Here is a 113348-nt window from a genome sequence, read left to right as displayed (position 1 = left end):
GCCAGGTTCTTCGACGCCGCAAGCTGCCAGACTTCGCCCTCGGCGATCACGGAAGAGGCTTCCGACAGCACCTTCAGCGCGCCGAGCGAACCGACATCCACCATCATGCGGAACGCCTGACCCAGCAGGAAGTCGCCCACGAGCACGCTGGCCTGGTTGCCCCAAAGCATGCGCGCGCTCTTCTTGCCGCGCCTCATGTCGCTCTCGTCCACGACGTCGTCATGCAGAAGCGTCGCGGTGTGCATGAACTCGACCGAAGCCGCGAGCATGATGTGGCCGGTGCCTTCGTAGCCGCACATCTTGGCGGCACCGATGGTGAGCATCGGGCGCAGCCGTTTTCCGCCGGAATTGATGAGATGGCGAGCGAGTTCCGGGATCAGCGCAACGTCGGAACGGGCTTGCGACAGGATGATGTTGTTGACCTCGGCCATCTCGTCATGGACAAGCCGCAGAAGAGGTTCGAGCGCTGCCGACGGATCGCTGCGCTCCTGAACTTGAGCCGCCAAGTTCATGATTTCCTCCAGATGTGCTGCTTGGGCATGATAACGGACTGGGCGAACCTCGTCAGGATCCCAGAAAAACACCGCTTTGATAAGTTAGCCACGTGGCTTAATGTCCCTGGATGCCTGTCCTGTCCGAAAAGGCTTGCTCGATGAAAGAGTTGCTGCGCACTACGGATATTGTGCTTCTCAGTTATGTCAACTCTTTGTTAGGCGACGCGGGGTTTTCGGTTCTCATCGCAGACGTTCACGTCAGTTCTGTAGAGGGGTCCATCGGCGCTTTTCCCCGGCGCGTTCTCGTCGCCGCCGAAGACTGGGAGGAAAGCGCGAAGCTCCTCACGGATGCCGGCCTTGGCGATCAGATCGCTGGGCGGGCTGTCTCCGGCGGCGTCTTGCCGACGTAATATCGCAAAAACCCCATGACGAGTCCGGTCACTTTCACGTGTGATGCTTTCCTTGATGGGCGCGTAACCGTTCGGCAACCGAAGCCGGGCTTCAGGTCAGGCCTCGATGCCGTGTTTCTGGCGGCAGCATGCCGGGCGCAGGCAGGCGAGCGGGTGCTCGAAGCGGGGTGTGGAGCGGGCGCGGCTTCCTTGTGCCTCCTTGCGCGTGTGCCCGGCGTGAGCATAACCGGCGTGGAGATCGACGCCGGGTTAGCGGCGCTCGCGCGGCAGAACGCGACCGACAACGGCTTCGGCGCGCAATTCGATATCGTCAACGCCGATCTCACGCTTTCCTGGGCCGAGCTTGACGCAGCGGGCCTCCTCCGTGAAGCCTACGACCACGTCATCGCCAATCCGCCGTTCTTCGAGCATGGCCGCACCCGCCCATCCAAAGACGCGCGAAACGGTCGCGCCCGCGCCATGGCGACAGGCGCTTTCGAGGACTGGGCACGCTTTCTGGCCGCCGTCGCCCGTCCGTCCGCCACCGCGACAGTGATCCATACGGCAGAGGCTTTGCCGCAGATCCTCGCCGCGTTCGATCGAAGGTTCGGGGCCCTGAGCATCCTTCCACTGCATCCGAAGCACGGCGCACCGGCAATCCGCGTCATCGTCAGCGGCATAAAGGGAAGCCGCGCGCCAGCCTCGATCCTGCCGGGCTTCGTTCTTCACGAAGCCGACGGCAAGCCGACCGTGGCAGCCGCCGCGATCCTGCGTCACGGTCAATCACTCCACCCGTGAGCCACTCCGGCCCATGAGCGAGAGCGCATCCGGCGCGCGCGCTTTGCCACAGGTGCCCGGTGCAACCCTGCGGCGAATGGCTTGTTAACCTCGTTCCCATACACACATGTGTGATAAATTTACGAAGCCGCGTTTCTCCGGCGAGCGACGAGGTAAACGTGATGCGGGTTTCCATGGACGTCGACAGCGAACACTCTTCGACCACACGCCCTAATACCTCGATGTGGGGCAACATCTTTCCGGGCAGCCTTTTTTCCGGCGGACGGACGACCATTCCCGTTGTGCGCCTGAGCGGGACCATCGGGGCGGCATCGCCGTTGCGGCAGGGATTGACGCTATCGGGCTGCGCCACCGCGCTCGACCGCGCTTTCGCCGCCAAAGGTCCGGCGGTCGTCCTTCAGATCAATTCGCCCGGCGGCTCGCCCGTGCAGTCGCGCCTGATCTACGACCGGATCGTCGCGCTCAAGGAGGAGCACGACAAGAAGGTCTATGCCTTTTGCGAAGATGTGGCGGCGTCGGGCGGCTATATGATCGCCTGCGCGGCGGATGAAATCTACGCGGACGGCTCGTCGATCGTCGGCTCCATCGGCGTGATCTCGGCCGGTTTCGGCTTCGTTCACCTTATCCACAAGCTCGGCATCGACCGGCGCGTGTATACGTCCGGCGAAAACAAGATGCAGCTCGATCCGTTCCGGCCAGAAAAGCCGGAGGAAATTGCGCGGCTTAAGCGTCTTCAGGCTGTTGTCCACGAAGATTTCATCGCGCTCGTGAAGGAGAGCCGGGGCGACCGCATCGCCAATTCCGGCGGCAACTTATTCACAGGCGAGTTCTGGGCGGGAAGGCAGGCCCTTGAACTTGGCCTGATCGATGGCATCATTGATCTCAGGGCAAAGATGCGCGCCGAGTATGGAGATAAAGTGCGGCTTAAGCTTATCTCCACTGAGCGCGGTTTCTTCAGGCGGAAAGCGGGAGTGGGCGTCTCGGTTTCCGGCACAGGGGTTGGTATCAGCTTCGCACAAGGCTTTGCTGATGATCTGATCTCTGCTCTCGAAGAGCGTGCGATCTGGGCGCGCTTCGGGCTGTAGTCGGCTTGGCCGACGCGTTCATGTAAATTGTCGGGGTTGTCAGTGATGTCACAGGTTTTCGCTGTTGCGTTGGGAGCGTTCATGCTCGTTTTTGCCCTGCGCTGGCTCAGGCGCGAGGCTGACCGGGTCGAGGCGGCAATCCGCCGGACCGACCGTCGTATCCGGCGCGCGACGCGTCCGGTCATAACCACTCCCCTGATGTTCGACGCGACGGCAGGAGTTTATCGCCCCGTCGACTGAGGCCGCCGAAAAAGCGCTCACCACCCTTTATGCGAACGCTGGCGCAAGCTTGGCGGAAGGGTTAGCTTGGGGCCTTTCGTCTTCGGCTTCGCGATGGTGTCATGACAAAGAGAGACGCGCGAGACGCGGCAGCCATGCCGGTCTCGGTGCGAAATGCGCAAGATAGCGACATGGCGGCCGTTCAGGCCATCTATGCGCATCATGTGCTGAACGGCTTGGCGAGTTTCGAGGAAATGGCGCCGTCCGTCGGCGAAATGGCGACGCGTCGGAAAAGCGTGCTCGCATCCGGCTTGCCGTATCTCGTCGCGGAACGCGGCGGCGCGGTCGTTGGCTATGCCTATGCCGGACTCTACCGGCTACGCTCGGCCTATCGCCATACGGTCGAGGATTCGGTTTATGTCGCCGACGGCCTGCAAGGCTGCGGCATCGGCAGTTCGCTTCTCGGCGAGTTGCTCGCCCGGTGCGAAGCCGGGCCATGGCGACAGATGGTGGCGGTCATCGGCGACAGCGGCAATGCCGGTTCCATCGCGCTGCATCAGCGCATGGGCTTTCGTCCGGCGGGCGTTCTTGTATCCGCCGGATTCAAGTTTGGCCGATGGGTGGATAGCGTTCTCATGCAGCGCCCGCTCGGCGAAGGGGATCGCACGCTTCCGGAAGGCAACCGCGAAACATCGCCTTAAGCGCCGCTTTTGTCGATTGAGAGCGGCGCTCGCGCGCCGAAGACTGGGAGGAAAGCGCGAAGCTCCTCACGGATGCCGGCCTTGTCGAACAGATCGTGTCGGTTGAAGGGGCGCAAGCGGGGTAGCAGCTTCGGGTGACGTCGCTCGGCTCCGGGTGCCTTCCCTGCAAGCGATGAGCCGGAGGGGAGCGCCCGTCACGCAAGCCTTCCGCCTTTAACCGTACCGCCGGGCCGCCCGCACATCTCTCGGCGAGTGACCGCCGATGATGACTCCCGCCGTCGGCCGCTGTAGGATTTCGCCGCAATCGGAAAGCCGGACATGCACGGAAAATCCATCCTCCTCATCATCGGCGGCGGCATCGCGGCCTATAAATGCCTCGACTTCATCCGTCGGGCCAGAGAACGCGGCGCGAAGGTTCGCTGCGTGCTGACGCGCGCAGCGCAGGAGTTCGTGACGCCGCTTTCGGTGGCGGTGCTGTCCGAGGAGCCCGCGTTCACCGAGCTTTTCGACCTCAAGAACGAGACGGAGATCGGCCATATTCGCCTTTCGCGCGAGGCCGACCTCATCATCGTCGCCCCCGCCACGGCCAACCTCCTGGCGAAGATGGCGCACGGCATCGCGGACGACCTCGCCAGCACCGTCATCCTCGCGGGCGACAAGCCCGTTCTCGCCGCGCCCGCCATGAACTGGCGCATGTGGACGCACCCGGCCACGCGCCGCAATCTCGCGCAACTTGCCGCCGACGGCGTCCGTTTCGTCGGTCCGAACGAAGGCAGCATGGCGTGCGGCGAGTGGGGTGTGGGCCGCATGGCGGAGGTGGACGAGATTATCAGCGCGGCAAACGCCATGTTTGAGGATAAGGCGCCTCGCCCCTCCCATCAGAATGGCAGAAAGCTTTGCGGCAAGAGTGCCGTCGATAAAGCCGCGGAGAAAGGGGATATCTCCAGCAGCGATGAACTGGCGGGGCGGCACGTGCTCGTCACCGCGGGGCCGACCTACGAGCCGCTCGACCCTGTCCGCTTCATCGGCAACCGTTCGAGCGGAAAGCAGGGCTACGCCATCGCCGCCGCCGCCGCACGTCTCGGCGCGCGCGTGACGCTCGTGGCCGGCCCGACCGCGCTGCCCGATCCCGGGGGCGTCGCGACGGTTCATGTCGAAACCGCGCGCGAAATGTTCGACGCGGTCGAGGCCGCGCTTCCGGCGGACATTGCCATATTCGCCGCCGCCGTTGCCGACTGGCGCGCTGCCGCAGTCGAGCCGGAGAAAATCAAGAAAGGCGAAGACGGCCCTCCCCAGCTTCGTCTCGTCGAGAATCCCGACATCCTCAGGACCGTTGCCTCGCGCGGGACAGGTCGCCCGTCGCTTGTCATCGGGTTCGCAGCCGAAACCGGCAACGCGCTCGCGCTCGGCTCAAAGAAACGCGCGAGCAAGGGGGCCGACTGGATTGTCGCCAACGATGTCTCGCCAGAGCGTGGCGTCTTCGGCGGCGATCACAACGAAGTGCATGTGATCCGCAACGAAGGCGTGGAAAGCTGGCCTGCCCTGTCCAAGGAGGACGTGGCACAACGGCTCATGCGCGCGGCGGCGGAACATCTCAGCGCGGTGCGCCGCGCCACCTCCCGACAAGAAGGAAGTTCATGAGCGAGGTCGTCGTCCGATATAATGTGCTGCCCCATGGCGAGGGATTGAACCCGCCCGCTTATGCGAGCGAGCACGCCGCCGGGCTCGATCTGGCGGCAGCGCTGGAGCCTGGGCACGCTCGGTTCCTGGCTCCGGGGGAGCGCGCGCTGATCCCGACCGGCATCGCTCTGGAGCTGCCGCATGGATATGAGGGGCAGGTTCGCCCTCGCTCCGGGCTGGCGCTCAACCACGGACTGACGGTCCTGAACGCGCCCGGCACGATCGATTCGGATTATCGCGGCGAGGTACAAGTTTTATTGATCAACCTCGGCAGCGAGCCCTACGCCATCGAACGAGGCTTCAGAATAGCGCAACTCGTGATAGCCCCGGTGACGCGGGCGAGACTGGAAATTGCTGACAAACTTCCCGCGACAAAGCGAAACACCGGTGGCTTCGGCTCCACAGGTCAATTGTAAACATGGCGTTTTCATTGGGCGGCATAGGTGCCATGCGCCTATGTTTCGCGCTCTTCGCACTTGCACAATGACGGCGCCTGCTACAATTGTACGCCAAAGGAGCCGAAACATTTGGCTCGCAACCATCCAGAAGGAGGTTCCCAATGCCTGAATCTCACCTCTGGGGAGGAACGATCAGAAAGATGTGGTTGTCGGAAGCCGACAAATTCCGCGATCACCTCTTGAGACTTGACCGTGACAGTCGCCGGATGCGCTTCGGCATGGCTGTGAGCGACGCCTTCATCATCGACTATGCTTCGCGGCTGGGAGAGATGAAGTGTCTCGTCTACGGTTTCTTTGTCGAAGGGGAAATGCGCGCCGCAGCGGAAATGCGGCAGATCGGCGATGCGTGGTCGGCGGATGCCGAAGGCGCGTTTTCGGTGGAGCACGACTATCAGAACAGGGGCGTCGGAACCGAGTTGCTGGGCCGCATCATCCGCGCGGCGCGGAACCGGGGCATTCAGCGCCTCTACATGAACTGTCTCGCCGAGAACCACAAGATGCAGCGCATCTGCCGCAAGTATGAGGCGGAACTGCTGTTCGATCATGGCGAAGTCGTCGGGCGCGTGTTGCCCGCGCTACCGACTTACATCTCGCTCTGGGAGGAGGCCGTTGACGACACGAGCGGCTTCGTGATGGCGATGATCGACCTGCCGGTTCATTCCGAACCGGTGGCGTGAAACGACGGGGCCGCTCAACGAAGCGGCCCTATTCGCATCATGGGGGCGACCGCGCTTTCGCCTTCGCGACCTAACATTCCCGGTCCGCTCCCTTCATGGCCGGAGATGCGATGCCTCCCTGCTCGATGCGCTGAATGGTTCGAACGCTGACGCCGCTTGTCTCCGCCAATTGTTCCTGAGACCATGCCATCCTCAGGCATGTGAATTTTACTCGTTTCCCGTTCGAAATCGTCGCCGTGATCTCTCCTTGCGCAGAAGGAAACCCCGTTTCGTTTGCGACAACCGGGGTTCAGGCGCCACGCCGCGTTTCATGCAAGCGGATTATTGCCCGCGCAACGCGGCTCGGCTAAAGCTCGTGAAGTAAAGGCAAAGGAGAGCGCCCATGGACTTTGGCAGCCTGCTCGAATCCCTGTCCCGGCCCGTCGACATCTACTGCGAGCGGACAGGCGCCTCCTTTGACGCGGAGCCGCTCAACGCGATCTCCAATTTCGCTTTTCTGATTGCCGCATGGGCCGCCTGGAAGCTCAGGTCGCAGAGACTGGACGATGCGCACAGTGCCGCGATCAAGGCGCTCTGCATCCTGATCGGCGTCGTGGGTGTCGGCAGCTTCGTCTTTCACACCATCGCGACCAAGTGGGCGGAGTGGGTCGATGTCATCCCGATCCTCGTCTTCATGATCTTCTATTGCTGGATGATACTGACGGTGTTCTTCCAGTGGTCGGCATGGCTCAAGGCCGCCGCTTGCGTCCTTCTCTTCGCCACCACCTTCTATCTTGAGGCGGAGGAATTCGCTCCTGTTCTGTGGGGCGGAGCGATGTACCTGCCGTCGCTCTTCTTCATGCTGGCGGCGGGGGCGGGAATCTGGCTGCGAAATGCGGCGGCGGGGCAGGCGTTCTACGCCGCGGCCGCTGTGTTTGCCGTGTCATTCACCGCGCGAACGCTCGACATGCCGCTCTGCAACGACATCCCGGTCGGCGTTCACTACTTCTGGCATCTGTTCAATGCGACCGTGCTTTATCTGCTCGTGAGAACGTTGATCCTGCATGCGCCGGCCTCGAACGCCGCGCCCGGCGCCGGTCTGGGCTCCGCCGGCTGGTCCCGAGCGGCCTCCGCATCGACGGAAAACGGACTCGGCTTTCCTCTGTTTCCTCAAAATTGACGTTTTGCAGTCCGATCTTCAAAAGATGAGACCATCACCAAGTATTCAACGAGGTTGTTCGTGAAAAAGTCTTCATGTTTCGTGGTTGCATGTCTTTTTTCACTTGGCCTTGTGGCCGGATCGGCTGCGGCGCAGACGACGACTCCCAATCCCTTCGGAGGCACGGCACAGACGGGCACGCCTGCGCAAACCGCTCCTGCGCCCAAGAAGGCAAAGGCGCCCGCCGCTCTCGGCACCGGCCAGTTCGCGAGCGAGGCCGAAGCCAAGGCGAGCTGCCCCGGTGACACCGTCGTGTGGGCCAACCTCTCGTCGAAGGTCTATCACTACGCGACCGCCAAAACCTACGGGAAGACAAAGCGGGGCGCTTACATCTGCGAGAAAAGCACCGCCGCAGCCGGCTTCCGCGCCGCGAAGAAAGAACAGCGCCCTTGAGTGATGCGCGCGCTTCGCGGGCCTGATACCGTCAGATCTTGCGTGCGACCACGAGTTCAAGCGTTGTCCACGCCAGCGTCTGAAGCGTTCGCGGCTTGTCGACCTTGAGCCCGGCGGCATCGAGCGCTTTCGCGTATTCGGCGCAATGCTCGACATCCGCGATGGCAGCAATACCGCGTGGCCTCAGAACCCGCGCGATTTCGCGGCATGCCGCAGCCCGCGCCGCTTCGGTGTCGAGCGTATGCAGGAACAGGAGCGAAAGCACCACATCGAAGGAGTTGTCGACAAAGCCGATATCGCGCGGGTCGTCATTGCGTAATTCCACGCGGTCGGCAAAGCCCGCCAGTTCGAGATTGCGCTGTGCATCTTCGATCGTCGCAAAGGCCTGCTCGCTTTCCCACGCATCGATGCCGACAACCATCCCGGTTTTCAGGCGCTTGGCCGCGCCGATGGCCAGCAGACCACGTCCGGTGCCGAGGTCGAGCACGGTTTCGTTTCCGTGCCAACGAATGAGGTTCAGCATGCGATCGCGTACGACGAATTTGCCCCTGAGCGACCAGGCGAGCATGAGCGCACAAGCGCCGAGGCTGAGACAGCCGAGCGCGAGGAGCGTCGGGCCGAGAAGGGGGACCGGCGCCCCCGCGTCCTTGTGAGACGGCAGCAGATACCCCGCCGCGAGGGCGGCGATACCCGCGAGGAAAAGCCGCGCAAGTGCCTTTGGCTTGTCGATCCCATAGTCCGGCTTGAGCGGCCGCCGTGTCCGCAGAGCTTGCTTCATTGAGGTTTAATCTAACTCGGCAATGGTGCAGTTGCGACGGCTTCGTGGGGAGCCATGGCCGGGGCTCAATTAATTGTGTGAGGCAATTCGTCTCTTAACCAAACGCTCCCCGCAGCCCTTATTTGCGTCGGCTGTTAACGGTTACGCGGCGACGCGCGATAGCGGTTTTCCGGGGTTGCGTGAGATTTGCCGGATGGGCCAGACAGATTTCGAGGGGGCAGACTCTGATGGACGGCACTGATGGGAACCAGCGACACGCAGGCCCGGAGGCCAGAAGCCCCGCATCGCTCCCCCCCGCCAAGGCCGACAACCTCGTTCTTGGGGTAGAGCGTTCCGGGCTGATCGCACTGCGCACGCCCATCCTTTCGGCTGTTCTCGTCGCCCTTCTTTCCATCATTGCCGCTTTCGGCGTGGCCCGGCTTCAGGTGGACGACTCGCTCAGTTCGCTTTTCCGCTCCGACACGCCGGAGTTCCGCCAGTTCGAGGATCTGACGAAGCGCTTTCCCTCGCATGAGTTCGACGTCCTGATGGTGGTCGAGGGCGAGCGCCTCCTTCATCGGGACAGCATCGATCAGCTGCGCGACCTCGTGACCGACGTCCAGCTCATCGAGGGCACGCGAGGCATTCTGTCCCTGTTCTCGGCGCGCGAAGCTCCCGAGGCTGGCAAACTTCCCGGCCCCCTGTTCCCGGCGGACCTCCCCGACGGCCAGGAATACGACGCGCTCATCAAGCGTGTGCTCGCCAACGACATCATCAAGGGCAAGTTCCTGTCCGACGACGGCAAGCTTGCGCTTATTGTCATCGCCATCGATCCTGCCGTCGCAAATGGAGACCGCATCGCCGATGTGGTGCGGCAGATCCGCGAAACCGCCGCGCTGGATCTCGAAGGCTCCGGCCTCAAGGCCGAATTGTCGGGCGTGCCGGTAATGCGCCTCGAAATCCGCACCGCCGTCGAGCGCGACCAACTCCTCTATAACGGCATCGGCTTTCTCGCCGGATGCCTGATCGCGATCATCTTTTTCCGGCGCCTGTCGTTCATGGTCATCGCCGCCGCGCCGCCTCTGCTGGCGATCCTGTTCGCGCAAGGCGCGCTCGGCTGGATGGGCTTCACGCTCAACACGTTCCTGAACGTGATGACGCCGCTCATCATGGTGATCTCGTTCTCGGACAGCATGCAGCTCACCTTCGCCGCGCGCGACAGGCTCATCCGTGGCGACAACAAATATCAGGCGTTCAGGAACGCGATCCTGATCGTCGGCCCCGCCTGCGTGCTGACACACGCGACGGCGGCCTTCTCTTTCGTGGCGCTCCTGTTCTCAAGCTCCGACATGATCCGCCATTTCGGCGAAGGCGGCATCATCGCCACGGTGATCGCGCTCTTCACCGTCATCACCGTGCTGCCGCTGCTCGGCGTGCTGCTCGTGCGCAAGGAGACCACCTTCGCGGCCAGCATGAAAGGAGCCGATACCGCCGTCGACGCGCTGCGCGCCTTCTGCGGATGGATCGCGCATCGTGTCGTGGCCCGGCCGGGGCTTTACAGCGCCATCGCCCTCCTCGCCGTTGCGGGCCTGGCCTCGATCTATGTCGGTCTTGAAACCCGCTATCGGCTCGCCGACCAGGTTCCCGACAAGCGGCAGGCCGTCGCCGCGAGCCAGCGCCTCGACGCGAAGCTCACCGGCTCGAACCCGATCAACGTCCTGATCGAGCTTCCCAAAGGCGTCTCGGCTTACGATCCGCAGGCGCTCAAGGTGCTCGCCGACGTGCATGCCGCCGTGGAGCATCAGAAGGGCGTCGGCAACGTCTGGTCCGTGGAGACGCTGCGCCGCTGGATCGCGGAGAAGCTCGGCCGCTCCGACATCGAGACTTTGCAGCGCTATATCGGCTATCTGCCGCCCCATCTCGTGCAGCGCTTCCTGGCGAAAGAGGGCGATGCGGTCGTCGTGTCGGGCTACATCCCGGACGAAGACGCCAACGAGCTTTTGCCGCTCGTGAACCAGCTCGACGCGACGCTGAACACTGTTCGCGAGGCCAACCCCGGCTATACGGTTGCCGTCACCGGCCTTTCCGCCGTCGCCGCCCGCAACAGCGCGCTGATGATCCAGCGGCTGAATATGGCGCTCACCATCGAAATCGTGTTCGTCGCCGCCTTCATCGGCCTCGCCTTCCGCTCCTTCGTGGTGATGCTGTCGGCGATCCTGCCTGCGATCATTCCCATTCTCGCCTCGGGCGTGTTGCTGTGGCTCGTCGGAAGCGGACTGCAATTCGCAAGCGTCGTCGCGCTGACCGTGTCCTTCGGCCTCGGCCTGTCGGCGACAATCCATTTTCTGAACAGGCTAAGGCGGGAGGACAGGCCCGGTCAGCCGCCCGAGCTTGCCGTGGAGCGCGCGACTGTGCTTGTCGGTCCGGCGCTCATCCTGACGACTGTGGTGCTTGCCTGCGGGCTGGCCGTAACGGTGTTTTCGGACCTGCCATCGCTCAGGCTGTTCGGATGGCTTTCGGCCTTCGCGATGATCGCGGCACTGGTGGCAGATCTCTTCGTCCTGCGGCCAATCATTATGTTTCTCTTGCGCCTGACGCGTCGAAATGGGCTCGGGGTCGAAACGGAGGCGGAACCAGCCCAATAGAGCGCCGTTGTCGTGGAACCCTTTGTTTAGAGACGCGACCTTATGACGGACTCACAATCAGGAGGCGTACCGTGAAACCAATCCATGTAATGCGTGCCGGTTATGGCGCCGCCGTGGCGGCTGCCCTTGTCTTCTCGCTCAGCGCTTCGGCGGAACCCCGCGCCGAAGGATCTTCCATCGCCGGCTCTTGGAGCGGCGGCGGTACCGTCGTCATCGGCGGACAGCCGGAACGGGCTCGCTGCCGCGCGAACTACTCCGGTGGCGGTAGCTCCGTCGTCATGACGGGCACGTGCGCGACCGCATCGGGCAACGTCTCTCAGAGCGCGCGGCTGAAACGCGTCGGCGCCAACACCTATGTCGGCAGCTTCCACAACCCGCAATATGGCGTCACCGGCAGCATGCGCGTGACTGTGAACGGCCGGACTCAGAACGTGCAACTCAGCACATCGGCTGGTTCCGCTTCGCTGACGCTTCGCCACTAATGGAGCGAATTTGACATTTGAGACGCCCGCTCAAATGTCCAAATCCTAAAGCTCCGATTCTGGAAGACCTCGGCAAGCCGCTTGCTTCGCCGGGGTGTCCCGCGATCAGACGCCGATATTCTCCAGAAGCAGATCCTTCGCGGCGTTGATCTGCGAGGCCAGATAATTCGAGCCGCCCTGATCCGGGTGGAAGCGCTTCATGAGATTTCGATGCGCTGTAAGCACATCGTCGCGTCTGGCCCCCGGCTTCAACCCGAGAATGAGATAGGCTTCATCAAGCGTCATCGCCCGCGACGGCCCCGCGTTCGCGCCGCTGCCGCGCGCCCCCGCGGTCCAATCCGGAGAGACGCGATCGAGCCACGCCTCGAAAAGCTTCGCTCCCTGCGCATCGTTGGCGCGAAGTTCCGCGAGGACCTCCCCGCGCTCGGCTTCCGAAAGATCGTCGAGCGCCTTGCCCTCGAACCGCCCCTTGAGCAAGCGGCCAGAAATCGCCCCTGTCTGATGATCGAGCGTCATGTCGAGCCATGGCGTGCGCACGCCCGATGCGCCCGCGCCCCTGCCGATCTTGCCCTTGCCGGGAAACCACCCGGTTCGCTGCATGAAAGACCAGACCGCCATCCCGGCGAGCATTCCAACGCCGATGTTGCGCGTGAGTACGAAACCCGCCACGAAGGCCGCGAGCACCACGCTGCCCTTGCGCAAATAAACCGCGAGCTTGCCCATGTCCGCGCGCGCCAGATAGCCGAGCAGGTAAAGGCCCGCTCCCAAACCGACCAACAGGAGAAAGAGCTGTAAAATAGCTGCGCCCCCGGCTTCTCAGCGCTTATCGTCTCGACATCTGTTCAAGCAGCACCGTAGGTGCGGCGCGGCCTTTTGCATAGTCTGCAAGTGCGCGCCGTCCACCGGCGGCGTAATGGGCGACGGCTTCGAGCAGTTCGCGAAGCTCGGCGGCCGAGCCCGGACCGAAACGGCAGGTCGCGCCGTTCGTCAGACGCGCAATTTCGCGGAATGCTGCCTGTGTGATCCTGTCGTCGCCTTCCTGAAAGAGGAACGCGGGCACAGACAGCAGGCCGAGCTTTCCGGCAAGATCGGCCAGTTCGTCGACATTTTCCTCCATGGCGTCGCCGACATACACGAGCGCGCTGACTTTACCCGTCCGAGCTTCGGCGAGCGCATGGTTCAGAACCTTGCGGATTTGCGTGTAGCCGCCCCGGCACGAAACTGCGGTCATGAGCCGGGCAAGCGCCCCCGCATCGCTTACCCAGCGGCTCGCCTTGCATTCGTCCGTGCCTCTGAAAAAGACAAGCTTCACATCGAGGCCGCCCACCGCTTTCACTGCGTCGAACATGTCGGCCTGCACCTTGAGCGCCATGTCCCATGTCGGCCGGCGGCTCATGGTGGCGTCCATCGCGAAGATCAGCCGCCCATGCCCGGAGGAGGGAGACGGCGTCGAGCGCATGCGATCGAGAAAGGCGTCGATTTCCGACCGGCCGCTCGGTTCTTCTGCGAGCGGCGTTTGCTCCTTTCCTGATGGCGGTTTTGTCAGTTTTGCCATGGCGTTCCCGAGCTGATCGAAAGATCTTGATATGGGCTGCCTCTTGCCATCCGGAAATGCCTTCCAGGACCGCGTTTTTCCAAACTGCGCCTGCAATGTCCTGCTTCGCATGAGATTTTCGCGGATCATCGGATGCCGACAGGGTGTTATGCATGCCGAGCGGGCCTGAATCTCGGATTTGTTTACATTTTCCGTTTCATGTTGTGCTTTCCAGATCCGTGGCGTCCGCCTATTGTTGCGACGAAAAAGTGATCTCCTGCATTCGGCGCAAACCGAAGCCGGGTTCCGATGATCGTGCCGGTAGATTTTCGGCGCGGGGCGCGCCTGATGGCGCATTCGCCTGGAAGGCCGTGGTGGGGACCATGAACGACCATTCCGAAGCGACCGTGGAATTGCCGCGGACCACTTATCTCGATCACACGCTGCGACGCGCGCGAAGCGCGGCGGAGCAGCGCTCGCATCGCTATGTCACGCTCGAACATCTGCTTTTCACGCTTCTCGACGACCCGGACGCGTCGCGGCTCCTCACGGTAATCGGTGCGGATGTGGCGCTCATTCGCGCCGCCGTCACCGACACGGTGAACAACCGAATGAGTTCGCTCGCGGTGCCGGATGGACGCCCGCCGAATTTCAGCTACAAGTTCGACACGCTGTTCATTGCGGCGTCTCAGGACGCGGCGCGGACGGGACGCCATGAAATCGACGGTGCGCTCGCCCTTTTGGCGATAGCGCGGGAACCGGAAAGCAACGCGTCGGCGATCCTTGCGGCGAACGGCTTCAACCCATCGGCCGCGCTTCACGCCATCGCGTCGTCCCGCTCCCCGCACCGGCCGCAGGAGACCGCTCCCCCGCCCCTGCCTTCCCAGCCCTCGACGCACCAGGAGCCAAACAAGCCGACTTCAGTCGCTCCGCCCCCTCAAAAGACGAGCGCGCCCGCTCCCGACGACGCTCAAGACGGCATGGACGACATGTTGGCCAGTGTTCGCGACATCCTCGAAGCCGAACAGCGGAAGGAAGCGGCAAGCTCTACTCCGCCGGCCTTCCCGGCGCTCTCAGCGCCGGCACCTGCAGCACCGGCGACGGCTGTGCCCAAGCCGCCGTCTCTCGGTCCCGCGCTCCCCGCGCAGACGCCGCCTCCCTTGCCGCAAAGCGGATACGCGCCGCACGACGACGCCCCGCGCCTTGAGCCGGGCTTCGGCCTCTCCGGCGATGGATATCCCGCCCTTCCGCCCCAGCCCGTGCCTCAGCTCAGGACGGAGCCGCATCAACAGCCCTTGCCCAACGAAACGGCTCGGCCCAACGAAACGGCCTGGTCCTTCCCGGCACCCGAAATCTCGCGCGCGGCGGAAATTCCCGGCGGCGCGGGCGGTCCGGAAGGCCCGCGACTGGGACTTGAGCGCCGCCCTGCGGAGAGGGCAGACTTCGCTAACCCCGTGCCTCCATCCCTCGCTCTCGAACCGCCGGCAACGCCGCTGCCTTTTGACGCGCCGCCTTCCCCGCGCTTTTCACCCGTTGCCACTGAGCCAGCCCGCCCGCCTGTCGAAGCGAAGGGCGACAAGAAGGGGAAGCGGCGCACTCGAAACGCCGACCAGGCCACCGGGCTTCTCGCCAGAATTCTGCAGCCCATCCCACGCATAACGCGCATCGCGGTGCCGGAAACGGTGGAACTGCTCCTGTCCAGGAAAGAGGCGTGGGCCTTGTTCGCGCGCGCGCGCCCTCAGGGCGCGGCGAGCGTCGATGCGTCCCCTCACGCGCCGGTGCGGGCCATAACCGTGCGCCTCACCGCGCCGGAAGGAGGCTTTTTCATCGAAGGGCAATCGCCGGAAACGCAATGGCTTCTGGACCGGCCCGCCTTTATGGGGGAGGAGCCTTTCGGCAGTTGGGTCTGGCTTGTGGTGCCGAACGACAAGGGGCCGTTCTCGCTCGTTGTCACTCTTCACGCGCGCGACATCGATGCGAATGGAGCGGCTTCCGACCTGCATCTTCCCGATCAGGTGGTGAAGGTTCAGGTGCGCGGCAATTTCTGGCGCGGCTTTGTCAGTTTCCTGCGAACCCTTTTTCTTCTGTCGGCGGGCGGAGGTCTGGGAGCTGCGGCTTATTACGGATTGAAAATGATGGGCAAGGTGCCATAAGCAAGATTAGAATTCTTCCCGACACAGGCGAGGCAGTAGCGGTTTCGCCGCATCCGGAAAAAAAAGGTTCGAGGCTCAATCGGTAACCGGGGCGCGGCGTTTTGCCTAAGCGTCTTCACGCCACTTGCAAGCCCGGTTCTTTTGAGTATCGTGCGGCCCGCGCAGCAGACAGGCGGTTTTGATGGCGAAAATTGGAGTACCGCATTTCCATAACGACATCGGAGTCGAAAAAATCCATATCGGCGTGAAAGAGTTCCAGTGTGTGGGCGCCAGACCGCCCGTCGACCATCCTCATGTTTACCTCGATATGGGCGCGGACGATCAGATCGTATGCCCCTACTGCTCGACCCTCTTCATCTATGATGCGAATTTGCGGCCCGACCAAACGGACCCACCCTATTGCCTTTTCGAGCCACAGGAGGCTGACGCGCGATGACGAACAGCGCACAAAAAGAAAAAATCGCGATTGCCGGGGCAGGTATCGCCGGTTTGAGCGCGGCCATCGCTCTCAGGCTCGCCGGTCATCCGGTCGACATCTTCGAGGCGGAGCCGAAGCTTCAACCCTTCGGAGCCGGTATTCAGATCGGCCCGAACGCCACGCGCATCCTCGAAAGCTGGAATGTCGCGCTTCTCGGCACGGCGTTCGAGCCGGAAAATATCGAGATCCACAGCGCCCGCACGGGTTCGCTGCTCAACACCGTTCCGCTGCGCGAAGCATCCCGTTCGCGCTATGGCGCTCCTTACGTGACATTGCTGCGGAAGGATCTGCAGAACGCGCTCCTTTCACGCGCACGTGATCTTGGCGCCGTTCCGAAATATTCCTCGCCAGTAACAGGCGCCGAACTGACCAAGGACGGTTTCCAGGTCACCGCCGGCGGTCGTCCCTATACGCTCGACGCGCTCATCGGCGCGGATGGAATCGGCTCGTCAGTGCGCAAATTCGCATGGGGTACGAAGCAGCCCGTCTCCGCGAACGCCGTTGCCTGGCGCGCGATCCTGCCGATCACGGCAGTGCCCGAGGCGGCCCGAAAGAATATCGGCGTCTGGATGGCCACGGGTGGTCATTTCGTTCATTACCCGGTTTCGGGCGGCTCGTCGCTCAACGGCGTGCTCGTCCTTGATGACGACTACCGCAACGACGGCGAACCGGACCGCAACGACCCGCTGCCTTATCTTCTGCACAGGCTCGAAGGCTGGGCGCCGCAGATTCGCGAAGCCGTGTCTTCAACCAAAGCCTGGCTGCCCTGGCAGTTGCGGAGCCTGGAGAAGTGGGAAGGCGGTCATGGCCGTGTTCAGTGTATCGGCGATGCATGGCATGCGATGCGCCCCTATCTCGCCTCCGGCGGCGTGATGGCAATCGAGGATGGAGCGGCGCTCGCATCCGCTCTGTCGCGCAAGGGCTCCATCGAAGAGAAACTCGCCCGGTTCCGCGAGAAGCGCGCGGCGCGCGTCTGGCAGGTGGCGGAGAGATCGGCACTTATCGGCCGGATCTATCATGTTTCGCAGCCGTTCGACGCAATCCGCGACCTGGCCATCAAGAAATCGTCGCCCGCCAAATTGCTCGAGCGGAACGATTGGCTCTACAACACGCGGGTCTAGCCTTCTGCGCAAAAAAAATCGGGGATCGCCTTCTCCGGCGGTCCCCGATCTGTTCTGAGGGAGCTTTCCTGCCTGCTGTTACGTCAGGGTTTGCTCCATCGATCCGAAACGTGAGGGCGTCACGTGTTCGGCATGTCCGAGGCTCACCAATCTTTCCTTGCCTTTGCGGCTGGTGAGCCAGCGGGTGGCGTCTTCCTCCGTGTGAAAGCAATAGGGCAGCACGTGCACACGACCGAACGCGGCGGGAACCACCAGTTCGAAAGTGCCGTCGTCAGCTTCTCTGAGATAAGGTTTCGGGGCCATCGTAGCTACCGCTTGACATTTGCCTGAACCGATCAGGCCATGATCCTGTAAACGAAAGGCAAACAACGCGAACCCGCCGATGTTCCCGCCTGCGTCACCGAGGAATGCCGCTTTTTTGCGCCCTTGGCAGCACTGCCGCTAAATTCGGCATTTGCTCTCGGCTTGATTTGCTCCTGGTTTGTCGCCTGAGCGGTGCGGCAGACGCTTCCGCTTGCATAGGTTGCCGCGTTGGAGGTTAACAGGGGATTGCCGCCGCGTTGCATTGCCTTCGACCCTACCGGAGGCCGGAGCATGGCGCCCGTCATACGCCGAATTCGCTTTTCGTTTCCCGCCGTCCCGGCTATCGATGTTTGCGTTCGCGACGAACCGGATCGAGCTTCCAAGCTTGATCGCGGGCTAAACCACGGCGCGCTCATCGCGCAAGCAAGAGCGAGTGCAAGCTACCATGGAACGCTTTTTCGGCGGCAGCCCCGCAACCGTCATACTGAAGCTTGCAATCGCTTCGCTCATCATCGGCCTGACGTTGTCGTTCTTCGGCCTCGATCCGGCGAATATCTATGAGGCCATGCTGCGTCTTGGCGACTGGATTTCGTCCCTCGGCCTCGACACGCTGAAACAGGTCGCGCGATATATTGCGCTCGGCGCGGTCATCGTGGTGCCGGTCTGGCTTCTCGTGCGCGTATTGAGCCTTTTCGGCTCGGACCGCCGCAGCAAATAGGGACACGCCTTGACGGCATCGGGCGCACCCGCCATGGCGCCGAGCAATCGAGGCGTGCGCTCACGGCCGCCATCCCGGCGCGCGGCATGAAACGGATCTTTGCCAACATTCCGCCGCGCCGTAACCGAAAGGGGCGGTTCGTCTTTTCGGGGCTCGGCGCGACAGCTTTGAGCGTTTCAAACGGTGCCTTGGCATAGCCAAACGCCGCGACAAGGCTCCCGCCAGCTTCCTTGCCGCCGTAAAGCTCGTCGCGACACCGCCTTTGGTGCAAGCCTTGGAGATCATGGCTTGGAGCGTCTGAACGGCCCCTGCGGTCTCGGATGATCTGCACTGCCATCAACGTTCTCGTGGCGGTTGACCGGCTAATAAGGCAACGCCCAGGCCAAGGCGCCCGCGCCGATCGCGCCGAGCATGAGCGTCGTGGCCGCGATCTGCCGTGTCCGCGACCCCGCGTAAAGGCCGCAGATGCGCCACGCAAGCGCCACGGACCAGAGCGCTGCGGCGGCCATGACCGTATTCTCCACCGTCGGCATGAAAGTGAGGCGAATGCCATCGGCCTTGAGGATCGACGTCGTCGTGGCCAACAGGCCCAGAAACACGATGCTGCCGGCTATGGGAATCAGCGCCTGCGCCAGGTGATGCGTCCGTTGCCGCCAGACCGCGCCCAATGTCGCCCCACCCAGAGGCCGCGCGAGAAGCCGCCCCGCCGACGCGAGAAAGACCATGATCGCCCCGCCGAACACGAGAGCGACAAATGTGAGGTAGGTAAGCAGCATCGCGCCATCGAGCGGCGACATCACATCGTTGAGGTCAGGGTAGTTCGTCAGCACCCACCAAGGAACATGTCCGGTGATCGGCCACATGACGCCCTTGTCGACGAGCCATTCGGCGGCCGCCTGCTTGCCCGCGATGTAATAGGGGCTCGAAGCCCAATGGAACGCGCCGGCTGCGACGCCGAGCAGGCCGAACACGATAAGCCAGGTTTCCCAAGGCTTCGTCTGAGACCCCGCGACATGGACGATTTCGGAGCCGGGAGTCCGGCGCGACAGGGCGACTGCATCGCGGAACCCGGCGCAACGCCCGCACATGTGGCACGTACTTGCTCCCTGCATCGTGCGGATCGGCACTATGGGCGCGCAATTGAGCCGGGCGACCGGCTTGGTGGAATCGTCCCATGCGGCGCGGTCCACGCGGTAATGCAGCGGAGAGAGCTTCGACAGAAGGCCGAACACGCCGTGCACCGGGCAGAGATATTTGCACCAGATGCGCTTGTTGCGGCCGTACATGTAGCCGATCCAGATAGCGGCAACCGTCGAGCCGCCAAGGATGAGAAGCGCGGGCTTGGGATATTGGTAGACGCTCAGCATCTGGCCGTAGACGGTCGTCAGCACGAAGGCCACGAACGGCCACATCTTCCATTTGACCCAGGCAGGGGCCGAGCGGCCGCGTCCATGTCGGCTCGCGGTTTCCGACAGCGCGCCTTCCGGGCACATGACGCCGCACCAGAGGCGCCCGACCATGACCATGCTGACGAGCACGAAGGGCCACCAGATGCCCCAGAACACGAACTGCGCGAAGAGGGTCAGGTTCGTCCAGATATGCGCCGTACGCGCTGGTGGCGGCAGGAAGGCGGGTACGACAACAAGAAGGGCGTAGATCCCGACGATGATCCACTGAACCGCCATCACGGCGCGCTGGTTGCGCGCGAGCCATTCCCCGGCCGCCGCGATCCAGCGGTCGACGCGCGCCGCCCTTGGAACCTCGTCGACCTGTCGAGGATCGGCTGCGGAAAGATGCGTGTCGCAACAGGGCGAATGGCCCGGTCCGTGTTCAATGGGTGTTCGGTTCAGCATGTCTGCAGACGACGTCACTTCGATCATTGTTCTCGCAGCGACCATACCACAAGGAAGGGCGCGATGATTGCAGGATGCTCCCAATCCGCAAACATCGCGCCAGAGCCTCTGCTACACCTCGCATGCCGTCGCGGCGCGGTATTCACTTGGCGACGAGCACCGTCGGCGGAGCGTCGGGCTGAAACTCATCGAAGAACTTATATTCGCCGGGATCGAGACGCCGAATGATCATCCGGCCGGTGCCTCCCGCGGGGACGACTTCCTCCTTGCGGAGTTCGTAGCTCTCGAACTCGGCCGGGACGGTGCCCGTGTTCTTGATGACGATCTTGAAACGCGTGTTCGCCGGAACTTCAAGGCGCGGCGGCGTGATGACCCCGTCCTTCATCTCGATTTCGAATACGGGCTCGTCCGCGAGAGCGAGCTGCGGCGCAACAGCAAGACAAAGCGCCGCTAAAGCGGCTTTGGTCCGATATTTCATGAGATGGCTTCCCTCCGTGCCTCGCGGAAGCGCCGAGAAATCGGTCCGTGTCCGGCGCATTGCTCGACGCGGACCGACTCCCGCTGGCGATCAGCGTGTGAACCGCCTTATATTAATAGGCACCCTTCTTGCCGGTGCCTGCGAAGGTGAATTCGTACTCCACCGAGAATGGAGCGAACCAGGGCGCGACGCCAGTTTCCTTGTCGACATGGCGACCGAAATGCGAGTGCTTGTCTGAGCTGGGCGGGGCAACATCGAGCTTGAGCTTGTACTTGCCGGGGCCCGCGAGCTTGACGTTATCGCCGTAATGAGGGCCGTCGTTCGCCACCATCGGCATCATGTCGCCGGAGATGACCTTCTTGCTGTCGAGGTTCGTGAGTTCGTACTTGACGTTGAGCGCGGGCACCCAGTCGCCTTCGGCATAGCCGTTCTCATTGCCTTTTGCAGCCTTGATATCGGCTTCAAGGTGAACGTCGGAATCCTTCGCATCCCGCATCATGCCGGGCGGGTCCATCTCGATGGGCTGAAGGTAAACGGCGGCGACTTCCAGACCGCCCTTCTCTTGCGCTTCGCCGATGGGATACTCTTTTGCAAAGCTTTGCGAAGTCATGATGCAGGCGGACAGCGCCACCGCGCCGGTCAATCTGATGAACATCTTCTTTTATACCCCGATCATTTGCTTCCGTTGTGTTTCTGTGCGGAAGCTTCGTTTCATCCGGCAACTTTTTGCTTGCAGCGAACAGGTAATGCAGCGCTTTTTTCTTAACGCCGGGAATGCCTCGAAATCAATAGTTATCTTCTTTAATTATAACAGTTCCAGATTGATGATTTTGGGTGTGAATACGTTTGTTACTCGGACCGCAGAGTAATATGGAGTAAAATACGGATGCGAACATGTCTCGTCCGCCGCAATTCGGCAGACGAGACTATTTTCGTCATGGGTGAAACATAGGTAAACGTCGAACGGCTTCGTTTATGGGCGCTAACTCTAGTAGGCGCCCTTCTTGCCGGTCCCGGCGTAAGTGAATTCATAATCGAGCGAGAAGGGCTTGAACCAATCGGGCACGCCGTTTTCCTTGTCCACATGGCGAGCGATGCGCTGCTTCTTGTTGTCGCTGGGAGGGGAGACGGTCAGCGTCAGCTTGTATTTGCCCGCACCACCGGCGCCGGGGAGCTTTATGTTGTTGCAGTAGGCGAAGCCGTCAGTTGCGATGTCCGGGACGAGATCGCCCTTGACCGTTTGCTTGTCGTCGAGGCGGGTCAATTCATACTGCACGACGAGTCCGGGAAACCAGAGCCCCTCCTCGATGCCCCAGGCATTACCCTTGGCGGCGGTGATATCCGCCTCGACATGGAAGTCGGACTCTTTCGGGTCGCGCATGAGTTCCGGAGCGTCGATCTCGATCGGCTGAAGGTAAACGGCCCCGACACGCAGGCCGCTTTTTTCTTGAGCTTCGCCAATCGGAATTTCCTTGGCCGAAGCTGCCGAAATAATAAGGCACGCAGAGAGCGCGGCGATGCCCGCGATTCTGTAATTCATCCAAGCTTCTCCTTGAATTATTCTAGTTCGTTCAGCAAGAAAACTCGCATCCGGCTGGCGCGTGGTCGCTATATCGAAAGTAAACCGTGGCGCGCTGGCATGGTTACTGCGTGATTATCGTAAGCGCAACGCCTATCTTTTCGATTTAGACCGGTTCTAAGGACGTGTTTTTGAGCAACGCTTGCAATCGAGAATGCTTCTAAACTGTAATATTGCTAGTCTAGCCGATTGACCCGCATCCGAAGCATCGATATCTGAATCTTTATAGTGCGGCGATTTTTGGCTGCATAGCTCCCGCCATTCTTTTTCATAGGCATCAGATGGTGCGATGATCGTTGGCGGGAGGGCGGTTGCGATCGGCAACCGCGAGTAGAACTGTTGAAGAAGGGGCCGGGCTAGGCTTCGAATTGGGCGAAGGTGACCTTTGGGGGGCACATACATGACAATGAAGATGATGGGCACGGCGTGCAGCGCCGCTGCAATCTTTGCGCTTGGCTTTGGCGCGACCGCCGCGCTGGCGGACGAGAAGGACGGCCTACCAGAGGCGTCCATCGCAACCAGCCTGAACGGCGGCCCCGATGCCGGCGCTCGCGCAGCGCTCGCAGAAAAAGGCATCACCTACGGCATCAACTACATCGGCGAGACATTTTCCAGCTCGGGCGGCGCGAAGGACGGTTCGACCTATCAGGGACGCCTCGAACTCCTCGTCGACGCAGACCTCGAAAAGCTTTGGGGCCTCAAGGGGCTGACCTTCCATGCCAATGGCTACCAGCTCCATGGGCGCGGTCTCGGCGGCCATCTCGGCGAGCCGATCATGGCGATCAGTTCCATCGAAGCCGATCCGAGCACGTATCTCTTCGAACTCTACCTCGAACAGAAGTTCGGCGAGCGCGTTTCGATCCGCGCCGGTCAGCTCGCGGTCGACAGCGAGTTCTTCACCAGCGAAACCGGCGGCAACTTCATCAACTCGACTTTCGGCTGGGCCGGCATCTGGGCGGCGGACGTCGGATATGCCAACGCCTATCCGCTGGCCACGCCGGGTGCACGCGTCAAGGTCGACCTCACCGACAATCTGACCTTCCTCGCGGCGATCTACAACGGCAGCCCGACTAATCCCGCCGGCGACACCAACGAGAATGGTACGGCGTTCCGCACGAACGACGATCCGTTCCTGATCCAGGAACTGCAATACAAGTACAATCAGCCCGCCAAGGCGGAAGGCGGCCTGAAGGACGGCGGTTACAAGGGCTACAAGGACTTCGCTCCTGCTCCGTCCGGCATAACGAGCCTGCCCGGCACGATCAAGCTCGGTTCGTGGCAGCACACCGAGGACAAGAGCTTCTTTGAGGTTTACAAGACGGGTCTGTTCGACTCGAACTACGGCTTCTACGCCTCGATCGACCAGCAGATCTACGCGCTGCCTGACGACCCGAAGAAGGGCATCAATGTGTTTGCCCGCGTCGCCGGCACGCCCTCGGATCGTAACGCGGTGGACTTCTACTTCGACGGCGGCGTTGTCTTCTCCGGCTTCATCCCGAGCCGTCCGGACGACAGCTTCGGGGCTGGCTTCGCCTATGCGAGCGTCTCTGACGACGCGATCAAGTATAGCGAAGATTTTGCGAATTCGAAGTACGAGTCTGTCGTCGAACTTTTCTACAAGGCGCAGATCGTGCCCGGCCTGACCATCCAGCCTGACCTCCAGTACATGTGGAACGTCGGTGGCATTGAAAAAGGCGGCGATGACGCGATCTACGGCGGCGTGCGCGTCTCCGTCGCTTACTAAAACCCAGGCGCATACGTTCGGTTCGGTGACGGCATGTCTTGAACCCCGTATGCGCCCAAGACTGCCAGTAACGCATTGGTTCCCATGCAGCTTTGACGTTTGCATCCGATTTCGCCGCCGCCAGCGCGCGGGATCGGATGCAAATTTTCCTGCACTTGTGTCCTCAACTCGGTTAGAACTTTCTTCTAATTGCCGCACCCAAAATGGCAAGCGCCGAGAATGGATTTGCTGCGCGGGCTTTCCGCGCAGCTTTCCTCCGTTGAGGATACTGGAAAGCCATGACGACTTACGGAAAAGGTACGCTCTGTATTCAGGCGGGGTATGCGCCGAAGGTGGGCGAGCCCCGCATCGCTCCTATCGTGCAGAGCACGACCTACAAATATGACGACATCGCGCAGGTGAACCGCGTGATGACGCTTCAGGAGTTCGGATACAAATACAGCCGCACCGGCAATCCGACCGTGACCGCCTTCGAGGAGAAGGTGCGCATTCTTGAAGGTGGCGCCGCCGCCGTCGCGACGGCATCAGGTCAGGCCGCAAACGTGCTTGCCCTGACCAATATCCTGAAGGAAGGCGATCACGCGGTTTCGTCGACGGCGCTTTATGGCGGCTCGTTCTCGCTTTTCAACAATACGCTGAAGAAATACGGCATCGAGACTTCGTTCTTCGAGCCGGAGCAATCCGAGGAAGAAATCGCGGCGCTGTTTCGCCCGAACACCAAGGTTCTGTTCGGCGAAACCATCGGCAATCCCGGCCTGAACATCCTCGATTTCGACAAGCTCGCAAGCCTCGCGCGTCGCTTCGACGTGCCTTTCATCGTGGACAACACCCTCGCCACGCCTGTGCTCTGTAATCCGTTCCTGCATGGGGCGAACATCGTCACGCACTCCGCCAGCAAGTATATCGACGGTCACGCGACCAGCATCGGCGGCATCGTGATCGACGGCGGCAATTACGACTGGACGAACGGCAAGTTCCCCGACATCACAGAGCCGGACCCGACTTATTACGGCGCGCGGTATATCGAGAAGTTCCCGAAATCGCCGTATCTCGCGAAGGCCCGCGCACAGTTCCTGCGAGACTTCGGCGCGTGCCTTGGTCCGCAAAACGCATTCCTGTTCTCGCTCGGGCTCGAGACGCTGCACCTTCGCATGCGCGCGCACAGCGAGAACGCGCTGGCGCTTGCGACGTTCCTCAAAGATCATCCGCGCGTGACGTTCGTCGATTATCCCGGCTTGAATCCGGTCGGACGTGAGCGCATCGCAAAATACTTCCTGAAAGACGCCGGCAGCGGCGTGCTCACCTTCGGCCTTTCCGGCGGCATCGAAGCCATCGACCGCTTCGTCAAAAAGCTGAAGGTGGCGGCGCTCGTCGTGCATGTCGGCGACGCGCGCACCTCCGTGCTGCATCCGGCTTCAAGCACACACGCCCAACTCACGGAAGAACAGCAACGCGCGTCCGGCATCACGCCCGACATGATCCGCGTGTCCGTCGGCATCGAAGACACGAAAGATATCGTCGAGGATTTTGAACAGGCGCTTCAGTAGCGGCCGCAGCGGAGAGTTTCCATGCCCCTGACATCCGAAACCGACGTGCGCGCCGGTCATCCGACGATTGAGGTCGACGCCGCGCGCTATCTCGACCTGGCGGGCAAGCCCGAACGCGTCGCCAGCCGGCTTGCCATCACCTATACCGACCGCAGCTTCGTGCCGCTGCCCGACGAGCTTGCCGCCGACTGGGTGGCAAGCGTCGCCGTGCCCGCTTTCAAGCTGATCCGCCAGCGCCAGGGTGTGCAGGTGGCGTTCGCTTCCATCGGCACGGGCGTTGGTCTCGACGCGCTCGCCGCTATCGAAACGCTCGGCGCGACGCGGATCGGCATCACCGACGTGCATGAGGAAGTGGTGTCGTCGGCCCTGACCAACATCACCCGCAATCTGCGCGATCCGTTCGGCGTCGCGTTCGACGCGGGCGCGGGCGATCTGCTGTCGCCGCTTCGTCCGGTGTCGCCGCGCTACGATCTCATTTACGAGAACCTGCCGAACATTCAGATCGACGACGCCGAGCGCATCGCGGCGGAGCGCACGAGTTCCGGCCATTTCTCGCCGCGAGCGGAGCCGGTGCCGGACATTCTGCAGAAGAACTTCCTCGCGCTCCATTATCTGGCCTTGCAACAGGCGCCGGACTTCCTGAAGCCGGGGGGAGCCGTGCTCTCGATGCTCGGCGGGCGCGTGCCGTTGTCGCTGTTTCAGGAGATGGCGACGCTCGCGGGCCTCAAGTCCGAAATCTACACCTATGGCTGGAAGATTCAGGCGATGCCGGAGGAGATCATTCGCGGGCATGCAGAGCGCCAGCGCGATGGCTATGGACCGTTCCACTTCTACCTTGCGGCACGCCTCGCCGAGGCGTTCGACGGCGTCGGTCTTGAGAGTTCCGGCGCTCGGGCGCTCGAAATCGAAGACAGCATCGCCTCCGATCGGCTCGCGCCTGCCGACGCTTACGAGGCATGGAAGCGCGGCGAGGCGATCGGGCACACCTTCGCGGCGCTGCGCTCGTGGGTCGGATGACGCCATGACCGACGCCGTTGCACCAAAGACGCTCCAGAGCGTCCTCGCCGCCATCGAGCTGTTGCGCTCGCATTATGCGCGGCTTCGCCAGACCCATGGTGGCGAGGTTGCGGACGAGCTTTCTACCGTTCTTGCGCTTCTCGACGAGGTGGACTTTGCAAGGCCCGACCTCGACCATCTGAAGCCGAGCGGCCACGGCGTGACGCGCTCGCTCTCCGGCAACCTCGCCTCGCGGAACGGGACGGTCGCGGATGTGCTGGCGGCGTTCCGCCCGCTGTTCCCCGCCCTTCCGTGGCGCTACAGTTACGAGCCGCGCGCCGATCTGCCCGGGCTCGAAAACAGCATGGCGTGGGCTGAACTTGTCGGGCCAATCGCGCCGTTCGGAAGCAGAAACGTGTGCCTCGGCATCACTGCCATCGGGCCGCGCGTCCGTTATCCGGAACACCGCCACCCGGCCGTCGAAACCTATTACGTGCTGAGCGGCACGGCGCGATGGACGGCGGCGGGCGTGACGCAGGAGCGCGTGCCCGGCTCCTTCATCGTTCATCCGTCCAACATCGTGCATGTGATGGAAACCGCCGACGAGCCGCTCATTGCCGCTTACACGTGGAGCGGCGACGTGGAAACGCTCTCCACCTTCGCCGACGCCTGACGGCCTCTGCGTGCCGCATCCGCGCAGGCCAGCCAAAAAAATGGCCGGGGACATCCCGGCCACTTGCCTGCATTTCGGTGGTGGGGCGACTGCGCGTCAGCCGTGCGCCTTCTCGAACAGTTCCTCGACGTATTCCCAGTTGATGAGGTTGTCGACGAACGCTTCGAGATATTTCGGCCGCGCGTTGCGATAGTCGATGTAGTAGGAGTGCTCCCACACATCCACGCCCAGCAGCGGCACGCCGCCATGGACGAGCGGATTTTCGCCGTTCGGCGTCTTCGTGACTTCGAGCTTGCCGTCCTTGAGGGTCAGCCATGCCCAGCCGGAACCGAACTGTGTCTTGCCCGCCTCGATGAACGCCTCGCGGAACTTGTCGTAGCCGCCGAGATCGCTGTCGATCTTCGCGGCGAGCTTGCCGGGCAGCGACTTGCCGCCGCCGTTCGGCTTCAGCCATTTCCAGAAATGCAGGTGGTTATAGTGCTGGCCGGCGTTATTGAACAGCGGCTGATTCTTGCCATAGGCCGCCTTGACGATGTCCTCAAGGCTCTTGTCTTCGAGGCCCGAACCCTTGAGCAGGGTGTTGCCGGTGTCGACGTAAGCCTGATGATGCTTGTCGTGGTGGAATTGCAGCGTCTCCGCCGACATGTAGGGCTGCAAGGCGTCGTAGGCGTAGGGGAGGGGAGGAAGTTCGAATGCCACGGGCATCTCCTTTTTCTAACCAGCTTTTGATCTTGCTCAAAAACTAGGTTCGCAAGAGAAGGTTCACAAGCGCCAGCGGACGAGCTTCAGGTAAAAAGAAAGAGAGGTATGCAGCCCCTGAACTGCATACCTCCCGGAGTGGGCCGAGGAAAGGTTCGTGATGGTTAACCGTCAGGGATCGGATGACCATGACATTGCTCTTTTCCACCTGAACGGCGCATGAATGCCTCGTTCAGTAAACGACCTGTTAGCCATGGTCGAGGGCGCGGACGATCCGGTGCCGGGCGCGTGCGGAGAGACGGCGTCTGGCAGCGTTTGCATGCCGCGCGCTGGTCGCCGCAATCGCCGGTCCGCGCCCTGTGGCACGATCGGCCAGCGGGCGCACGCGTGAGTATTCTAATAGCAGACCGGCTGGCTGTAACAGCGTTGCTCGGGCGCGGGGCAGATCATGTCGCCGAACCGGTTCTGGAAGCAAGGCGGCACGAACTCCCGGCAGGTAACGGGACCGGGACGGCAGGCGGGACCGTAATAGCCGTAATACCACGGCGGCGGCGGTGGGCCCGCCGTCGCGATGCCCATGCCGATGATGCCGGCGGCGAGGCCGGTTGCAAAGGCGGCACCCGGTCCCGGCCCGCGTTCCCAGGCGGAGACTGGCGTCACGGCAGAAATGGCGAGCAGGCCCGAAACAAGAAGAGCCGCAAACCCCACTCTCGGGTCACGAATTGCTCTTGGCCAATGGCTCATATCGATCGGTCCCAAACAGCGTTTCGCAAAGCATAATCCGGGAAACGCTTCCATGCATTTTCGCGCGATTTCCGAAGGCCGTTTCTGCGATGCCCGGAAAATGCTCTCGCTTCGCGCGCATCATCAAACATACATCACCCGCGGCAGCCTCGAAGCCGACGCGCAGGTGGGATCATGCTACCGAGCGAAGCTTGAGCGAGCCTTGCTTGTGGCGGGTCTTCGGGGCGTCGTTCAGATCAGCGCAAGCTCTGCAAGCGCGGCGCGCATCTCGGGCGGCATCGCGCCTTCTTCGGCGGTAGATCCCGCGATCAGATCGCGCGGAGCTTCGTTGGCGGGAAGATAGCGCCAGCCTTGAAACGCGCGACGCGGCAGCGGTTCCGTCGGCACCAGTTGCGGGCCGAGTTCCAGACCACAGCGCATGATGCCGTCCGCGCCCCGCATCTCGTGAAGAGCGACGATGCGCTGACGGACGCGGACAAAGCCCCCCATCACCCAATAGAGCGATGAACCATCGCCGAAACCTTCGCGGCGCGGCGTTTGCCGTGTCGTATGGATGAGCGCGTGACCCGCAGCAAGGCGCTGCTTCTGCCAGTCGGCGAGCGCTTCAATGCTGTCGCAGCCGACGCAGAGTTTCAGGATGTGGACGGTTGGCGCGGATGGAGCGGACATGCGCGGCTCGATGCCATGCAATCGCGGCGCGCGCAAGCCGCGCGCTCGGCAAAAAGAACGCCGCCGCGATTATCTCGCGGCGGCGCGGGGAGGGTGGATGCGGGGAAGCTTACGCAAGCCCCTCGAACAGCGCCGTCGACAGATAGCGCTCGGCGAAGCTCGGCACGATGATGACGATATTCTTGCCCGCATTTTCAGGCCGCGCGCCAACCTCGATCGCCGCCGCAATGGCCGCGCCCGAGGAAATGCCGACCGGGATGCCTTCGAGCCGCGCCACATGACGCGCCGTTTCCAGCGCTGTCTGGCTGTTGACCTTCACGACCTCGTCGATCACCTCACGATCGAGCACGCCCGGCACGAAGCCCGGCCCGATGCCCTGGATCTTGTGCGGGCCCGGGTTGCCACCCGAAAGCACCGGCGATTCCTCCGGTTCGACGGCGATAACCTTGAGGCTCGGCTTACGCGGTTTCAACACCTGACCGACGCCCGTGATGGTGCCGCCCGTGCCCACGCCCGAAATGATGATGTCGACCTTGTGTTCGGTGTCGTTCCAGATTTCCTCGGCAGTCGTCCGGCGATGGATTTCCGGGTTGGCCGGGTTCTCGAACTGCTGCGGGATGACCGCGCCCGGATATTCGGCGAGAAGTTCGTTGGCTTTCGCGACCGCCCCCTTCATGCCCTGCGCGCCAGGCGTGAGGACGAGTTCCGCGCCGAGCAGGGCCACGATCTTGCGGCGCTCGATGGACATCGTTTCCGGCATGACGAGAATGAGCTTGTAGCCGCGCGCGGCGGCGACGAAGGCGAGCGCGATGCCGGTGTTGCCGGAGGTCGGCTCGATCAGGGTGCTCTTGCCCGGCTCGATCTTGCCCTGCTTCTCAAGCGAGTCGATGAGCGACACGCCGATGCGGTCTTTCACGCTGGAAATGGGATTGAAGAATTCGAGCTTCGCAAGGAGGTTCGCCTTGACGCCCTTTTCCTTGGCCAGCTTGTCGAGGCGGACGATGGGCGTGTCGCCGATGGTCTCGGTGATGGAGTTGTAGACGCGCCCCCGTCCTGGTGCGTGATTTTTCTCAGCCATGACACTCTCCCGGTTTCGATTTGACGCCGCCATGCGCGCGCGCCGGACTCCGACAAGACATACAAACCATAACGCTCAACCGCGCGCATTCGCCTGGTGCCGAGTCTTACGCATTCGTGAACGCTCAAGCGAATACTTACGCCTCCGACGGATTTTCGCCAGATGAACATGGCTGCACTGATGAAAAAGGAATTACCCCTGTGCAGAGCAGGCGGATTCCCACAATTTTTGTTGTAGATAGACCGAATAAGGAAATGCGAGTTGCGCGGGCGGCACACTTTTTAGAAAGTGGTGCTCCAGCATCTCGCAAGCTGCCGCTTCGGGGGAAACGGCCGCGATGCGGTGAACGCCGCGCGGCCCTTTCGCGCCAATGTCGTCAATTGCCCCGTGGCCAGCGACACAACGCATGCGGAGCACAAATCATTGCCGCGCGAGGATCGTGTCCACGGCCAGCTTCGCGCCGCTCGCGCCGTAGTTGACGCCGCGCGTTTCCCCTGACAACCGCGCATTGCAGTAGCTGGAAGCCACATCCGGCTCGCCGTGGCGCAGCAGGAGGGCCGCTTGCAGGGCCAGCGCCATGCGCTCGGCGACGTGGCGCGCGTCTGCCTCCGCCACGCCGCCGCCGAGCAGCCGATGCAGCGCATCGAAGGCCGCGTCGTAGGCCGCGTGACGGCCTCGCGCCGCGGCAAGCTCGGCCAGCAGGGCGTCGAACGCAACCGGCTCCTTCTGAAGCGTCCGCAGAATGTCGAGTGCGATGACGTTGCCCGACCCCTCCCAGATCGCGTTCACCGGCGCCTCGCGATAGTAACGCGCCGTGGCCGCCTCCTCGATATAGCCGCCGCCGCCGAGACACTCCATGCACTCGGCCACGAAGGGCGCGGAGCGCTTGGCGATGTAGAACTTGCCGAGGGCCACGCCAAGCCGCGCAAAGCCGCGTTCCTCCGGCGTGGTGCCGTCATAGGCGCGGGCGATTCGCATGGTGAACAATGCGGCGGCCTCGTAGTCGAGCGCGAGGTCCGCGAGTACGGCGCGCATCACGGGCTGATCGATCAGCGTCTTCTGAAATGCCCGCCTGTGGCGCACATGATGCGCGGCTTCGGCGAGCGCGCGCCGCATGATGCCGAGCGATCCCGCCGTTGTGTCGAGCCGCGTATGGTGCACCATGTCCATGATGGTGGCGACGCCGCGCCCATCCTCGCCGATCATCCAGGCGAATGTATCCTTGTATTCGAATTCGGCCGACGCGTTCGACCTGTTGCCGAGCTTCTCCTTCAGCCGCATCAGGTTCATGGGATTTCGCGCGCCGTCCGGCTTGATGCGTGGAGCGAGAAAGCAGGATAGGCCGCGATCCGTCCAGGCGAGCGTCAGGAACGCGTCGGACATCGGCGCGGAGCAGAACCATTTGTGCCCGGTCAGCAGATATTCGCCGCCGGGGCCACCCGCGCCCATGGGCACCGCGCGCGTGCTGTTCGAGCGCACATCCGAGCCGCCCTGCTTCTCGGTCATGAACATGCCGATGGTGACGCCGCGCTTCTCGGCGATGGGGCGCAGCGGCGCATCGTAGAGGCCGTCGACGATCTTCGGCAGCCAATCCGCCGCCACGTCCGGCTGTTTCCGAAGGGCGGCCACGCTGGCATATGTCATGCTCATGGGGCACATCGTGCCCGCCTCCGCCTGGCTTCCGATGGCAAGAGCCGCCGCGTGGGCGACATGCGCGCCGGGCCGCTTCTCGCGCCAGCCGATGGAATGGATGCGGTGCTCCATCGCGAGCGCCATGCATCGGTGATAGGCGGGATGGAATCGCACTTCGTCGATGCGGCCCCCGAACCGGTTGAAGGTGCGAAGCTCCGGTGGAAAGCGGTTCGCATCCTCTCCGGCCTGCAAAGCCTCGTCGGTCCCCGCCGCCGCGCCGAGCGCCGATAGCGGCCCGTCCACCCACTCGCCGCCTTGAAGCCGCACGGCTTCCTTCAGCGCGATATCCGTCTCGTAGAGGTTCACGCCCCCGAAGGGCGGCGGCATATTCGTGACCTCGTGCGTTTCAAGCCGGGTTCGCGGTTCGTAATCGGCCATGCGTTCCTCCGCTGACATTTTTATCAGATTGAACGCCAGAGGTTGCTTTTCGGCAAGCAGCGCGTGCGCGCGGATACAGACTGCGACATTTAGGATTGCGTTAACCCTTTTGCGCCCCTAAGACGGAACGGTCGGCCTAACCCGTCCGGAGCGCTACCATGAGACGCTTCTTCACCTGGGAATATCTAGCCGTCTTCATTCCGGCTCTGGCGCTGGCGGTGGGCGCCGTGTGGTTCACGTTGCGCTACGTCAAGCCCGCGCCGCCCGACTCGTTCGTGCTGGCGGCCGCAAGCAAGGGCAGCCCGTATAACGAACTCGCGCTCCGTCTCAAGCAGGAAATCGAGAAGAAGGGCGTCAAGCTCGAACTGCGCGAGACGCAGGGGTCTCTCGAAAATCTGCGGCTGCTCAACGATGGGGCAAGCGACGTTCAGGCCGGCATCGTGCAGGGCGGCCTCACGAACCACATCGAATCGCCGACACTTTTCTCCATGGGGCGGCTTATCACCGAACCCGTGTGGATCTTCTATCGCGGCGAGGCCACGCTTACGCACATCACCGACCTCAAGGGCAAGCGCATCCTGACCGGCCCCAAAGGCAGCGGCACGGAGGTTCTCGCGAAGCGGCTACTCGACGCGAACGGCGTTACACCCGAGAATTCGACGCTGATCGCCTCGCAGCTTCCGGACTATGTCGAAACCTTTGCGAAAGGCGACGCGGATGCAGGCTTTCTGGTACTCGGCCCCGAAGCGAGGACGGTGGAACGCCTGCTGCATCAGGACGGCACCAGGCTGATGAGCATGGCGCAGGCGGATGCGCTCATCCAGCGCTACCCTTACCTGACGCAGGTCACGATGCGCAGGGGCGTCATCGATTTCGCGCAGAACATTCCGCCGGTCGACACCGTGCTCGTCTCGACGAAGGCGATGCTGCTCGTGAGCGACGATCTGCATCCGGCGCTGCTCGCGATCCTCGCTCAAGCCGTGCTGAAGGTGCAGAGCCAGCCCACGCTCAAGCCGTCGGGCGAGTCGAAGCTGTTCGCGCTCGGGCCGGAAAGCCTCACCGACGATCCCGAATTCCCGATGATCGACGACGCCACGCGCGTCTACAAGAACGGCCCGACCTTCTTCCAGCGCATCCTGCCGTTCTGGCTCGCCACGCTTATCGACCGCGCGGCGATCCTGATCCTGCCGATGATCGGCGTGGTGATCCCGCTCGCCCGCATCGTGCCGCTTCTCTACAACTGGCGGATGAGGCAGCGCATCTTGCACTGGTATCGCGAGTTGAAGCGGATCGAGAAGAACCTCACGCACAAGAAGGCGTCCGCGGAATTCATCTCCCAGAAGGAACGCGACCTCGACCGCGTCGAAGAGGCGGTGTGGCGTATTTCGGTGCCCACCCACCTTTCGGCGGACCTTTACACGCTGCGCGACAATGTGGAGTTCGTCCGCCGCCGCATCGTGTCTCTGCGCGAAGGAGCGTCAAGGGGCTTGCCGGGGGCGCCCGCCGTGGCGAACGAGGCGGCGCATTCCTCCGCGGAGCCCGCACTTGAAGCCGGGGCGTAAATGCGTTCCTTTTCCCTGACAGAGGGACGTTTGTTGTAAATATTATGTAAATGAATTGCATTCGCCTTCGTCGGAATAGCTTGCATTTTAACGCATGAGAATTTGCTGGAGCTTGAAATGAAATACATCAAAGCTGCTATAGTTGCATTGCTTCTTGTTGTTGTGGCCGCTGAAGCATCCGTCAGAATTGCTGGCTTGGCTGACGTGCCGATCAGGAGCGCAAATCCGACCACCGGATATATTCCATTGGCGAACCAGAGTGGACGGTTTTTGTTGAATGACTGGACGATCAACAATCTATCGATGATAAGCCGGAAAACTTATCCCGGAGAAAGAGAGGCCATCATCGTTGCCGGAGACAGTGTCGTCTTTGGCGGTAATCCCTTGGCTCAGTCCGAGCGTGTGGGCGAGAGACTGGACGCTGTCTCACCTTTCGATGTTTTTGCTATCGCGGACGGGAGCTGGAGTTTTAAAAACGAGTTGGCCTATTTCATTGCAGCGAAAAAATTCATAGGAAGTCCGAAGAAAATCATCTTCGTCTTGAACAGTGCTGATTTTGACGCTCCCTCCTCCTGGAGGTGCAATAGCACGCATCCAACATCCTCACCCGTTTCGCATTTATATTTTGCTGTCAGAAAATACGCACTTCCGGATTGTGAAGCATCGACACCGAGGGAGCTGGTCGTCAAAGACCCCGATCTCGTCGAGGAGGTTAACAAGTTCCTTGATGATTACAAAGATACCGATGTTTCGATCGTCTTGTATCCGACTACCGATGAGTTCAAGTCGGGGGAGTCGTTTCGAGAGAAACTGACTGGTTCAGAAGAGAGATTCTCCAGAAAAATAAAGATTGTAGACCTTGTCGAGATCTACAAGGGCGACGCGTCCGCGTGGAATCTTCGCTTTTACAAAGACGAAATTCACCCGAATGCCGAGGGTGCGGCCGCGCTGGCAAACTTCATCCAAAGGTACGCGTTCTGATTGTCGCATGAATTAAGCCGTGCGGTCCTGATGTAAAATTGCGGGCCGTATGCATTGAAGTATCAGAGCGCGCTTTTTTGCTTGTCGCGCGTCAATCGTAAAACCTGAATCGGCCTGCGTCAGAGCGGACCAGCCAAGATTCACCGCGTCGTGCCGCGTCCGATTGGCCGCACGACGTTGCAAGGCGCATCGCTTTGCTCCGCGAGGAGTCAAACGGCATATGCCGGAATCAAAGCGCTACCCGATCAGGTTGAAAAACATGTCGGATAGCGGTCTGTCTCTTGGTAACGGGCCTCTTGCCCGATCGGATTCGATGCAATCCGACCAGAACGCGTTCTCTACGCCTCGCGCCACGTTCCGTCGGGCTGCTGGCACGCCTTGCCGACCATCGTTTCGGGGCGTCCGTCGATATAGATCGTCTGCTCGAATTCGCGGCACTGATAGTTCTGGTAGGTGTAGGCCCGGCGCGGCGTCACGTAGCCGTAACGGCCGTTGTTCGGGTTGCGCCATTCGGTGCGCTGGCCGCTGTTGAAAGCGGCATACTGCGCTTCGTAGGCGCGGCGGCGGTCCTCGTCGTCCATCGACTTGCCGATGCGATTGCCGATGAAGCCGCCGATCAGCGCGCCGCCGACCGTCGCCGCAACGCGCCCGCCGCCATGGCCGAACTGATTGCCGATGAGCGCGCCCGTGCCCGCGCCGAGAAGCGTGCCCGTATCTTCCTTGGTGGCGCACCCCGTCGACACGACTGCCAGCGCGAGCGAAGCGAATAAAAGTGTGAGTTTCTTCATTGTCCCCTGCGAAGCAGCCCGAATCGCTGCCCCTCCCAGCCGTTAACCTTTTGGAAGGGTTTACGGGGCAATCGGGCATTTTTGCGTCCATTACGCCGCCGGCAGCATCAGGCACGCGCGAAGGCCCCCCCCCGCAGCTTCTTCGAGGCTGAGCGACCCACGATAGAGGTGAGACAGATCCGCGACGATGGAAAGGCCGAGCCCCGAGCCGGGAACGCTTTCGTCGAGCCGCTGTCCGCGCTTGACGGCACTCTGCCGGAAGGACTCCGGCAAACCCGGCCCATCGTCTTCGATGATCAGGCGGAAGGTACGTTCGCCACGCGCGACCGCTGGCTGCTCGACCCTCACCACGACGCTCGATCGCGCCCATTTGCAGGCGTTATCCATGAGATTGCCCGCCATCTCGTCGAAATCCTGCTTCTCGCCGAAGAAGCGGACGCCGCCGGGGCATTCCACTTCGAGCGTCAGTGAGCGCGCTTCGTAGATTTTCTTGAGCGCGCGGGAAATCGCGGTCAATTCCGCGCCGACGTCCGTGACGCCCACGGCAGGGCGGATCTGCGCCGCGATGCGCGCGCGGTCGAGGTAATGCGAAATCTGCTGGCGCATGATCGTGGCCTGCCGCGAAACCTTGCCCGCAAACTCGCCCTCCTGCGAATCGGCCTCGTTCATGATCACGCTGAGCGGCGTCTTGAGCGCATGCGCGAGGTTGCCCACATGCGTCCGCGCGCGCTCCACGACGTTCTGGTTTGCCTCGATGAGCGCGTTCAGCTCCTCCTGAAGGGGCTGGATTTCAGCCGGTGGTGTGCCCGTCAGCTTCGTTTCCTCGCCCGCGCGGATGGCGGCAAGCTGCCGCCCCATGTCCTGCAAGGGGCTGAGCCCGAACCGCACCTGAAAGAACGTTGCCAGCAGCAATCCGCCGCCGAGAAGCGCAAGCGTCAGAACGATGATGTTTGTGAGATAGCGCGCCTCCGTATCGATGTCTGCGGTATCGAACGCCACGGAGATCGAGAAAATACGGCTCTCGTTCTCCTGCCCGAAATCGATATCCCGCTCCAGCACGCGAAGAAGCTGCCCCTCCGGGCCCTCGGCGTAAGTCTGGCGCAGCTGCCGCTCGTCGGGCTTGATTCCGAGTTCACTCGGCGTCTTGTACGTTTCGCCGACGAGCGAGGCCGATTTGAACATCGGCTCGCTGTTGGGATCCTGCGGGCGGATTTGCCAATATGCGCCCGACAGCGGTTTGGAAAACAGCGGCTCCCCGTCATCGTCGGGGCGGCGGATGTCGTGCGTGCCCTGCGGCGCCGTCCGCGCGATGATGTTTTCGAGATATTGGTTGAGGCGCGCGTCGAAGCTGGCTTCGAGGATGTTGTCGCACAGCGAGATCAGGATCGCGGCGGTGATCGCAAGGATGGTCACGATCCAGGCCGCAGACGAAATCAGAAGGCGCAGTGCGAGCGAATTGCCCTTCATGAGCCTTTTTTCGCGCCCCCTTCGGGATCGGCGGCGGCCGAGAGGCAATAGCCAAGCCCGCGCACCGTGTGGATGACGTCGGCGGGAATCTTGCGGCGCAGCCTGCCGATGAAGACCTCGATGGTGTTCGAGTCGCGCTCGAAATCCTGCTGGTAAAGGTGGTCGACGAGTTCGGTCCGTGAGACGACGCGCGCCTGATGATGCATCAGATAGGAAAGAAGCCGGAATTCGAGACCGGTCAGCTTTACCGCGGTTCCCCTGTAGGTTACGCGCGCGGTGCGAGTGTCGAGCCGCAACTCGCCGCAGTCGAGTTCGGCCTTGGCGACGCCGGCACTCCGGCGCAGCAGGGCGCGGATGCGGGCAATCACCTCCTCCATCTGGAACGGCTTGGCGACATAATCATCCGCGCCCGCGTTGATGCCGGCGACCTTCTCGCTCCACCGGTCGCGCGCGGTAAGGATGAGCACAGGCGTCTTGACGTTCGCCTTGCGCCAGCGTTCGAGGACGGAAAGCCCGTCGAGCTTTGGAAGGCCCAGATCGAGGATGATTGCGTCGTAAGGCTCCGTCTCGCCGAGCCAGGCGCCTTCCTCGCCATCGAAGGCCGCGTCGGCCGCATAGCCTGCTTCCGTCATCGCCGCGACGAGCTGGCGGCTCAAATCCACATCGTCTTCGAGCACGAGAATACGCATCCGTTACCCAGCGGTCCGATCCAGACACTTTTTTATGTCGAATGCCGTCGTCAACGGCCCAGAAGCACCCTTCGCCGCCATGCTTTTCAGCGCGCGGCAAGCTTCACGATCACCACCTTGCCGGACTCGTTGAGGATCGTCGCCTGAAAATAGGGTTCCGAGGCCGAGGCGCAAAGCGACAGTTTCAGAATTTTCGCGTTTCTGAGGCGATCCTTCAACTCGTCCTGGATCTGCTGGTAAGTTTTGTAATTTCCTCTGGTCCAGCTTGCGGAGCACGTGGCTTCGCTCGCCGAAGCGGAAAGATGTCCGCCGGCTGCGGTCGAAATCACGAGGGCAGCGAGCATGTATTTCATGTGCGGTTCGAGGCCAGAGATAGACTCCTGATGCTGAACACACGATGAACCGATGATCCTTGCTGGAGATCAGGCGGGAGTTTAGCATTTATTTTCGCAACATAAAGGCTCAAGCAGCGGGCGGCCGGCGAGGTGCAAAGCCACGCGAAAGTTCTCCACGCCGGTGGCTTCTTCCAGCACCGTAAGCGCGAAAAGAGCGCGGACCGCGCCCAGTCCGGGAAAAGCGACGCGCCACTCAAGCACCAGAGAGGAAGCCCGCACTTCCTTCAGGCTTTTCAATACGGCTTCGTTCGCGATGGCACATTCGCCCGAGATACGCGTGGCGACGGCATGAAGGAGAACAACTTGCCGTTCCTCCAGCTTGCGCTCCCGAAGCAGATCCTTCACGGCCGAGGTCAAGACAAGCTTCGGCTGCAGCAGGTGCCCGACCGGCACGAAAACGCCGGTTCCGCCAAAATCTGCTTCCAGAGAAATGTAGCCGCCTTGCGCAAATGTCATGCCGTAATCTCGCGCGAACCGCGCGGCCACTCCGCGACTGTCCGCCATTTTTTCCGATTTTAATAAAAACTTCAGTTCGGAAGGAACGCAATGCCTTTGACCGCCGGACAGCCAGAGCACCGTCGGCCAAGGCTTCGAAGGAGGCACCCTTCGAAGCGCCCGCAACCGTGCTATCGTTTTGAAGCCATTTTAGGGCTTGTCGAAAGAATGCGGCAGGCAGGCGTGCCGGCGGGGGATCAGGGCTTGAGCCAGCCGACGATATGAGCGGGGTAGCGCTCGACGCGCACCTTTTTTTCGCTGATGGCGGAGCCTCTTATCGCAATCCCCGCCTCGAATACGGTGTCTCGTGTGCCTGATACAAGAGGGTGCCACCAGCCGAGGTCCTTTCCCTCCGAGGCAAGGCGGTAGGCGCAGGTTTCGGGAAGCCAGGCGATTCGGCGTACATCTTCGGGCGTCAGCTTGACGCAATCGTGAACATGATCCTGCCGCGCGGGATAGTTCGAGCACTGGCAGGTTCCGAGGTCGAGGAGCTTGCAGGCGAGGCGCGTGACGGCGATCTGGCCCGTGTCTTCGTCTTCGAGCTTGATCAGGCAGCACTGGCCGCAACCGTCGCAGAGTGACTCCCACTCCTCGGTCGACATATCTTCAAGCGTCTTCGTCTTCCAGAAGGGCGCTTCGTCCCCAGCCTTGTCCGATTTAGTGGCCGTACCGGCAATTGAGCCTTGCCATTTTAACTGTTTTGCAGACTCGTTTCTTGGCATAGTACCGGCCGGATGGAAGACAACGGGAAGCTGTGAAGACACGTGCGGGACTGGATTACCAAACCGAACAGGCGCAGCCGGACAATCAACTGGCTTGCGCTCGATTCCTGGATCGATTCCTCGCTCTACGGCCTGTATGCGAGATTTAAAGACTCGTGGGCAAACTACAACAATTTCTTCCAGCGCTTCCGTGTGACGGGCTCGCGGCGCATGGCGACGGAGTTCGTTTCGGAGGCGATGACGCTTGGCACGGCGGGCCTCGCCGTAGTGCTCATGTTCGAGCTGCCAGCGATCGAACTCACGAAAAACCCCAATTGGCGCACAGGCAGCGAATTTTCCGTCACCTTTCTCGACCGCTACGGCAACGAGATCGGCAAGCGCGGCATCCAGTTTTCCGATGCCGTACCGCTTGAGGAAATTCCCGACGTCCTCGTCAAGGCGACGATGGCGACGGAAGACCGCCGTTTCTTCGATCATTTCGGCATCGACATCATCGGCACGGGACGCGCACTCGTGCAGAACGCGCGTTCCGACACCGTCGTGCAAGGTGGCAGTTCGCTGACGCAGCAGCTTGCGAAAAACCTGTTCCTATCGTCGGAGCGGTCCATTCAGCGCAAGATCCGCGAGGTGTATCTCGCTCTGTGGCTGGAAGCGCACCTGACGAAGAAGGAAATCCTGAAGCTTTATCTCGACCGCGCCTATCTTGGCGGCGGCACCTTCGGTGTGGAGGCGGCGTCACAGTTCTACTTCGGCAAGTCTGTGCGCGACATCAACCTCGCGGAAGCTGCGGTGCTCGCGGGCCTGTTCAAGGCGCCGACGAAATACGCGCCGCATTCGAACCCGGTCGATTCGCGCGCGCGCACCAATCAGGTGCTGTCGAACCTCGTCGATGCGGGCTTCATGACCGAGGGACAGGTTCACGCCGCGCGCCTCAATGCCGCGAAGATCGTCGACCGGCAGGAAGTGTACGTCCCGAACTATTTCCTCGACTGGGCCTTCGAGGAAGTGCAGCGCCTCATGCGAGGCAAGGGCGAATACGTTTTGACTGCGCGCACCACGGTTGACGTGCCGCTCCAGAAGCTTGCCGAGCAGGTGATCGACAACGCCTTCGAGCGCGAGGCGAAATATGCGCGCGCGACGCAGGCCTCGCTCGTCTCCATGGACACCGACGGCGCCGTGCGGGTGATCGTCGGCGGCCGGGATTATGGCGACAGCCAGTTCAACCGCGCCACGAGGGGACAGCGGCAGCCCGGTTCGTCCTTCAAGCCGTATGTCTATCTGACAGCCATCGAATCCGGCATCCGGCCCAACAAGGTTTACCCGGACGTTGCGCCGACATGCGGAAACTGGTCTCCGTCGAACTACGGCGGCGGCGTGAGCGGCCGCGCCATGACGCTTTACGAGGCGATGGCGAAGTCGATCAACACCATCGCCGTGCGGCTTTCGCTCGATGTCGGTCGCGACAAGCTGCTTGAGAACGTACACAAGATCGGCCTGACGTCGGTGCGAAAGACCTGCTCCATGGCGCTGGGAGACTCCGGCGTCGCGCCGATCGATCACACCGCGGGCTTCGCCGTTTTCGCAAGCGGCGGCAAGGCGATTCGGCCCTACGGCATCGTGGAACTGCGCAACACGAAGGACGAGGTCGTTTATTCCCGCGAGCGGGACGAACCCGCCCCGGCGCAGATCTTCAAGCGCGAGGATATCGAAACGCTGAACACCATGCTGGAAAAGGTGGTGACCGAAGGCTCGGGCGCCGCCGCGCGGCTCGATTTCACCACGGCGGTCGGCAAGACGGGCACGAGTTCCGGCCCGCGCGACGTCTGGTTCGTGGGCTTCACCGGCCAGTATGTGACGGGCGTCTGGTTCGGCAATGACGATTTCAGTGAAATGGCGGCGGGCACCACGGGCGGTCATCTCTCAGCGCCTGTCTGGCATCAATACATGGCTGCGGCGCATTCAAGCATGGATATTCCGCAGATACCGGGCCTCCCGCTGCATCCGCGGCAGGTCGAGGAACGGCAGCGGCTTTCGGAAATCAGACGCGACGAACCGGGCTTCGGCGGTGGCGCCGACGCGTCGAAGCGCATGCCCGCCAAGACGCGAAAGATGCTCTCCTCGCTGTCGAAGCTTCTGAAGGAAGCGCCAAAACTGCAGGTTGCCGACCCGCAGAAGGACGCCACTCTGGACAACCCCCCCGTGAGGACGCAATAACAGTCGCATCGCCGCCTTCCGCACCGTCCGGTTAAGCTGCCCCGTCAGGTTTAGCACCCATGCCTTTCCTAACCCGGTTCTTGCTGTTTGCGAGCATCGCCCTGATCCTCGGGTTGGGCACGACGTGGCGCGCCGTAAGCGGCGGCTTCTTCGCCACGACCGTGAGGCACGGCCCCTGGACATTCTGGCTTCGGGAAGGCACGGCCGAGGCGGACCCTTACACCATCGCCCATTCGGCGCGGGAAGGCTCGCTCCCGATCACGTCCGCGAGCGCGATGAGCTTCACGGCCACGCGAGACAGCGCGGGATCGCGGCTCACAGGCGATTGCACCTACGAAGTGAAGGGCTATGCGATCCCCGCGCTCTGGTGGAATATCGCCGCGTTCCGCAAGAATGGGGAAACCATGCCGAACAAGACCGGCCGGTCCAGCTTTTCGAGCGCGAACATCCTCGCAGCCCCGGACGGCGCATTCACCGTGCGCCTCTCGCCCGACGTCCAGCCCGGCAACTGGCTTCCTTCGGAGCGGGGAGAGCGGGTGGCGCTGCGCCTGACTATCCTCCGCCCCCTCGCTCCCGATGCGCTGCTGAGCGCGGCCAGGCGTGTGCTGCCCACGATCTCGCTTGTGGAGTGCTCCTGATGGCGGGGGGCTGGTGATGGGAAATTGGCCCTGGGTGCTGGGCGGGATCGTTGCCGGCGGCATCATCCATATTCTCGCGGTGTTCGGCATATCCTCCTTCGCCGAAGGGGACGCCTGGTCGAGACTTGCCGCCACGATGCCGCATAACGCCATCGTCGTGCCGGACGGCAAGTCCGCCCCGACGCTTCCTTTCTCGTCGCCGGACGTCGTGACGGCCTATTGCCTCTACGATCTGGCCGACCGCAATGTGATCGTCCGCGCGCCTCTGTCCGAACCGGCCTGGACGCTGGCCGTCTCGACGCGCTCGGGCGAAAATTTCTATCTCGTCGCGGGCGCCGATTCGAAAAGACCGGAAGTTCGCCTGCTGCTGATCAGGCGGGATCGCCTTTCGGATGAGGCAAGCACGGAAAAAACTTCGGAAGGCGACGATCAGAACATCGTCGTCGCGCCAGCGGAGACCGGGATCGTCGCGATCCGGGCGCCGATTCGCGGCGAAAGCTTTCGAGCCCAGACCATCCGCGCACTGCAACAGGCGCGCTGCGAATTGCAGCCCGTCGAGCCGCTGGTCGCGTCGGTAGCAACGCCGCCCGAGGAGCCGCCTGCTCAGCAGCCGCAGGCCCGTCCCAAGCGACGCGGGAACCGCTAGTGGTCCGATTCCGACATTTGCATCCGTTTGCAGCACGCTTGCGAGCAAATGTCGTAATCGAAAGGACCACTAGCAACATCATGATTTGAGTGGAGCGAATTTGACATTTGAGCGAGGGCTTGCAGCCACCGGAACTCAAATGTCAAATTCGCTCCACCAGGGTTCATCGGCTCTCGGAAAAGCCGCCCTTGACTGGCGTCTCGACAATCGCGCACCGGCTTCGGCGAAGCGGAACGAAATCGCGCAAACAGGCTTCCCCCAAACGAAAATCGAACAGACAGGCCCCCGTAAAGTTTTGTAGGGTATCCAGAAACGAACCCTTTGGGAGAGCCAATGCTTATCGCGCTTCTGGCCGACATCCACGCGAACCGGCAGGCGTTTGCGGCGTGCCTCGATGATGCGAAGGCGCGGGGCGCTGAACGCCATGTGTTGCTTGGCGATTTCGTGGGCTACGGTGCCGATCCCGTCTGGTGCGTCGACAAGGCGATGGAACTTGTCGCGGGCGGCGCGATTGCCGTTCTTGGCAATCACGATGCCGCGATCACCGAACCCTCGCCGCGGATGAACCCGGAGGCGCAGGCCGCCATCGACTGGACGCGGGGTAAGCTTGGGCAGGTGGAACGCCGCTGGCTCGCGGAACTGCCGATGGAGCGATCCGACGAGGGTCGCCTTTACGTCCACGCCGATGCGAGCCAACCGTCGAAGTGGATTTACGTTCTCACCGTCGAAGAAGCCGCGCGCAGCCTCCGCTCCACCCAGGCGCCGATCACGTTCTGCGGTCATACGCACAAGCCCGCGATCTTCTCCACCACGGCGGCGGCGAAGATGACGGCGTTCAGCCCGGTGACGGAAGTGGCCGTGCCGCTCCACGGCCTTCGCCGATGGCTTTGCGTGCTGGGCAGCGTCGGCCAGCCGCGCGACGGCAATCCGCGCGCCTGCTACGGCCTGTTCGATACTGAAAAGAAGGAAATCGTCTACATCCGCGTGCCCTACGACATCGAGGCCGCCGCCGCTGCGATCCGCGCCGCACGCCTGCCCGATTTCTTCGCCGAACGTCTCTTCATCGGTCGGTGACGCGCCATGGCTAAGCCGACGCTTCAACGCGGAGACGTGCTCGATGGCTTCGTGCTCGAAGAGCTGATCCACAAGGGCGGCATGGCACGCCTGTGGAGCGTCACGAAGCCCGGCATCGACGTGCCGATGCTGATGAAGGTGCCGGTGCTCGGCGAGGGACAAGACCCTGCGGCGATCGTCTCCTTCGAGATGGAGCAGATGATCATGCCGCGCCTGTCCGGCCCGCATGTGCCGCGCTTCATCGCAGCGGGGGATTTCTCGCTGCACCCGTTCATCGTGATGGAGCGGCTGCCGGGCAAATCGCTCCTGCCCCGCCTCTCCGAACTGCCGCTGCCCTATGAAGAAGTCGCTGACATCGGGTGGAAGATCGCAACCGCGCTCGACGATCTGCATCGCCAGCACGTCATCCATCTCGACATCAAGCCGAGCAACATCCTCTTCCGCGAGTCGGGCGAGGCGGTGCTGCTCGATTTCGGCCTGTCGCATCACCAGCAATTGCCGGATTTGATGCAGGAGGAATTCCGCCTTCCATACGGCACCGCGCCCTATATGGCGCCGGAGCAGCTTCTCGGCGTTCGGACCGACCCGCGCAGCGACCAGTTCGCGCTTGGCGTGCTCCTCTATTTCTTCTCGACGGGCGTGCGCCCCTTCGGCGAGAGCGAGCGCCTCAGCACCATGAAGAAGCGCCTGTGGCGCGATCCGAAGCCGCCGCGCGCCCTGCGCAAGGATTATCCGCTTTGGTTGCAGGAAATCGTGCTTCGCTGCCTCGAAGTGGAACCGGCATGGCGCTATCCGACCGCCGCGCAACTCGCTTTCGAACTCTCGCATTACGACCAGATCCGGCTGACCGCGCGCGCGGAGCGGACGGCCACGGATTCGTTTCTGACGCGCGTAAAGCGGCGGTTCAACCCGCCGGAGCGCAAGGCCGCGCCGCAACCGGTTTACAAGCGGCTGGCCGCCGCGCCCATCGTCGCCGTGGCGGTCGACCTGTCGGAAGCCTCGAAGGAAACGAACGAGGCCGTTCGCGAAGCTGCCGAGAGGGCGCTCGCGCAGCTTCCATCGGCGCGGCTCGCGTGCCTGAACGTGCTGAAGACGAGCTACATCGCCACCCGCGACACCACGCTCGACGAAGAGGGCCACAACAAGCACGTTAACCGTCTCGTGCAGTTGCAGGACTGGGCGCAGCCGCTGAAGCTGAAGGAAGGGCAGATCACCTTTCACGTGCTGGAAGCGACCGACCCCGCTTCCGCCATTCTCCATTACGCCGAACAGAACAAGGTGGATCAGATCCTTCTCGGCGCGCGGCGGAATTCGCTTCGGCGCTCGCTGCTCGGGAGCGTGTCCGCGAAGGTAGCGTCCGAAGCGGGCTGCACCGTGACCGTCGTTCGCCTGCGCCGCGAGGATGTCGGGGCGGAGCCGGAGCCAGCGGATGCCGCGTCGGGCGGCGAGGTCGGCGAGAGCCTGGCCGCGCATTGAGGCGCGTTGGTAAGGGCAGTCCTTTTTTGCGATCCGATGCAATGCACCTGATCGTATCGAGCGAGCGTGAGAGTGGCCTCAGCGAAGAACGCGGCGGACCGTTTTCCTCGATCCGAACCGGTTCGACCATTGCATGGGTGACAAACACGCTCTTCGGATTGACAAGCGCGCCAACATGGGCGAAGGGGGCCCCTGACTGGCGCTGTGGCGGCGGGGGATATCATGAGTCGGGTTGTAAGACGGTGGGCAGCCGCCGTGCTGGCGATATTTGGGCTCGCGATGGCTGGCGCGGTCCAGGCGGATGACGGCTACACCGCCGCCGACATGCTGGCGGACTGCAAGCCGATCCTTCGGCTTGCGAAACCGGGCGTCAATCCAGACGAACTCGAACTTGAAGACACCTTCGCGACGGGGAATTGCTGGGGCGCGTTCCTTACCGTTCAGCAACTCCTCATAACGCGGCTGGAAACGGACCACGATCCGCTTCTGCGCGTGTGCGTGCCCGAGGGTGTATCGCTCCTGCACCTCATTCAGATTTTCGACCGCTACGCCCGCTTGCATCCGGATCGTCAGACTGAACCTTTCACCACGGTCGCGATGGCGGCGCTGCGTTCCGGCTTTCCTTGCGACGGAAAGTAGGCGCCTGCCGACGGCTGAAACGGCCTGCCCCACACGCGCCTCTCGGTCGGTATTTGCGGGGCGCCGCCGATAGGAATGACCGCAAGGCCGCGTCTCCAGGGCGTCTCCGCTTTTGACTAAGCCTAAGGCGCGCTCGCGTCCTATCGGAAAACCCTGCACACTTTTCAGGACGCGGCCTATTTAAGCGGGCGGAGCCTGCGGAGCTTTTTTCCGCTGCGCTTCCCCGCATGGCGCCGGGCCGCAGCATATTGATGCGCTCGCGCCGCCGCCCTTTTCTGCCTCATCACGCGTCGCTGCTTCTCAAGCCACGCCTGCTGCTGCCGGAAGCGCCGCTTCTTGCGGGCGAGATTCCTCCCCTGCTTGTGCTTCAGGCGCGCGGCGAAGCTTCTGCCTTCCTCGGCGGCATCGTTGTTGTCCGACGTGAGCCTTTGATGGCGAACCAAGATGACGTAACCGTCGAATTGGAAGGGATGAGGTGCGCCCGCATCCGCGAGGTCCTCTGCCGCGCCATTCGCGAAAGCTGTCGCCGAGGTCGCCGCCGCGGGCGGCACGGCAGACGCCCCCTGCGCCGCGAAGCCAAATATCGTCGCCGCCGCGATCACGATGGCGAACCGGCTCGCCAGGCTTTCGTTGGTACGCATAGCGTTCTCCTTGGCAGCCAACAGGGCGATGAGATTCTGGCCGTAACAAGACAGCTATTCCGCGTGTCGCCGCGCGCCCCCTTGCGGATTGCGCGTTTTCGGAGTTGACAGAAAAGCCCGGTGCATTCATCGCCTTTTCTGGAAAGCTGCGGCTTCACACACTTTTTGCGCGAGCGTGCGACATTTTCCGCGCGAGCATCTCACCTCCAGGCTCCCGGTCGGGCGGAGCGAACGAAGCATGGCAAGAACGGGCGTCGCTTCGAGTCCGAAGCCGACGGCCTCAACCACGGAAGCGAGGCGCGCGATGACGATGCCCCAATTCGCCGGCAACCGCCGTATCGCCAATATTTCCGCTACCGTCGCCCAAGCGTGGCCGAACCGCTATGATGTGGTTGTGTTTCTCGCCCTTGGCGCCGTGCTTGTCGCGATGGCGCACGGCGCGAAGACCATGCAGCAGCCGCTGACGGGGCTTGAGGCAAACCCCGTCTCGCTCGATCCCGCGAACCTGCCGCAATATGCGCTGCTGACGACGCTTCGCATGTTCGCGGCGCTCGGCTTCTCGCTCCTGTTCACTTTCATCGTCGCTCCCCTTGCCGCCAAGAGCCGCAAGGCCGAGCGCGTCATCATCCCCGCGCTCGACATCCTGCAATCGGTGCCGGTGCTGGGCTTCCTCACCTTCACCGTGATCTTCTTCCTGAACCTGTTTCCGGGCAGCCAGCTCGGCGCGGAACTCGCAGCCATCTTCGCGATCTTCACGAGTCAGGCGTGGAACATGACGTTCTCGTTCTACCAGTCGCTCAAGACCGTTCCGCGCGATCTGGAGGAAGTGACCGCGCAATTCCGCCTCACGCCGTGGCAGCGCTTCTGGAAGCTTGAAGTTCCGTTCGCGACGCCCGGCCTCGTCTGGAACATGATGATGTCCATGTCCGGCGGCTGGTTCTTCGTCGTGGCATCGGAAGCCATCTCGGTCGGCGACACCACCATCACGCTGCCGGGCATCGGGTCCTATATCGCGCTCGCCATCGAGCACAAGGACATCGGGGCGGTGGCGTGGGCTGTCGGCGCGATGGCGGTTGTCATCCTGTTGTACGATCAGCTTCTTTTCCGTCCCATCGTGGCCTGGTCGGACAAGTTCCGCGTCGAACTCGTCGCGTCGCAGAACCCGCCGGAATCCTGGGTGCTGAACCTGCTGCGCCGGACGCGCCTGATTCAAGCCGTGAACGGCCTTCTGGGCAAGATCGCGAGCCTGTTCGGTGGCGGGGTGAGCACATTGTCGCGCCACGCTCCGGAGCCCCGGATCGGGAAGACGGCGGCCCGGGCGCTCGACATCCTGTTCAACATCGCGCTGGCTGCGGTCGTCGTGTGGGCGGCGTGGTCGATCTACAGCTATGTGCGCGCGACGCTCGGCTGGTCCGACGTCGTTCAGGCGGTGACGGATGGCTGCATCACCTTTGTGCGTGTGATGGTGCTGATTGCCATCGCGAGCCTCATCTGGGTGCCGGTCGGCGTCTATATCGGCTTGCGGCCGAAGCTCGCCGAGCGCATCCAGCCGCTGGCGCAATTTCTCGCGGCCTTCCCGGCGAATGTGTTGTTCCCCTTCGTGGTGATGGGTATCGTTGCCTGGAAGCTCGATCCCAACATCTGGCTTTCGCCGCTCATCATCCTCGGCACGCAGTGGTACATCCTGTTCAACGTCGTCGCAGGCGCGAGCGTTTTTCCGCGCGATCTCGGCGAGGCATCGGAGCTGTATCGCCTGAGAGGCTGGCTCTGGTGGCGCAAGGTAATGCTCCCGGCCATTCTGCCGTACTATGTCACGGGCGCGCTCACTGCATCGGGCGGTTCGTGGAACGCGAGCATCGTGGCCGAGGCCGTGAGCTGGGGCGATACCAGGGTGGAGGCGCGGGGCCTTGGCGCCTATATCGCGGACGCGACTGCCGCCGGCGATTTTCACCGCGTCGTGCTGGGTGTCGGCGTGATGTCGGTGTTCGTCGTCACGCTCAACCGCGTCTTGTGGCGGCGTCTGTACGCTTATGCCGACCGCCGCCTACGCATCTGAAATCGATTGCGATTCTATTTTCGACGACGATCTTCGCGGGAGCGTTCGGCTCCAGGGATCGCGGGCTAGAAACAGGAGAGGGTCATGGGAGTCGTCACGCCGCGCAGCAACGGCCGCACGCCGCTCGTCGCTGTGAAAGAAGTCCGCCATTTTTACAAGCGCGGCACGAGCAGCAACCTCGTCGTGCTGGATGATGTAAGCCTCTCGCTTTACAACGGCGAGATCGTCGCACTGCTGGGCCGTTCCGGGTCCGGCAAATCGACACTGCTTCGCATCATCTCCGGGCTGCTTCAGCCGAGCGATGGCGAGGTTGTGGTCGAAAGCCAGCGCGTGGACGGCCCCGCCGATGGCCTTGCCATGGTCTTCCAGAGCTTCGCGCTGTTTCCATGGCTCACCGTGCAGGAAAACGTGGAAATCGGCCTCGAAGCACAGGGCGTCAGGGCGGAGGAGCGCAGGAAGCGCGCGCTGGCCGCGATCGACCTGATCGGCCTCGACGGCTTCGAGAACGCCTATCCGAAAGAGCTTTCCGGCGGCATGCGCCAGCGCGTCGGCCTTGCGCGCGCGCTTGTCGTCGATCCCAAGGTGCTGTTGATGGACGAGCCGTTCTCCGCGCTCGACGTGCTGACGGCGGAAACGCTCCGCACCGACTTGCTCGACCTCTGGATGGAAGGGCGCATGCCGATCCAGTCGATCCTGCTCGTCACGCACAACATCGAGGAAGCCGTGCTGATGAGCGACCGCATCCTTGTGTTCTCGTCGAACCCGGGTCGCGTCATCGCCGAAATCAAGGTGAACCTGCCGCAGCCGCGAAACCGCGTCGATCCGGCCTTCCGCGCCATGGTGGACGACATCTACGCGCGCATGACCGCGAAGCCCACGGCCGCGCCCGCGCGTGGCGAGGGCGTGTTCCCCGGCACCGGCATCAACATGAGCCTGCCGGACGTATCCACGAACACGCTGGCGGGCCTGCTCGAAACGCTGGCCGAGCCGCCGTTCGATGGCCGCGCTGACCTGCCGCCGCTGGCCGAACGCGCGCAAATGGAGGTGGACGAGCTTTTCCCCGCCGCCGAAACGCTGCAACTCCTGCGCTTCGCCGAACTCGCGGAAGGCGACCTCAAGATCAGCGACGCGGGTCGCCGCTTCGTCGATGCGGGCGTCGACGAACGCAAGGCGCAGTTCGCGCAGCATCTTCTCGCCTATGTCCCGCTCGTGGCCCATATCCGTCGCATCCTCGAAGAGCGATCGAGCCGCCGCGCCTCGATCATCCGTTTTCAGGACGAACTTGAAGACAACATGCCGGAGGACGATGCCGAACGCACGCTTCACACCGTCATCAACTGGGCGCGTTACGCGGAAGTGCTTGCCTATGACGGTGAGACGGGGATGATCAGCCTGGACAATTCGGCTTAAGGGCGGCTCGCATGATCGCACTCGAAGCGCGAGGCATCGAAAAGAAGTTCGGCGCCGTTCAGGTGCTGAAGGGTGTTTCGCTCGCCGCCGAAAAGGGCGAGGTGATTTCGATCATCGGCTCGTCCGGCTCCGGCAAGAGCACGTTTCTTCGCTGCCTCAATTTGCTGGAGACGCCGGACGCGGGCGAAATCGTCGCGGGCGGCGAGCATGTGCGCATCGAGCCTGGCAGGAAGCCCGACGCGCGGCAGGTGGAGCGGCTCCGCCGCCGCGTCGCGATGGTGTTCCAGGGCTTCAACCTCTGGCATCACATGACCGTGCTCGGCAACGTGATCGAAGCGCCTGTGCATGTGCATGGCCGCCCGCGCGCCGAGGCCGTGGAGGAAGCGCACGCGCTCTTGAAGAAGGTGGGCCTCGGGCATCGCGCCGACGCCTATCCGGCGGAATTGTCCGGCGGACAGCAGCAGCGCGCCGCCATCGCCCGCGCGCTCGCCGTCCATCCCGACGTGATCCTGTTCGACGAACCGACATCCGCACTCGATCCCGAACTCGTGGGCGAGGTGCTCGCCGTGATCCGGCGGCTTGCGGACGAGGGCCGCACGCTCGTCATCGTGACCCATGAAATGGCGTTCGCCCGCGACGTGTCGTCTCGAACGCTGTTTCTCGCGGATGGCCGCATCGAAGAAGAAGGCCCGTCGGTACACCTGTTTGCCGCGCCGCGAAGCCCGCGCCTCGTTCAATTTCTCGAAGCTTTCCGGGCAGGCGGCTTTACGCGTGAAACTCCGCTGCCTACGTTAGAAGACAAAGAACCCTAACCGTCCGGCGAACCCATGGTCAAAGCTCGCTTCATGCGCTTTCTTGCGCTTGCCTGTCTCGCCTGCCTTGTTCCGCTTTCCGTTTCGGCTCAAACGAAAATCCGCATCGCGACCGAAGGTACGAACCCGCCTTTCAGCAGCATCGATGCGAGTGGAGAAGTGGCGGGCTTCGACGTGGATATCGCGCGAGCGCTGTGCGCGAAGATGCAGGCCGACTGCGAGATTGCTGCTCAGGATTGGGATGGCATCGTTCCGGCGCTGCTTGCGAAAAAATACGACGCCATCGTCGCATCGCTCAACATCACCGAAGACCGCAAGAATGTGGTGGCCTTCACCAAGCCCTATTACCGCTCGCCGAGTGTTTTCGTCGTGCGCAAGGGCTTCGACGCGAAAGACGTGTCGCCGAAAGCGCTGATCGGCAAGCCCGTCGGCGTGCAGACGGCAACGAACCATTCCGCCTTCCTGGAAGACAAATATCATCGCTCCATCGTGCGGCTCTACAACACCGTGGCCGATGCTTATCGCGACCTTTCAGCCGGGCGTGTGGATTACGTGCTGTTCGACAAGCTGGCCGTTTATGACTGGCTGAAGTCGCCCGAAGGTCAGTGCTGCGAAATTGCGCCGACGGAACTGTCAGACGAGGCTTATTTCGGCTCCGGCATGGGGATCGCGCTGCGGAAGGGCGACGTCGCGCTGTTGAAGCGATTCGACGACGCCATCGACGGCATCGTGAAAGACGGCACCTACGCGAAGATCAACGCGAAATATTTCCCGTTCCCGGTGTTCTGACCAACGGCGAGTGGCCTGCGCGCGCGACCGGAAACCGGTTTGCGTCCGTGAATTTGCGTCGATAGAAGCGCGGGATGGGCCTGCGTCGATCGGGTCCGATTTGAGGCAGGCCGATGGTCTGCGGCCTCCTATTTACGGTATGACACTGCTGAGCGATTTCGCGTTTTCCGAGGAGAAGCGATAACGCTCCTACGCACCGTCCTTCTGGGCTTCGGGCGCAGGTCCGCGCTGGGCTGATCCCTGCTGCTGCGCGCCATTTTCAGCCGTGGAACGACGGGCAAGTTCTTGCGCCGCGCGCTTGGCGGCTGCTTCGAGCTGGGACTGAGCCGGGGCGGCGTGCGATTCCGCCTTCTGCGGCGCTGCCTGTGGGGCAACCGCCTGCGTCAGCGCCGCGCGTTGCCTCTCGCTTCTGGCCGGTGAAGGCGCCGTGGCGGGGCGTTCCCCTTGTGCTGGCGATGGCCAGGCCGGGGCCGCACCCGCCGGGGCAGCGGTCGGCGCCGTGGCCGGGATGTTTTGCGGCGCTTCACGCTGTTGCGCAGCAGGCGCGGATTGTGCCCGCGCCGGAGGCTTTGGCCCGACAGGTTCGGACGCCGCATCCTGCGGCTCAGGCATCGCCTTCGGCTCAAGGTTCGGACGGATGATCGCAAGAACCGGGCTGCCCGCTTCGGCGTAGCGTTCCACGGCGCGCCGTATCTGCTCCACGACGACTTCCATGTGATGGCCGCTCGCGTGGATCATCCAGTCCGGCGACTGCGCGATGGCGACGTGGCCTTTCCAGAAGATCAGGTCGCCGCGCTGGATGGCGTCGAGATTGGCAGGGTCCAGCGCCTCGCCTGCATTCGCCATTTGCATGTCGGTGTCGCGAAGCGAGGGCACGCCCGCCGCCTGCAACGAAACCTGCACGAGGCCAGAACAGTCGATCCCGAGCGATGTCTTGCCGCCCCAAAGATAGGGCACGCCGACCATGCGCTCAGCCACCCGGACGAAGTCTCGCGCGCGCTCGCGGATGCCAACCAGATGATCGGCGAATATGAAGCCGCCGCGCGACAGTTCAAGGAAGCGGCCATCCGCGCGGCTGATGGGCAGCACCGTCGCCGAAAAGCTGAGCTTCGTGATGGGCGGACGCTTCATGTCCGGCACGGGATAGAGATAGGTGAGGCGCGCGCTTACGCGGTGCGTGTTGTCCTCGACCAGCGAGGACAGCGCGTCGAGCGGCATGTAGCCGACATAGCCGTCTTCCTGAAGCTGCACCCAGCCGAAGCCGTCACGAACCTCATAAAGCGTGACGAGTTCGCCAGACAACGCCTCGGTAGCCTGTTCGGCATCGAATTTGGGCGCGACGCGGACAGGCGCGGACGGCGCGGCGACCTGGCGCACTTCGCCCTGAACATAGCGTTGCGCGCGCACGCGGTCTTGCAGCGAAGCGGCGGCGAGATCTTCCCGGTAGGCGTTAAGGCGAGGATCGAGCTGTGTCATGCGCCTCTCCCATATTCGTTGCGGATCACCTCGAACATGGCACGTGCGCCTTGCGGCTCACCACCCATGGGCTTGCCGGGCAGTGCGCGCGGCGTCCAGCCGAAAATATCGAGATGCACATAACGTTTCGCGTTCTTCACGAAGCGCTTCAGGAACAGCGCCGCCGTGATCGATCCGGCGAACGGGCTGTTTGAAATGTGGTTCACATCGGCGACCTTGCTCTTGAGGTCGCGGTCGTATGGCATCCAGAACGGCAGCCGCCACAACGGATCGCCGACATGCGCGCCCGCCTTGTAGATGCTGTGCGCGAGAGCACTGTCGTCCGTATAGAACGGCGGCAGATCGGGGCCGAGCGCCACGCGCGCCGCGCCGGTCAGCGTGGCCATGTCGACGATCAGATCCGGGCCGTCCTCGTCGGCGTAGGACAGCGCGTCGGCCAGAACGAGGCGGCCTTCCGCGTCCGTGTTGCCAATCTCGACTGTAAGCCCCGCGCGGCTCCTGATGATGTCGCCCGGCCGGAACGCGTTGCCGGAGATGTTGTTGTCGGCGGTTGGCACGAGGATCCGAAGCCGCACCGGCAGCCTGGCGGCCATGATCATCGCGCCCAGCGCGATTACGCTCGCCGCGCCGCCCATGTCCTTTTTCATCAGCGCCATCGCGGACGACGGCTTGATGTCGAGACCGCCGGTATCGAAGCAGATGCCCTTGCCGACCAGCGTCACCTTGGGATGTTTCGTGTTGCCCCAATGAAGTTCGGCTAGGCAGGGCTCGCGCGTGGAGGCGCGTCCCACCGATTGCAGAAGCGGGAAGTTCTTTTCGAGGAACGCAGCGCCGCGAAGGATCTTCACATCGGCCTTGAAGGTGCGCGCCATGCCCGCAAAAGCCTCGGCGAGGTCGGACGGACCGAGATCGTTGGCGGGAATATTGATGAGTTCGCGCGCGAACCACACGGCCTGCGCGCGAGCGATCACAGCCGCGCGGTCGACGCCCTCGGGCAGCACGAGTGCACGGATGGGCTTCGGGTCGCGGGTGAAGTAGCGTCGGAACTCGTACGCACCGAGAAGCCACGCAAGGACGGCGTCCTCGGGCGCGCCGGGAAAGTCGGAAAGTTCGTACGTGCCCTCGGGCAAGGCGGCGGGCAGCGCGCCGAGCGCGAGCGCGGATGCGGGGGAGGGCTTCTCGTCTCCAAGCGCGAAGAGAACCTCGGCAATTCCGTTTTCGCCCGGCAGAAGCGCATGCGTGCCGGTTTTCGCCTTCCATCCGATGGCTTCGAGCCAGGCGGCCTGTGAGGGCGTGACGAAGCGGGCGAAATCGTCTCTAAGCTCGGCGCCGGGAAAAGCCCGGATTCTGATGGCGCCCTTGCCATGGGGCGCAAGAAGCTCGGAAATGTCGTCGTGAATGGTTTCGTAGGAAATCGTCATGCCTTGAACCTATAGGGGATCGGCGGCAGAAATGCACCCCTATAACGTGCAGAATGCTTGAGCGCGATCCGGACGCGAAAACGGCGGAGAAGGATAATTTCGGTGCAAAAAAGCCGCTAAATTGAGGCGAGCCACTCCGGCATCACGGCAAGGCCGCCCGCCGCGATGGCCGCGCCATAGGGGATCGCCGTTGCACGGTCGCGTGTGTGAGCGTCGGAGCGAAGAACGTCGCTCGCGAAATCGGCCGCGATGTAAACCAGCGCCAGTGCCCCTCCGGCGAGTGCCGTTCCGGCGAGAAACGGAAGCAGCAGATCCGGGCCGATCCAGAGGGATGCCACGGCAAGAAGCTTCGCGTCGCCCCCGCCGAGAAGGGAGGACGCGAAAAGTCCATAGGCGCAAACGAGAACCAGAAGCGCGCATCCTGCGTGCGAGACGACCCGCGCGGCATCGAGACCGGCGAGCAGCGCGAAAACGGCAAAGCATCCGGCCAGCAACAGCACCAGCCTGTTCGGTATCACGCGCGTCAGGAGATCGACGGCGGCGGCCCACACAAGCATCACGGGAAGGGCCGCCGCGACCGTCGACGTCAGGGACGATTCCATCGGCACTCACCTGAACGGCGGTTATTGCATCGTGTTGAACGAGCGCAGCATTTCGCGCACCCGCTCGAACATGATCTTCACCTCGTCGTTCATCTGGCCCGCGAGCGTGATCAGCGCCACGCAAAAACCGGCGGCGATCAGGCCAAGTTCGATGGCGGCCGCGCCCTGTTCGTCCATCCAGAATTCTTCAAGCTTCGCACGCATTACACACCTCCGACGATACGGACATCGCCTCCATGGAAGCGGCGTCTCCACGCACGTTAGGGGTACAAGATTTAACACGCATTTAATTCGATTTTTCGGCTCGCGGGTAACGCTCTGAATGGTTATCGCGAGGTTTAACAGGCCGTATTCCTGGACGCAGCGAAGCCCGCAACGCGCGAGCGAAACAGGCGCTTTCAGATCAGCGGCAGGGCGTGGACGGCAGGAATTCGATCGCGGACAACTCGCCGCTGAGCGCGAACGCTCCGTAGTCGAGCGTCAATTTCCGGCTGACACCGTTCGCATAGATGCGGAAAGAGACCTCGTATGTCGGCAGACCGTCTTTCTTGGCGTTCGGCTCATAATAACTGACGACAACCGGCCAGGACTGGATGCTGTCCAGATTTTCCGCGTTCTTGACCGCAGGCAATTGAGAATTGGCGGCCAGTTGCAGCGGCGCGCCGATCACGGTCGTGGTCTCGTAAATTTTCGTGCCCTTGTCGGAACCGTCGAAAAAGTCGGCCTGAAGGCGCGTTTCTCCGGCCTTTGCCGCTTTCAGGATGGCGATGGAATGCTGCGTCGGAAAATAGATGTTTCCAGGCAGCGTGAACGAACCCTTCTTCGGCTTGTAGAGCGTCACCGTCACGGCATCGCGAGCGCCCTGTGGCGAGCGGACTGCGAGCCCGGACGTTGCGTCGGCGGGCTTCGTGCTCTTGTTCATGTACTGCGATGTGTTGAAGCGGAAACGACGGCCTTCCCCGTCCTCGACGCTCTCGGATCGCGTATCGGTGGTGCTCTGTTTGCCCTCGCGGTCGTATATTTCCGTCACCAGCCGCGTGTTGAGCGTGTAGCCCTGGCACGCCGAGCCGGTGAAGTCGTAGACCAGTTCGCCGCGAATGTCGCTGATGTTGGAGCCTGCGCCGGTTCTTTCGAGAACGAGTTCGTACACGGCCCGGTGAGGAGCGAGTTCGATGGCATCGGCCGGCTTCTCCTGTGCCTGCGTGGGGCCGCAGGACACCGCGACACAGGCGGATATTCCGAACCATGCCGCTGCGGGCAACGTGAAAGACGTCATGAACGAACCATCGGGCGATGTTTTCTCAAGTGCAGTCATAAGGGATATCGAGGACAATAACAGCCGTTATAGGGCAGCGTCCTTGCCCATCGGTTACGGGCTTACAAGCGGAAACGTGACGGCAATCGCCCAGGCGAAGGCGAGCGCATTGGCGAGCCCCGCGACGAGCGGATCGTTCGTGCGCCGGTTCACCCATCCGCTGAACAGCCCATAGATGACGAAGAACACGAAAATGATCGGGATGATGAGGATCAGGAAGAACAGCTTCCCGAAATTGAGCGCGACGGCGAGCGCGAGCGAAGCGAGAAACAGCGCTTTGGTCGCCGGGTATCCGCCGGTCGCTGCGCCGTTTCCGCGCGTCAGCCATTCGTCCGCGAGAAAGAACAGGATCGTACCGCCAAGCACCGCGAACAGAAGCGGCAGGCGTTCCGGGATCGGGAAGAACGAGAGCACGTAGCGGTCGAGCGGCAGCCCGAAGGCTAGGATGCTGTAGGCTGCGACGAGCATCGCCGCGACCACGAACGCCACGTTGACCGGCGGCCTCGCCATGCCCTTGCCGCGCGTCGCGATCCAGAGCGCCGCGAGCGTGATGATCCCGTAGCATGCGAAGTGCATCGCGATGTAGTCGCCGAGCACGACCGGCAGAAATCCCGTCGGCATTTTCCAGAGGATGAGCGGCGTCAGCAGCGCCGGCGCTAGGGCGACCGGCCAGAAACGCCGCCATGAAAGCCCCGCGCCGAGCGGCGCCTGCGACACACGCGGCAGAAGCGAGGCAAGCGGCCACGCCAGTAACGTGACGCCGAAGAACAGCAGCGCTATGGCCGTGCCGCGATCCTCGACCGGTGCGTTTCCGCTTAGCCCGAATGCGCGGTTCAGCCAATCGAGTGCCGCTTCCATGCTCGCCGCGCTGTAAAGCACGCCGATATGCTCCGCGCCGGGGGACAGCGTGAAGCGGCGCGCGGTGCCGTCCGCGAAACTTCCGTAGATCACGCCGGGTTCGGCCGCGCCGCCCGACACCATGCCGACCACGCGGCGCGCCTCGTCATGCAGCATGCCGAATTCCGCCGCGCCGTCTATGGCGGCGAGGTTCTTCGGGCTCGTCTGCGTGACCACGGGCGAGAACATCGACACCGCGACCACCGCCGCCACCTCGGGATGCGCCTGCGCGAATCGCACTACGATATCGCTCGACATGGAATGGCCGAGCACGGCGATGCGCCCGTCGCTCTCGGGCAGCGCTTTCGCGAGTGCCGCCACCTCGCCGAGTTGCGCCAGAAGCCTTGGCGTCGGCCCTTCCTCGACCTTCGTGATGTCGCCCCGCATCGGCTCCGGGTTCCGGCCGTGGCCGAGGCTGTCATAGGTGACGGCGATATAGCCGTTGCGCGCGAGCGTGATCGCAAAGGGCTGCATGAGCTGCTGCGATCCGGCGAAGCCGTGCGCGATCAGCACCACCGGGCCTTTCGCGGTCGTCTCCGCCCGGAACACCGTCACCGGCGTATCGCCCGCCTGCATCCGAGTCACGGCGAGACCGTGCGTCGCGCCTTCGAGCCGCCAGAGGCCGAACGCGATGCAAGCGAGCGCGATTGCGGCGGCGATGATGCGGAAGGGTGTCATGAAAGAACCGGGTGCTTGAGGACGGGGTGAGAATAGCGCAACCTAAGCCGATTGCCGACCTCCCTCAACAGCGGCTACGACTGTCAGGCCGCCAATCGACCCAAGCTCTTATTGGCGGATTTTTCGGAAGATAACCTGATCCTCGTGAAAGGCCAGAACAGATAGGTAGTTCTTGTGGACCTTCAGGAACGCGTCTATCGCCTCATAGGGCCCCGGATCATTGGGCTTCAGTTTCAAATCTCGTCTCAGCTTGTCGGTCAAAGCATAGCGGCTGCAAATGATTATGCCGTCCAGCTTTACGAGGTTCCAGACGCCGACGAGATCGGCCAACATGGATACGCCTTTCCCGGACCCGTCTATGAAGGCCAGATCGAAGGTGTTCAGGGGCAATTCCCTGAGTTTCTGGCTGGACGGCCCCACAAGAACCTGAAAACGGTCCGCTTGCCCCGACAAATCGACGTTCGATGAAAATCGCTGTTGAATTCCTTCTTCCTCGAAGGCGTCGATGACTGTTATTTTTGAAGTCGGGTGCGTCAGGATGTTTTCCAGCACCCACAATGCGGAGCGTCCTTCAAAAGTGCCTATCTCGAGATACTGAAGTCCCGGTTTTCCCTTCACTTCATTGAGGAGGCGCGTCCAGGACGGGATCCGGCTATCGAACCAGTTCGTGGAGAAGGCATATGGCTTCGTCGACCATCTTGCCGCCCCTCCCGGCGTGTTCGCGACCGAGAAACCCAGTGGTATACTTATAAACAACGCGCAAATCAGAAGCCGACGCAGAAACATATATTCGCTTTCCCTCTCGAAGACCTGCCCGCCAGTTCGCGCGGTGCTGTCGGCGCTCCCTGATGTAAGGCGGTCACCGGCCAACCAAAGCCAAATCCCATAGCCGATGTCCAGCCCCCCTACGGCGATAGTTGCTCCCTGCGATGCAAGAACGCCTCACAGTGCTGCGACGCAGCAAAGACGCCCTTGACGGGCGGGCGCGAATACCACAGTTACCGCTTATGACGCTGCCGACGAATCATCCCCTGCGCATTGTCCTCAACGACGAGGTGCACGCCCGCACGCCCGAGGCGCTGAACGCCCCGTGCCGCATTTCCTACCTCGCCTTCAAGACCGACGAAGCCACGCGCGGAGACATCGGCCGCAAGGTTCAGGAGCTTGCCGAGCGCTTCGGGCGGCCGGTGCCCGACGACAAGGCGACCCACTACAGCGAAAACTTCGGTTCGTTTCGCTTTACTTATGAGCGCCACTCCGAATTCTCGCGTTTCATGGTTTTCACGGAAGGTCCGAACGGCGAGCTTTTCGGCCATCCGGCCATCAAGGCGCTTCCCGACGACTGGGTGGCGGGTTTGCCCGGCTCGCTGATCGTCGCCGCGAACGTCGAACTCGTGCGCGGCGCGGATTCGCTGCCCGATCCCGATGAAATCTCGGCGCGCTATTTCGGCGGGAACGTGCTTGTCGGCGCGACCGTGGCGAGCGGCGCGGGCCGAGCCTACACGGATTTTCGCATTCACGACGACGGCTTCACCCGCTTTCTGATGCAGGACATCTCGCTGACGCCCCGGCAGGCGGGGCGCCTCGCGCAGCGCCTTCTGGAAATCGACAGTTACCGCATGATGGCGCTTCTGGCTTTCCCGCTCGCGCGCGATCTTTCGCCGTTCCTGTCGACATGCGAGGGGGAACTGGCCCGGATCACGGCGGCGCTCGTCAAGCCCGGCGATATCAACGAGCCGGAGCTTCTGGAACGTCTGACGACGCTCCAGGCCGAGATCGAAAATCGCCGCTCCACCAGCGCCTACCGTTTCGCGGCTGCTGCCGCCTATTACGACATCGTGAAGCATCGCATCGCCGAACTGCGCGAGGGCCGCATCGAGGGTCTTCAGATGTTCCAGGAGTTCACCGAGCGCCGCCTCGAACCGGCGATGAGCACTTGCGCCGCCGCAACCGCGCGCCAGGAATCGCTCTCGACGCGCGTGGCGCAGGCGACGCAGCTTCTCTCCACCAAGGTGGACGTAACCCTCGAACAGCAAAATCAGGCCGTGCTCGCCTCGATGGACCGCCGTGCGCAGCTTCAGCTTCGCTTGCAGGAAACGGTCGAAGGGCTGTCGGTCGCGGCCATCACCTATTACATCGTGGGGCTGGTCGGTTATGCCGCCAAGGGCCTGAAGACGGCGGAACTGATCGCCTTCAACCCCGAGATCATCATGGGGGCAAGCATCCCGATCGTGGCCGCGCTCGTCTTCTGGGGCACGAGCCGCGTGAAGGCGCATCTGGCGAAGTAGGAGCGTCGGCGGTTGTGTTGTCGCAAGCCGGCGCTTGGACATCGCTCGGACGCCTCGGGCGTCATGACTATGCCTCCTCGCCGGCGCAAGCTGACCGCATGAAAGACGCGCGTTTCCTTTTCCCCACCTACACCAGGGCCGAACAGATCGCCGACGCCGGTGTGCACGCGGCGGGCGTGACCTTTGCCGCGCTCGCGAGCGGCTGGCTCCTCGTGGAGGCGGCAGGGACGGTGCCGGATTCGCACCTTGCCGCCCTGATCGTCTATTGTCTCGGCCTCATCGCCATGTTCGGGGCATCGGCGGCCTACAATCTCACACCGGAACGGCGTGCGAAGGAGTTTCTGCGACGCGCCGATCACGCCGCGATCTTCGTCATGATCGCCGGCAGCTACACGCCTTTCGCGGTCGTGGTCGGCGGCGGAGCGGGCGCGGGCATGCTGGCCGCCGTTTGGGCTATCGCGGCTCTCGGCGTCTTCGTGAAGCTGCGCTTTCCGCGCCGGTTCGACAAGCTGTCTGTCGCGCTCTATCTCGCGCAAGGCTGGATCGTGCTCGTGGCGTTGCGCCCGCTTGTGCGCACGCTCCCCGATGACGCGCTGACGCTCCTCATCGCGGGCGGCGTGGTCTACACTGCGGGCGTTCCGTTCCATCTCATGGAATGGATGCGCTTCCACAATGTGATCTGGCACGTGTTCGTGCTCGCGGGCGCGGCCACGCAGTTCTTCGCGATCCGCGCGGCGGTGCTTACCAACTAAAAAGGCCGGGGAATGCCCGGCCCTTGCATCGTTCCATGCCGCGCGGCTCAAGCCCAGGGGCGCGAAAGCTGCGACGTGGTTTCGTAAAGCTCGATCTTGTCGGCCTTCTGCATTGTGAGGCCGATGTCGTCGAGGCCCTCGATCAGGCACTTCTTGCGGAACGGATCGATGTCGAAGCGCACCACGCCGCCATCCGGGCCGCGAATTTCCTGCGCTTCAAGGTCCACCGTCAGCGTGGCGTTCGATCCGCGCTCGGCGTCGTCCATCAACTTCGCGAGGTCTTCCGGGCTGACCTTGATCGGCAGGATGCCGTTCTTGAAGCAGTTGTTGTAGAAGATGTCGGCGAACGAGGTCGAGATCACGCAGCGAATGCCGAAATCGAGCAGCGCCCACGGCGCGTGCTCGCGGCTCGAACCGCAGCCGAAATTGTCGCCCGCGACGAGGATCTTCGACGCGCGATAGGCGGGCTTGTTCAGCACGAAATCCGCGTTCTCGTTGCCCGCCTCATCATAGCGCATTTCGTAGAACAGCGACTTGCCGAGACCCGTGCGCTTGATCGTCTTCAGGAACTGCTTCGGGATGATCATGTCGGTGTCGATGTTGATCAGCGGAAGCGGAGCGGCGACGCTCGTCAGCGTGGTGAATTTTTCCATGGGAATTTTCCTTTTCCTGTTCTTTTAGCGCGCGCGGCGAAAGGATCAAGCGGGTTGGCGAGCGGATGCGCCCGACCATACGCGCGGGCGCCTTTGCGTCCATGGGGCGGCCTGCTCCAGTTCGCGTCCGAGGCGAAGCAGAAGGCCGTCATCGCCCACACGTCCCGCAACCTGAATGCCGATTGGAAGGCTGTCCGGCGTCTCGCACAGCGGCAGCGAAATCGCGGGCTGGCCAGACATGTTGAACGGCGCGGCGAAAGCGGCAAATGCGAAACTCTTGCGGGCGACCGCTCGAACGATGGTTCGCATGCGCTGCGGCGAGCCTGCCGCGTCTGCGATCTTCGCCGCCGTCTTCTCGGGAAACGGCGCGCCCGCCTCGCTGATGTGGAGCGGCGGCGTGGCGAGCACGGGGGAGAGCAACACATCGTAGTGCGCGAAAAAGTCGATCAGCTTCGCGCTTTCCGCGCGTAGGACCGCCTGCGCCTCGGTGCGCTGCGCCATGAGGTGGCCGCCGATGGTCGCGAGCGTCCAGGTGCCGAACTCGACATCATCCCTTGTGGCGGCGCGGCCAAGTACGGCGGCCGGAAACTTGTCGAGCATGACCCGCGCGCCAGCCGCCCATTCGATCAGGAAGGCGGAGGCGAAAGCGTCGTAATCGAGCGCCGGTTCCGCGTCGTCGACATGGTGGCCGAGCGAGGCGAGGAGGCGCGCGGCCTCGTCCAGCGCGTCCTTAACGACCGGCGAAACGGCACCCGCCAGCATCGCGGAACGCACCACCGCGACGCGAAGGCGCGGCGGCGGCGCATCGAGGCCTGCGAGGAAGTTTGCATCTCGCCCACTGGTGGCATCGAGCGCGGCGGCGCTGTCGCGCACGGTGCGGCTCACCACATGGTCGACGATGTAATCCGGCGTGAACGGCTCGACAGGGTTCAGCCCGCGCGACGTCTTGAGGCCGACAAGCCCGCAGCAACTCGCCGGGATGCGGATCGAGCCGCCGCCGTCCGACGCATGCGCCACGGGCACCACGCCCGACGCCACGGCTGCCGCCGCGCCACCCGACGAGCCGCCCGGCGTGCGCTCGGTATCCCACGGGTTGCGGCAGGGGCCGAACAGCGCCGGTTCCGTCACCGGCACGAGGCCGAATTCCGGCACGTTCGTCTTGCCGAAGGCGATGAGGCCCGCCGTCTTGAAACGCTTGACGATCTCGCCGTCATAGGTGGGCACGTAATTCGCGAAAAGCTTCGAGCCGCAGGTGAGTGGCGCGCCGCCGAGCGGCGGCCCGAGGTCTTTGACAAGGAACGGCACGCCCGCAAGCGGCGCATCCGGCGGCATGGCGTCGGCCTCGCGCGCGGCTTCCGCATCGCGGCGATACACGATGGCGTTCAGCGCCGGGTTCACGGCGTCCGCGCGCGCCTGTGCCTCGGCGAGAAGCTCGCCCGCCGAAACCTCGCGCCGCCGCACAAGCTCCGCGAGGCCCACCGCGTCGTAAGCGTCGTAATCCGCGAAGCCGCTCATCCCGCCAGCCCTTTCATTCATTGCACGCGCCGAGGGCTTAGCCGATTTCACGCCTCTTCGCCAATTTTCGGCTGCGGGCTGTCGCGATTGGCCCCTGCTCGTTCAGGCGGCGCGCAATCGCCGTTCGTCCGCCAGGCCCGGCTTTGTCGCGGCGGCAATGACATAGGTTCTGCATACCGTCGCGAAGTATCGCGCGATGGAGCGGCTCACCACCCCTGCCACGACCGATTGCCCGAAGGACATATGCCGCTTTCGCCGTTCCTCCGCCGGCCAGCGAGAGAGGTGGCGGCGGAAGCCGCCGAGACATGCATGCGTTGCATCCTTCACCTCGATATTCACAAACCCGGCTTTCTCCATTCGCCGCCGATATTCATCGAGGTCGCGCATGAAATTTTCGGGCGGCACCTGCCCGAAATTGCCGATGGGCTTCATGAATCCGCGAAACAGCATGTCGGTCATGACGAGCGTTCCGCCGGGTTTCAGCACGCGCGCGGCCTCTCGCAGAAAAGACTGGCGCGTGCTGAAGTGGAAAGCTGCCTCGACGCACATGACAGCATCGAAACTCTCTGCGGGGAAGTCGAGATGCGCCGCGTCCATTTTGATGAACGTGCAGCCCGGGGCGCGTTCGCGCGCCGAGGCGAGTTGCGCGTCCGAGATGTTGATGGCCGTGACGTTGCGCGGCTCATAGGTTCGGCAGAGCCTCTGCGTGGTGGCGCCGGGCCCGCAGGCGACGTCCAGAATCCGGCCACTCGCTTGCCCGATCAACGACACGAGTTCGTCGATCAGCGCTTCGCTTGCCTCGCGCTGCGAGGAAGGCTCCCCGTCCCACAGGCCGAAATTGTAGAATCCGCTGTTGTCGAAATACTGGCGATAGCCCGGGCTCGCCAGCGCCTTGTCGTAGGTGCGGATCATGCGTTCGCGCGAAGCCATATGGTTCTCCGTCGGAGCTTCATTCGTCGAGGGAACCCGCGGGGCGGATTTTCGGGTCCGTGGCGCATGTCGGACGACCATGCCCCGCATCCGGCTAAAGTCGAAGCGCCGCGTCTTATTTCCACATGGGATTGCCGAGGCAAAGGTTGTTACGTTTGCGCCGGGTCAACGAAAAATTTCACAAGAGGTCCCCGTGCCCAGAATTAAATTCCACAGCGGCGAAAGCATTCCGCTAGAGATGCATAAGGTCCGCATCGTCCAGAAGCTCAATCTCCTGCCGGTCGAGGACCGGCTCAAGGCGATCGACGAGGCGGGCAACAACACGTTCCTGTTGCAGAACTGCGATGTCTTCATGGACATGCTGACCGACAGCGGCGTGAACGCCATGAGCGACCAGCAACTCGCCGCCATGATGGTCGCGGACGACAGCTACGCGGGCAGCGCCACCTACACGCGTCTCGAAGCGAAGCTCCGCGAACTTTTCGGCATGCACTACATCCTGCCCGCACATCAGGGCCGCGCTTGCGAGAATATCCTCGCCCAGACCTTCGTGAAGCCCGGCGCCATTGTGCCGATGAACTATCATTTCACGACCACGAAGGCGCACATCGTGCTGAACGGCGGCGTGGTGGAAGAGCTTGTCACGAAGGCGGGGCTCGAGGTAACGAGCGATCTCCCGTTCAAGGGCGACATCGACACGGGCGCGCTCGAAGCCCTCGTCAAGAAGGAAGGCGCGGACAAGATCGCCTTCGTGCGCATGGAAGCGGGCACCAACCTCATCGGCGGCCAGCCGATTTCGCTCGCGAATCTCGCGGACGTCCGCCGTGTGTGCGACAAGTACGGCCTGATCCTCGTGCTCGACGCGAGCCTGCTCGCGGACAACCTCTACTTCCTGAAGGAGCGCGAGGACGCCTGCAAGGATCTCTCGATCCGCGAAATCACCCGCCGCGTCGCCGACCTCTGCGACATCATCTACTTCTCCGCCCGCAAGCTCGGCTGCGTACGCGGCGGCGGCATCTGCATCCGCGACGAGGGCCTTTACAAGCGCATGCGGGGGCTCGTGCCGCTTTATGAAGGCTTCCTCACCTATGGCGGCATGTCGGTCCGCGAGATCGAGGCCCTGACCGTCGGTCTCGAAGAGACGATGGACGAGGACATGATCAACCAGGGTCCGCAGTTCATCGCCTATATGGTGGGCGAACTCGTGAAGCGCGGCGTGCCTGTGATCACGCCGGCCGGCGGTCTCGGCTGTCACATCGATGCGATGCGCTTCCTCGATCACGTTCCGCAGGCGGAGTATCGCGCTGGCGCGCTCGCGTCGGCCTGTTACATCGCGTCGGGCGTGCGTGGCATGGAACGCGGCACCCTGTCCGAGCAGCGCAACCCGGATGGCAGCGAAGTCTTCTCGAACATGGAACTGCTGCGCCTCGCCCTGCCGCGCCGCGTGTTCACGCGGTCGCAGATCGACTACGCCATCGACCGCATCGACTGGCTCTATCAGAACCGCAAGCTGATCGGCGGGCTTGTCTTCGTCGAAGAGCCGGAGATCCTGCGCTTCTTCTACGGGCGGCTGAAGCCGGTATCCGACTGGCAGCAAAAGCTCGTCGCCAAGTTCCGCGCGGATTTCGGCGAGAGCCTCTAACCGGATCATGGGAGAGGGCGGACGGCGACGCTCCCGCCCTCTCCAAGCCGCCTCCGCTTCGCCCATTTCCGCCGTCCCTCGCGCCTGCTAGACTTGCAAAAAAAGCGGGAGGAATGGATGCGGCTACAGAACAAGATTGCCATCGTGACCGGCGCGGCGTCGGGTTTCGGCGCGGAAATCGCCCGCGTGTTCGCCCGAGAAGGCGCGAAGGTCGCCGTGCTCGACATCAATGCCGAGGGGGCGCGGGCGGTTGCGCGCGAGATCGGCGGTTCCGCCATCGCGATCACGGCCGACGTCACCAGGCGCGCCGACATCGACGCCGCTGTTGCCGCAACGCTCGACGCCTTCGGCGGCCTCGACATCGTCGTGAACAACGCGGGCTGGAGCCACAAGAACCGGCCTATGCTGGAGGTATCGGAAGACGAATTCGACCGCGTCTACGCGATCAACGTGAAGTCGATCTATCACATGGCGTTCGCCGCCGTGCCGGTGCTGGAGAAGCGCGGCGGCGGGGTGATCCTCAACATCGGCTCCACGGCGGGCATCCGGCCGCGCCCCGGCCTCACCTGGTACAATGGCTCGAAAGGCGCGGTGAACCTGCTGTCGCGCTCGATGGCGGTGGAGCTTGCGCCGAAGAGGATTCGTGTCAATTGCATCGCGCCGGTGATGGGCGTGACGGGGTTGCTCGAACAGTTCATGGGCCTGCCCGATACGCCGGACAATCGCGCGAAATTCACAGCGACGGTGCCGCTCGGTCGGCTGTCCGAGCCCGCCGACATTGCGAACGCCGCGCTTTATCTCGCCTCCGACGAAGCCGCCTTCGTAACGGGCGTCGTCCTGGAGGTGGACGGCGGCCGCACGATATGACGCGGAAGGTGATCGCGTGAGCCGGTCACGGCAGCCGCGCGTGGCATTCAAGCAAGGAGAGATCCCGTTTTCGTCCGTTCTCCGGTTGCATTTCGCGGCCGGAGCCCTTCAGACGGCGCTTGCTCTCGAATTCTTTGTGCTGTACGGGTTCAGATCTGTCGGGGCGTAGCGCAGCCTGGTAGCGCATCTGGTTTGGGACCAGAGGGTCGGGAGTTCGAATCTCTCCGCCCCGACCACTCGTGAGATGCCGGTTTTGACAACGCCGCCTCGCGATGGACGAGCGGGACGCACCACAATCCTAACCTGAAGATCCGACCGACGCGTACGCGGCAATTTGCCTTGTATGGCGGATCACGCACAGGTCACGGGCGTTGTTGCGAGCCTAAACTCGCGGGACTCGGGTGAGCAGTTCCAGTGCATCCCGATTGTACACGGTCGTTTTGTTGGGAGCCGTGCCCGTTGACATTGCAATGTCGCGCGGGAAGCCGCCGAGGCGCACGGCGAGAAGCAACGCCGCCCAGTTGACGCCGAAATCGCTGAAGCGGGGTTCCTCACGGACCACCCCGGCTACCTTGTCTTTTTCGTACTGCACTTTCGCCGCCAGAAATTCGTCCAGCCCGAGGATGTTTCGCAGACCCGCGACGACGAAGGGCGGCTTGCCGTCGTTGGCGATCATTTCCGCCTCGATCTTCGTTTGCGCGAGTTCGATGTCGCCGTCGTAGATTTCGCGCAGGAGGATTGCCGTCATTTGCGCCTTGCCGCCGGGCGCACCTCTGTTCGCCGCATCCTTTTCGTTCAGCGTGAAGATTTCGTCGGGTGTTTTTGAGAAGGGATCCTTGCTATTGATTTTGTTCCACCAATCGATCCGTTCGTCCGCCCGGCCCTTGCCGCCGCTTGCGTCCACGCCCTTCAGAATGACGTTCATCTCCCGCTCGGCCAGCTTCAGCCAGCCGTAAATTTTCTCAAGCTCGGTGCTGTAAAAGATATAGTTGAAAACGATGGCGACCACCCCGGCAACGCCGACGATGTAGATCAGCGTTTGAGCGCTCGGGATGTAATCGGTGATCGGGATATAGGGTGCCGCGTCGAACCACCGCGGCGGGCGACCGATCATCGCCTGAATGGCGAAGGGTGTCGCCACCATGAGGCCGAACAACAAGAGCGCTTTCAGCCAAACCCGCATCGGAACCCCTCAAGCCCGCCTTCCTGAGCTGCGACCCGTCTTCTCCGCGGCGCATCCCCGCCGAAAAAACCGCCCTCACGCCTCCATCAATCGCTTGACCGAAGCCGCTTCGCAATTCAAATCGCCATGCAACCATAGCTGTGACCGGGCTTTGGCGTAAGGCCCTTGCATCGGGATTGCGCGTCTGTCTCGCGCCGACCGCGCGAAATGGTTATGCCCGCGCGAGGTGACGGTTCAGCCGCCGGTCGAGCGCGTTCCAGATACGGCGGATGATCTCCACCGTGAGCACATAGACGAGCGCCGCCGCGATATAGGCTTGAAAGTCGTAGGTGCGCTGGAACGCGAGCTTTGCTGTTGCCAGCAGGTCGTAGACCGTGACGACGCTTGCCAGCGCGCTCGCCTTCACCATCAGGATCAGTTCATTGCCGAGAGGGCGCAGAGCGAGCCGGGCGGCCTGCGGCAGCACGATGCGACGCGCAACGAGCGCAGGCGGCATCGCGGCGGCCTTTGCGGCCTCGACCTGCCCGCGCGGCACGGCGCGAACGGCCCCGGCAAGGATTTCCGCCTGATAGGCGGCGGTGTGCAGCGTGAAGGTGAGGAGCGAGCAGTAGAACGGATCGCGGAACAGCCACCACAGCCCCGCCGCGTCGAGGCTCGCCTGAAACTGCGCGGAGCCGTAATAGACGAGGAAGAGCTGCGCGAGCAGCGGGGTGCCCCGCATCATATAAGTATAGCCGAACAGCGCCCCCGACAGCGCCCGCCCGCCATACGCACGCCCGAGCGCGACCGGCGCCGCGATCAGCAGGCCGAGCAGCGCAGAGCCGAAGGCAAGCTCCAGCGTTACGGCGAACCCTTCCACCATGCGCGGGCCGAAGCGCTCGAACAGGCTCCAGTTGATCATCGCGCGCCCCTGAAGCCGCGCCCCGCCGCGCGTTCGGCCCGTGCGATGGCGAGTGTCGAAAGCGCCGTCATGGCGAGGTAGATCGCGCAAGCCACCGCGTAGAACTTGAACGGCTCGCGCGTGGCCTGCACCGCGATGGTGGTCTCGCGCAGGAGGTCGTTCAGCGCGATGACGGACACAAGCGACGTGTCTTTCAACAGCACGAGCCAGTTATTGCCGAGGCCGGGGAGGGCGAAACGGAGCGCCTGAGGCAGCCGCACGCGGCGAAAAACCTGACGAGACGACATGCCGAAGCTTCGCGCCGCCTCTATCTGCCCCCGCTCGACTGCCGTCAGCGCCGCGAGAAAGACCTCGCTCGAATAGGCGCCGAACACGAGCGCGAGCGCCACGAGGCCCGCAACGAAAGGCGAAACCTGCACAGCTACCGGCAAGCCCGTGGCGGCGGCGATCTTCTGAAGCAGCATCTGGCCGCCGAAGTAAATGACAAGCAGCGTGAGCAGTTCGGGCAGCGCACGAAAAACGGTGGTGTAGGCTTCGGCGAGGCCGCGCGCGGCGGCGATATGCGAGGTCCTGGCCAGCGCCGCGGCGAGCCCCAGCGCGAGCCCGAAGGGAAGCGTCGCCAGTGCAAGGCCGACCGTCATGGCCGCGCCCTGGGCCAGCGCGCCGCTCCATTCTGAGATGACCCCGTCCAAGCCGCTCCCCGCTTCGCACGAAACCGGAAAAGCTTAAGCGCGAAGCCTTGCGCCCGGCAAGCGGCGATCCCGAAATCGCAAGGGATTGCGTTCGAGAAACTCCGAGGCGCGTCGCGCTTGAAGGGAGCCTCAATCGGTGGCACGAAAACAGTGCGCGCGCCGGTTTCGGCGCGTATCGCGAAAGGCACAGGAAACCATGGCTCGAAGCACTCCTTTCCTCGGCGTTTTCGGCCGGTTCGGACGATCCGAAAGCCTGCGTACACTCGACAAGGCGTTGCGCGCCGTCGACCTCCATCCCAATCTCGTGCCGGAAGCCGTCAAGCTGACCGTCGTCTCGCTTCTGATGGACGCGCACGGGGAGAATCCCCGCGAGCCCGATTATCGCCACGCGGCTGAACTTGTCGGCTATGTCGCGCTCGGCGCGGACGCGTTCGCAGTCGCGAATGGGGATGACGCCGCAGGCGATGCGGAACGCCGGATCGAGGCGGCGCTTGCCGACGAGGAAAGCCTCGATGCGAAGCTCATCCTGCTTGCGCTCCATTCGAACATTGTTCACCCGGCGGTGAAAGAGGCGTGGCAGCTCGAAAGCGATTGAGCCCGCAAACCTCGGCGCGCTCCCGGCTTCGTTCATCCGCCCCGGCACAAATCCGGTTACAGCGTCAGTCGAGCCGAACGATCCGCAAAAGCGGGTGCAGCCATGCGACAGGAGCCTGCTCACGGAGAAGTCAGCAGAAACTCGCTCCCTCGAAAGCCGGCCTCGCTGCGAGAGCATTCGAATTGTTTAGCGAAACGGATTATTTTCTCATCGAGTCGATCGTCTGCCTTCGGACGGTGTTTTCTCCGGGCAGGCCGCCCCCGAACGGAGCCTCTCATGCGTCCTTCGATTTCCGAACATCTGCTCGTCCCCCCTCTGACACCGTCAACGCGCATTCTTTTCATCGCACGTCACGCGCCGCTTGAGCCGGACTTCGCGGCGCGCGGCTTTGAAGGCGATGGCGGCTATCCGGGCTATTACGCGCGCGTGTTCCGCACCTTGCGCGACCTCGGCTATCGCATCCGCACCACGAGCGAGCCGCTCGCGCTTCTCGCCGGGAAGGGCGAAACCGACATCGTCTTCTCGCTCTACAACCGCATGCCGATCAACAATCCCGAAGTGTTCATCCCGTCGCTCTGCGAATATCTGCGCATCCCTTATGTCGGCGCGCGACCGAACATTCGCGCTCTCGCCGAGGACAAGTGGCTTGCGAAGCTCGCGGCGAAGGCCATCGGCATTCCGGTTTCCGAGGGTGCGGTCTACGCCGACGAGGCTGCGCTCGAAACGCCCCCCGGCTTTCCCGGCCCGTATTTCGTCAAGCAGCGGTTCGGCGCGGCATCCGAGGGCGTCAGCGCCGAGTCGATTCAGGACGATTGGGCGGGCGCCGCGCGCGTGGCGGCAAAGCTGATGGCGCGGGGCATGGCCGTGCTCGTCGAGGGCTATGCGCCCGGACTCGATATCACCGTTCCGGCGCTGGGAAGCGCGGGCGGTCCTCTCGTGCTCGGCGTCGTGCGTCCGCGCTCGGACAAGGCTGGCGGCATCATCACCGAAGACCTCAAGCGCAGCGATCCGCTCGGCTATGAGATGTTCGAGGCGGGCGACGTCGAGGAAGCTCTCCGCAACGATGTCGACGCGCTGTGGCGCGCCGCCGGCCCGATGGATTATTTCCGGATGGATTACCGCTTCGATCCCGAGACCGGACGACGCGTCTTCCTCGAATTCAATATCTGCTGTCATATCGGGCGCAGCGGCTCGATCTGCCTTGCGGCCTCGCAGCACGGGCTCAGCCAGGCCGATGTCCTCGGGCATGTGATCGAGTACAGTCTGAGGCGGCAGTCGTTCGGGTGAGCTTGTCGACGGGGCACACTTTCCAGACGCGTTGGAGCTGGCGGCACGCTGCGCCTCAGCGGCGCGTCGCTGCCGATTTCGCCCCCGCCATCGCCATGACCTTGGCGAAGACCTCCTCGCTGTCCCATTCCTCCGCGCCGTAGTAGCGCGCAACCTCGCGGCCTTCGCTGTCGAGGATGATCGTCAGGGGGAGGCGGTCCGCGTCGAGAGCGACGCTCAAGTCGCCGCTCGCCTCATTGAAGAGCGGGAGATTCTTGATGCCGACACGATCATAAAAGGCCTTCGGCTTGCCAAGGCCGCTGCGATCGGTGCTGACCGCCACGACAGCGAAATGCTCGCTGCCCTTCTGGGCTTGAAGCTTGTCGAGCGCGGGCATTTCGCGGATGCAGGGAGGGCACCACGTCGCCCAGATGTTAAGCAGCACGACCTTGCCCCGCCACTCCGAAAGGAAGCGCGCCTTACCGTCCGCGTCGTTGAAAGAAATTGCAGGCAGGGTGACGGGTCTTGCGTGCCGGATGAACTTGCCAGACTCGGCGGGCGCCGGAACCGTGACCGCCCCCGCACGCGGCTCGTCGGGTACGATCGAAGCGCGATCCATGAGCATGCCGACCACCATCACCGCGAGCGCCCCGGCCGCGGCAAGACCATAGATGATGAGGCCCTGCCTCCGCGCTCCGCCGTCGTCGTTCCCGGTTCCCATAAGCGGAAGCTTTTCATCAGGCGCGTCGTTCAGTCAAGGCGCCTGAAGGACGCAAAACATTTGTCGAACGCAACGACGAGGCGGAGAGTTGCCGCCAGCACGATCAAAGGCGAGATCGCCCCTGCAACCTCGCCCTTCACACATCAGCGAAATCGATCAGCGCGTGCCCATCCCGCGCACGCGGAGTGTCTTCGTCCTGCGATCGGCCAGACCCTTTCCATAAGCGTAGGCATAGCCGAGTGCCATCATGTCTCTCGCGGTCGGGAAAGTCTGAACGTCAACGCGACCTTCCTCCCCCGTATCGCCCTCATGGCTGGCGCTGAAGATTTCAGTTCGCTCGCGCGAGCGTCTCAGGCGTTCGGCGGGCACCATGCTCTCGCCCAGCTCGTAGTTCCGTGTCACGTCCCTGCCGCGCCATTCGGCAAGATCGATGCGGCTGCGTCGGGTCGTCTCAATGCCACGTTCCATGATAATCCTCCATCCGGCGGACGGCGCTGAAGCACTGTGCGCCAAAAGACCGTCGTGATATCAATACTTGAGCCGCGCAGGCGTTCCCGGCCGGTACGCAGGGGCCGGGTTGGTGCCCAAATTTTAGGCTGCTGAAAAAGCTGATATATTGGTGTTCAAGCCCGCTTGTACATTCGGCGGCAGCGCGCTAATGCTGCGCTTTAAGCCCTCTAGCGGTCCTCGTTCGGCATTTGCATCCGGTTGCCACATCCTTGCGAGCAATTGTCGATCATGGGGGAACGCTAACAACTCTATGATTGTCGTGGAGCCTTCATTTGACATTTGAGAGAGCGCTCGCAACAACCGGGGCTCAAATGTCGAATTCGTTCCGCGAGGCGAATGACAGCGATGGCCAATAAAATGTGGGGCGGGCGCTTCGAGACAAAGCCCGCCGAGATCATGGAGGAAATCAACGCCTCCATTTCGTTCGACCAGCGGTTCTACGCCGAAGACATCCGCGCGTCTCAGGCGCATGCGAAGATGCTCGGCGCGTGCGGGATCGTGACGGCGGAAGAGGCAGACGCGATCGTCGCGGGTCTCGATGTCGTGCGCGAGGAGATCGAGGGCGGGCGCTTCGAGTTTCGCCGCGAATATGAAGACATCCACATGGCGGTCGAAGCGCGGCTGAAGGACCTCATCGGGCCGGTCGCGGGCAAGCTCCACACGGGCCGCTCGCGCAACGATCAGGTGGCGACGGATTTCCGCCTTTATATTCGCGGCGCGATAGACCACCTCGACGAGCAGATCGCGGCGCTCCAGCTCGCGCTCGCAAGGAAGGCGGACGCTCACGCCGCGACCATCATGCCCGGCTTCACGCACATGCAGGTTGCCCAGCCGGTCACGTTCGGCCACCACTGCCTCGCCTATGTCGAGATGCTGGACCGCGACCGGGGCCGCTTCGCCGATGCAAGAAAGCGCGTAAACGAAAGCCCGCTCGGAGCGGCCGCGCTTGCGGGCACATCCTTCCCCATCGACCGGCACATGACGGCTTCAGCGCTCGGGTTCGAGCGTCCGCTCGCGAACTCGCTCGACTCCGTGTCCTCGCGCGACTTCGCGCTTGAGGCGCTCGCCGCCGCCGCGATCTGCGCCACGCACCTCTCGCGCCTGTCTGAAGAAATCGTCGTCTGGTTCAGTGCGGGCTTCCGGTTCATCACGCTGTCCGACCGCTTCACCACCGGCTCGTCGATCATGCCGCAGAAGCGCAATCCCGACGCCGCCGAACTCGTGCGCGCGAAGGTGGGCCGCGTCGCCGGCGCGTTCGTCTCGCTCCTGACCGTGATGAAGGGGCTCCCGCTCGCCTATTCCAAGGACATGCAGGAAGACAAGGAAGCCGTGTTCCTCGCCATCGACGCGCTGTCGCTCGGCCTCGCCGCGATGACGGGCATGATCGAAGACATGGAACCCGTGCCGGACCGCATGCGCGACGCCGCGGGTCAAGGCTTCTCGACCGCGACCGACCTTGCCGACTGGCTCGTGCTGCATGCACAGCTTCCGTTCCGCGAGGCGCATCACGTCACGGGCCGGATCGTGAAACACGCCGAAAATCTGGGTGTCGATCTCCACGAAGTGCCGCTGAAGGACATGCAGGCCGTCGAACCGCGTATCACGGAACGCATTTTCGACGTGCTGAACGTGGATAAGTCTGTGGAAAGCCGCCGCAGCTTTGGAGGCACAGCGCCGCAAAATGTGAAGGCGGCGGCCGAAATCTGGCTGAAGAAGCTGGAAGCCGCCGGAACTTCGCGGTAAAGACGGAGCAGGGATCGCGTGGATGAGACTGCGGGGCGGCACCATTCGTTTGACCGTCAGCGATGTACGCGAGGTGTAGGCTTGGTCAAGCCTTCGACATAAGCTTCGGGCGCGGTGACGGGGAAACGATGACTGGCTTGAGTCGCAATCTGGTACTGGCTTTTGTGCTCGCGCTCGGGCTGTCGGCCTGCGGCAAGAGAACCGACCTTCAACGTCCGCTTCCGCCGCCGGATGTGCCGAAAGACGCAAAAGGAAAGGTTGACCCGGATCGGCCCTTCATTCTGGACCCGCTTCTGCGTTAAACTCGCGTCATGCATCATTTTTCTTACAAGAACGGCATCCTTCATGCCGAAGGTGTCGCTCTCGACGCTATCGCTCGTGAGGTTGGCACACCGTTTTACTGCTATTCCTCCGCCACGATAGAGCGCCATTATCGCGTGTTCGCGGACGCTTTCACCGGCCAGGATGCGCTCGTCTGCTATGCCATCAAGGCCAACTCCAATTTGTCCGTGATCCGCACGCTGGCGAAGCTCGGCTCCGGCGCGGATGTGGTCTCGGAAGGCGAGATCCGGCGCGCGCTGGCGGCTGGCATCCCGGCGGGAAAGATCGTCTTCTCGGGTGTCGGCAAGACCGAGGGCGAGATGGCCTTCGCGCTCGACGCGGGGATTTACGGCTTCAACGTCGAGAGCGAGGCAGAGCTTCGCGCGTTGTCGCGGGTGGCGAGCGAACGGGGCAAGACGGCGCGCATCGCGTTCCGCATCAACCCGGACGTGGACGCGAAGACGCACGCCAAGATTTCCACGGGCAAGTCCGAACACAAATTCGGCGTAAGCTGGCGTGATGCCCGCGCGCTTTACGCGCTCGCCCGCGATCTTCCCGGCCTGGACGTGGCGGGCGTGCATATGCACATCGGCAGCCAGATCACGCATATGGAGCCGTTCCGCGACGCCTTCGACCTGATGGCGAACCTCGTGGAAGATTTGCGCCGCGATGGGCACACGATTTCCTATGTCAATCTCGGCGGCGGTCTCGGCATTCCCTATCGCTGGGACCACGAACTTCCGCCGCTCCCGAGCGATTATGCCGAAATCGTCATCGGCCTGTCGAACCGCCTCGGCGCAAAACTGCTGTTCGAGCCTGGGCGCATCATCGTCGGCAATGCGGGCATTCTCGTCTCGCAGGTCATCTACACGAAGCACAGCGGCGAAAAGCGCTTCGTCATCGTGGATGCGGGCATGAACGACCTCGTTCGTCCGACGCTGTACGATGCCTATCACGACATCTGGCCCGTGAACGAAGCGCAGCGAAACGCCAGCGCCGGACGCGCCGATGTCGTCGGCCCTGTGTGTGAAACGGGCGATTTTCTCGCGAAAGACCGCGATATGCCGGACGTCGCTCCGGGCGATCTCATTGCGGTGATGACGGCGGGCGCCTACGGCGCGGCGCAGTCGTCAACCTACAACACCCGGCGGCTCGTCCCCGAGGTGCTCGTGAACGGCGCCGATTATGCGGTGGTGCGTCCGCGCCCGACCTATGACGATATGCTGCGCGCCGAACCGCTCGCGGGCTGGCTTTAAAGCGCGCGACCGGTTTCCGACAAGACGCGCCAAACAATGGCTGAGGCGCGTTTTGCCGGACTCGATCGACGCAGAAAAGCTGATCGACAATCACACATCCCGATTTCGCCGCTCTCTTGATAGGCAAGGGATACCTTCGCGAGCAAAAGCGGCCGCATCCGCTCCGCGCCGGACGGCTTGACCGGATCTCATCAAGGGCCGTTTGCAGTTAAGAACCGCGCCCCGATGCGGTGAGTGCTGTGCTGATCGCAGGGAAAAGATCCCGCGCGCATGGTTACGCGCGGGATTCAATTTCAGGAAGTGCTCAGCGTTTGCCGAATTCGCGCACGTCGACGAACCGGCCCGCGACCGCAGCCGCAGCCGCCATCGCGGGCGAGACGAGATGCGTGCGGCCCTTGAAGCCCTGACGGCCCTCGAAATTGCGGTTGGAGGTCGAAGCGCAGCGCTCGCCGGGGCTGAGCTTGTCGGCGTTCATCGCAAGGCACATCGAACAACCCGGTTCGCGCCACTCGAAGCCAGCCGCGAGGAAGATCTCGTCGAGCCCTTCGGCTTCGGCCTGCTCCTTCACGAGGCCGGAACCCGGCACCACCATGGCCTTCACCGTTTCGGCGACACGGCGGCCTTCGACGATCGCGGCGGCGGCACGCAGATCTTCGATGCGCCCGTTGGTACAGGAGCCGATGAACACGCGGTCGATGGCGATGTCCGTCATCTTCATGCCCGGCTCAAGGCCCATATAGGCGAGCGCACGCGAGACGGCCGCCCGCTTGCCCTCGTCGGCGACCTTCGCCGGGTCGGGTACGGTGCCGGTGATCGACACCACGTCTTCAGGGCTCGTGCCCCAGGTGACGATGGGCGGCAGCGAAGAAGCGTCGAGCTTGATTTCACGGTCGAAATGCGCGCCCGCGTCGGAGGGCAGCGTTTCCCAGTATTTCCGCGCGAGTTCCCAGGCGGCGCCCTTCGGCGCGCGCGGACGGCCCGCGATATAGGCGAAGGTCTTCTCGTCCGGCGCGACAAGGCCGGCGCGCGCGCCTCCTTCGATGGACATGTTGCAGACCGTCATGCGGCCTTCCATCGACAGCGCGCGAATGGCTTCGCCCGCATATTCGATGACGTAGCCGGTGCCGCCCGCCGTGCCGATCTCGCCGATGATGGCAAGGATGATGTCCTTCGCGGTCACGCCGTCCGGCAGGATGCCGTCGACCGTAACGCGCATGTTCTTCGCCTTCTTCTGGATCAGCGTCTGCGTGGCGAGCACATGCTCGACCTCGGACGTGCCGATGCCATGCGCGAGCGCGCCGAAAGCGCCATGCGTCGAGGTGTGGCTGTCGCCGCAGACGATGGTCGTGCCGGGCAGCGTGAAACCCTGTTCGGGCCCGACGATGTGGACGACGCCCTGCCGCTTGTCGAGTTCATTGTAATATTCGATGCCGAATTCGGCGCAGTTCTCGCCGAGCGTCTGGACCTGCAAGGCTGCTTCCGGGTCGTCGATGCCGTGGCTGCGGTCCGTCGTCGGCACGTTGTGGTCCACGACCGCCAGCGTCTTCTGCGGCGCGCGAACGCGACGCCCGGCGGTGCGAAGTCCCTCGAACGCCTGCGGGCTCGTCACCTCGTGCACGAGATGGCGGTCGATGTAGAGAAGGCTTGTGCCGTCCGCTTGCGTTTCAACGACGTGGTCGTCCCAGATTTTATCGTAAAGTGTCTTTGCCATGATCGGTCCGTTCCGCTCGGGCTGACGAGCGCGCTTGTTCTCTTGAATGGTTTTAGGAAGCGCAAACGCGGAAAGCAAGGCGCCCGCGTGACGATTGCGGAAAACCGGACCAACGCGCGCTACGGATCGGGAGCGGCTGTCGAGTCTTTCTGAATGTTTCTTCAATACAAATAATTGAAGCGCTAATGCTTGTCATAATTCTATACAAGCAATTCGCATAATGAAAAAACATGATCTTAGATGTATGTTTATATGTTTGAACTATAAGTCGGATCATAAAAGTTGATTTGTGAGCGTAAATCCGATGAAGCGCGCATCTCTCAAAGCAAGCAGCACCATTACTTTCCGGATCGTTATTAGAAACTCTGTCCCGCGTGTCAGCCATGAAGCTTGCTGTGCCGCACAGCGCGAAACCTATCTGACGCTCTGCCTCTGATCTCGATGGTGAGCCTTGGCTTCATGGGGCGGCGCCGCATGGTTCGCCGGTCCGGAGACCCTTTCAATAAACCTTAAGCTCGACCAGAGCCGGAGCGCAGCGTTGCGCGTATGCGGGAGCCGAACGATGGCGAGAAGACGTTTGTTTCATGATCGCATGCGCAGTCCGATGCTTTTGCATCACGTGTTCGAACAGCAGGCGAAGAGGTGGCCTCACGGCGTTGCCGTAAAATGCGATTCCATTTCGCTTACATATTCACAGCTTGACAGACTCTCATCGAAAATTGCCCGCCGCTGCATCGACAATGGCGTTAAACCGGGGAGTCTCGTCGGGATATACTTCCGGAAGTCGGTAAATCTATTTGCCGCGATCCTCGGTATTTTGAAAGCGGGCGCCGGTTACGTGCCGCTCGACCCGAAATTTCCCGCTGAACGAATTGTCGATATCTGCGATGACGCGCGCGTGTCGTTGGTCCTGTCTGAAGGCACCTTGGGGCGTGAGAATGCGGAGAGGATCGACAGCGTCAAGTGGCTGCTTCTCGACGCCGATGAGGAGCGCGCCGCACGCCGTCGCATCGGAGCCGCTTGCCTCGTCCCGGTTCAGGTGCGGCAGACAAGTGCGGCCTATGCCATCTACACCTCGGGCTCGACTGGGCGCCCGAAGGGCGTGAAGATCACGCACAGAAATGCACTTGCCTTCGTCAAGGCGATGAAAGCCAGTTACGGCGTGAAGAGAAGCGACCGGATCTATCAAGGGTTTTCGGTGGCGTTCGATGCGTCCGTCGAAGAAATCTGGGCTGCCTTTTCAACGGGTGCAACGCTCGTCGTCCCGACGGAGGATATCGGACGCTCCCCTTCCGACGCTGCCGACTTCATCGAGCAGGAGGGCGTCTCCTATTTCTCGACCGTGCCGTCGTTTCTCGCGATGATCCCGCGCGATCTGCCGAACGTGCGGCTTCTGGTGCTCGGCGGCGAGGCTTGCCCGCCAGATCTCGTCACCCGATGGGCCAAGCCGGGCCGTCGTATGCTGAATACTTACGGTCCGACCGAGGCGACGGTGGTGGCGACGCTTGCTGAATGCCGAGAGGGTCAGCCCGTCAGCATCGGCACGGCCATGCCCGGCTATTCGATTTACGTCCTCGATGAAAGCGGAAGACCGGTGCGGCCCGGCGAAGAAGGTGAGCTTTACATCGGCGGCGAGGCTGTGTCCCCCGGCTATATAAACCGCGCGAGCCAGACAGCCGAGCGCTTCCTGCCCGACTGTCTGTCTGGCAAGCGCGGACGGCTTTGCCGCACATCCGATATGGTGCGCCTCGGACATCGCGGAGAACTCTATTTCCTCGGGCGCCTCGACGGTCAGATCAAGCTTCGCGGCTTCAGGATCGAGTTGCCGGAAATCGAAGCGGTGCTTCTCGATCATCCGAGAGTCGCTGCCGCTTCGGTGAATGTCTTCGAGTTGAACGGCTCCAGGGAACTCGGCGCCTTTATCGTGCCGAACGCTGAGATCACGGGCGAAATTCGCGCCGAGCTTGCGGAATTACTGCGCCGCCGTGTGCCAGAATACATGGTTCCGAAGTATCTGGACGTAATCGATGCGCTGCCGCTGATGACGAGCGGCAAAGTGGATCGCAAGCAGCTTCCGCTGCCGCAGACGCTTCTGAAGGGCGAACGCCAGATGGCAGCTCCTGAAACGGACTTTGAGCGCGCCATCGCCGAAGTGTGGGGAATGTGCCTCGGCGCTCCTTCGGTGTCGGTCGATGACGATTTCTTCCTCGATCTCGGCGGCCATTCCCTGCTGGCGGCGCGTGTCGCCTCCGAAATGCGCGAACGCCTCGGGCTGCCTTCCGTGTCGGTGCGCCACCTGTACCAGCACCGAACCATACGAGCCCTTGCCGGGGCGCTCGAAGGCTATGAGCAGCCGGCAGGGGTTGAGAGTTCCGGCAGAGGCCAGCGAGATGAACTGCCGAGCCTGCGCGCATTCAAGCTCGTTCCACCCTGGGAACGTTGGCTCTGCGTGGGGCTGCAGACGCTTTCAGTCGGCTTATATTATCTCGTCCTCAGCGCGCCTGTAACGCTGACCGTGCTCGTTCTGAAATCGGCTTATGAAGGCACGACCACTGCCGAGCATGCTGCGCTGATCCTGAGCGCGGCCGGGTTCCTGATCTGGCCGTCCATGCTGTTATTGAGCATCCTTTCGAAATGGCTGGTGATCGGCAGATACAAGCCCGGCCGTTACCCGCTTTGGAGCTTGTATTATTTTCGCTGGTGGTTTGTTGGCAAGTTTCAGAGGCTGAGCTGGGCACCCATGTTCGCGGGCTCGCCGCTCATGAGCCTTTATTATCGTGCCATGGGCGCGCGTGTCGGCAGGAATTGCGTCATCGGAACGGCGCATTGCACGGCCTTCGATCTCGTCACGATCGGCGACGGCGCTTGCATCGGCGCCGAAACGCAATTGCTTGCCTGCCGCGTGGAAGACGGGATGCTCATAATCGCCCCTCTCACCATCGGCGAACGCTGCTTCATCGGACAGCACTGCGCGCTTGGTCTCGACGTCGAAATGGCGGCAGGTTCCGCGCTCGACGACATGTCTTTCCTCGCCGATGGCGCACGCCTTCGAGCCGATGAGAAGTGGCGCGGCGTGCCTGCCGTCCATGCCGACTTCAGTCTGCCGACCGGCAACACGGCGCCCCGCGGCGGCGAGAGGCTGTGGGGGCTGATCCATCTCGTCCTGATCTATCTGATGGGCTATTTTCTGATCGTGGCGCTGCTCCCGCCTATCGCACTCGTGGCCATCGCCCTCATCAATTATGGGCTATACGCTGGCGCTGGCGCTCTTCTCGTCGCGGTGCCGCTCGGTGTGCTGTGGTACATCGCCTGCGCCGTGCTGACAAAGCGCATTATACTGGGGAGGATACGGCAGGGCACTTACCCTGTGCGCAGTCTGACCTATCTGCGGCACTGGTTCCTCAGCTACCTTCTGAACAACACGCGTGAAATCCTTCAGCCGCTTTACGCCACGCTGTTCTTTCCGGCCGTACTCCGCCTGTTCGGGTCGAGGATTGGCAAGGGCGTCGAGGTTTCGACGGTGATGCAGTTCAGTCCCGACCTTCTCACCGTAAAGCGCGGCAGCTTTCTCGCCGATGCCTGCATCATCGGCGGCGGTCGCATCCATGGCGGCGTGTTGTCGATCGAGGCGGTGAACATCGGCGAGCAGACCTTCGTCGGCAACAGCGCCTTCGTCCCCGGGGGCACAACGATCGGCGACGATAGTCTCGTCGGCGTGCTGTCGACACCGCCCCAGACGAAAGCGCCGCTGGAAGCCAACCGCCGCTGGCTTGGCTCGCCGGGCTTCGAATTGCCTCCGTCTGCGGTCCAGCAGTCTTTCGCTTTCGCGCCCTCAAAGACTTACGAGCCGCCACGTTCGATGGTGCTCGCGCGCGCCTGCGTCGACTTCCTCCGCATCTGCCTTCCGGGATGGCTTTCCGGCGCGGCCCTTGTCGCATTCTGCTATGCGCTGATCGCCATTCGCAACACGCACGCACTCGAAGAAACGGTCCTTTTCACGCCGCTTCTGTCCCTTGCGTCGGCGATGGGGTTGCTGTTCGTCTCCGCTGCGGTCAAGCTGGTGCTGCGCGGGACGTTTCATCCCGTTATCAAGCCTCTATGGTCGAGCTATGTGTGGTTTACCGAGGTGATAAACGGCGTGTTCGAGTCGCTTGCGGCCAACGTCATGGAGCCGGTTCTCGGAACGCCCTATGCAGGGCACTGCCTCGGATTATTCGGCTGCAAGGTGGGCCGCTGGGTGTTCGTGCACACAACCCTGTTCTCGGAATTTGACCTCGTGGAGATCCACGATCATGCGGCTCTCAATCTTGGCGCGACCGTCCAGACGCATCTTTTCGAAGATCGCGTGATGAAGGCGGACAAGCTCGTGATCGGTGAGGGATGCACCGTCGGGAATATGGCTATCGTGCTTTACAGTACCTCCATGGAAAAGGGCGCCGTTCTTGGGCCATTGTCGGTGCTGATGAAAGGGGAAACGCTTGCGCAGGGATCGTATTCGGTAGGGATTCCGGCCTCGCCCGTTCCTCGGGCGCACACGCTGAAGCGCCTGCCGGTTCTTGAAACGAACAGCGGTGGCGTTTCGGTCGGGCGCGGCCTTGAGGGGGGCTCCGGACTGTCTGTGCCGGGCGCGATCCCCTGCGATGAGCACACCCAGCAACCCGCCTCAGCCGTTTGACCGGGTCCTCGATCGGCAGCGCCTTCAGGGAAACTCTCCCGTTCAGGGATGAGCCCGCTGCGGCGGTGGCGTCGGGCAACATCGATGCTGGCAAGCTCGAACGACCGCGTCACCCGGCTTAAAAATTCCCTTCAACCCTTCATGCCGGACGAGGACACCAGCAGCAGTCATGTCTCACCTCTGTCCGAACCGCGCTCGCGGATCAGCTCTGGACGAGGCGTAGCTTGCGGTCGAGCACCCGGAGCACCTTGGCGAGGTCGTGCCCGCGCTTCAGGATGAGCCCGCTCGTGGCAACGACGCTGTATGCGCCCTGCCGCTTGGTGAGCCGCGGATTCTTTTCGATACGGTACAGGGGCATTTCGGTCGACCGCCTAAACACGGAGAACACCGCGCGGTCCTTGAGGAAGTCGATGGAATAATCGCGCCACTCTCCTTCGGCAACCTTTGCGCCGTAGACGGAAAAAATCGTGCTGAGTTCGTGGCGATTGAAGGCGGTGACGGAGGGAAGGCCGGGCTGCGGTTTCGTGAGGGGATGCACGCCGCTCGCCGGGCCGAATGCGCTTGGCAGAGTATCGTCCATGGACGCTCCTTGGACTTGCGTCTTGAAGGCGGCGCCCGCCGCGGCGGGCGAACGTGGAGTCGGCGAGCGGCCGTGTGGAGCAGCCGCGCGAAACCGACCGTGAAAGACTTATTGTTGCCCTGTCCTTCGGGACGCGCAAGGTCCAAATGGCACGACGACCGTAACGCCGACCGGCTCGGCGGAAGGGCTATGACGGGAAACCAAGACGTTTTTATGCGATCGCCACACTATCGCCCCATGGTGGCCACATCCGCAAGCATGCCTTGCGAAGGAATTTGCTCGATTTTGCCGATCCCCTCATGCGGCGAAATGCTCGTGACGGCGTCATATTTCGGCGCCCAAGACAATATCCTGTTCGTGAAGCGCGTCGGAAGCGTTGCGGCGAGCCGCTGGTGCTTGCGCGGCTCCAAGCGCTCCCCTATATGATCACCAATTCGAGATAAACATTCTCGGCGCGGGACGAAGACATCGAACAAATACGGGGTGGCTGGCTTTAAGCGGCCTGGCGTCTCGCGACAGAATGAGCAGCACGAGGTTCTAAACCATGTCGAAAGTGATTGGCATTGACTTGGGCACGACCAATTCTTGCGTGGCCGTCATGGAGGGAAGCCATCCCAAGGTCATCGAGAATTCTGAGGGCATTCGCACCACGCCGTCCATGGTGGCGTTTACCAATGACGGCGAGCGTCTGATCGGCCTGCCCGCCAAGCGTCAGGCCGTTACGAATCCCGAAAGCACCTTTTTTGCGATCAAGCGCCTGATCGGTCGCCGCTTCGATGACGAAGTCGTCAAGAAGGACATGAACCTCGTCCCCTACAAGATCGTTCGCGGCGACAATGGCGACGCGTGGGTCGAGTCTAACGGCAAGAAATACTCTCCTTCGCAGATTTCCGCCTTCATTCTTCAGAAGATGAAGGAAACGGCCGAAGCATATCTCGGTGAAAAGGTCGAGAAAGCCGTCATCACGGTTCCTGCTTACTTCAACGACGCCCAGCGTCAGGCCACGAAAGACGCCGGCCGTATCGCGGGTCTCGAAGTGCTTCGCATCATAAACGAGCCGACGGCAGCGGCGCTGTCCTATGGCCTCGACAAGAAGAAAGAATCGAAGACCATCGCGGTGTACGACCTTGGCGGCGGCACGTTCGATATCTCGGTGCTCGAAATCGGCGATGGCGTGTTCGAGGTAAAGTCGACCAACGGCGACACGTTCCTCGGCGGTGAAGACTTCGACATGCGCCTCGTCGACTACCTCGCGAGCGAATTCAAGCGCGAGAACGGCATCGACCTTCGCAACGACAAGCTGGCGCTCCAGCGCCTGAAGGAAGCAGCCGAAAAGGCGAAGATCGAGCTTTCTAGCGCCCAGCAGACCGAAATCAACCTGCCGTTCATCACGGCGGACGCCAGCGGTCCGAAGCATCTCACGATGAAGCTGACGCGCGCCAAGCTCGAAAGCCTGGTGGACGACCTCGTTCAGCGGACCATCGGACCTTGCGAGGCCGCGCTTCGCGACGCGGGTCTGAAGGCTGCCGAGATCGATGAAGTCGTGCTGGTCGGCGGCATGACGCGCATGCCCAAGATCGTGCAGATCGTGAAGAACTTCTTCGGCAAGGAGCCTCACAAGGGCGTCAATCCGGATGAAGTCGTGGCCATGGGCGCCGCCATTCAGGCGGGCGTGCTTCAGGGCGACGTGAAGGACGTGCTGCTGCTCGACGTCACGCCGCTTTCACTCGGCATCGAGACGCTGGGCGGCGTGTTTACGCGCCTCATCGACCGCAACACGACGATCCCGACGAAAAAGAGCCAGGTCTTCTCAACCGCCGAGGACAATCAGAACGCGGTGACGATCCGCGTGTTCCAGGGCGAGCGCGAGATGGCGGCGGACAACAAGCTGCTCGGTCAGTTCGACCTCGTGGGCATCCCGCCGGCGCCGCGCGGCGTGCCGCAGATCGAAGTGACGTTCGACATCGACGCGAACGGCATCGTGAATGTGTCAGCCCTCGACAAGGCTACGAGCAAGGCTCAGTCGATCCGCATTCAGGCGTCGGGCGGCTTGTCCGACACCGAGATCGACCGCATGGTCAAGGAAGCCGAAAGCCACGCCGCGGAGGACAAGAAGCGCCGCGAGCTGGTCGAGGCCAAGAACCAGGCCGAAGCGCTGATTCACTCAACCGAGAAGACGCTGGTCGAACTTGGAGACAAGGTTTCCGAGAGCGACAAGAAGGCCGTCGAGGCTGCCGTTGCAGAACTGAAAACGGCTGCCGCGGGCGAGGATGCTGCGCAGATCACCGCCAAGGCGGACGAGTTGGCAAAGGCCGCGATGAAGCTAGGCGAAGCGCTTTACCGTCAGGCTGGCGGCGATGCAGGCGGCGCGGCTCCCGGAGCGGGCGGCCCGCAGGCCGGTCCCGCCGGCGGCAGCTCTCCGGCATCTGACGGCGTGGTCGATGCCGAGTTCGAGGAAGTCAAGGACGACAAGAAGAAGTCGGCTTAAGAGTGGACGGCGGGAAGGCGAAATCCTTCCCGCCGCATCGCGTCCGGCGGTCCGGAACGGGGCGTGAGTTGCGTCCGCGAAGCTTAAGCTGATCTTTTGGCGGCGAATGTTCGATGATCAAGGATCTCAACAAGACACCATGAAGCGCGATTATTACGAGGTGCTCGGGCTGAAAAAGGGCGCAGCCGATCACGAAATCAAAAGCGCTTTTCGGAAGCTAGCAAAAGAATGCCATCCGGATCGCAATCCGGGTAACGCCACGGCCGAAATTCAGTTCAAGGAAGTCAACGAGGCTTACGAGGCGCTGAAAGATCCGCAGAAGCGCGCGGCCTACGATCAATTCGGACACGCTGCCTTCGAGGGCGCCGGTGCCAATGGCGGTTACGGCTTCGGCTCGGACTTTTCGGCGTCGATGTCGGAGATCTTCGACGACCTGTTCGGCGAGTTCATGGGTGGGCGCCGAACACGCGGGCGCAGCGCCAAGGAGCGCGGCTCCGACCTCAAATACAACATGGAGATTTCTCTCGCCGAAGCCTTTTACGGCAAGACGGCGCAGATCCGCGTGCCCGCCTCCGTCACGTGCGAGGCGTGCGGCGGCGCCGGTGCCGAATCCGGTTCCAGCCCCGTGACCTGCCCGACCTGTCAGGGCTTTGGCAAGGTGCGCGCGAGCCAAGGCTTCTTCACCATCGAGCGAACCTGCATGACCTGTCAGGGTCGCGGCGAAATCATTCAGAAGCCGTGCACCGTCTGCTCCGGCAGCGGACGTGTAACGCGCGAGCGTACGCTTTCGGTCAACATCCCGGCGGGTGTCGAGGATTCGACGCGCATCCGGCTTGCGGGCGAGGGCGAGGCCGGTGTTCGCGGCGGCCCTGCGGGCGACCTCTACATTTTCCTGTCGATACTGCCGGACGACATCTTCCAGCGCGATGGGGCTGATCTCTTCTGCCGCGTGCCGATCACCATGGTGACGGCGGCGCTCGGCGGGCAGGTCGAGGTGCCAACCATAGACGGCGGCCGCGCGCGGGTGAAGATCCCCGAGGGGACGGAAACGGGCAAGCAGTTCCGCCTTCGCGGCAAGGGAATGCCGGTGCTTCGTTCCAAGCTGACGGGCGACCTTTACGTTCAGGTCGAGGTCGAGACGCCGCAGAATCTCTCGCGCAAGCAGAAAGAGTTGCTGAAGGAATTCGAGAAGGCGTCGAACGATACGACGCACCCTGACACCATCGGTTTCCTCAGTAAAATCAAGGCATTCTGGGATCGAGCGGGCAAGCCCTAGAGCTTATCCGCTTGTGATGGACTTGGGCGCGCGCAGCTTTCTATTTTGTCCGGCGTCTTAAAGCCGCTTCGGCCTGCTTAAATCGGGTCCGGTTTGATGCAGAAAGCGGCCGGCACCCAAGACCTACAGCGGCGTGCCGCGCCGATTTGTGCTGGTCCATGCAGGAGCGCCGCCTGTCCGAGTGCGGCAGGCGCGCGCCAATCCTCCCGGCGCTCGCGGCGCTTGATTACGCGGCGCTTTCAAGCGGCGCCTTCGGCGGGACGACAAGCACGTCGTATTCTGCCTTTTGCAGCACCTCCTCCGCCACGCTCCCGAGAAGCACCTTCAAAAGGCCGCTTCGGCCATTCGTGCCGATCACGGCGAGGCTCGGAATTTCCGAGGCGGTTTCCCGGATCACCGTGGCTGTCCGCCCCTCCTTGAGCATCACCGGATAAGCGCGCGGATCAAGCCCCGCGGAAGCCACAAAACCCTCGATGGCACGTTTTGTATCGTTCTCCTCAGCGGAGACATAGCGTTCGATTGTGGCCGCATCCACGCCCGCGTAGGAAAGCATGCCCTTGGCTGCGGGGTCGAAGACATGCAGCAGGATCGTGCGTCCGGGTTCGAGCATGCCGAAGCGGTCGGCAACGATAACTGCGCCCTTCGAGCAATCCGACAGGTCGATTGCGGCGACAGTCCGCGCATAAGGAGCATGAGGCTCCGCATTCACCATCAGGACAGGGATTTCGCCGAAGCGGATAACGCGCTCGGCTGTCGTCCCGACAAAGACATCTCTCAGAATCTGGCGACGATGCGACCCGACGATGATGAGATCGGCCGCCGTATCGAGAGCGACCGACGCGATGCCGACAAAAGGCTCGCCAGAGCCAACCACGTGCGAAACGCCGATGCCTGCCAATTCAGCGCGCGACCCGACTATCTCCCGCAGCATGGTGTCGGCCGTTTGCCGCTCCAGAGACACAAGCTTTTCGGGTTGATCGTCGTCGATGACATGGGTGACGACAATGCGCGCGCCGGTTGCCTTCGCGAGCATGGCTGCGCGGCGAAGTGCTCGATCGGAACGGGTCGAAAAATCCGTCGCCAGCAAAATGACTTTCAGGCTCAACTCTCCGCCTCCTCTCCAGGTTGAAGGTGACGCGTTACGCTCAATGACGAGCTTAGGGCGTCAGGTGGCTAAATCAACCCGGAGACGGACATTCATTCGCCAAGGCGCCCATCAGAGCGGTGCCCGGCGCGGTCGTCCCGGAGCCAGCGCCGACGGCGCGGCCGGTACTGCCTCGGCGTCGGAAACCTCGCGGCGGCGGAAAGGATTTCGAGCCGGCACGTTTGAAAGCCCGATGGCGTCGGCCGTATGCTGGATGAACTCGGGCGGCAGGGCCGTCCCCGGCAGCGCCTTCGCCATCAGCCCTTCGTGCGCCTTCAACATGATCTGCTTCCAGATTTCGGCGGGAAGCGAGCCACCCGTGACGCCGCGCATGGGGCTTGCGTTGTCGTTGCCCATCCACACGCCGCCGACCCACTGCGCGGTATAGCCGATGAACCACGCATCCTTGTATTTCTGCGACGTTCCGGTCTTGCCCGCGGCCGGGTAGAAATCGAGCGAGGCCGCCATGGCAGTGCCCCCCGCGACAACGGAATTCATCATGTCGTTCATGGCGGAGATGGCGCGCGGAGATACGATGCGCGGCGGCGGCGCCTTGGACCGCTCGAACAGCACGCGGCCCTGATCGTCGCGGATGCGCTCCACGATCTCCGGCACGACGGAGAAGCCGCCATTGGCAAACACCGCAAAGCCCGAGGTCATTTCGAGCAGCGTCGTTTCAGAGGTGCCGAGCGCCATCGTGAGCCCGACATTCTTCGCCGACATCACGCCGAGGCGGTTTGCGACCTCCACCACGCGGTCGGTGCCGACAGCCTTCGCGAGACGCACGGCCGCCATGTTGCTCGAATGTGTGAGCGCCTGACGCAGCGTGATTTCGCCGCGGTAAATATCGCCGAAATTCGAGGGCTTCCATCCATCGACCTCGATGGGGCGGTCCTCGATCTTCATGTCCGGCATCCATCCCGATTCGACGGCGGCGAGATAGATGAACGGCTTGAACGCCGACCCGGGCTGCCGCATGGCGCGCACGGCGCGGTTGAACTGGCTTTCCGCGTGATTGCGCCCGCCGATCATCGCCCTGATCGCACCGTCCGGTGTCATCAACAGCACGGCAGCTTCGGTGGCGCGCGCGGTGCGGCCCTTGTTACGGATGATATCTTCGACCGCAGTCCGCGCCGCGAGTTGAAGGCCCGCGTCGATGGTCGTCTCTACCACGAGATTGCGGTCCGTTTCGCCCGTCAGCATGGGGGCAACTTCCGCCACCCAGTCCGCCACAAAGCCGAAGCCCGGTTTCGACGGCGGCACCTTCAGTTCAGCTGGGTGCGCCAGCGCTTCGGCATACTGGTTGATGTCGATCTGGTCCGTCTCCGCGAGAATGCGCAGGATCTCCTTCGATCGGTCGCGCGCGCGGTCCATGTTCGACGTCGGCGAATAATAGGACGGCGCCTTGATCAGCCCCGCGAGCAGCGCGGCTTCGGCAAGCGTCACGTCTTTCGGCTCCTTGCCGAAATAGGAGTGCGCCGCCGCGCCGATACCGAAATTGCCGCCGCCGAAATAAACGCGGTTCAGATAAAATTCGAGGATCTGCTGCTTCGAGAAGCGGCTTTCAAGCCAGATCGCGAGGATGAATTCCTCGGCCTTTCGCGTCCATGTGCGCTTCGGCTGGAGGAAAAGGTTCTTCACGAGCTGCTGCGTGATGGTGGACCCGCCCTGCACCACTTCGCCGGAATTCCAGTTTCTGCTCGCGGCGCGCGCCAGGCCGATGGGATCGAGCCCGAAATGGTAGAAGAAGCGCCGGTCTTCCGTCGCGAGCACCGCCTTGACGATGTTCGGAGGGATCTCGGCATAAGGCACGTAATTGCGCCGCATGCCGCGCTCGGCGATGAACTCGCCCCCCCGCGCCAGAATGGTGAGGTTCGGCGGCAAGCGCAGCACCATGGCCTGACGCGGATCGGGCAGCACAGTGGCGTAATAGGTGACGACGGCCAGAAGTGTTATCGCGCCCCAGCCGACGGCGACGATCAACCAGGGGATGAGTTGAAGCAGCGGGCGGTGCGCGCTGCGGCGCGGTTCCGCCAGCGGCGACTTGACGACGAGCCAGAGGAAGAATGCGCGGATGGTTTTCCAGATCGCGGCGAATGTGGCGCGGAGGCCCCTCGCAAGCGCGCGTCGGATGAAGCCCGCTGCCGCGCGCACATGCCGACCGGCCGCCGTCCCGAAAGAGGCCGCACGCTCTTCGCCTTGGCCCACACGCCACTCGGCCACGCAACACCCTCACAAACGCCCAACTCACGCACGCCCGAAGAACCGGGCGCACCACCCGCGCTGCCCACGCGGATAGTTTTATGAAAGTTAAGCGAGTGTGATTAAGAGCGCGTTAAGGGGCAAATAGGTGCACACGCGCGTCGAGCGGGACACGAGATCGCGACACCTCCCCTCGGGGGAAGATTGCCGAGCGTGATGGATTGGCGCGAAGGGCAGCCGCGCCGAACAGGATTATGCTGCAAGGGGGGCTGCCGCCGCGCCGACGAAACGGCTGCGCCCGGCTTACGCCGTCGCCGTGTCGTCCGTTCCCTCGGTGAGGATGCCGTCGTTGCCGAAGGTCGATACGCCGTTCGCGCGCGGCTTGTCGGGACGGCCGACGCTCGTATAAGCAAAGCCCGCGTCGCGCGCGAGGTCGGCACGGTAGATGTTGCGAAGGTCCACCAGCACGTCGCCGCGCATCTTCTCCCTGAGCGCGGGAAGGTTGACGGCGCGGAACTCGTTCCATTCGGTGAGCACCACGGCAGCGTCCGCCCCTTCGGCCGCTTCGAGTACGCTTTCGCACCAGACGAGGCCCGGCAACAGCGGCTCGGCCTGATGACGGCCCTGCGGGTCGTAGACGCGCACCGTCGCGCCGCGCTCCTGAAGCATCGGCACGATCACGAGGCTCGGCGCGTCGCGCATGTCGTCGGTGTTCTGCTTGAAGGTGACGCCCAGCACCGCCACCGTCTTGCCCGCGGCATCGCCGCCAAGCGCGCGGATCACGCGGTGCGCCATGGCGATCTTGCGCTCGTTGTTCACTTTCTCGACCTGCTCGACGAGCGTCAGCGGCGAGCGAGCCTCGCGCGCGGTGCGAGCGAGTGCGGAAACGTCCTTCGGGAAGCACGAGCCGCCGTAGCCCGGCCCCGGATGCAGAAACTTGTCGCCGATGCGGCGGTCGGAGCCGATGGCGCTCGCCACCTGCTGCACATTCGCGCCAACCTCTTCGCACAGATCGGAAATCTCGTTGATGAAGCTGATCTTCATGGCAAGGAAGGCGTTCGCCGCATATTTCGCCAGCTCCGCGCTCTCGCGGCTGACGAACATCACGGGCGCGCTGCGCAGGCGGAGCGGCTCGTAAAGGCGTTCCAGAACCTCACGCGCGCGGTTGTCGTCCACGCCGACGAGCACGCGGTCGGGATGCATGAAGTCCTGAATGGCCGAGCCTTCGCGGAGGAACTCGGGGTTCGAGCAAACCGCAAAATCGGCGTCCGGGCGGAGGCGGCGAACGCGGCGCTCGATCTCCCGGCTCGTGCCAACGGGCACCGTCGATTTGGTGGTGATGACCGTGAAGCCCGTCAGATGGGGGGCGATTTCCTCGACCGCCTGATAGACGTAGGAGAGGTCTGCGTAGCCGTCGCCGCGCCGCATCGGGGTTCCGACCGCAAGGAAGATGAGATCGGCCGCGCGCGCCACTTCGGCCAACTCGGAGGTGAAACGCAGCCGCCCGGAGCGCACGTTCTTATCCACGAGCACGTCGAGCCCCGGCTCGTAGATCGGAATTTCGCCGCCGTTCAGCTTGTCGAGCTTGGAGGCGTCCTTTTCGACGCAGGTCACGTCCCAGCCGAATTCTGAAAAACAGGCGGCGGAGACAAGGCCGACATATCCGGCACCGATCATGCAAATGTTCACGGCGAGGCTCTCTCTATGTGCGGTTCGCACACTGTTTGCGGCTTCGCACCCATGAGGTGCGGCAATAACGCTATAAATCGCAAAGCGCGATTACTGCACCTTTTAAACGCTCGCCGCTGGCGACGCAATTGCGCCGCAACCCTCGCGTTCGCGGGTCCGCCCACACTCTGCTCAAGCTTATACGATGATGCCTTGGGACGCTTCGCCACTTGCCTCGATCCCGCGCTTCGGGATTTATATTCAAAAGCGCGGAGGACCGGCAGGTGCATAACGAAATCGTTCTCGTGATCGGAAACAAGGCGTGGTCGTCCTGGAGCCTTCGTCCGTGGCTTGCGGCAAAGGTGGCTGGCATTCCGTTCCGCGAGGAGCACGTTCAGCTTCGGCAGCCCGACAGCGCGGCGCAGATCGCGCGGCATTCGCCCTCGGCGCGCGTGCCCGTGCTGAAGCGCGGCCCGCTCACGGTGTGGGACAGCCTCGCCATCTGCGAATACCTGGCTGAAATTTCAACGCATGTGAAGCTCTGGCCGGACGATGCGGCGGCCCGTGCCGTCGCCCGCTCGGTCGCGGCCGAGATGCATTCGAGCTTCCACGCGTTGAGAAAAGAGCTGTCGATGGACTTTCACGCGCGCGTCGATGGCGTCGAGCCCTCGGATGCGGCGAAGGCCGATATCGCACGCATCGTTGCTGTGTGGCGGGATGCGCGCAAGGCTTACGGCGCGGGCGGCCCGTTCCTTTTCGGCGCGTTCTCGATCGCGGATGCGATGTATGCGCCGGTTGCGACACGTTTTCGCACTTACGGCGTCGACCTCGCCGCGTTCGGCGACGACGGCACGGCGGCAGCCTATGCGCATGAGGTGCTGGACCTGCCCGCGATGCACGACTGGGGCCAGGGCGCAGCGCGCGAGGGGATCGCAGCGCGGTAGCTATGCAGAAGGGCAGGCGGCGCCTTTCGGCGCTGCCGACTGCTTCACGTGATCGAGGTCACGAAATCCGCGCGCTTGTAGCCCTGGAAAAACAGCAGTGTCGTCAGTTCGGTGTAGCGCACCTGGGTGTCCGCTTCCGCCGCCACGACGGGCTTCGCGCGAAAGGCAACGCCGAGGCCCGCCGCTTTCAGCATGGAAAGGTCGTTCGCGCCGTCGCCGACCGCGATGGCGTCCTCCGGCGAAAGGCCATTCGCGGCGGCCTCTTCGTTCAGTGCCGCGAGCTTCGCCTCGCGTCCGAGGATCGGCTCGGCCACGCCTGCGAGCTTGCCGTCTTCCCAGATGAACTGGTTGGCGCGGTTCTTCGCGAAACCGGCCATGCCGCCGACGGCGCGCGTGAAATAGGTAAAGCCGCCCGATACCAGCACCGTATGCGCGCGATGCGCGTTCATGGTCTCGACCAGCGCCTGCGCGCCGCGATTGAGCGTGATGCGCTCGGCGAGTACGCGCGAAAGCTCGGTCTTCGGTAAGCCGATCAGGAGCGCGATGCGTTCGTGCAGCGCGTCGGCGAAATCGAGTTCGCCGCGCATGGCGCGTTCGGTGATCGCTGCGACCTGCGGCTTTATGCCGGCAAAATCGGCGATTTCGTCAAGGCATTCCTGCGCGATGATGGTCGAGTCCATGTCCGCGATGAGCATGCGCTTCCTGCGGCCCTGTGCAGCTTGCACGCAGAAGTCCACCGGCGCATCGCCGACCGCAGCCGCGACCGCCTGTTTCAGGTCGGCTTCGGCAACCTTTTCGTCCGGCCCGAGCGGCAGGATCAGGTCCAGCGCCTCGCCTTCGGACAGCCAGCCGAATTCGAGATCGCCATTCAGGTCGCGTTGCAGTTGCGCGGAGAGATCGAGGAGAAGATCCTTCGATTCGGGCGCGGCAGTGAGTGTGATGGCGATGTCCATGGGGAGACTGACTTGATCCGGTTTTTATGTGCAAGTGCGAAAAGAATGCGCTCTTCATATCGCAGGGGGAACCCGTGCCGCAAGGGCAGGTTTGCCGCTCGTGGCTGCTGCATCTTCAAGGCTCCGCGATGACGGACGACAAACCGAAAGCAGTCTTGATCATCGGCGCGACGGCGAGCGGCAAGTCGGCGCTGGCGCTCGACGTGGCGCAGCGGTTCGGCGGCGTGGTGATCAACGCCGATTCGATGCAGGTCTACGCGGAACTTCGCATCGTCACGAACCGGCCGGCGCCTGCGGAAGAGGCGCGGGCGCCGCACCGGCTTTACGGGTTTCGCCCCGCGCGCGAACCCTATTCGACCGCGCTGTGGCTCGCGGATGTCGCGCGCGAGCTTGCGGAGGCCAGGGCACGGGGGCTTCTGCCGGTGATCGTCGGCGGCACGGGGCTTTATTTCAAGGCGCTGACCGAGGGTCTGTCCGCCATTCCCGAGATCGCGGCCGACATCCGCGCACATTACAGGCTGCGCGCCGAGACGGAACCGGCGGAGGCGCTTCACGCCGACCTTCTGCGCCGCGACGCCGCCACTGCCGCAACCATCCGCCCGAGCGATCCGCAGCGCATCGCGCGCGCTCTCGAAGTGCTGGAAGCGACCGGCCGCCCGCTCTCCTGGTGGCACGCTCGGAAGGAACCGCCGCTGCTATCGGCGGCGGACGTGCTCCCGGTCGTGGTCGAGAGGGACCGCGCCGCGCTCTACCGTCGCTGCGACGAAAGGTTCGACCGCATGATCGCGGCAGGCGCTATCGAGGAAGCGCGGACTGTCGATGCGCTATGCCTTGATGCGTCGCTTCCCGCGATGCGCGCGGTTGGCCTGCCGCCTCTGATCGCCTTCGCGCGCGGTGAGATTTCACTCGACGAAGCGTCCAATCGCGCGAAGACGGCGACACGCAATTACGCGAAACGTCAGCTCACCTGGATCAGGAATAATTTTATTTCGCAAGGTGTGCATTTTGCGCAAGAAATGCAAGGAACAAAAGGTGAAATCAATCTATTTATCCGAAATCGCTTGACCGCATCTTGCTAAAGGATTAGCGCAATCGCAACAGAAGCGTGGTTGCCGTCACATTAACATGAGCATGGACAGCAGAAGCGCCCGAGAGCCTTGGCTCTCGCGGTGGTTTTTTGTCCTGTCGCTTCCATGTACGGCTTCCAGCATCCGAAGGTGGGGCGGTCGAAAAGGCCGCGTTTGACTGGAGTTTTTCTATGGCACGCGCGATGACGGGCGCAGAAATTGTTCTGCAGGCCCTCGCCGATCAGGGCGTCGAACATATTTTCGGCTATCCGGGCGGCGCCGTACTTCCGATTTACGACGAGATTTTCAAGCAGAGCGGCATCAAGCACTTCCTCGTGCGGCATGAGCAGGGTGCGACCCACGCGGCCGAAGGTTATGCGCGCTCCTCCGGCAAGGTTGGCGTCGTGCTCGTCACATCGGGCCCCGGCGCGACAAACGCCGTCACCGGGCTCGCCGACGCGCTGATGGATTCCATCCCGCTCGTCTGCATCACGGGGCAGGTCGGCACCGGCCTCATCGGCTCCGACGCCTTCCAGGAATGCGACACGGTCGGCATCACGCGCCCCTGCACGAAGCATAATTATCTCGTCAAGGACGTGAACGACCTCGCGCGCATCCTGCACGAGGCGTTCTATGTCGCGCAGAATGGCCGCCCCGGTCCGGTCGTCATCGATATCCCGAAGGACGTCCAGTTCGCGAAGGGCACCTATATCGGCCCGAACAAGGTCGTTCACAAAACCTACCGCCCGCAGGTGAAGGGCAGCCCGCAGGCGATCCGCGACGCGGTTGACCTCATCGCGGGCGCGAAGAAGCCGATCTTCTATACGGGCGGCGGTGTCATCAACTCCGGTCCGGCGGCCTCGAAGCTCCTGCGCGAGTTCGTCGACCTGACGGGCTTCCCGATCACGTCCACGCTGATGGGGCTTGGCGCCTATCCGGCCTCGTCGAAGCAGTGGCTCGGCATGCTCGGCATGCACGGCACCTACGAAGCCAACATGGCGATGCACGATTGCGACGTGATGATCTGCGTCGGCGCGCGCTTCGACGACCGCATCACCGGGCGGCTGAACGCCTTTTCGCCGAACTCGAAGAAGATCCACATCGACATCGACCCGTCGTCGATCTCGAAGAACGTTCGCGCCGACATCCCGATCGTCGGCGATTGCGGCTACGTGCTCGAAGAATTGCTTCGCGTCTGGCGCTCGCGCGCTCCACAGATCGACAAGAAGGCGATCAAGGCTTGGTGGACATCGATCGAGGGTTGGCGCTCGCGCGACTGCCTCAAGTACAAGAAGCGCGATGACGTGATCATGCCGCAATACGCGGTGGAGCGGCTTTACGAACTCACGAAGAACCGCGACACCTACATCACGACCGAGGTCGGCCAGCATCAGATGTGGGCGGCGCAGTTCTACCGCTTCGACGAACCCAACCACTGGATGACAAGCGGCGGTCTCGGCACGATGGGCTACGGCCTGCCGGCGGCTGTCGGCGTGCAGGTGGCGCACCCGGAAAGCCTCGTCATCGACATCGCGGGCGAGTCTTCGGTGATGATGACGATGCAGGAGATGTCGACGGCGGCGCAGTATGGCTTGCCGATCAAGATCTTCATCCTGAATAACGAATATATGGGCATGGTGCGCCAGTGGCAGGAACTGCTGCACGGCGGGCGTTATTCCCATTCCTACGCCGAGGCGCTGCCCGACTTCGTGAAACTGGCCGAGGCTTATCATTGCGTCGGCATCCGTGCCGAGAAACCCGACGAACTCGACGACGCGATCATCGAGATGATCAATTCGCCGAAGCCTGTGCTGTTCGACTGCCGTGTGTCGAAGCTCGCCAATTGCTTCCCGATGATTCCGTCGGGTGAGGCGCACAACAACATGCTGTTCGGCGACGAACTCGCCAGCGAAGACATCGAACTCGCCTTCTCGAAGGGCAAGGCGCTCGTCTAAAGCGGTCCGTCGGGCGTCCGGCTTCCCGCCGCGAAGCCCGCCGACGCGGCCCAAAGTTGAGGTGGGATAGAATGAACAAGATGGAATGGGGTCCGGCGATGCCCTTGGACAATCCGCAGGAACGCGTTGAGCGGCATACGATTTCGGTGCTCGTCGACAACGAGCCGGGCGTTCTCGCGCGTGTCATCGGCCTGTTCGCCGGGCGCGGCTACAACATCGACAGCCTGACTGTGACGGAGGTGAGCCGCGAGGCCGGCGCGTCGCGCATCACCATCGTCACCACAGGGTCCGTCGAGATCATCGACCAGATCAAGAGCCAGCTCGGTCGCCTCGTGCCGGTGCATGGTGTGACCGACCTCACCGTTAAGGGCGATCCCATCGAGCGCGAGCTTGCGCTCGTCAAGGTTGCTGGCAAGGGCGACAAGCGCGTCGAAAGCCTACGCCTCGCCGAAGCCTTCCGCGCGAAGGTGGTGGATGCGACGGTCGATCATTTCGTCTTCGAGATCACCGGCAAGGTATCGAAGATCGACACGTTCATCGGCCTCATGAAGCCGCTGGGCCTCGTCGAGATCGCGCGAACCGGCGTCGCCGCCATCTCGCGCGGCCCCGAAGGAATGTAGCAGCCCGTGAAGGCAGGCCGCCTTCGCGCAAACTCTCGGCGCAGCGGAGGATCTTGCCCGCAAAAATCGAGGGAAGTTCGATTGACCTTTGGGCGGCGGCTTTCTAAGCCAGTGCCCAACTCAGAGCGTACCGCGTCCTTCGGCATCACGATCACGCCCGCGCCCTGAAAATTCAAAAAGAGACGCTGAAAAAGGGAAAGACCATGCGCGTTTACTATGATCGCGACGCCGACATCAATCTTATCAAGGGCAAGAAAGTCGCCATCGTCGGCTACGGCAGCCAGGGCCACGCTCACGCGCTCAACCTGCGCGACTCCGGTGTTCCCGATGTCGTCGTGGCGCTTCGCAAGGGCTCGGCTTCGGCGAAGAAGGCCGAGGGCGAAGGCCTGCGCGTGCTGGAAGTCGCGGACGCGGCCAAGTGGGCCGACGTCGTGATGATCCTGACGCCGGACGAGCTTCAGGCCGATATCTATCGCGATCACCTGCATGCCAACCTGAAGGAAGGCGCGCTGCTCCTGTTCGCGCACGGCCTCAACGTGCACTTCAACCTGATCGTGCCGCGCGCCGACCTCGACGTGGGCATGGTCGCGCCGAAGGGCCCCGGCCACACCGTTCGCGGCGAATATGCGCGCGGCGCGGGCGTGCCGTGTCTTATCGCGGTCGCGCAGAATTCGAGCGGCAACGCGCACGAACTCTGCCTCTCCTATGCGAGCGCCATCGGTGGCGGCCGCGCGGGCATCATCGAGACCTCCTTCAAGGAAGAGTGCGAGACCGACCTGTTCGGCGAGCAGGCCGTGCTTTGCGGCGGCGTGGTCGAGCTGATGCGCTCGGGCTATGAGACGCTGGTCGAAGCGGGCTATGCGCCGGAAATGGCGTATTTCGAATGCGTCCACGAGATGAAGCTGATCGTCGACCTCATCTATGAAGGCGGCATCGCGAACATGAACTATTCGATCTCGAACACGGCGGAATACGGCGAATATGTCTCCGGCCCGCGCGTCGTCACGCCTGCGTCGAAGGCGGCCATGAAGGACGTGCTCTCCGACATCCAGAGCGGTAAATTCGTGCGCGACTGGATGCTTGAGAACAAGGTGAGCCAGACGAGCTTCAAGGCGCAGCGCGCGAAGTGCGACAGCCACCCGATCGAGGAGACCGGCAAGAAGCTCCGCTCCATGATGCCGTGGATCGCCGAGCGCGCGCTCGTGAACAAGGCGAAGAACTAGACGACACCCTTGACGCGTTTGCGTGCTTCAAAAGACGCGCAAGCTCATCAGCGGCAAAATCGAGGCCGGTTCCCTTCGGGGGCCGGCCTTTTTTGTTTCGGTGCCTGAATGTGGGCACCGGTTTGGACGCGCACCCCGAACCGCAGCATGGCAAGCCGTTCATCCGCCGTGCTCCATATATAAAAGGCGCAATTGCGTCCGAGCTTGCGCTTCTCACATGTTTTCCACGGTAAATATGTCCATAAGTGCGGCCAAATGAAACTTTGACATATATTTCAACAGTAAAGCATTGGCGGTAACTCTTTATTGACCAACCGTCGCCTTGCTTCGCGCCCCCGTTATGTTACCCGATCAAGCTGGCGGAAGCTGAGCGCCGCAGCCTTTTTCAGTCGGAAAGCGGGGGCATTGCCGATGATCGCTTGCTTCTCCGCAGTGATAGCTTTGCTCGCAAGATGGAGTGAGACATGCGATTTCTAGCAGTTCTATTGGCCGTGGCGGTAACTGCCACGATGACACTTCCGGCGTCCGCGCAACACGGGCGCAAGTCCAGCCAGTATGAAAGGGAGAGGGAAGCACGAGCCGCCTGCCGCGAACCGGTTCGCGCCGCCGGCGATGCCTATTATGTCATCCGCTCGGCGCGCCGTTCGGCCATCAAGCGTTGGCAGGAGCAGGTCATCAACGCGCATGGCGAGCGCTTCATCACCTGGGAAAATGCAAAGGTCGTTGAGTATCATTGCGACCCGGCGCGTGTCGGCGGTGGCCAGCAGATCTGGAATCTCAAGCGCTGCGTGATCGTCGCCCGCCCCTGCCGGAACGACGGATTCTGAGCGGAAGATTTTGCAACAAAACGTGACTTGCTCGCAGGGGCAAGAAACGGAAAAATCCACGGCAAGCATCCCCCCAAGATGCTTTCCCCACGAGCCTGAAGCTGGACCCTGTTCGTCTCGACGAACGGGGTCTTTTATTGACCTTATCGCAAGATCGGACGCCGCGAACCGCGCCCCCGGCTCGCGCTCGCCGAATTCGGTCGTGGGGATGTCCACCCGGTCCGACTCAGCGCATCGACGCCCGATTCTACGTGGGCTGAGTCTGCAGCCGATCGTGTGTGTCCGGTGCGGGCGTAAGCTGAGAACAAGCGCGGGATCAGGCCGCGTTTTCGGCGGGACCGACGTCGGCGATGCCTGCTTCTTCAGTGGCGCCGCCCCGGGGCTCGTCGCCCGTCACGTCGACGCCAAGCACATCCATGCCGTTCGGTTTGTCGGTCAGCCACTTCAGGTAAAGCGGCCCGAAGGCCCGATCCTGCCGCAGTTCGAGATAGCCCTCGCGCGCAAGCTCCAGCGTAGCGCCGAAGCTCGACGCCGTGACGGTCTTGCCGAGCGTCGGCGACGGCTTGTATTCTTCAAGGAAGGTGTCGAGTTCCGCCCAGTCCGGCAATTTGCCGAGGAGCTTCGACAGCCGGTCGCGCGCCATCTTGATCGACCACACCACGCGCCCGCCCCATTTCACCTCCGTGACGGCGGTGCGCTGGCGCTGCTCGGCGTACGCCTTCAGCAGGTCGAAGATGCTGGCCTGATAGACGCTCGACCGCACGATGCGGATTCCTTCCGGCATGCCGCGCGAGAAAAGGTCGACGCCGAGGCGCTTGCGGCCCATCAGGCTCGCCAAGGCTTCGCGCATTGCTTCGAGGCGCTTCAGGCGGAAGGCGAGTTGCGCCGCGAGTTCCTTGCCGGATGGCCCGTCCTGCGGCTGTTCCTGTTCCGGCAGAAGAAGCTTCGATTTCAGGTAGGCGAGCCAAGCCGCCATCACCAGATAGTCGGCGGCGATTTCAAGCCGAAGCGCGCGCGCCGCCTCGATATAGGCGAGGTACTGGTTCGCAAGGTCGAGGATCGATAGCTTCGCGAGATCGACCTTCTGCGTGCGCGCGAGTTGCAGGAGCAGGTCGAGCGGGCCTTCGAAGCCGTCGAGTTCGAGAAGGAGGATGTCAGCCTCGTCTTCCGGCTCGATACGCTCCGGCGCGTCCCAGCTATCGACGGCGTCGGCGCCGCGTTCCGGCTTCGCCGCCCGCGCTTCGTTGCTTCCGCCGTTATCCGTCTCGTCGCTCACGCGAATCTCCGCTTGACACCTCGCTCGATCACTTTGAGCGATTCACGCGAAGGCTGCCAGCGATTTGGCGCGGGCTTCCTCAGCTGCAGCAAGGTCGTAGCTCAGTGGTGCCTTCACGCGGGCGAGAGCGACCTCGAAACGCCGCCGCGCATCGCCTTCGAGCACGGGCGACTCGGCAGCCACGGCGCGCATCTCATCGAGATCGCCGGTGCAGTGAAGCGCGAGGTCGCAACCCGCCGCGAGTGCCGCGCGCGCATTTTCGCCCGGCGTGCCCTTCAGCGCCTTCATGGTGAGGTCGTCGCTCATCAGAAGGCCGTCGAAACCGATATAACCCCGGATCACGTCGCGGATCGCCTTCTCGGAGACGGTGACGGGCGCAGCGGGGTCGACGGCGGTGAAAACGACATGCGCCGTCATCGCCATGGGAAGGTCGTTCAGCGCGCGGAAGGGCGCGAAATCGTGCGCTTCAAGCTCGGCAAGCGGCGTGTGGACGACCGGCAGCGCGAGATGGCTGTCCGCCATGGCGCGGCCATGCCCTGGGATGTGCTTCATGATCGGCAGGATGCCCTGCGCGAGAAGCCCGTCGGCCACCGCGCGGCCGAGCGCGATCACGGTTTCGACATCCTCCCCATAGGCACGGTCCCCGATGATGTTGTCCGCGCCGGGGACGGGCACATCGAGCACGGGCGCTGCGGTCGTATTGAAGCCGAGGCTTGCGAGATCCGCCGCCATGGCCTGCGCACAAAGGTTCGCCGCTTGGGCGCTTTGGTCCGCGTCATCGATAGCGCAGAAGGCACGCGCGGGCGGATATTTCGGCCAGTGCGGCTCGCGAAGGCGCTGCACGCGCCCGCCCTCCTGATCCACCATGACGATCATGCGCCCGTCGCCGCCGACCGCCTCCTGCGCCTCGGCGATGAGCGCAGCGACCTGATCGGGACTGTCGACGTTCCGTCCGAAAAGAATGACGCCGGCGGGCCGCGTCTCGCTGAGGAAAGCCCGCTCCTCGGGCTTCAGCGCATGGCCTGCCAGACCGCAGATGAATGCACGCCGTGTCAAGAATGCCTCCGGGGTCGCATATTCGTTTGCGACGAGACTATAGGCTCGTTTCGGAGGGGGGACAACGCGCGGTTGCGCGGTCATTTGCGAGGGTTAACGGGATCGCGGCTGGCAGGGAAGATGCGCATCACGTCTCCGGGATGCCGACCGAAGGGGCCCGCATCAGACGACGCACCGGCACCGGTCAGAGTACACCGAGCACGAATGCCGCGAGAAACGCGAAGACCCCAAGCGTTGCGATTCGAACGAGCTCAACAGACAAGGACATCTGCATGCCTCCTTCGTGATGTTTGACCCTTCGGAAAAGGATCGGTCCTCTTAGGCGGAAGTGCAAATGTTTTCCATTGTGCGGTGCACCTAACGTGCTGCGATATAAGGCAAATCATTGCTCTAAGCTATTGCCGAGCGCGACGCCGTCCCAATTGGAACCCGCATGCAACCGAACTGTTTTGCGGTTTGCCTCCGCTTTAGCAGCGCTTTGCTTTTTTTGGGGGTGCGCCTAAAGGCTGTGGCGCGCCATGTCGCGGGAAGGGGCAAACATTCCTATAATCGCGAAAGCCGCCCGTAAGCGGGCATTCCCGTTCCCATAGCGACGAGTTCGGCCATGACGGAAAAGTTCGAAGCGCTCCTTCTCACGAAAACCGACAGCGGCCAGACCGTCGCGTGGACCGAGCTTTCGGAAGCGGACCTCATGCCGGGCGATGTCACGGTGCGCGTCACGCATTCGACCGTGAATTACAAGGACGGTCTCGCCATCACGGGCAAGGCTCCGGTGGTCCGGCGCTGGCCCATGGTACCGGGCATCGACTTCGCAGGGATCGTGGAAAGCTCGTCGCATCCTGAATTCAAGACCGGCGATGAGGTGGTGCTGAACGGCTGGGGCACGGGCGAAACCCATCTCGGCGGCTATGCGCAGTTCTCCCGAGTGAAGGGCGATTGGCTGGTGCCGCTGCCCGCCGGGCTTTCGCGCGCGGAGGCGATGGCCATCGGCACGGCGGGTTATACCGCGATGCTGAGCGTGCTGGCCCTCGAAGCGCATGGCGTGACGCCCGACAAGGGGCCGGTCCTTGTCACGGGCGCTTCCGGCGGCGTCGGCAGTGTCGCGGTGGCGCTGCTGTCGAAGCTCGGCTTCACGGTGATCGCCTCGACCGGACGCCCGGAAGAGGAAGGCTACCTGAAGTCGCTCGGTGCGTCTGAGATCGTCGCGCGGCAGGAGCTTTCGGCGCCGGGCAAGCCGCTCGGGCGCGAGCGATGGGCGGGCGCGGTCGATTCCGTCGGCAGCCATACGCTCGCGAATGTTCTCGCGCAGACGAAATACGGCGGCACGGTCGCCGCCTGCGGGCTCGCGCAAGGCCTGGACCTGCCCGCAAGCGTCGCGCCATTCATCCTGCGTGGCGTGACGCTGGCGGGCATCGATTCCGTGCTGGCGCCGAAGGCGAAGCGGCTCGAAGCCTGGGCGCGGCTTGCGCAAGATCTCGACCGCGCGAAACTCGCGGACCTCACCACGACGCATCCCTGGAAGGATGCCGTCACGCTTGCCGAGGACATCCTTGCGGGAAAGATCCGCGGTCGCGTCGTGCTTGAGGTGGCCTAGGCGCGGCGGCCGGCTTCAGAACAGCCGCTTGCGCATGAATATCTCGTCCGATGCGTCGATCGCGAGCTTGTCGAGCACGCCGACGCTCTCGAAACCGAAGCGGCGATAGAGTGCTTCCGCGCGCGTGTTGAACGTGGAGACGCAGAGCCAGAGCTGACGGGCGCCGCCCTTTCGCGCCTCGTCCTCCATCCATTGCAGCAGGCGGCACCCAAGTCCGCGCCCCTGAAACTCCGGCAGCACGCAGAAAAGCTGGAGATACGGCCCGTGCAGGAACGGATGCTGGATCGCGACGATACCCGCGAGACGCCCGTCCTGCAGAACCTCGAAACGCTGAAGGGCGGGAACCTCCCGTTGCAGCGACGCGGCGATGCTGGGCGCGCTCCAGTTTACGACCGACCAGGGCGGTATCGCCGCCATCGCGGCGCCGAGCGCCTTTGCGTGGCTAGGCTTGAGCGGCCTCAAGATGAGCGCGTCGCCGAGATCGTGGCTCACGTTATCGAAAGGGCTGTTCGTTGATGTCGTCATGGCCTGTCCGCCGTGATCGGGGCGGCCGGGTGCGTGGTTGCCGGAGCGGTGCTCTTGACATCCGCGCCCCAGCCGGTCGGCGCGGGGGCGTGCTTACTGCCGGCAACCGGGGGCGGTGCCGCGTTATGCGCGCGGTCAAGCGGGAAGAGCTTGTCGTATTTCACATTGTCCCCCGGCTTCAGCTCGTAGCAGCTATCCTTGATTACAGGCTCGCCCTTCGCAATCAGTTCGCTCACCGTAGCAAAGCCGAAGCCGCGCTTTCGCAGCTCCTCGATCATGCGCGGCAGCGCTTCGGCTGTGTGGTGGCCGCGCCCGTTCGCGTGCATCACGATGATCGAGCCGGGTTTCGCGGCGGCGGCGCTCTTCGCGATCGCTTCGGCGCTCTGGGTGGGCGCCGGGTCTCCGGTCGGGATATCCCACTGGATGGCGAGCAGCCCGGCGTCGTTTACCGCGTCGAGCGCCTCGGTGTTGCATGTGCCGAAAGGAAAGCGAAAGACGAGCGGGCGGCTGGCGTCGACCGGGCCTGGGCCGGGCCTGTAGCAGCTTCGCCCCGAAAGCTTTCGGCGAAGGTGGTCATCCGCGTGGAGATTCAGCGCAAGGTCGCGCCGCATCTCGTCCGGCGGCAGGAGGCGGAAATTCCGGTGCGTCCAGCTATGTGCGCCCACTTCGAACAGCGGATCGGCCATGAGCTGCTGGGCGCGCTCGCTGTGATCCATGAGCCACTTTCCGCTCGCAAAAAATGTCGCCTTCACGCCGGACTTCCGCAGCGTGTCGATGATAGGCGCGTCATAGCCCGACACCTCCCACGCGTTTTCGCAGAGGTCGAAAGTGAGGGCTACCAACTTTTCACCGGGCGGAAGTTTCACGCTGCGAATGGACCCGCGCAGGGCCGGCGCCACGGGCGCAAGCTGGGCAACTTCGTTGCGCGGTTCGATCGCGGGATCGTAAGTCTCTCGGTGGATAGCCTTTTCTCCCGGCTTGCCAGCCAGTTCGACGGCCGACCAGCATGCCCCGCCTGTCTCGTGACCCTGCGCCAGGGCATCGAAGGAGCAAGCAACGGCGGCGGATATACATAAGGTGGCAAAGTGGGCAAGGCGGCTCATGCTCATTGTTCTCTCTGGCTTGAACAGCTTCTACTGCCCGGAACAAATTTGTATTGCACTCCGGCGAAGTTGCTCGCAAACTCCGTAATGCGCCTATTCGATTTGGCGCGTTCTTCAAGGGTGATACGACGATGGCAAAGAAACCTGAAGCGAAGCCGAAGGAAGCCCCGAAGCCAAAAGGCAAAGCCGAAGAGAAGGCCCCGCCAAAAAAAGCCGGAAAAAAATAGAATTTTGCACGAGGAAAAGGAGGAAGAGAACTCTTCCCCTTTTTCGGCTTCCTCCTGTAAGCATAGCGCGTGTCACCGTCGTCACACCTGACTAGAGGAACCCATGCGGCTTGCTTGCAGGATATTCATGATCGCGCCTTTCGCGCTGTTGCCGGCGTCCGCTTTCGGCATATCCGTGATCAATCGCGAAGCTACCGATCAGACCTTGATCGTCATTGAAGGCGACAAACAGGCGGAGCAGGTCATCAAGGCGGGGGAGCAGCTCACGCTTTGCGAAAAAAGCTGCGTGATCCGTTTGGCCGATGGCGAGGATTACGAGTTCGACGGACCCGAGACCGTATCACTTGAAGACGGGTTGCTGTTCCTCGACAACGCCGGTGAGCAGGGCAAGGCGGCGCAATAGGAAGCCGCCGCCTTTTGCGCCTCAGTTCCGATAGTCCTGAACCTTCGTCGCCCGAAGGCCCGGCAAGCCGTGCCGGTCTATGAGACGTTGCCAGCTCAGAAACTCGTCGATCGTCAGCTTGTAGCGCTTGCAGGCGTCGTCGAGGCTCAAAAGGCCGCCGCGAACAGCCGCGACCACCTCAGCCTTGCGGCGGATAACCCAGCGTTTCGTATTCGGAGGTGGAAGATCCGCTATGGTGAGCGGACTCCCGTCGGGGCCGAGCACATAGCGAAGGCGAGGGCGGAACAAGTCGGTCATAGTACTCTCACACGCGATCAAAGACCTGAGGTGAACTTTATTGCGACCTATTTAAAACGTGCTTAACCGGGTTGGTATAAAAAACCTTCCTGTCTGCTACCTTTGGTAGCCATTTTTATGGAAGCAATCCAAGATTGCGTTTTTAAAACCCGTTTTACTGCTTTGGTAAGACATCCCGTTTCATTCGATCAGCTTATAGGCAGGAAGCGTCAGAAACGCGTTGAGCTCTCCGCTCATGACAAGGTCGCGGAACAAGACGATCGCTTCCTGAAAGCGTCCGTTGTCAAAATCGGCGCCAAGCTTTTCATGGAGCCTGAGCATCTCGTCGGAGATGATCTCCTCGATCAGCTCGGGCGTAACCTTGCGTCCATCTTCCAGCTTCGCGCCATGATGCAGCCACTGCCAGTTTTGCGTACGGGAAATCTCTGCCGTCGCCGCGTCTTCCATCAAATTATACAAAGGCACAGCGCCATTCCCGCGCAGCCATGCCTCGATATACTGTATGCCGACGCGCGTATTGACGCGAAGCCCTTCCTCCGTGCGCGTGCCGTCGTGCGGCTGGAGAAGGTCCGCCTGCCCGATTGCGACATCTTCGCGCAACCTGGAAAGCTGGTTCTTTTGCGGCATGTGCTCGTCGAAAACGGCAAGCGCGACCGGCACGAGATCGGGATGCGCCACCCACGTGCCGTCATGGCCATAGGTCACCTCGCGCAGCTTGTCCTCGCGAACGGCGGCAAGAGCCTTCTCGTTCACGTCCGGGTCCCGGCGGTTCGGGATGAACGCCGACATGCCGCCCATGGCGAACGCCCCGCGCCGGTGACACGTCTGAATCAGAAGTTCCGCGTAGGCTTTGAGAAACGCCCTGCTCATCACCACCTGCCCGCGGTCGGGCAGGATACGGTCTGCCTTCGTGCGGAGCGTCTTGATATATGAAAATATGTAGTCCCAGCGCCCGCAATTGAGGCCGACGATATGGTCACGAAGCTCGTAGAGAATTTCATGCATTTCGAAGACGGCCGGTAACGTCTCGATCAGAACCGTTGCCTTGATCGTGCCGGCGCGAAGCTGCAGGTGTTCTTCGGCGAACAGGAAGACTTCGTTCCAGAGTCGCGCTTCGAGGTGGCTTTCCATCTTCGGGAGATAGAAGTAAGGGCCGCTGCCTTTCGCCAGTGCCGCGTTCGCGTTGTGAAAGAAATAGAGGCCGAAATCGAACAGCGCACCCGCCACCGGCTGCTTGTCGACCGTCACATGCCGTTCGACGAGATGCCACCCGCGCGGGCGCACTATCAGCACAGCCGGGTTCGGCCCCACCGCGTAGGATTTGCCCGTATCTTCCTCGGTGAAATCGATCTCGCCGCGCCAGTAATCGGCAAGGTTGATCTGGCCTTCGACGACGTTCGCCCAAGTGGGCGACAGCGAGTCCTCGCAATCGGCCATGAACGCTTTCGCGCCCGAATTCAGCGCGTTGACGATCATCTTGCGCGTCGTTGGCCCGGTGATCTCCACGCGACGGTCGGTGAGGTCGTCCGGGATGGCCGCGATGGTCCAGTCCACCTCGCGGATCTTTTTCGTCTCCGGCAGGAAATCGGGAAGCGCGCCGCTGTCCCACGCCGCCTGTCTGGCGACTCTCGCCTGCATGAGTTCGTGCCGCCGGGGTTCAAAGCGGCGGTGAAGCTCTGCGATGAATTCGAGGGCAGGCGCGGTCAGCACCCGGTCGTAGCCCCGTTCGATCGGGCCAGCGATCTTCATGCCTTCGGGCAAAGCGAGGTGCAGGATCGGCGCAGCAGGCATGGTCGTTCTCCCATTCGAGGCCAAGCCTCGTTTCGATCCATTCAAATGCAGTCGACCAGGCGCGTCCATACCCACTGAGTAGTACAACCGGGTGAAATCTTCGGTCTATGCGGGATGTCCAATTTGAGCGGGGCCGCCAATAAATGAAAAGGTTATCCGGTGCAGCCTTCCACCCGCGAAGCGAGGCGCACCGAACGAATGCGACCGGCCGAGAAGAAGCGCACCGAGACACAAAAAAAGCCAGCGCGAGGGCTGGCTTTTCGACATCTTGAGCCGTAGCGATTAATTCGCCGCCGAAGCCTGGAACGCCGGCATGCCGCCACCGGAAACCGGACTGCGTGGCGCTTCCGCCTTGAGAGCGGCCTTCTGAACCGCCTTCTGCACCTTCTCGAAAGCGCGCACCTCGATCTGTCGGATTCGCTCACGGCTGACGTTGAACTCGGCCGAAAGCTCTTCGAGCGTGAGCGGATCGTCAGCAAGGCGGCGCGCCGTGAAAATGCGGCGTTCGCGCTCGTTCAGGCCTTCCATCGCCGCTTTGAGATATTCACGGCGACGGCTCATCTCCTCGCTTTCGGCGAGTTGCGTCTCCTGATCCGGGCCTTCATCGACGAGCCAGTCCTGCCACTCACCGCTTTCCGAGTCGGCACGAAGCGGAGCATTCAGCGACGCGTCGCCGCCAAGGCGACGGTTCATCGACACCACGTCCTCTTCCGGTACGCCGAGGTTGGTCGCGATGGTCTTGACCTGATCGGGGCGCAGATCGCCTTCCTCCAGCGCCTGCAACTGGCTCTTCGCCTTGCGCAGGTTGAAGAAAAGCTTCTTCTGGCTCGCCGTGGTGCCCATCTTCACGAGGCTCCAGGAGCGCAGAATATATTCTTGAATGGCGGCGCGTATCCACCACATAGCATAGGTGGCAAGGCGGAAGCCCTTGTCGGGATCGAAGCGTTTGACGGCCTGCATGAGGCCCACATTCCCTTCGGAAATGACCTCACCGATCGGCAGGCCATAGCCGCGGTAGCCCATGGCGATACGAGCCACAAGGCGAAGGTGCGACGTCACAAGCTTCTGCGCTGCCTTTGCATCTTCATGCTCTTGCCAACGTTTGGCGAGCATGTATTCTTGCTGAGGCTCAAGCATCGGAAAACGCCGGATCTCTTCGAGATACCGGGCGAGACCACCGCTTGCGGCGACTGACGGCAATGAACTCATGCTTCAAACCCTCCGCATCGGATGAACCGCTGCCGTTGGAGAACTCGTTCGCGTTTCCGGAACGATTGATCTCACCTTACGCTCACCGCTTTCCGACTTCATCTTAATTCTTGGACAGTTTTGCATCGAACCTTTCAAGAGCATTACACAATTGCGCGATGTCTTCGGGCAGCGGGCTCTCGAAAGATAGAACCTTCCGCGACAAAGGATGTTCGAACCTTAAGCCAGCAGCATGGAGCGCCTGTCTTTCGGCACACGCAAACTGTCTTGCCGCTTCCCCCGGAAGGGCGAGTGCTTTTGTTCTAAACCCAGACCCGTAAACGGAATCCCCTACCAACGGGACGCCGATATGTGCGAGATGAACCCGCACCTGATGAGTGCGACCGGTTTCAAGCTTGCAGCTAAGGACACTCAAGGCAGCCGGATTGTTCCCTTTTCCGGTTGCTGCGGCGCTTTGGCTTTCCCGTTTTCCAATCCGGAAGACGCGCTCGGTCGCATAAACCGTGGCGGCCTCGCGTCCACCGTTGCGGACGACCGTCATCTTGACGCGCGATCCCGGATGACGAGCGATCTGCGCCTCGATTCGCCCGGATCTCGGCTGCGGCTCGCCCCACACCAGCGCCAGATATTCGCGGCGGAGCGCGCCCGTCCTGCCGTGATCGGCGAACTGCGCCGCAAGGCTGCGATGAGCCCTGTCGGTTTTGGCGACGACCATCAGCCCGCTCGTGTTCTTGTCGAGCCGATGCACGATCCCGGGCCGCGTGACACCGCCAATGCCTGAAAGACTGTCGCCGCAATGCGCGATCAGCGCGTTGACGAGCGTGCCGTTGGGATTGCCCGCACCCGGATGCACAACGAGGCCCGCCGGCTTATCGATCACGATCAGGCTGGCGTCCTCGTAAACGACATCGAGGTCGATGGCCTCGCCCTCGACGGCGTAATCCTCAGCGGGCGGCGTCGTGACCTGGAACGTGTCGCCAGGACGGACCTTCGCACTTGGATCGGTCGAGGGCTCCGCCCCGTGCCCGGCAGCAAGGCGCAACACGTGTCCCGCGCGAATAAGATCTTGCAGGCGTGCCCGGCTTTGTGTCTCTATCCGGCTTGCGAGGAAACGATCGAGGCGCACGCCGGCATCGTCTTCGGAAGCTTCGTGCCGGGCGGGAGAAAAATCGTCGCTCGTCATCAAACCGTCTGCTGCCCCTCTTGAACGCCGTACCCGGACTGGATCCGCTACCCCATGACAAACGCTCAAAGCCCGGTCCCCGGCCCCTGGACACCCGAACGCGTCCGCATGCTCAAGATCGCCGTCACGATCATGACGACCTTGCTGATCGCCGGCATCATCGCGCTCGTTTACGGTGTGGCGCGGCAAGCAGCTAAACTCAGCTCCAGCCCGGCATCGGCCACCAAATCCATTGCCGCGAACCCGGCCTCGATCACGACCACGCCCTACGCCCAAACGCTCGCTTTCGGGCAGGGCGAACTCAAGAGCGTATCCGCCGATAACGGATCAATCATTCTGCACTACAAGGGGGAGGGAAGCGACACGATTGTCGTACTGGACCCGCTAAATGGGATTGAGCGCGGCAGGTTTCAAGTCCCTCGCCGATAAGATACAGCTCGCGGCCATTTACGCCCTGAGGTCGGGCTTTCAGCCGGCGCTATTCCTTCGTTCGTGAACATAACCGGTCGTTGCGTATCCGACCGAACCGATGCCTGGCCTAAGCTCGGACATTCGTTCGCGAGCTGGCATGCAAGCTTCGGAATTCCAAACAGCCATCAAGCCGGGCGACGAATTGTCAAAGTGCCAATCTCCAGCGGCGAGCCGACCGCTTCCAGCTGCACAAGTTTCGGTGTGCGTCTTCTGTTTTAGCGCTTGATCGCTGACGCGGCGCACTCTAATGTAAGCGCTCGCTCGCCCCGTTCGTCTAGCGGTCAGGACGCGGCCCTCTCACGGCTGAAACAGGAGTTCGATTCTCCTACGGGGCGCCAATACCTCTTCAAGTCATTGATTTCGTTACCCTTTCTTTCTGGTGAGACAGAGGGTGGGACAATGCTCTCCAGGCTGAGCTTGGCCGCGCCGCTTGCCGCGAGCTTCTTTTGCGCGGCCTTGCGGGTGTAAATGCGCGCCATATTGGCGTCGTCCCAGCCGAACATCGCCATCAACTCATGCTCGCTTGCGCCGGCTTCGGCCGCGCGTACCGCGCCAATCTTCCTCAGCCCATGCGGCGAGCATTGCGGCAGTCCTGCCTCTCTGCACCACTCACGAAAAATGTTGCCAAAGCCCGCTGCGCTGTGCGGCTTCCCGTAGGCCGTTTCAAGCCACGTCTCGGCCCCAAGCGCGCTCGCATCGAGGACGGCGCGCAGCGGCAGCAGGATCGGCAACGTCAGAACTTTTGCGCCGTTCTTCCGGCCCTTGAACTGAGAGAAGGTGACAAACAATCCATCCCTGCTCTCGTGCTTTTTGCCAATCCGCACGGCATCCGAGCGGCGCACGCCAAGATAAAGCATGATCGCCATTGCGAGCCGTGGCTTCGAGCCAACGGGCCAATGCGCCTCGAAGGCGTCCACATCGTCGTCGGTCCAGGTGTAAAAGCCGTCCGACCCGCTTTTCAGCTTTTCCACCTTTTCAGCCGGGTTGGTCGCGACGAGATCGTTCTTCAGCGCCCAGGCGAACAAGGCCGAAAGCTGCTTAAGGCGGAAATTCGCCGCCTCCGGGAGATCGGCCTTCATATCCCGAAGCTTGCGGACATGAACTCTCTTCATGGCGGCGAAGGGGGCGTCCCCGAGTTTCTGGCCGTTGCCGCCAATGATGGCGCAGATTTCGATGAGGGCTGTGCGCTTGCGTCGCTTGGTGTAGTCCTCGAGCGATTGGAAAGCGACCGATTTATAGTAGCGCTCGCACAGCCACTCGAAACTCTTCTCGGCCTTGGAGACGGGTCCTTGCTCCCCAAGAGCAGCCTTGTACGCCGCCAGAAACTCTTCCGAGCCGGGCAACCCGCGAAGCCGGATTTTCGGCTTTCCGGGGCGGCGAAAGTAAAAGCGCACGGTGCCGTGTCGATCGCGATCCCGCGTGATGTACCTGAATTTCACAAAGGCCATAATTATCTAACCTCGAAATACATCCCCTGTTTCCCGCTCCCGGCACCTTATACGAGCGCCTCATCCCACGGATTGCGTTCGATTTCCGGCGCAGGGTCCGACGTAATGCCTTCCGCCTCTTCCTTCATCCGGTCTCAATCGGTCGCGAGGGTCGCCGCGTCGAAGAGAACCACGTTTTTGCGGAGACGATATGGTCTGTGCACCTTGCCTTCATGCACCCATTGGCGCAGTTGGCTTTCGCTCACGCCGAGCCTCGCCGCTGCCTGGCTGGCTCGAAGCGCCAGTGGTGATGCAACATCGCCGATCCGAGACATGGGTGCCCCCGAGTGATGCGTCGTTAGTAGCTAGCATAGAATTTGCTATCAACCGCATTATAGCGTTCACTCTGAACGCGCAAAGCACTTTCTTGTCTAGCACCTAATTTTTCGGGTGACGACCTCGGCGGAGGGCGAGAAGCCACGGAAACCCCGATTCCAACTCGATCTTTCAACGTCAAGACCCGTCGTCGAGCAAGACCCGCGCTGGTCAAGAGGCATCAAATCTGCTAGCAGATGCAATAGTGCAATCTGCGGTGAACGCGGGTGATCCGGAAGGACCCATGACGACGATCACGATCGCATCGACAAAGGGAGGCGTCGGCAAAAGCATGCTCGTGTCCGCACTGTCGGTGCTTGCCACGCAGGAAACGCGCCGCGTCGGCATCGTCGATCTCGACGAGACGCTTGGCTCTTTGAGCCAGTGGTGGGCGCTGCGCGGCGAGCCGGCTGCTCCCTATCTCATGTCCCGCGAGGGCGCACTCGCCGACGACGTGCAGCGCTATGCGGCGATCTTCGACTGGATCTTCATCGACACCTCGCCCTACGACCTCGCTCTCATCGAAGAGGCGATCAAAATCGCCGATGCGGTGGTGATCCCGACGCGGACGAGTTTCTTCGACGCGATGGGAGCACGGCAGGTGTCCGATCTGTGCCGCGAGCATGGGAAGCCGTTCGGCTTCGTCATAGTCGGCTATCACAAGAGCGTCGATGATCTCGCACAGCAGACCGAGGCGGCGCTGTCGGCGTTCGGAACGGTTTTCAAGACGAAGATCATGTTCGACCGCTGCTTCATGGAAGCGCCGATCCACGGCAAGACCGGGCCCGAACTGAATGCGAAGGCGCAAGCCGAGATGGCCGCGCTGTGGCGCGAGGTGAAGGAGCTTGCGGCAGCAGCTCAGGGAGGTGCGCAATGAGTGGGGGTGAAAGCGGGCGCACCATGAGCGACGCGATGCGGATCGCGCTCGACAAGGGCTTCGGGACAGG

The 113348-nt window shown here is 62.7% G+C and carries 107 protein-coding genes, 2 tRNA genes and 1 pseudogene (1 of these 110 running past the window's edge); 57 read left to right on the top strand and 53 right to left on the bottom strand.

Features of this window, described 5'->3' with window-relative positions; genetic code table 11:
- On the bottom strand, positions 1-512 hold the 5' portion of the coding sequence (locus EK416_RS07900; protein ID WP_127076964.1) for a polyprenyl synthetase family protein. It extends 505 nt beyond the left edge of the window; the window shows 512 of its 1017 coding nt (coding positions 1-512); it begins with the start codon at positions 510-512; its stop codon lies beyond the left edge, outside the window.
- A gap of 140 nt (positions 513-652) precedes the next feature.
- Between EK416_RS07900 and EK416_RS07895 the strand changes: the two genes are divergently transcribed.
- The 8 genes from EK416_RS07895 to EK416_RS07865 all read left to right on the top strand — a co-directional run bounded on the left by EK416_RS07895 (position 653) and on the right by EK416_RS07865 (position 6501).
- Complete coding sequence (locus EK416_RS07895) at positions 653-904, top strand: putative signal transducing protein (protein WP_127076963.1); 252 nt, start codon at positions 653-655, stop codon at positions 902-904.
- Positions 905-919: 15 nt separating this feature from the next.
- Positions 920-1681: a tRNA1(Val) (adenine(37)-N6)-methyltransferase gene (locus tag EK416_RS07890; RefSeq protein ID WP_127076962.1), complete on the top strand. Its 762-nt coding sequence runs from the start codon at positions 920-922 to the stop codon at positions 1679-1681.
- A gap of 221 nt (positions 1682-1902) precedes the next feature.
- Complete coding sequence (locus EK416_RS07885) at positions 1903-2766, top strand: S49 family peptidase (protein ID WP_127077229.1); 864 nt, start codon at positions 1903-1905, stop codon at positions 2764-2766.
- 81 nt (positions 2767-2847) lie between these two features.
- On the top strand, positions 2848-3006 hold the full coding sequence (locus tag EK416_RS17720; protein WP_164729917.1) for a hypothetical protein: 159 nt from the start codon (positions 2848-2850) through the stop codon (positions 3004-3006).
- A gap of 101 nt (positions 3007-3107) precedes the next feature.
- Positions 3108-3686 (top strand): GNAT family N-acetyltransferase, encoded by a 579-nt coding sequence (locus tag EK416_RS07880; RefSeq protein ID WP_127076961.1) that lies wholly within the window; start codon positions 3108-3110, stop codon positions 3684-3686.
- Between the two features lie 318 nt (positions 3687-4004).
- Positions 4005-5327, top strand: a complete 1323-nt coding sequence (locus EK416_RS07875; protein WP_127076960.1) for a bifunctional phosphopantothenoylcysteine decarboxylase/phosphopantothenate synthase — start codon at positions 4005-4007, stop codon at positions 5325-5327.
- Positions 5324-5782 carry a dUTP diphosphatase gene (gene dut, locus EK416_RS07870; protein WP_127076959.1) on the top strand — a complete coding sequence of 153 codons (459 nt, stop codon included), beginning with the start codon at positions 5324-5326 and terminating at the stop codon, positions 5780-5782. Before EK416_RS07875 ends, dut begins: the two co-directional genes overlap by 4 nt.
- Positions 5783-5925: 143 nt before the next feature.
- The gene (locus EK416_RS07865; RefSeq protein WP_127076958.1) at positions 5926-6501 is read left to right on the top strand and encodes a GNAT family N-acetyltransferase; all 576 of its coding nucleotides are present in this window, start codon (positions 5926-5928) and stop codon (positions 6499-6501) included.
- 70 nt (positions 6502-6571) lie between these two features.
- On the opposite strand, the gene EK416_RS17980 is transcribed toward EK416_RS07865, so the two are convergent.
- The gene (locus EK416_RS17980; RefSeq protein WP_127076957.1) at positions 6572-6691 is read right to left on the bottom strand and encodes a helix-turn-helix domain-containing protein; all 120 of its coding nucleotides are present in this window, start codon (positions 6689-6691) and stop codon (positions 6572-6574) included.
- Between the two features lie 192 nt (positions 6692-6883).
- Here EK416_RS17980 and EK416_RS07855 point away from each other — a divergent pair, with 192 nt between their 5' ends.
- Together EK416_RS07855 and EK416_RS07850 are read left to right on the top strand one after the other, a co-directional pair.
- The gene (locus tag EK416_RS07855) at positions 6884-7660 is read left to right on the top strand and encodes a ceramidase domain-containing protein (protein WP_127076956.1); all 777 of its coding nucleotides are present in this window, start codon (positions 6884-6886) and stop codon (positions 7658-7660) included.
- Between the two features lie 60 nt (positions 7661-7720).
- Positions 7721-8092, top strand: a complete 372-nt coding sequence (locus EK416_RS07850) for a hypothetical protein (protein WP_127076955.1) — start codon at positions 7721-7723, stop codon at positions 8090-8092.
- A 31-nt stretch (positions 8093-8123) separates the two neighbouring features.
- On the opposite strand, the gene EK416_RS07845 is transcribed toward EK416_RS07850, so the two are convergent.
- On the bottom strand, positions 8124-8870 hold the full coding sequence (locus tag EK416_RS07845; protein ID WP_127076954.1) for a class I SAM-dependent methyltransferase: 747 nt from the start codon (positions 8868-8870) through the stop codon (positions 8124-8126).
- 227 nt (positions 8871-9097) lie between these two features.
- On the opposite strand from EK416_RS07845, the gene EK416_RS07840 reads away from it, so the two are divergent.
- The gene (locus EK416_RS07840) at positions 9098-11494 is read left to right on the top strand and encodes an efflux RND transporter permease subunit (protein ID WP_127076953.1); all 2397 of its coding nucleotides are present in this window, start codon (positions 9098-9100) and stop codon (positions 11492-11494) included.
- A gap of 71 nt (positions 11495-11565) precedes the next feature.
- The gene (locus EK416_RS07835; protein ID WP_127076952.1) at positions 11566-11976 is read left to right on the top strand and encodes a hypothetical protein; all 411 of its coding nucleotides are present in this window, start codon (positions 11566-11568) and stop codon (positions 11974-11976) included.
- 105 nt (positions 11977-12081) lie between these two features.
- Here the strand turns inward: EK416_RS07835 and EK416_RS07830 are convergent, their stop codons facing one another.
- Both EK416_RS07830 and EK416_RS07825 read right to left on the bottom strand, forming a co-directional pair.
- The gene (locus EK416_RS07830) at positions 12082-12753 is read right to left on the bottom strand and encodes a J domain-containing protein (protein WP_127076951.1); all 672 of its coding nucleotides are present in this window, start codon (positions 12751-12753) and stop codon (positions 12082-12084) included.
- A gap of 46 nt (positions 12754-12799) precedes the next feature.
- A complete protein-coding gene (locus tag EK416_RS07825) occupies positions 12800-13531 on the bottom strand; it encodes a YbbN family protein (protein WP_127076950.1) in 732 nt (243 codons plus the stop codon).
- 362 nt (positions 13532-13893) lie between these two features.
- Between EK416_RS07825 and EK416_RS07820 the strand changes: the two genes are divergently transcribed.
- The 3 genes from EK416_RS07820 (at position 13894) to EK416_RS07810 (ending at position 17262) form a co-directional block, all read left to right on the top strand.
- Positions 13894-15663 (top strand): Clp protease N-terminal domain-containing protein, encoded by a 1770-nt coding sequence (locus EK416_RS07820; protein WP_164729916.1) that lies wholly within the window; start codon positions 13894-13896, stop codon positions 15661-15663.
- Between the two features lie 181 nt (positions 15664-15844).
- The gene (locus tag EK416_RS07815) at positions 15845-16099 is read left to right on the top strand and encodes a zinc-finger domain-containing protein (protein WP_013419557.1); all 255 of its coding nucleotides are present in this window, start codon (positions 15845-15847) and stop codon (positions 16097-16099) included.
- On the top strand, positions 16096-17262 hold the full coding sequence (locus tag EK416_RS07810; protein WP_127076948.1) for an FAD-dependent monooxygenase: 1167 nt from the start codon (positions 16096-16098) through the stop codon (positions 17260-17262). Before EK416_RS07815 ends, EK416_RS07810 begins: the two co-directional genes overlap by 4 nt.
- A gap of 78 nt (positions 17263-17340) precedes the next feature.
- Here the strand turns inward: EK416_RS07810 and EK416_RS07805 are convergent, their stop codons facing one another.
- Positions 17341-17565: a hypothetical protein gene (locus tag EK416_RS07805; RefSeq protein WP_127076947.1), complete on the bottom strand. Its 225-nt coding sequence runs from the start codon at positions 17563-17565 to the stop codon at positions 17341-17343.
- A 445-nt stretch (positions 17566-18010) separates the two neighbouring features.
- Here EK416_RS07805 and EK416_RS07800 point away from each other — a divergent pair, with 445 nt between their 5' ends.
- On the top strand, positions 18011-18283 hold the full coding sequence (locus EK416_RS07800) for a DUF6460 domain-containing protein (protein ID WP_127076946.1): 273 nt from the start codon (positions 18011-18013) through the stop codon (positions 18281-18283).
- Positions 18284-18645: 362 nt separating this feature from the next.
- Here EK416_RS07800 and EK416_RS07795 read toward each other — a convergent pair whose 3' ends face one another.
- The 4 genes from EK416_RS07795 to EK416_RS07780 all read right to left on the bottom strand — a co-directional run bounded on the left by EK416_RS07795 (position 18646) and on the right by EK416_RS07780 (position 22154).
- A complete protein-coding gene (locus tag EK416_RS07795; RefSeq protein WP_425376114.1) occupies positions 18646-19968 on the bottom strand; it encodes a 4Fe-4S binding protein in 1323 nt (440 codons plus the stop codon).
- Between the two features lie 310 nt (positions 19969-20278).
- Positions 20279-20614 carry a cupredoxin domain-containing protein gene (locus EK416_RS07790; RefSeq protein WP_127076945.1) on the bottom strand — a complete coding sequence of 112 codons (336 nt, stop codon included), beginning with the start codon at positions 20612-20614 and terminating at the stop codon, positions 20279-20281.
- Positions 20615-20726: 112 nt separating this feature from the next.
- Complete coding sequence (locus EK416_RS07785) at positions 20727-21224, bottom strand: iron transporter (protein WP_425376113.1); 498 nt, start codon at positions 21222-21224, stop codon at positions 20727-20729.
- A gap of 378 nt (positions 21225-21602) precedes the next feature.
- Entirely contained in the window at positions 21603-22154 is a 552-nt protein-coding gene (locus EK416_RS07780; protein WP_127076943.1) for an iron transporter, read from the bottom strand.
- A 439-nt stretch (positions 22155-22593) separates the two neighbouring features.
- Here EK416_RS07780 and EK416_RS07775 point away from each other — a divergent pair, with 439 nt between their 5' ends.
- The 4 genes from EK416_RS07775 (at position 22594) to EK416_RS07765 (ending at position 27153) form a co-directional block, all read left to right on the top strand.
- Positions 22594-23937, top strand: a complete 1344-nt coding sequence (locus EK416_RS07775) for a carbohydrate porin (RefSeq protein ID WP_127076942.1) — start codon at positions 22594-22596, stop codon at positions 23935-23937.
- A 278-nt stretch (positions 23938-24215) separates the two neighbouring features.
- Entirely contained in the window at positions 24216-25484 is a 1269-nt protein-coding gene (locus tag EK416_RS07770; protein ID WP_127076941.1) for an O-acetylhomoserine aminocarboxypropyltransferase/cysteine synthase family protein, read from the top strand.
- A 21-nt stretch (positions 25485-25505) separates the two neighbouring features.
- On the top strand, positions 25506-26501 hold the full coding sequence (locus EK416_RS17715; protein WP_164729915.1) for a hypothetical protein: 996 nt from the start codon (positions 25506-25508) through the stop codon (positions 26499-26501).
- A gap of 4 nt (positions 26502-26505) precedes the next feature.
- A complete protein-coding gene (locus EK416_RS07765) occupies positions 26506-27153 on the top strand; it encodes a dimethylsulfonioproprionate lyase family protein (RefSeq protein WP_164729914.1) in 648 nt (215 codons plus the stop codon).
- Between the two features lie 96 nt (positions 27154-27249).
- On the opposite strand, the gene EK416_RS07760 is transcribed toward EK416_RS07765, so the two are convergent.
- The 5 genes from EK416_RS07760 to EK416_RS07740 form a co-directional block, all read right to left on the bottom strand.
- The gene (locus EK416_RS07760; RefSeq protein ID WP_127076939.1) at positions 27250-27852 is read right to left on the bottom strand and encodes a superoxide dismutase; all 603 of its coding nucleotides are present in this window, start codon (positions 27850-27852) and stop codon (positions 27250-27252) included.
- 396 nt (positions 27853-28248) lie between these two features.
- On the bottom strand, positions 28249-28560 hold the full coding sequence (locus tag EK416_RS07755; RefSeq protein ID WP_127076938.1) for a hypothetical protein: 312 nt from the start codon (positions 28558-28560) through the stop codon (positions 28249-28251).
- Positions 28561-28827: 267 nt separating this feature from the next.
- Positions 28828-29265: a DUF1489 family protein gene (locus EK416_RS07750; protein ID WP_127076937.1), complete on the bottom strand. Its 438-nt coding sequence runs from the start codon at positions 29263-29265 to the stop codon at positions 28828-28830.
- A gap of 109 nt (positions 29266-29374) precedes the next feature.
- Positions 29375-30343 carry a cysteine synthase A gene (gene cysK / locus EK416_RS07745; protein WP_127076936.1) on the bottom strand — a complete coding sequence of 323 codons (969 nt, stop codon included), beginning with the start codon at positions 30341-30343 and terminating at the stop codon, positions 29375-29377.
- A gap of 420 nt (positions 30344-30763) precedes the next feature.
- Positions 30764-32413, bottom strand: a complete 1650-nt coding sequence (locus tag EK416_RS07740) for an acyl-CoA dehydrogenase family protein (protein WP_127076935.1) — start codon at positions 32411-32413, stop codon at positions 30764-30766.
- A gap of 158 nt (positions 32414-32571) precedes the next feature.
- Between EK416_RS07740 and EK416_RS07735 the strand changes: the two genes are divergently transcribed.
- The gene (locus EK416_RS07735) at positions 32572-33975 is read left to right on the top strand and encodes a TAXI family TRAP transporter solute-binding subunit (protein WP_127076934.1); all 1404 of its coding nucleotides are present in this window, start codon (positions 32572-32574) and stop codon (positions 33973-33975) included.
- 117 nt (positions 33976-34092) lie between these two features.
- Positions 34093-34956 carry an SGNH/GDSL hydrolase family protein gene (locus tag EK416_RS07730; protein ID WP_127076933.1) on the top strand — a complete coding sequence of 288 codons (864 nt, stop codon included), beginning with the start codon at positions 34093-34095 and terminating at the stop codon, positions 34954-34956.
- A gap of 338 nt (positions 34957-35294) precedes the next feature.
- Here EK416_RS07730 and EK416_RS07725 read toward each other — a convergent pair whose 3' ends face one another.
- From EK416_RS07725 to EK416_RS07700, 6 genes are all read right to left on the bottom strand, one after another.
- Entirely contained in the window at positions 35295-35744 is a 450-nt protein-coding gene (locus tag EK416_RS07725) for a glycine zipper 2TM domain-containing protein (RefSeq protein WP_127076932.1), read from the bottom strand.
- Positions 35745-35834: 90 nt separating this feature from the next.
- The gene (locus tag EK416_RS07720; RefSeq protein ID WP_127076931.1) at positions 35835-37211 is read right to left on the bottom strand and encodes an ATP-binding protein; all 1377 of its coding nucleotides are present in this window, start codon (positions 37209-37211) and stop codon (positions 35835-35837) included.
- Positions 37208-37900: a response regulator transcription factor gene (locus EK416_RS07715; protein WP_127076930.1), complete on the bottom strand. Its 693-nt coding sequence runs from the start codon at positions 37898-37900 to the stop codon at positions 37208-37210. Before EK416_RS07715 ends, EK416_RS07720 begins: the two co-directional genes overlap by 4 nt.
- Before the next feature lie 86 nt (positions 37901-37986).
- The gene (locus EK416_RS07710) at positions 37987-38253 is read right to left on the bottom strand and encodes a hypothetical protein (RefSeq protein ID WP_127076929.1); all 267 of its coding nucleotides are present in this window, start codon (positions 38251-38253) and stop codon (positions 37987-37989) included.
- An 81-nt stretch (positions 38254-38334) separates the two neighbouring features.
- Complete coding sequence (locus tag EK416_RS07705) at positions 38335-38751, bottom strand: phage tail protein (RefSeq protein ID WP_127076928.1); 417 nt, start codon at positions 38749-38751, stop codon at positions 38335-38337.
- 236 nt (positions 38752-38987) lie between these two features.
- Positions 38988-39512 (bottom strand): YcgN family cysteine cluster protein, encoded by a 525-nt coding sequence (locus EK416_RS07700; protein WP_127076927.1) that lies wholly within the window; start codon positions 39510-39512, stop codon positions 38988-38990.
- A gap of 42 nt (positions 39513-39554) precedes the next feature.
- Between EK416_RS07700 and EK416_RS07695 the strand changes: the two genes are divergently transcribed.
- The 6 genes from EK416_RS07695 (at position 39555) to EK416_RS07670 (ending at position 46199) form a co-directional block, all read left to right on the top strand.
- Positions 39555-41726, top strand: coding sequence for a transglycosylase domain-containing protein (locus tag EK416_RS07695; RefSeq protein WP_127076926.1), 2172 nt, complete (start codon positions 39555-39557; stop codon positions 41724-41726).
- A 59-nt stretch (positions 41727-41785) separates the two neighbouring features.
- Positions 41786-42364 (top strand): DUF1214 domain-containing protein, encoded by a 579-nt coding sequence (locus tag EK416_RS07690; RefSeq protein WP_127076925.1) that lies wholly within the window; start codon positions 41786-41788, stop codon positions 42362-42364.
- Positions 42365-42380: 16 nt separating this feature from the next.
- Complete coding sequence (locus EK416_RS07685; protein WP_127076924.1) at positions 42381-43010, top strand: DUF1254 domain-containing protein; 630 nt, start codon at positions 42381-42383, stop codon at positions 43008-43010.
- A 333-nt stretch (positions 43011-43343) separates the two neighbouring features.
- Positions 43344-44084, top strand: a complete 741-nt coding sequence (locus EK416_RS07680) for a metallophosphoesterase family protein (protein WP_127076923.1) — start codon at positions 43344-43346, stop codon at positions 44082-44084.
- Positions 44085-44090: 6 nt separating this feature from the next.
- On the top strand, positions 44091-45560 hold the full coding sequence (locus EK416_RS07675) for a serine/threonine protein kinase (RefSeq protein WP_127076922.1): 1470 nt from the start codon (positions 44091-44093) through the stop codon (positions 45558-45560).
- A gap of 222 nt (positions 45561-45782) precedes the next feature.
- Positions 45783-46199, top strand: a complete 417-nt coding sequence (locus tag EK416_RS07670) for a Rap1a/Tai family immunity protein (protein WP_127076921.1) — start codon at positions 45783-45785, stop codon at positions 46197-46199.
- A 176-nt stretch (positions 46200-46375) separates the two neighbouring features.
- Here EK416_RS07670 and EK416_RS07665 read toward each other — a convergent pair whose 3' ends face one another.
- Positions 46376-46840 carry a hypothetical protein gene (locus tag EK416_RS07665; RefSeq protein WP_127076920.1) on the bottom strand — a complete coding sequence of 155 codons (465 nt, stop codon included), beginning with the start codon at positions 46838-46840 and terminating at the stop codon, positions 46376-46378.
- A 304-nt stretch (positions 46841-47144) separates the two neighbouring features.
- Between EK416_RS07665 and EK416_RS07660 the strand changes: the two genes are divergently transcribed.
- From EK416_RS07660 to EK416_RS07645, 4 genes are all read left to right on the top strand, one after another.
- Entirely contained in the window at positions 47145-48896 is a 1752-nt protein-coding gene (locus EK416_RS07660; protein ID WP_245433986.1) for an ABC transporter permease, read from the top strand.
- 84 nt (positions 48897-48980) lie between these two features.
- Complete coding sequence (locus EK416_RS07655; RefSeq protein ID WP_127076919.1) at positions 48981-50306, top strand: ABC transporter ATP-binding protein; 1326 nt, start codon at positions 48981-48983, stop codon at positions 50304-50306.
- An 11-nt stretch (positions 50307-50317) separates the two neighbouring features.
- Positions 50318-51118, top strand: coding sequence for an ATP-binding cassette domain-containing protein (locus EK416_RS07650; RefSeq protein ID WP_127076918.1), 801 nt, complete (start codon positions 50318-50320; stop codon positions 51116-51118).
- A 15-nt stretch (positions 51119-51133) separates the two neighbouring features.
- Complete coding sequence (locus tag EK416_RS07645; protein WP_127076917.1) at positions 51134-51907, top strand: transporter substrate-binding domain-containing protein; 774 nt, start codon at positions 51134-51136, stop codon at positions 51905-51907.
- A gap of 189 nt (positions 51908-52096) precedes the next feature.
- On the opposite strand, the gene EK416_RS07640 is transcribed toward EK416_RS07645, so the two are convergent.
- From EK416_RS07640 to EK416_RS07610, 7 genes are all read right to left on the bottom strand, one after another.
- On the bottom strand, positions 52097-53383 hold the full coding sequence (locus tag EK416_RS07640) for a C40 family peptidase (RefSeq protein ID WP_127076916.1): 1287 nt from the start codon (positions 53381-53383) through the stop codon (positions 52097-52099).
- A complete protein-coding gene (locus EK416_RS07635; protein ID WP_127076915.1) occupies positions 53380-54804 on the bottom strand; it encodes a leucyl aminopeptidase family protein in 1425 nt (474 codons plus the stop codon). Before EK416_RS07635 ends, EK416_RS07640 begins: the two co-directional genes overlap by 4 nt.
- A gap of 116 nt (positions 54805-54920) precedes the next feature.
- The gene (locus tag EK416_RS07630; protein WP_127076914.1) at positions 54921-55406 is read right to left on the bottom strand and encodes an A24 family peptidase; all 486 of its coding nucleotides are present in this window, start codon (positions 55404-55406) and stop codon (positions 54921-54923) included.
- 21 nt (positions 55407-55427) lie between these two features.
- Positions 55428-55610, bottom strand: a complete 183-nt coding sequence (locus tag EK416_RS07625; protein ID WP_037234556.1) for a Flp family type IVb pilin — start codon at positions 55608-55610, stop codon at positions 55428-55430.
- Between the two features lie 199 nt (positions 55611-55809).
- Positions 55810-56721, bottom strand: a complete 912-nt coding sequence (locus tag EK416_RS07620; protein WP_127076913.1) for a cell envelope integrity EipB family protein — start codon at positions 56719-56721, stop codon at positions 55810-55812.
- A 54-nt stretch (positions 56722-56775) separates the two neighbouring features.
- Positions 56776-58296 carry an alpha/beta hydrolase gene (locus tag EK416_RS07615; RefSeq protein ID WP_127076912.1) on the bottom strand — a complete coding sequence of 507 codons (1521 nt, stop codon included), beginning with the start codon at positions 58294-58296 and terminating at the stop codon, positions 56776-56778.
- 108 nt (positions 58297-58404) lie between these two features.
- Positions 58405-59166 (bottom strand): class I SAM-dependent methyltransferase, encoded by a 762-nt coding sequence (locus EK416_RS07610; protein ID WP_127076911.1) that lies wholly within the window; start codon positions 59164-59166, stop codon positions 58405-58407.
- Between the two features lie 137 nt (positions 59167-59303).
- On the opposite strand from EK416_RS07610, the gene EK416_RS07605 reads away from it, so the two are divergent.
- Both EK416_RS07605 and trhA read left to right on the top strand, forming a co-directional pair.
- Positions 59304-60584, top strand: coding sequence for a DUF3422 family protein (locus tag EK416_RS07605; protein WP_245433985.1), 1281 nt, complete (start codon positions 59304-59306; stop codon positions 60582-60584).
- A 98-nt stretch (positions 60585-60682) separates the two neighbouring features.
- Positions 60683-61336 carry a PAQR family membrane homeostasis protein TrhA gene (gene trhA / locus EK416_RS07600; RefSeq protein WP_127076909.1) on the top strand — a complete coding sequence of 218 codons (654 nt, stop codon included), beginning with the start codon at positions 60683-60685 and terminating at the stop codon, positions 61334-61336.
- A gap of 47 nt (positions 61337-61383) precedes the next feature.
- On the opposite strand, the gene leuD is transcribed toward trhA, so the two are convergent.
- From leuD to EK416_RS07585, 3 genes are all read right to left on the bottom strand, one after another.
- Positions 61384-61989: a 3-isopropylmalate dehydratase small subunit gene (gene leuD / locus EK416_RS07595; RefSeq protein ID WP_127076908.1), complete on the bottom strand. Its 606-nt coding sequence runs from the start codon at positions 61987-61989 to the stop codon at positions 61384-61386.
- A 45-nt stretch (positions 61990-62034) separates the two neighbouring features.
- Positions 62035-63504: an amidase gene (locus EK416_RS07590; RefSeq protein WP_127076907.1), complete on the bottom strand. Its 1470-nt coding sequence runs from the start codon at positions 63502-63504 to the stop codon at positions 62035-62037.
- 102 nt (positions 63505-63606) lie between these two features.
- The gene (locus EK416_RS07585; protein ID WP_164729913.1) at positions 63607-64434 is read right to left on the bottom strand and encodes a class I SAM-dependent methyltransferase; all 828 of its coding nucleotides are present in this window, start codon (positions 64432-64434) and stop codon (positions 63607-63609) included.
- Between the two features lie 193 nt (positions 64435-64627).
- On the opposite strand from EK416_RS07585, the gene EK416_RS07580 reads away from it, so the two are divergent.
- The 3 genes from EK416_RS07580 (at position 64628) to EK416_RS07570 (ending at position 67179) form a co-directional block, all read left to right on the top strand.
- Positions 64628-66076 (top strand): tryptophanase, encoded by a 1449-nt coding sequence (locus tag EK416_RS07580; RefSeq protein ID WP_127076905.1) that lies wholly within the window; start codon positions 64628-64630, stop codon positions 66074-66076.
- Between the two features lie 117 nt (positions 66077-66193).
- Complete coding sequence (locus tag EK416_RS07575; RefSeq protein ID WP_127076904.1) at positions 66194-66943, top strand: SDR family oxidoreductase; 750 nt, start codon at positions 66194-66196, stop codon at positions 66941-66943.
- A 159-nt stretch (positions 66944-67102) separates the two neighbouring features.
- Positions 67103-67179, top strand: a tRNA-Pro gene (locus EK416_RS07570).
- Positions 67180-67325: 146 nt separating this feature from the next.
- Here EK416_RS07570 and EK416_RS07565 read toward each other — a convergent pair.
- The 3 genes from EK416_RS07565 to EK416_RS07555 form a co-directional block, all read right to left on the bottom strand.
- The gene (locus EK416_RS07565; RefSeq protein ID WP_127076903.1) at positions 67326-68126 is read right to left on the bottom strand and encodes a hypothetical protein; all 801 of its coding nucleotides are present in this window, start codon (positions 68124-68126) and stop codon (positions 67326-67328) included.
- A gap of 211 nt (positions 68127-68337) precedes the next feature.
- Positions 68338-69027 (bottom strand): ABC transporter permease, encoded by a 690-nt coding sequence (locus EK416_RS07560; RefSeq protein WP_127076902.1) that lies wholly within the window; start codon positions 69025-69027, stop codon positions 68338-68340.
- Positions 69024-69719, bottom strand: coding sequence for an ABC transporter permease (locus tag EK416_RS07555; RefSeq protein ID WP_127076901.1), 696 nt, complete (start codon positions 69717-69719; stop codon positions 69024-69026). Before EK416_RS07555 ends, EK416_RS07560 begins: the two co-directional genes overlap by 4 nt.
- Before the next feature lie 196 nt (positions 69720-69915).
- Between EK416_RS07555 and EK416_RS07550 the strand changes: the two genes are divergently transcribed.
- Both EK416_RS07550 and EK416_RS07545 read left to right on the top strand, forming a co-directional pair.
- Positions 69916-70314 carry a hypothetical protein gene (locus tag EK416_RS07550; RefSeq protein WP_127076900.1) on the top strand — a complete coding sequence of 133 codons (399 nt, stop codon included), beginning with the start codon at positions 69916-69918 and terminating at the stop codon, positions 70312-70314.
- 276 nt (positions 70315-70590) lie between these two features.
- Positions 70591-71601 (top strand): D-alanine--D-alanine ligase family protein, encoded by a 1011-nt coding sequence (locus EK416_RS07545; protein ID WP_127076899.1) that lies wholly within the window; start codon positions 70591-70593, stop codon positions 71599-71601.
- Positions 71602-71656: 55 nt separating this feature from the next.
- On the opposite strand, the gene EK416_RS07540 is transcribed toward EK416_RS07545, so the two are convergent.
- Entirely contained in the window at positions 71657-72301 is a 645-nt protein-coding gene (locus tag EK416_RS07540) for a TlpA family protein disulfide reductase (protein ID WP_127076898.1), read from the bottom strand.
- Positions 72302-72457: 156 nt separating this feature from the next.
- Entirely contained in the window at positions 72458-72769 is a 312-nt protein-coding gene (locus EK416_RS07535) for a hypothetical protein (RefSeq protein WP_127076897.1), read from the bottom strand.
- 387 nt (positions 72770-73156) lie between these two features.
- On the opposite strand from EK416_RS07535, the gene argH reads away from it, so the two are divergent.
- From argH to lysA, 3 genes are all read left to right on the top strand, one after another.
- Complete coding sequence (gene argH, locus EK416_RS07530) at positions 73157-74554, top strand: argininosuccinate lyase (protein WP_127076896.1); 1398 nt, start codon at positions 73157-73159, stop codon at positions 74552-74554.
- 128 nt (positions 74555-74682) lie between these two features.
- Entirely contained in the window at positions 74683-74856 is a 174-nt protein-coding gene (locus EK416_RS17710; RefSeq protein ID WP_164729912.1) for a lipoprotein, read from the top strand.
- A 9-nt stretch (positions 74857-74865) separates the two neighbouring features.
- Positions 74866-76131: a diaminopimelate decarboxylase gene (gene lysA, locus EK416_RS07525; protein WP_127076895.1), complete on the top strand. Its 1266-nt coding sequence runs from the start codon at positions 74866-74868 to the stop codon at positions 76129-76131.
- A gap of 304 nt (positions 76132-76435) precedes the next feature.
- Here lysA and leuC read toward each other — a convergent pair whose 3' ends face one another.
- Positions 76436-77842, bottom strand: coding sequence for a 3-isopropylmalate dehydratase large subunit (gene leuC / locus EK416_RS07520; RefSeq protein WP_127076894.1), 1407 nt, complete (start codon positions 77840-77842; stop codon positions 76436-76438).
- Between the two features lie 562 nt (positions 77843-78404).
- On the opposite strand from leuC, the gene EK416_RS07515 reads away from it, so the two are divergent.
- Positions 78405-82517, top strand: coding sequence for a Pls/PosA family non-ribosomal peptide synthetase (locus EK416_RS07515; RefSeq protein WP_127076893.1), 4113 nt, complete (start codon positions 78405-78407; stop codon positions 82515-82517).
- A 202-nt stretch (positions 82518-82719) separates the two neighbouring features.
- Here the strand turns inward: EK416_RS07515 and EK416_RS07510 are convergent, their stop codons facing one another.
- On the bottom strand, positions 82720-83097 hold the full coding sequence (locus tag EK416_RS07510; protein WP_127076892.1) for a DUF2794 domain-containing protein: 378 nt from the start codon (positions 83095-83097) through the stop codon (positions 82720-82722).
- Positions 83098-83641: 544 nt separating this feature from the next.
- Here EK416_RS07510 and dnaK point away from each other — a divergent pair.
- Positions 83642-85585, top strand: a complete 1944-nt coding sequence (dnaK, locus tag EK416_RS07505; protein WP_127076891.1) for a molecular chaperone DnaK — start codon at positions 83642-83644, stop codon at positions 85583-85585.
- A 139-nt stretch (positions 85586-85724) separates the two neighbouring features.
- Positions 85725-86861, top strand: coding sequence for a molecular chaperone DnaJ (gene dnaJ / locus EK416_RS07500; protein WP_127076890.1), 1137 nt, complete (start codon positions 85725-85727; stop codon positions 86859-86861).
- Positions 86862-87087: 226 nt separating this feature from the next.
- Here dnaJ and EK416_RS07495 read toward each other — a convergent pair whose 3' ends face one another.
- From EK416_RS07495 to EK416_RS07485, 3 genes are all read right to left on the bottom strand, one after another.
- Positions 87088-87966, bottom strand: a complete 879-nt coding sequence (locus EK416_RS07495) for a universal stress protein (RefSeq protein ID WP_127076889.1) — start codon at positions 87964-87966, stop codon at positions 87088-87090.
- Between the two features lie 111 nt (positions 87967-88077).
- The gene (locus EK416_RS07490; RefSeq protein WP_127076888.1) at positions 88078-90228 is read right to left on the bottom strand and encodes a transglycosylase domain-containing protein; all 2151 of its coding nucleotides are present in this window, start codon (positions 90226-90228) and stop codon (positions 88078-88080) included.
- A 282-nt stretch (positions 90229-90510) separates the two neighbouring features.
- Positions 90511-91884 carry a UDP-glucose dehydrogenase family protein gene (locus tag EK416_RS07485; protein WP_127076887.1) on the bottom strand — a complete coding sequence of 458 codons (1374 nt, stop codon included), beginning with the start codon at positions 91882-91884 and terminating at the stop codon, positions 90511-90513.
- Positions 91885-92159: 275 nt separating this feature from the next.
- Here EK416_RS07485 and EK416_RS07480 point away from each other — a divergent pair, with 275 nt between their 5' ends.
- The gene (locus tag EK416_RS07480) at positions 92160-92819 is read left to right on the top strand and encodes a glutathione S-transferase family protein (protein WP_127076886.1); all 660 of its coding nucleotides are present in this window, start codon (positions 92160-92162) and stop codon (positions 92817-92819) included.
- A 44-nt stretch (positions 92820-92863) separates the two neighbouring features.
- Here the strand turns inward: EK416_RS07480 and serB are convergent, their stop codons facing one another.
- Positions 92864-93772 carry a phosphoserine phosphatase SerB gene (gene serB, locus EK416_RS07475; RefSeq protein ID WP_127076885.1) on the bottom strand — a complete coding sequence of 303 codons (909 nt, stop codon included), beginning with the start codon at positions 93770-93772 and terminating at the stop codon, positions 92864-92866.
- Between the two features lie 128 nt (positions 93773-93900).
- Here serB and miaA point away from each other — a divergent pair, with 128 nt between their 5' ends.
- The 5 genes from miaA to EK416_RS07450 all read left to right on the top strand — a co-directional run bounded on the left by miaA (position 93901) and on the right by EK416_RS07450 (position 99464).
- Positions 93901-94851, top strand: coding sequence for a tRNA (adenosine(37)-N6)-dimethylallyltransferase MiaA (gene miaA / locus EK416_RS07470; RefSeq protein ID WP_127076884.1), 951 nt, complete (start codon positions 93901-93903; stop codon positions 94849-94851).
- A 179-nt stretch (positions 94852-95030) separates the two neighbouring features.
- Positions 95031-96794 (top strand): acetolactate synthase 3 large subunit, encoded by a 1764-nt coding sequence (locus EK416_RS07465; RefSeq protein WP_164729911.1) that lies wholly within the window; start codon positions 95031-95033, stop codon positions 96792-96794.
- A gap of 71 nt (positions 96795-96865) precedes the next feature.
- Complete coding sequence (ilvN, locus tag EK416_RS07460; RefSeq protein WP_127076883.1) at positions 96866-97414, top strand: acetolactate synthase small subunit; 549 nt, start codon at positions 96866-96868, stop codon at positions 97412-97414.
- Positions 97415-97578: 164 nt separating this feature from the next.
- The gene (gene ilvC / locus EK416_RS07455) at positions 97579-98637 is read left to right on the top strand and encodes a ketol-acid reductoisomerase (protein ID WP_127076882.1); all 1059 of its coding nucleotides are present in this window, start codon (positions 97579-97581) and stop codon (positions 98635-98637) included.
- A gap of 464 nt (positions 98638-99101) precedes the next feature.
- On the top strand, positions 99102-99464 hold the full coding sequence (locus tag EK416_RS07450) for a hypothetical protein (RefSeq protein WP_127076881.1): 363 nt from the start codon (positions 99102-99104) through the stop codon (positions 99462-99464).
- A 316-nt stretch (positions 99465-99780) separates the two neighbouring features.
- On the opposite strand, the gene EK416_RS07445 is transcribed toward EK416_RS07450, so the two are convergent.
- Together EK416_RS07445 and nagZ are read right to left on the bottom strand one after the other, a co-directional pair.
- Positions 99781-100740, bottom strand: coding sequence for a segregation and condensation protein A (locus EK416_RS07445; RefSeq protein WP_127076880.1), 960 nt, complete (start codon positions 100738-100740; stop codon positions 99781-99783).
- A 42-nt stretch (positions 100741-100782) separates the two neighbouring features.
- Positions 100783-101796, bottom strand: coding sequence for a beta-N-acetylhexosaminidase (nagZ, locus tag EK416_RS07440; protein WP_127076879.1), 1014 nt, complete (start codon positions 101794-101796; stop codon positions 100783-100785).
- Between the two features lie 604 nt (positions 101797-102400).
- Between nagZ and acuI the strand changes: the two genes are divergently transcribed.
- Positions 102401-103390, top strand: a complete 990-nt coding sequence (gene acuI, locus EK416_RS07435) for an acrylyl-CoA reductase (NADPH) (RefSeq protein WP_127076878.1) — start codon at positions 102401-102403, stop codon at positions 103388-103390.
- 15 nt (positions 103391-103405) lie between these two features.
- Here acuI and EK416_RS07430 read toward each other — a convergent pair whose 3' ends face one another.
- Together EK416_RS07430 and EK416_RS07425 are read right to left on the bottom strand one after the other, a co-directional pair.
- On the bottom strand, positions 103406-103915 hold the full coding sequence (locus tag EK416_RS07430; RefSeq protein WP_127076877.1) for a GNAT family N-acetyltransferase: 510 nt from the start codon (positions 103913-103915) through the stop codon (positions 103406-103408).
- Complete coding sequence (locus EK416_RS07425; RefSeq protein ID WP_164729910.1) at positions 103912-105018, bottom strand: polysaccharide deacetylase family protein; 1107 nt, start codon at positions 105016-105018, stop codon at positions 103912-103914. The genes EK416_RS07430 and EK416_RS07425 overlap by 4 nt, the downstream gene beginning before the upstream one ends.
- A 53-nt stretch (positions 105019-105071) precedes the next feature.
- On the opposite strand from EK416_RS07425, the gene EK416_RS17705 reads away from it, so the two are divergent.
- Positions 105072-105245: a hypothetical protein gene (locus EK416_RS17705; protein WP_164729909.1), complete on the top strand. Its 174-nt coding sequence runs from the start codon at positions 105072-105074 to the stop codon at positions 105243-105245.
- Positions 105246-105372: 127 nt separating this feature from the next.
- The gene (locus EK416_RS07420; protein ID WP_127076875.1) at positions 105373-105648 is read left to right on the top strand and encodes a hypothetical protein; all 276 of its coding nucleotides are present in this window, start codon (positions 105373-105375) and stop codon (positions 105646-105648) included.
- 21 nt (positions 105649-105669) lie between these two features.
- Here the strand turns inward: EK416_RS07420 and sciP are convergent, their stop codons facing one another.
- The 4 genes from sciP to EK416_RS07400 all read right to left on the bottom strand — a co-directional run bounded on the left by sciP (position 105670) and on the right by EK416_RS07400 (position 110128).
- Complete coding sequence (gene sciP / locus EK416_RS07415; RefSeq protein ID WP_127076874.1) at positions 105670-105945, bottom strand: CtrA inhibitor SciP; 276 nt, start codon at positions 105943-105945, stop codon at positions 105670-105672.
- A 180-nt stretch (positions 105946-106125) separates the two neighbouring features.
- Complete coding sequence (gene aceB, locus EK416_RS07410; protein WP_127076873.1) at positions 106126-107736, bottom strand: malate synthase A; 1611 nt, start codon at positions 107734-107736, stop codon at positions 106126-106128.
- Between the two features lie 282 nt (positions 107737-108018).
- On the bottom strand, positions 108019-108945 hold the full coding sequence (rpoH, locus tag EK416_RS07405; protein ID WP_127076872.1) for an RNA polymerase sigma factor RpoH: 927 nt from the start codon (positions 108943-108945) through the stop codon (positions 108019-108021).
- Positions 108946-109048: 103 nt separating this feature from the next.
- Positions 109049-110128 carry an RluA family pseudouridine synthase gene (locus tag EK416_RS07400; RefSeq protein WP_127076871.1) on the bottom strand — a complete coding sequence of 360 codons (1080 nt, stop codon included), beginning with the start codon at positions 110126-110128 and terminating at the stop codon, positions 109049-109051.
- Between the two features lie 108 nt (positions 110129-110236).
- On the opposite strand from EK416_RS07400, the gene EK416_RS07395 reads away from it, so the two are divergent.
- Both EK416_RS07395 and EK416_RS07390 read left to right on the top strand, forming a co-directional pair.
- Positions 110237-110557 (top strand): hypothetical protein, encoded by a 321-nt coding sequence (locus tag EK416_RS07395; protein WP_127076870.1) that lies wholly within the window; start codon positions 110237-110239, stop codon positions 110555-110557.
- Between the two features lie 305 nt (positions 110558-110862).
- Positions 110863-110937, top strand: a tRNA-Glu gene (locus EK416_RS07390).
- A 168-nt stretch (positions 110938-111105) separates the two neighbouring features.
- On the opposite strand, the pseudogene EK416_RS18210 reads toward EK416_RS07390, so the two are convergent.
- Positions 111106-111456: pseudogene (locus EK416_RS18210) on the bottom strand (tyrosine-type recombinase/integrase); the annotation flags it as partial.
- A gap of 725 nt (positions 111457-112181) precedes the next feature.
- Positions 112182-112361: a helix-turn-helix transcriptional regulator gene (locus tag EK416_RS18205; protein WP_127076869.1), complete on the bottom strand. Its 180-nt coding sequence runs from the start codon at positions 112359-112361 to the stop codon at positions 112182-112184.
- Between the two features lie 284 nt (positions 112362-112645).
- Between EK416_RS18205 and EK416_RS07375 the strand changes: the two genes are divergently transcribed.
- On the top strand, positions 112646-113278 hold the full coding sequence (locus tag EK416_RS07375) for a ParA family protein (protein ID WP_127076868.1): 633 nt from the start codon (positions 112646-112648) through the stop codon (positions 113276-113278).
- Positions 113279-113348 lie beyond the last annotated feature (70 nt).

This window comes from Rhodomicrobium lacus (genome assembly GCF_003992725.1).
GTDB lineage: Bacteria > Pseudomonadota > Alphaproteobacteria > Rhizobiales > Rhodomicrobiaceae > Rhodomicrobium > Rhodomicrobium lacus.
This window is presented reverse-complemented; position numbering and strand designations above follow the sequence as displayed.

Excerpts from the sequence above, each read along its gene's own strand:
- EK416_RS07710 (WP_127076929.1), bottom strand. The coding sequence starts at position 38,253 with ATGAAATACATGCTCGCTGCCCTCGTGATTTCGACCGCAGCCGGCGGA.
- EK416_RS07605 (WP_245433985.1), top strand. The coding sequence starts at position 59,304 with ATGACGCTGCCGACGAATCATCCCCTGCGCATTGTCCTCAACGACGAG.
- EK416_RS07800 (WP_127076946.1), top strand. The coding sequence starts at position 18,011 with ATGGAACGCTTTTTCGGCGGCAGCCCCGCAACCGTCATACTGAAGCTT.
- EK416_RS07820 (WP_164729916.1), top strand. The coding sequence starts at position 13,894 with ATGAACGACCATTCCGAAGCGACCGTGGAATTGCCGCGGACCACTTAT.
- EK416_RS07880 (WP_127076961.1), top strand. The coding sequence starts at position 3,108 with ATGACAAAGAGAGACGCGCGAGACGCGGCAGCCATGCCGGTCTCGGTG.
- aceB (WP_127076873.1), bottom strand. The coding sequence starts at position 107,736 with ATGCCTGCTGCGCCGATCCTGCACCTCGCTTTGCCCGAAGGCATGAAG.
- EK416_RS07575 (WP_127076904.1), top strand. The coding sequence starts at position 66,194 with ATGCGGCTACAGAACAAGATTGCCATCGTGACCGGCGCGGCGTCGGGT.
- EK416_RS07515 (WP_127076893.1), top strand. The coding sequence starts at position 78,405 with ATGGCGAGAAGACGTTTGTTTCATGATCGCATGCGCAGTCCGATGCTT.
- EK416_RS07420 (WP_127076875.1), top strand. The coding sequence starts at position 105,373 with ATGATCGCGCCTTTCGCGCTGTTGCCGGCGTCCGCTTTCGGCATATCC.
- dnaJ (WP_127076890.1), top strand. The coding sequence starts at position 85,725 with ATGAAGCGCGATTATTACGAGGTGCTCGGGCTGAAAAAGGGCGCAGCC.
- EK416_RS07425 (WP_164729910.1), bottom strand. The coding sequence starts at position 105,018 with ATGAGCCGCCTTGCCCACTTTGCCACCTTATGTATATCCGCCGCCGTT.
- EK416_RS07890 (WP_127076962.1), top strand. The coding sequence starts at position 920 with ATGACGAGTCCGGTCACTTTCACGTGTGATGCTTTCCTTGATGGGCGC.
- EK416_RS07735 (WP_127076934.1), top strand. The coding sequence starts at position 32,572 with ATGAGACGCTTCTTCACCTGGGAATATCTAGCCGTCTTCATTCCGGCT.
- EK416_RS07815 (WP_013419557.1), top strand. The coding sequence starts at position 15,845 with ATGGCGAAAATTGGAGTACCGCATTTCCATAACGACATCGGAGTCGAA.
- dut (WP_127076959.1), top strand. The coding sequence starts at position 5,324 with ATGAGCGAGGTCGTCGTCCGATATAATGTGCTGCCCCATGGCGAGGGA.
- EK416_RS07450 (WP_127076881.1), top strand. The coding sequence starts at position 99,102 with ATGCGATTTCTAGCAGTTCTATTGGCCGTGGCGGTAACTGCCACGATG.
- EK416_RS07560 (WP_127076902.1), bottom strand. The coding sequence starts at position 69,027 with ATGATCAACTGGAGCCTGTTCGAGCGCTTCGGCCCGCGCATGGTGGAA.
- EK416_RS07715 (WP_127076930.1), bottom strand. The coding sequence starts at position 37,900 with ATGCGTATTCTCGTGCTCGAAGACGATGTGGATTTGAGCCGCCAGCTC.
- sciP (WP_127076874.1), bottom strand. The coding sequence starts at position 105,945 with ATGACCGACTTGTTCCGCCCTCGCCTTCGCTATGTGCTCGGCCCCGAC.
- EK416_RS07660 (WP_245433986.1), top strand. The coding sequence starts at position 47,145 with ATGACGATGCCCCAATTCGCCGGCAACCGCCGTATCGCCAATATTTCC.
- EK416_RS07565 (WP_127076903.1), bottom strand. The coding sequence starts at position 68,126 with ATGCGGGTTTGGCTGAAAGCGCTCTTGTTGTTCGGCCTCATGGTGGCG.
- EK416_RS07630 (WP_127076914.1), bottom strand. The coding sequence starts at position 55,406 with ATGGAATCGTCCCTGACGTCGACGGTCGCGGCGGCCCTTCCCGTGATG.
- ilvN (WP_127076883.1), top strand. The coding sequence starts at position 96,866 with ATGAACAAGATGGAATGGGGTCCGGCGATGCCCTTGGACAATCCGCAG.
- EK416_RS07725 (WP_127076932.1), bottom strand. The coding sequence starts at position 35,744 with ATGAAGAAACTCACACTTTTATTCGCTTCGCTCGCGCTGGCAGTCGTG.
- EK416_RS07590 (WP_127076907.1), bottom strand. The coding sequence starts at position 63,504 with ATGAGCGGCTTCGCGGATTACGACGCTTACGACGCGGTGGGCCTCGCG.
- EK416_RS07545 (WP_127076899.1), top strand. The coding sequence starts at position 70,591 with ATGCGTCCTTCGATTTCCGAACATCTGCTCGTCCCCCCTCTGACACCG.
- EK416_RS17710 (WP_164729912.1), top strand. The coding sequence starts at position 74,683 with ATGACTGGCTTGAGTCGCAATCTGGTACTGGCTTTTGTGCTCGCGCTC.
- EK416_RS07650 (WP_127076918.1), top strand. The coding sequence starts at position 50,318 with ATGATCGCACTCGAAGCGCGAGGCATCGAAAAGAAGTTCGGCGCCGTT.
- EK416_RS07510 (WP_127076892.1), bottom strand. The coding sequence starts at position 83,097 with ATGGACGATACTCTGCCAAGCGCATTCGGCCCGGCGAGCGGCGTGCAT.
- EK416_RS07550 (WP_127076900.1), top strand. The coding sequence starts at position 69,916 with ATGGCTCGAAGCACTCCTTTCCTCGGCGTTTTCGGCCGGTTCGGACGA.
- EK416_RS07885 (WP_127077229.1), top strand. The coding sequence starts at position 1,903 with ATGTGGGGCAACATCTTTCCGGGCAGCCTTTTTTCCGGCGGACGGACG.
- EK416_RS07730 (WP_127076933.1), top strand. The coding sequence starts at position 34,093 with ATGAAATACATCAAAGCTGCTATAGTTGCATTGCTTCTTGTTGTTGTG.
- EK416_RS07700 (WP_127076927.1), bottom strand. The coding sequence starts at position 39,512 with ATGCCAAGAAACGAGTCTGCAAAACAGTTAAAATGGCAAGGCTCAATT.
- EK416_RS07780 (WP_127076943.1), bottom strand. The coding sequence starts at position 22,154 with ATGAATTACAGAATCGCGGGCATCGCCGCGCTCTCTGCGTGCCTTATT.
- EK416_RS07585 (WP_164729913.1), bottom strand. The coding sequence starts at position 64,434 with ATGGCTTCGCGCGAACGCATGATCCGCACCTACGACAAGGCGCTGGCG.
- EK416_RS07485 (WP_127076887.1), bottom strand. The coding sequence starts at position 91,884 with ATGATCGGTGCCGGATATGTCGGCCTTGTCTCCGCCGCCTGTTTTTCA.
- EK416_RS07690 (WP_127076925.1), top strand. The coding sequence starts at position 41,786 with ATGCCTTTCCTAACCCGGTTCTTGCTGTTTGCGAGCATCGCCCTGATC.
- EK416_RS18205 (WP_127076869.1), bottom strand. The coding sequence starts at position 112,361 with ATGTCTCGGATCGGCGATGTTGCATCACCACTGGCGCTTCGAGCCAGC.
- EK416_RS07375 (WP_127076868.1), top strand. The coding sequence starts at position 112,646 with ATGACGACGATCACGATCGCATCGACAAAGGGAGGCGTCGGCAAAAGC.
- EK416_RS07825 (WP_127076950.1), bottom strand. The coding sequence starts at position 13,531 with ATGGCAAAACTGACAAAACCGCCATCAGGAAAGGAGCAAACGCCGCTC.
- EK416_RS07785 (WP_425376113.1), bottom strand. The coding sequence starts at position 21,224 with ATGACTTCGCAAAGCTTTGCAAAAGAGTATCCCATCGGCGAAGCGCAA.
- EK416_RS07685 (WP_127076924.1), top strand. The coding sequence starts at position 42,381 with ATGGGAAATTGGCCCTGGGTGCTGGGCGGGATCGTTGCCGGCGGCATC.
- EK416_RS07770 (WP_127076941.1), top strand. The coding sequence starts at position 24,216 with ATGACGACTTACGGAAAAGGTACGCTCTGTATTCAGGCGGGGTATGCG.
- EK416_RS07635 (WP_127076915.1), bottom strand. The coding sequence starts at position 54,804 with ATGACGATTTCCTACGAAACCATTCACGACGACATTTCCGAGCTTCTT.
- EK416_RS07790 (WP_127076945.1), bottom strand. The coding sequence starts at position 20,614 with ATGAAATATCGGACCAAAGCCGCTTTAGCGGCGCTTTGTCTTGCTGTT.
- EK416_RS07655 (WP_127076919.1), top strand. The coding sequence starts at position 48,981 with ATGGGAGTCGTCACGCCGCGCAGCAACGGCCGCACGCCGCTCGTCGCT.
- EK416_RS07645 (WP_127076917.1), top strand. The coding sequence starts at position 51,134 with ATGGTCAAAGCTCGCTTCATGCGCTTTCTTGCGCTTGCCTGTCTCGCC.
- EK416_RS07640 (WP_127076916.1), bottom strand. The coding sequence starts at position 53,383 with ATGACACAGCTCGATCCTCGCCTTAACGCCTACCGGGAAGATCTCGCC.
- cysK (WP_127076936.1), bottom strand. The coding sequence starts at position 30,343 with ATGGCTGAGAAAAATCACGCACCAGGACGGGGGCGCGTCTACAACTCC.
- EK416_RS07540 (WP_127076898.1), bottom strand. The coding sequence starts at position 72,301 with ATGGGAACCGGGAACGACGACGGCGGAGCGCGGAGGCAGGGCCTCATC.
- EK416_RS07795 (WP_425376114.1), bottom strand. The coding sequence starts at position 19,968 with ATGGCGGTTCAGTGGATCATCGTCGGGATCTACGCCCTTCTTGTTGTC.
- dnaK (WP_127076891.1), top strand. The coding sequence starts at position 83,642 with ATGTCGAAAGTGATTGGCATTGACTTGGGCACGACCAATTCTTGCGTG.
- EK416_RS07675 (WP_127076922.1), top strand. The coding sequence starts at position 44,091 with ATGGCTAAGCCGACGCTTCAACGCGGAGACGTGCTCGATGGCTTCGTG.
- EK416_RS07845 (WP_127076954.1), bottom strand. The coding sequence starts at position 8,870 with ATGAAGCAAGCTCTGCGGACACGGCGGCCGCTCAAGCCGGACTATGGG.
- EK416_RS07875 (WP_127076960.1), top strand. The coding sequence starts at position 4,005 with ATGCACGGAAAATCCATCCTCCTCATCATCGGCGGCGGCATCGCGGCC.
- EK416_RS07665 (WP_127076920.1), bottom strand. The coding sequence starts at position 46,840 with ATGCGTACCAACGAAAGCCTGGCGAGCCGGTTCGCCATCGTGATCGCG.
- EK416_RS07395 (WP_127076870.1), top strand. The coding sequence starts at position 110,237 with ATGCTCAAGATCGCCGTCACGATCATGACGACCTTGCTGATCGCCGGC.
- EK416_RS07810 (WP_127076948.1), top strand. The coding sequence starts at position 16,096 with ATGACGAACAGCGCACAAAAAGAAAAAATCGCGATTGCCGGGGCAGGT.
- trhA (WP_127076909.1), top strand. The coding sequence starts at position 60,683 with ATGAAAGACGCGCGTTTCCTTTTCCCCACCTACACCAGGGCCGAACAG.
- EK416_RS07465 (WP_164729911.1), top strand. The coding sequence starts at position 95,031 with ATGGCACGCGCGATGACGGGCGCAGAAATTGTTCTGCAGGCCCTCGCC.
- lysA (WP_127076895.1), top strand. The coding sequence starts at position 74,866 with ATGCATCATTTTTCTTACAAGAACGGCATCCTTCATGCCGAAGGTGTC.
- serB (WP_127076885.1), bottom strand. The coding sequence starts at position 93,772 with ATGGACATCGCCATCACACTCACTGCCGCGCCCGAATCGAAGGATCTT.
- EK416_RS17715 (WP_164729915.1), top strand. The coding sequence starts at position 25,506 with ATGCCCCTGACATCCGAAACCGACGTGCGCGCCGGTCATCCGACGATT.
- acuI (WP_127076878.1), top strand. The coding sequence starts at position 102,401 with ATGACGGAAAAGTTCGAAGCGCTCCTTCTCACGAAAACCGACAGCGGC.
- EK416_RS07680 (WP_127076923.1), top strand. The coding sequence starts at position 43,344 with ATGCTTATCGCGCTTCTGGCCGACATCCACGCGAACCGGCAGGCGTTT.
- EK416_RS07620 (WP_127076913.1), bottom strand. The coding sequence starts at position 56,721 with ATGACTGCACTTGAGAAAACATCGCCCGATGGTTCGTTCATGACGTCT.
- EK416_RS07670 (WP_127076921.1), top strand. The coding sequence starts at position 45,783 with ATGAGTCGGGTTGTAAGACGGTGGGCAGCCGCCGTGCTGGCGATATTT.
- EK416_RS07765 (WP_164729914.1), top strand. The coding sequence starts at position 26,506 with ATGACCGACGCCGTTGCACCAAAGACGCTCCAGAGCGTCCTCGCCGCC.
- EK416_RS07720 (WP_127076931.1), bottom strand. The coding sequence starts at position 37,211 with ATGAAGGGCAATTCGCTCGCACTGCGCCTTCTGATTTCGTCTGCGGCC.
- leuD (WP_127076908.1), bottom strand. The coding sequence starts at position 61,989 with ATGGAAAAATTCACCACGCTGACGAGCGTCGCCGCTCCGCTTCCGCTG.
- EK416_RS07615 (WP_127076912.1), bottom strand. The coding sequence starts at position 58,296 with ATGACACCCTTCCGCATCATCGCCGCCGCAATCGCGCTCGCTTGCATC.
- EK416_RS17720 (WP_164729917.1), top strand. The coding sequence starts at position 2,848 with ATGCTCGTTTTTGCCCTGCGCTGGCTCAGGCGCGAGGCTGACCGGGTC.
- EK416_RS07840 (WP_127076953.1), top strand. The coding sequence starts at position 9,098 with ATGGACGGCACTGATGGGAACCAGCGACACGCAGGCCCGGAGGCCAGA.
- EK416_RS07855 (WP_127076956.1), top strand. The coding sequence starts at position 6,884 with ATGGACTTTGGCAGCCTGCTCGAATCCCTGTCCCGGCCCGTCGACATC.
- EK416_RS07400 (WP_127076871.1), bottom strand. The coding sequence starts at position 110,128 with ATGACGAGCGACGATTTTTCTCCCGCCCGGCACGAAGCTTCCGAAGAC.
- EK416_RS07865 (WP_127076958.1), top strand. The coding sequence starts at position 5,926 with ATGCCTGAATCTCACCTCTGGGGAGGAACGATCAGAAAGATGTGGTTG.
- miaA (WP_127076884.1), top strand. The coding sequence starts at position 93,901 with ATGACGGACGACAAACCGAAAGCAGTCTTGATCATCGGCGCGACGGCG.
- EK416_RS07895 (WP_127076963.1), top strand. The coding sequence starts at position 653 with ATGAAAGAGTTGCTGCGCACTACGGATATTGTGCTTCTCAGTTATGTC.
- EK416_RS07750 (WP_127076937.1), bottom strand. The coding sequence starts at position 29,265 with ATGTCCGCTCCATCCGCGCCAACCGTCCACATCCTGAAACTCTGCGTC.
- rpoH (WP_127076872.1), bottom strand. The coding sequence starts at position 108,945 with ATGAGTTCATTGCCGTCAGTCGCCGCAAGCGGTGGTCTCGCCCGGTAT.
- EK416_RS17980 (WP_127076957.1), bottom strand. The coding sequence starts at position 6,691 with ATGGCATGGTCTCAGGAACAATTGGCGGAGACAAGCGGCGTCAGCGTT.
- argH (WP_127076896.1), top strand. The coding sequence starts at position 73,157 with ATGGCCAATAAAATGTGGGGCGGGCGCTTCGAGACAAAGCCCGCCGAG.
- EK416_RS07805 (WP_127076947.1), bottom strand. The coding sequence starts at position 17,565 with ATGGCCCCGAAACCTTATCTCAGAGAAGCTGACGACGGCACTTTCGAA.
- EK416_RS07625 (WP_037234556.1), bottom strand. The coding sequence starts at position 55,610 with ATGCGTGCGAAGCTTGAAGAATTCTGGATGGACGAACAGGGCGCGGCC.
- EK416_RS07535 (WP_127076897.1), bottom strand. The coding sequence starts at position 72,769 with ATGGAACGTGGCATTGAGACGACCCGACGCAGCCGCATCGATCTTGCC.
- leuC (WP_127076894.1), bottom strand. The coding sequence starts at position 77,842 with ATGGCAAAGACACTTTACGATAAAATCTGGGACGACCACGTCGTTGAA.
- EK416_RS07740 (WP_127076935.1), bottom strand. The coding sequence starts at position 32,413 with ATGGCCGATTACGAACCGCGAACCCGGCTTGAAACGCACGAGGTCACG.
- EK416_RS07775 (WP_127076942.1), top strand. The coding sequence starts at position 22,594 with ATGACAATGAAGATGATGGGCACGGCGTGCAGCGCCGCTGCAATCTTT.
- EK416_RS07430 (WP_127076877.1), bottom strand. The coding sequence starts at position 103,915 with ATGACGACATCAACGAACAGCCCTTTCGATAACGTGAGCCACGATCTC.
- EK416_RS07705 (WP_127076928.1), bottom strand. The coding sequence starts at position 38,751 with ATGACATTTGCGCAAGGCGGCTACATTTCTCTGGAAGCAGATTTTGGC.